94 protein-coding genes, 4 tRNA genes and 3 pseudogenes (1 of these 101 only partly in view) are annotated in these 93235 nt (G+C 70.4%); 55 read left to right on the top strand and 46 right to left on the bottom strand.

Features of this window, described 5'->3' with window-relative positions; all coding sequences use genetic code 11:
• Together CP973_RS39270 and CP973_RS39275 are read left to right on the top strand one after the other, a co-directional pair.
• A protein-coding gene (locus CP973_RS39270; protein ID WP_150249805.1) for a serine hydrolase domain-containing protein crosses the window boundary here: on the top strand, positions 1-269 show its 3' end. The gene continues 763 nt to the left of window position 1, outside the view; the window shows 269 of its 1032 coding nt (coding positions 764-1032); its start codon lies beyond the left edge, outside the window; the stop codon is at positions 267-269.
• A 17-nt stretch (positions 270-286) separates the two neighbouring features.
• A complete protein-coding gene (locus tag CP973_RS39275; RefSeq protein ID WP_150249808.1) occupies positions 287-1321 on the top strand; it encodes a UDP-N-acetylmuramate dehydrogenase in 1035 nt (344 codons plus the stop codon).
• Positions 1322-2125: 804 nt separating this feature from the next.
• On the opposite strand, the gene CP973_RS39285 is transcribed toward CP973_RS39275, so the two are convergent.
• From CP973_RS39285 to CP973_RS39335, 11 genes are all read right to left on the bottom strand, one after another.
• Positions 2126-2479 carry a BP74-related protein gene (locus tag CP973_RS39285; protein ID WP_150249816.1) on the bottom strand — a complete coding sequence of 118 codons (354 nt, stop codon included), beginning with the start codon at positions 2477-2479 and terminating at the stop codon, positions 2126-2128.
• Between the two features lie 433 nt (positions 2480-2912).
• Positions 2913-3182 carry a hypothetical protein gene (locus CP973_RS39290; protein WP_150249819.1) on the bottom strand — a complete coding sequence of 90 codons (270 nt, stop codon included), beginning with the start codon at positions 3180-3182 and terminating at the stop codon, positions 2913-2915.
• Entirely contained in the window at positions 3182-3379 is a 198-nt protein-coding gene (locus CP973_RS39295) for a hypothetical protein (RefSeq protein WP_150249822.1), read from the bottom strand. Before CP973_RS39295 ends, CP973_RS39290 begins: the two co-directional genes overlap by 1 nt.
• A gap of 128 nt (positions 3380-3507) precedes the next feature.
• Positions 3508-3849, bottom strand: a complete 342-nt coding sequence (locus CP973_RS39300; protein ID WP_150249825.1) for a VRR-NUC domain-containing protein — start codon at positions 3847-3849, stop codon at positions 3508-3510.
• On the bottom strand, positions 3846-4103 hold the full coding sequence (locus CP973_RS39305; protein WP_150249828.1) for a hypothetical protein: 258 nt from the start codon (positions 4101-4103) through the stop codon (positions 3846-3848). The genes CP973_RS39300 and CP973_RS39305 overlap by 4 nt, the downstream gene beginning before the upstream one ends.
• 212 nt (positions 4104-4315) lie before the next feature.
• Positions 4316-4516: a hypothetical protein gene (locus CP973_RS39310; protein WP_150249833.1), complete on the bottom strand. Its 201-nt coding sequence runs from the start codon at positions 4514-4516 to the stop codon at positions 4316-4318.
• Positions 4513-4788, bottom strand: coding sequence for a hypothetical protein (locus tag CP973_RS39315; protein ID WP_150249836.1), 276 nt, complete (start codon positions 4786-4788; stop codon positions 4513-4515). Before CP973_RS39315 ends, CP973_RS39310 begins: the two co-directional genes overlap by 4 nt.
• Before the next feature lie 36 nt (positions 4789-4824).
• Complete coding sequence (locus CP973_RS39320) at positions 4825-5067, bottom strand: hypothetical protein (RefSeq protein ID WP_150249838.1); 243 nt, start codon at positions 5065-5067, stop codon at positions 4825-4827.
• 146 nt (positions 5068-5213) lie between these two features.
• Complete coding sequence (locus tag CP973_RS39325; protein WP_150249841.1) at positions 5214-5447, bottom strand: hypothetical protein; 234 nt, start codon at positions 5445-5447, stop codon at positions 5214-5216.
• 66 nt (positions 5448-5513) lie between these two features.
• Positions 5514-6491, bottom strand: coding sequence for a ParB/RepB/Spo0J family partition protein (locus CP973_RS39330; RefSeq protein WP_150249844.1), 978 nt, complete (start codon positions 6489-6491; stop codon positions 5514-5516).
• Positions 6492-7137: 646 nt separating this feature from the next.
• Entirely contained in the window at positions 7138-7842 is a 705-nt protein-coding gene (locus CP973_RS39335) for a beta-ketoacyl-ACP reductase (protein WP_150249847.1), read from the bottom strand.
• Positions 7843-8186: 344 nt separating this feature from the next.
• On the opposite strand from CP973_RS39335, the gene CP973_RS39340 reads away from it, so the two are divergent.
• Entirely contained in the window at positions 8187-8987 is an 801-nt protein-coding gene (locus CP973_RS39340) for an MmyB family transcriptional regulator (protein ID WP_280119056.1), read from the top strand.
• On the opposite strand, the gene CP973_RS39345 is transcribed toward CP973_RS39340, so the two are convergent.
• From CP973_RS39345 to CP973_RS39355, 3 genes are all read right to left on the bottom strand, one after another.
• Positions 8969-9853, bottom strand: a complete 885-nt coding sequence (locus CP973_RS39345; RefSeq protein ID WP_150249854.1) for an MBL fold metallo-hydrolase — start codon at positions 9851-9853, stop codon at positions 8969-8971. The two genes, CP973_RS39340 and CP973_RS39345, sit on opposite strands and share 19 nt — an antisense overlap.
• Positions 9854-9976: 123 nt before the next feature.
• Positions 9977-10915: a recombinase zinc beta ribbon domain-containing protein gene (locus CP973_RS39350; protein WP_150249857.1), complete on the bottom strand. Its 939-nt coding sequence runs from the start codon at positions 10913-10915 to the stop codon at positions 9977-9979.
• Between the two features lie 291 nt (positions 10916-11206).
• Entirely contained in the window at positions 11207-11398 is a 192-nt protein-coding gene (locus tag CP973_RS39355) for a DNA-binding protein (RefSeq protein WP_150249860.1), read from the bottom strand.
• A 174-nt stretch (positions 11399-11572) separates the two neighbouring features.
• Between CP973_RS39355 and CP973_RS39360 the strand changes: the two genes are divergently transcribed.
• Together CP973_RS39360 and CP973_RS39365 are read left to right on the top strand one after the other, a co-directional pair.
• Positions 11573-13201 (top strand): tyrosine-type recombinase/integrase, encoded by a 1629-nt coding sequence (locus CP973_RS39360; RefSeq protein WP_167538604.1) that lies wholly within the window; start codon positions 11573-11575, stop codon positions 13199-13201.
• Positions 13202-13483: 282 nt separating this feature from the next.
• Positions 13484-13595 (top strand) — tRNA-Thr (locus tag CP973_RS39365).
• 74 nt (positions 13596-13669) lie between these two features.
• On the opposite strand, the gene CP973_RS39370 is transcribed toward CP973_RS39365, so the two are convergent.
• The 4 genes from CP973_RS39370 to CP973_RS39385 form a co-directional block, all read right to left on the bottom strand.
• Positions 13670-14980: a glycosyltransferase gene (locus tag CP973_RS39370; protein WP_150249866.1), complete on the bottom strand. Its 1311-nt coding sequence runs from the start codon at positions 14978-14980 to the stop codon at positions 13670-13672.
• A complete protein-coding gene (locus tag CP973_RS39375; protein ID WP_280119060.1) occupies positions 14967-16985 on the bottom strand; it encodes a peptidase domain-containing ABC transporter in 2019 nt (672 codons plus the stop codon). Before CP973_RS39375 ends, CP973_RS39370 begins: the two co-directional genes overlap by 14 nt.
• A gap of 196 nt (positions 16986-17181) precedes the next feature.
• Positions 17182-17379: a hypothetical protein gene (locus CP973_RS39380; protein WP_150249871.1), complete on the bottom strand. Its 198-nt coding sequence runs from the start codon at positions 17377-17379 to the stop codon at positions 17182-17184.
• Between the two features lie 135 nt (positions 17380-17514).
• Positions 17515-18279, bottom strand: a complete 765-nt coding sequence (locus tag CP973_RS39385; protein ID WP_150249874.1) for a response regulator — start codon at positions 18277-18279, stop codon at positions 17515-17517.
• 242 nt (positions 18280-18521) lie between these two features.
• Between CP973_RS39385 and CP973_RS39390 the strand changes: the two genes are divergently transcribed.
• Positions 18522-18731, top strand: a complete 210-nt coding sequence (locus CP973_RS39390; RefSeq protein ID WP_150249877.1) for a hypothetical protein — start codon at positions 18522-18524, stop codon at positions 18729-18731.
• A 119-nt stretch (positions 18732-18850) separates the two neighbouring features.
• Positions 18851-19129: pseudogene (locus CP973_RS41300) on the top strand (transposase); the annotation flags it as partial.
• Positions 19130-19401: 272 nt separating this feature from the next.
• On the opposite strand, the gene CP973_RS39400 reads toward CP973_RS41300, so the two are convergent.
• Positions 19402-20301: a helix-turn-helix transcriptional regulator gene (locus CP973_RS39400; protein ID WP_208853448.1), complete on the bottom strand. Its 900-nt coding sequence runs from the start codon at positions 20299-20301 to the stop codon at positions 19402-19404.
• Positions 20302-20379: 78 nt separating this feature from the next.
• Between CP973_RS39400 and CP973_RS39405 the strand changes: the two genes are divergently transcribed.
• The 4 genes from CP973_RS39405 (at position 20380) to CP973_RS39420 (ending at position 22915) form a co-directional block, all read left to right on the top strand.
• Complete coding sequence (locus tag CP973_RS39405) at positions 20380-21177, top strand: SDR family oxidoreductase (protein WP_150249880.1); 798 nt, start codon at positions 20380-20382, stop codon at positions 21175-21177.
• Positions 21178-21274: 97 nt separating this feature from the next.
• The gene (locus CP973_RS39410) at positions 21275-21484 is read left to right on the top strand and encodes a 4-oxalocrotonate tautomerase family protein (RefSeq protein WP_150249882.1); all 210 of its coding nucleotides are present in this window, start codon (positions 21275-21277) and stop codon (positions 21482-21484) included.
• Between the two features lie 143 nt (positions 21485-21627).
• Positions 21628-21918, top strand: a complete 291-nt coding sequence (locus CP973_RS39415; RefSeq protein WP_244410328.1) for a helix-turn-helix domain-containing protein — start codon at positions 21628-21630, stop codon at positions 21916-21918.
• A gap of 34 nt (positions 21919-21952) precedes the next feature.
• Positions 21953-22915 (top strand): pirin family protein, encoded by a 963-nt coding sequence (locus CP973_RS39420; RefSeq protein WP_150249885.1) that lies wholly within the window; start codon positions 21953-21955, stop codon positions 22913-22915.
• Positions 22916-23031: 116 nt separating this feature from the next.
• Here CP973_RS39420 and CP973_RS39425 read toward each other — a convergent pair whose 3' ends face one another.
• Together CP973_RS39425 and tatA are read right to left on the bottom strand one after the other, a co-directional pair.
• A complete protein-coding gene (locus CP973_RS39425; protein ID WP_150249888.1) occupies positions 23032-23469 on the bottom strand; it encodes a hypothetical protein in 438 nt (145 codons plus the stop codon).
• 64 nt (positions 23470-23533) lie between these two features.
• Positions 23534-23881 (bottom strand): Sec-independent protein translocase subunit TatA, encoded by a 348-nt coding sequence (gene tatA / locus CP973_RS41305; RefSeq protein WP_244410242.1) that lies wholly within the window; start codon positions 23879-23881, stop codon positions 23534-23536.
• Positions 23882-24034: 153 nt separating this feature from the next.
• On the opposite strand from tatA, the gene CP973_RS39435 reads away from it, so the two are divergent.
• On the top strand, positions 24035-25615 hold the full coding sequence (locus tag CP973_RS39435) for an LCP family protein (RefSeq protein WP_150249891.1): 1581 nt from the start codon (positions 24035-24037) through the stop codon (positions 25613-25615).
• A gap of 96 nt (positions 25616-25711) precedes the next feature.
• Here the strand turns inward: CP973_RS39435 and CP973_RS39440 are convergent, their stop codons facing one another.
• Positions 25712-28738, bottom strand: coding sequence for a P-type ATPase actuator domain-containing protein (locus CP973_RS39440; protein WP_425282066.1), 3027 nt, complete (start codon positions 28736-28738; stop codon positions 25712-25714).
• Complete coding sequence (locus CP973_RS39450; RefSeq protein ID WP_150249894.1) at positions 28722-29111, bottom strand: ArsR/SmtB family transcription factor; 390 nt, start codon at positions 29109-29111, stop codon at positions 28722-28724. Before CP973_RS39450 ends, CP973_RS39440 begins: the two co-directional genes overlap by 17 nt.
• Before the next feature lie 574 nt (positions 29112-29685).
• On the opposite strand from CP973_RS39450, the gene CP973_RS40310 reads away from it, so the two are divergent.
• From CP973_RS40310 to CP973_RS39480, 7 genes are all read left to right on the top strand, one after another.
• The gene (locus tag CP973_RS40310; protein ID WP_167515140.1) at positions 29686-29850 is read left to right on the top strand and encodes a hypothetical protein; all 165 of its coding nucleotides are present in this window, start codon (positions 29686-29688) and stop codon (positions 29848-29850) included.
• Between the two features lie 101 nt (positions 29851-29951).
• On the top strand, positions 29952-30245 hold the full coding sequence (locus CP973_RS39455; RefSeq protein WP_030671301.1) for a Dabb family protein: 294 nt from the start codon (positions 29952-29954) through the stop codon (positions 30243-30245).
• Between the two features lie 256 nt (positions 30246-30501).
• A complete protein-coding gene (locus CP973_RS39460) occupies positions 30502-31311 on the top strand; it encodes an RNA polymerase sigma factor SigF (protein ID WP_003984135.1) in 810 nt (269 codons plus the stop codon).
• Positions 31312-31502: 191 nt separating this feature from the next.
• Positions 31503-32339: an RNA polymerase sigma factor SigF gene (locus CP973_RS39465; protein WP_150249897.1), complete on the top strand. Its 837-nt coding sequence runs from the start codon at positions 31503-31505 to the stop codon at positions 32337-32339.
• 722 nt (positions 32340-33061) lie between these two features.
• Positions 33062-33304, top strand: coding sequence for a hypothetical protein (locus tag CP973_RS41310; RefSeq protein WP_244410243.1), 243 nt, complete (start codon positions 33062-33064; stop codon positions 33302-33304).
• 209 nt (positions 33305-33513) lie between these two features.
• Positions 33514-34488 carry a S1 family peptidase gene (locus CP973_RS39475; RefSeq protein WP_167538605.1) on the top strand — a complete coding sequence of 325 codons (975 nt, stop codon included), beginning with the start codon at positions 33514-33516 and terminating at the stop codon, positions 34486-34488.
• Positions 34485-34916 (top strand): ankyrin repeat domain-containing protein, encoded by a 432-nt coding sequence (locus CP973_RS39480; RefSeq protein WP_150249902.1) that lies wholly within the window; start codon positions 34485-34487, stop codon positions 34914-34916. The genes CP973_RS39475 and CP973_RS39480 overlap by 4 nt, the downstream gene beginning before the upstream one ends.
• A 16-nt stretch (positions 34917-34932) precedes the next feature.
• On the opposite strand, the gene CP973_RS39485 is transcribed toward CP973_RS39480, so the two are convergent.
• Positions 34933-35577, bottom strand: coding sequence for a CatB-related O-acetyltransferase (locus CP973_RS39485; RefSeq protein WP_150249906.1), 645 nt, complete (start codon positions 35575-35577; stop codon positions 34933-34935).
• 188 nt (positions 35578-35765) lie between these two features.
• Between CP973_RS39485 and CP973_RS39490 the strand changes: the two genes are divergently transcribed.
• The 3 genes from CP973_RS39490 (at position 35766) to CP973_RS39500 (ending at position 38642) form a co-directional block, all read left to right on the top strand.
• The gene (locus CP973_RS39490) at positions 35766-36521 is read left to right on the top strand and encodes a hypothetical protein (RefSeq protein WP_150249909.1); all 756 of its coding nucleotides are present in this window, start codon (positions 35766-35768) and stop codon (positions 36519-36521) included.
• 250 nt (positions 36522-36771) lie between these two features.
• On the top strand, positions 36772-37236 hold the full coding sequence (locus tag CP973_RS39495; RefSeq protein WP_150249912.1) for a cupin domain-containing protein: 465 nt from the start codon (positions 36772-36774) through the stop codon (positions 37234-37236).
• Between the two features lie 251 nt (positions 37237-37487).
• On the top strand, positions 37488-38642 hold the full coding sequence (locus CP973_RS39500; protein ID WP_150249915.1) for a hypothetical protein: 1155 nt from the start codon (positions 37488-37490) through the stop codon (positions 38640-38642).
• Between the two features lie 124 nt (positions 38643-38766).
• On the opposite strand, the gene CP973_RS39505 is transcribed toward CP973_RS39500, so the two are convergent.
• Positions 38767-39435, bottom strand: coding sequence for a DUF4097 family beta strand repeat-containing protein (locus tag CP973_RS39505; RefSeq protein WP_150249918.1), 669 nt, complete (start codon positions 39433-39435; stop codon positions 38767-38769).
• A 226-nt stretch (positions 39436-39661) separates the two neighbouring features.
• On the opposite strand from CP973_RS39505, the gene CP973_RS39510 reads away from it, so the two are divergent.
• On the top strand, positions 39662-40417 hold the full coding sequence (locus tag CP973_RS39510; protein WP_150249920.1) for a GbsR/MarR family transcriptional regulator: 756 nt from the start codon (positions 39662-39664) through the stop codon (positions 40415-40417).
• 246 nt (positions 40418-40663) lie between these two features.
• Here CP973_RS39510 and CP973_RS41705 read toward each other — a convergent pair whose 3' ends face one another.
• Complete coding sequence (locus CP973_RS41705; RefSeq protein ID WP_341874880.1) at positions 40664-41125, bottom strand: GntR family transcriptional regulator; 462 nt, start codon at positions 41123-41125, stop codon at positions 40664-40666.
• Between the two features lie 227 nt (positions 41126-41352).
• Here CP973_RS41705 and CP973_RS39520 point away from each other — a divergent pair, with 227 nt between their 5' ends.
• Together CP973_RS39520 and CP973_RS39525 are read left to right on the top strand one after the other, a co-directional pair.
• Positions 41353-41637 (top strand): hypothetical protein, encoded by a 285-nt coding sequence (locus tag CP973_RS39520; RefSeq protein ID WP_150249922.1) that lies wholly within the window; start codon positions 41353-41355, stop codon positions 41635-41637.
• Positions 41634-42014 (top strand): hypothetical protein, encoded by a 381-nt coding sequence (locus tag CP973_RS39525; RefSeq protein WP_150249924.1) that lies wholly within the window; start codon positions 41634-41636, stop codon positions 42012-42014. The genes CP973_RS39520 and CP973_RS39525 overlap by 4 nt, the downstream gene beginning before the upstream one ends.
• Positions 42015-42107: 93 nt before the next feature.
• On the opposite strand, the gene CP973_RS39530 is transcribed toward CP973_RS39525, so the two are convergent.
• Positions 42108-42323, bottom strand: coding sequence for a hypothetical protein (locus tag CP973_RS39530; protein ID WP_030602234.1), 216 nt, complete (start codon positions 42321-42323; stop codon positions 42108-42110).
• A 236-nt stretch (positions 42324-42559) separates the two neighbouring features.
• Here CP973_RS39530 and CP973_RS39535 point away from each other — a divergent pair, with 236 nt between their 5' ends.
• Positions 42560-43225, top strand: a complete 666-nt coding sequence (locus CP973_RS39535) for a class I SAM-dependent methyltransferase (protein ID WP_150249927.1) — start codon at positions 42560-42562, stop codon at positions 43223-43225.
• 25 nt (positions 43226-43250) lie between these two features.
• On the opposite strand, the gene CP973_RS39540 is transcribed toward CP973_RS39535, so the two are convergent.
• Positions 43251-44762: a monooxygenase gene (locus tag CP973_RS39540; protein ID WP_150249930.1), complete on the bottom strand. Its 1512-nt coding sequence runs from the start codon at positions 44760-44762 to the stop codon at positions 43251-43253.
• A gap of 111 nt (positions 44763-44873) precedes the next feature.
• Between CP973_RS39540 and CP973_RS39545 the strand changes: the two genes are divergently transcribed.
• The 4 genes from CP973_RS39545 (at position 44874) to CP973_RS39560 (ending at position 49951) form a co-directional block, all read left to right on the top strand.
• Positions 44874-45590, top strand: a complete 717-nt coding sequence (locus tag CP973_RS39545) for a TetR/AcrR family transcriptional regulator (protein WP_150249933.1) — start codon at positions 44874-44876, stop codon at positions 45588-45590.
• Between the two features lie 217 nt (positions 45591-45807).
• Positions 45808-46278, top strand: a complete 471-nt coding sequence (locus CP973_RS39550; protein WP_150249936.1) for a MarR family winged helix-turn-helix transcriptional regulator — start codon at positions 45808-45810, stop codon at positions 46276-46278.
• A gap of 89 nt (positions 46279-46367) precedes the next feature.
• Entirely contained in the window at positions 46368-48863 is a 2496-nt protein-coding gene (locus CP973_RS39555; protein ID WP_466123855.1) for an MFS transporter, read from the top strand.
• Between the two features lie 227 nt (positions 48864-49090).
• Positions 49091-49951, top strand: coding sequence for a YceI family protein (locus CP973_RS39560; RefSeq protein WP_150249942.1), 861 nt, complete (start codon positions 49091-49093; stop codon positions 49949-49951).
• 94 nt (positions 49952-50045) lie between these two features.
• Here the strand turns inward: CP973_RS39560 and CP973_RS39565 are convergent, their stop codons facing one another.
• The 7 genes from CP973_RS39565 to CP973_RS39595 all read right to left on the bottom strand — a co-directional run bounded on the left by CP973_RS39565 (position 50046) and on the right by CP973_RS39595 (position 59679).
• Positions 50046-50282, bottom strand: coding sequence for a chaplin (locus CP973_RS39565; RefSeq protein ID WP_150249945.1), 237 nt, complete (start codon positions 50280-50282; stop codon positions 50046-50048).
• A gap of 305 nt (positions 50283-50587) precedes the next feature.
• The gene (locus tag CP973_RS39570; RefSeq protein ID WP_150249948.1) at positions 50588-51394 is read right to left on the bottom strand and encodes a TetR/AcrR family transcriptional regulator; all 807 of its coding nucleotides are present in this window, start codon (positions 51392-51394) and stop codon (positions 50588-50590) included.
• 42 nt (positions 51395-51436) lie between these two features.
• Positions 51437-53014 (bottom strand): MFS transporter, encoded by a 1578-nt coding sequence (locus CP973_RS39575; RefSeq protein WP_150249951.1) that lies wholly within the window; start codon positions 53012-53014, stop codon positions 51437-51439.
• 178 nt (positions 53015-53192) lie between these two features.
• Complete coding sequence (locus CP973_RS39580; RefSeq protein ID WP_150249954.1) at positions 53193-55298, bottom strand: ArnT family glycosyltransferase; 2106 nt, start codon at positions 55296-55298, stop codon at positions 53193-53195.
• On the bottom strand, positions 55298-56788 hold the full coding sequence (locus CP973_RS39585) for a bifunctional glycosyltransferase family 2/GtrA family protein (RefSeq protein WP_244410244.1): 1491 nt from the start codon (positions 56786-56788) through the stop codon (positions 55298-55300). Before CP973_RS39585 ends, CP973_RS39580 begins: the two co-directional genes overlap by 1 nt.
• 26 nt (positions 56789-56814) lie before the next feature.
• Positions 56815-58380 (bottom strand): sensor histidine kinase, encoded by a 1566-nt coding sequence (locus tag CP973_RS39590; protein ID WP_244410331.1) that lies wholly within the window; start codon positions 58378-58380, stop codon positions 56815-56817.
• 549 nt (positions 58381-58929) lie between these two features.
• Entirely contained in the window at positions 58930-59679 is a 750-nt protein-coding gene (locus CP973_RS39595; RefSeq protein ID WP_280119057.1) for a response regulator transcription factor, read from the bottom strand.
• Between the two features lie 414 nt (positions 59680-60093).
• Between CP973_RS39595 and CP973_RS39600 the strand changes: the two genes are divergently transcribed.
• Both CP973_RS39600 and CP973_RS39605 read left to right on the top strand, forming a co-directional pair.
• On the top strand, positions 60094-60627 hold the full coding sequence (locus CP973_RS39600; protein ID WP_150249957.1) for an NADPH-dependent FMN reductase: 534 nt from the start codon (positions 60094-60096) through the stop codon (positions 60625-60627).
• Positions 60628-61113: 486 nt separating this feature from the next.
• Positions 61114-62802, top strand: coding sequence for a mycolysin (locus CP973_RS39605; protein ID WP_244410245.1), 1689 nt, complete (start codon positions 61114-61116; stop codon positions 62800-62802).
• 304 nt (positions 62803-63106) lie between these two features.
• Here the strand turns inward: CP973_RS39605 and CP973_RS39610 are convergent.
• Positions 63107-64047: pseudogene (locus CP973_RS39610) on the bottom strand (DUF2797 domain-containing protein).
• Entirely contained in the window at positions 64044-65138 is a 1095-nt protein-coding gene (locus CP973_RS39615; protein ID WP_244410247.1) for a GlxA family transcriptional regulator, read from the bottom strand. The pseudogene CP973_RS39610 and the gene CP973_RS39615 overlap by 4 nt, the downstream one beginning before the upstream one ends.
• 97 nt (positions 65139-65235) lie before the next feature.
• On the opposite strand from CP973_RS39615, the gene CP973_RS39620 reads away from it, so the two are divergent.
• On the top strand, positions 65236-66018 hold the full coding sequence (locus CP973_RS39620; protein ID WP_150249963.1) for an NAD(P)H-dependent oxidoreductase: 783 nt from the start codon (positions 65236-65238) through the stop codon (positions 66016-66018).
• 61 nt (positions 66019-66079) lie between these two features.
• Here CP973_RS39620 and CP973_RS39625 read toward each other — a convergent pair.
• The 5 genes from CP973_RS39625 to CP973_RS39645 all read right to left on the bottom strand — a co-directional run bounded on the left by CP973_RS39625 (position 66080) and on the right by CP973_RS39645 (position 68965).
• Positions 66080-66153 (bottom strand) — tRNA-Met (locus CP973_RS39625).
• Between the two features lie 140 nt (positions 66154-66293).
• Complete coding sequence (locus CP973_RS39630; RefSeq protein ID WP_150249966.1) at positions 66294-67331, bottom strand: hypothetical protein; 1038 nt, start codon at positions 67329-67331, stop codon at positions 66294-66296.
• A gap of 280 nt (positions 67332-67611) precedes the next feature.
• Positions 67612-67684, bottom strand: a tRNA-Arg gene (locus tag CP973_RS39635).
• Between the two features lie 132 nt (positions 67685-67816).
• Entirely contained in the window at positions 67817-68536 is a 720-nt protein-coding gene (locus tag CP973_RS39640; protein WP_244410248.1) for an HD domain-containing protein, read from the bottom strand.
• A gap of 338 nt (positions 68537-68874) precedes the next feature.
• A tRNA-Ser gene (locus CP973_RS39645) sits at positions 68875-68965 on the bottom strand.
• A 382-nt stretch (positions 68966-69347) separates the two neighbouring features.
• On the opposite strand from CP973_RS39645, the gene CP973_RS39650 reads away from it, so the two are divergent.
• The 3 genes from CP973_RS39650 to CP973_RS39660 all read left to right on the top strand — a co-directional run bounded on the left by CP973_RS39650 (position 69348) and on the right by CP973_RS39660 (position 75428).
• Positions 69348-69848 (top strand): SSI family serine proteinase inhibitor, encoded by a 501-nt coding sequence (locus CP973_RS39650; protein ID WP_150249970.1) that lies wholly within the window; start codon positions 69348-69350, stop codon positions 69846-69848.
• Positions 69849-70041: 193 nt separating this feature from the next.
• Positions 70042-74550, top strand: a complete 4509-nt coding sequence (locus CP973_RS39655; RefSeq protein ID WP_150249973.1) for a hybrid sensor histidine kinase/response regulator — start codon at positions 70042-70044, stop codon at positions 74548-74550.
• Positions 74551-74861: 311 nt separating this feature from the next.
• Positions 74862-75428, top strand: a complete 567-nt coding sequence (locus tag CP973_RS39660; protein WP_150249976.1) for a DUF6886 family protein — start codon at positions 74862-74864, stop codon at positions 75426-75428.
• A gap of 6 nt (positions 75429-75434) precedes the next feature.
• Here the strand turns inward: CP973_RS39660 and CP973_RS39665 are convergent, their stop codons facing one another.
• From CP973_RS39665 to CP973_RS39680, 4 genes are all read right to left on the bottom strand, one after another.
• A complete protein-coding gene (locus CP973_RS39665; protein WP_150249979.1) occupies positions 75435-77090 on the bottom strand; it encodes a long-chain fatty acid--CoA ligase in 1656 nt (551 codons plus the stop codon).
• A gap of 74 nt (positions 77091-77164) precedes the next feature.
• On the bottom strand, positions 77165-78907 hold the full coding sequence (locus tag CP973_RS39670; protein ID WP_150236502.1) for a recombinase family protein: 1743 nt from the start codon (positions 78905-78907) through the stop codon (positions 77165-77167).
• Entirely contained in the window at positions 78904-79233 is a 330-nt protein-coding gene (locus CP973_RS39675) for a hypothetical protein (protein ID WP_244409204.1), read from the bottom strand. The genes CP973_RS39670 and CP973_RS39675 overlap by 4 nt, the downstream gene beginning before the upstream one ends.
• Before the next feature lie 63 nt (positions 79234-79296).
• A complete protein-coding gene (locus CP973_RS39680) occupies positions 79297-79782 on the bottom strand; it encodes a helix-turn-helix domain-containing protein (protein ID WP_244409205.1) in 486 nt (161 codons plus the stop codon).
• Between the two features lie 427 nt (positions 79783-80209).
• Here CP973_RS39680 and CP973_RS39685 point away from each other — a divergent pair, with 427 nt between their 5' ends.
• From CP973_RS39685 to CP973_RS39775, 19 genes and pseudogenes are all read left to right on the top strand, one after another.
• Positions 80210-80398: a hypothetical protein gene (locus tag CP973_RS39685; RefSeq protein WP_150236504.1), complete on the top strand. Its 189-nt coding sequence runs from the start codon at positions 80210-80212 to the stop codon at positions 80396-80398.
• A gap of 69 nt (positions 80399-80467) precedes the next feature.
• Positions 80468-80869: a hypothetical protein gene (locus CP973_RS39690; RefSeq protein ID WP_244409206.1), complete on the top strand. Its 402-nt coding sequence runs from the start codon at positions 80468-80470 to the stop codon at positions 80867-80869.
• Positions 80866-81243 (top strand): hypothetical protein, encoded by a 378-nt coding sequence (locus CP973_RS39695; protein WP_150236506.1) that lies wholly within the window; start codon positions 80866-80868, stop codon positions 81241-81243. The genes CP973_RS39690 and CP973_RS39695 overlap by 4 nt, the downstream gene beginning before the upstream one ends.
• Positions 81240-82361, top strand: coding sequence for an ERF family protein (locus CP973_RS39700; RefSeq protein WP_244409207.1), 1122 nt, complete (start codon positions 81240-81242; stop codon positions 82359-82361). The genes CP973_RS39695 and CP973_RS39700 overlap by 4 nt, the downstream gene beginning before the upstream one ends.
• A complete protein-coding gene (locus CP973_RS39705; protein ID WP_150236508.1) occupies positions 82358-82927 on the top strand; it encodes a hypothetical protein in 570 nt (189 codons plus the stop codon). Before CP973_RS39700 ends, CP973_RS39705 begins: the two co-directional genes overlap by 4 nt.
• Positions 82924-83541: a hypothetical protein gene (locus CP973_RS39710; RefSeq protein WP_244409208.1), complete on the top strand. Its 618-nt coding sequence runs from the start codon at positions 82924-82926 to the stop codon at positions 83539-83541. The genes CP973_RS39705 and CP973_RS39710 overlap by 4 nt, the downstream gene beginning before the upstream one ends.
• Positions 83542-83609: 68 nt before the next feature.
• Positions 83610-84566, top strand: a complete 957-nt coding sequence (locus CP973_RS39715) for a mucin-2 (protein ID WP_150236512.1) — start codon at positions 83610-83612, stop codon at positions 84564-84566.
• The gene (locus CP973_RS39720) at positions 84563-85255 is read left to right on the top strand and encodes a zinc finger domain-containing protein (protein ID WP_150236514.1); all 693 of its coding nucleotides are present in this window, start codon (positions 84563-84565) and stop codon (positions 85253-85255) included. Before CP973_RS39715 ends, CP973_RS39720 begins: the two co-directional genes overlap by 4 nt.
• On the top strand, positions 85252-85731 hold the full coding sequence (locus CP973_RS39725) for a hypothetical protein (RefSeq protein WP_150236516.1): 480 nt from the start codon (positions 85252-85254) through the stop codon (positions 85729-85731). Before CP973_RS39720 ends, CP973_RS39725 begins: the two co-directional genes overlap by 4 nt.
• Positions 85728-85898 (top strand): CinA family protein, encoded by a 171-nt coding sequence (locus CP973_RS39730; protein ID WP_150236518.1) that lies wholly within the window; start codon positions 85728-85730, stop codon positions 85896-85898. The genes CP973_RS39725 and CP973_RS39730 overlap by 4 nt, the downstream gene beginning before the upstream one ends.
• A gap of 127 nt (positions 85899-86025) precedes the next feature.
• A complete protein-coding gene (locus CP973_RS39735) occupies positions 86026-86538 on the top strand; it encodes an HNH endonuclease signature motif containing protein (protein ID WP_150236520.1) in 513 nt (170 codons plus the stop codon).
• Between the two features lie 2 nt (positions 86539-86540).
• Positions 86541-87014, top strand: coding sequence for a single-stranded DNA-binding protein (locus tag CP973_RS39740; protein ID WP_150236522.1), 474 nt, complete (start codon positions 86541-86543; stop codon positions 87012-87014).
• Between the two features lie 125 nt (positions 87015-87139).
• Positions 87140-87475, top strand: a complete 336-nt coding sequence (locus tag CP973_RS39745; RefSeq protein ID WP_244409209.1) for a hypothetical protein — start codon at positions 87140-87142, stop codon at positions 87473-87475.
• The gene (locus CP973_RS39750) at positions 87472-87939 is read left to right on the top strand and encodes a hypothetical protein (protein ID WP_150236525.1); all 468 of its coding nucleotides are present in this window, start codon (positions 87472-87474) and stop codon (positions 87937-87939) included. Before CP973_RS39745 ends, CP973_RS39750 begins: the two co-directional genes overlap by 4 nt.
• Before the next feature lie 17 nt (positions 87940-87956).
• Entirely contained in the window at positions 87957-88802 is an 846-nt protein-coding gene (locus CP973_RS39755) for a hypothetical protein (RefSeq protein WP_150236527.1), read from the top strand.
• Positions 88803-88980: 178 nt separating this feature from the next.
• On the top strand, positions 88981-90372 hold the full coding sequence (locus tag CP973_RS39760; RefSeq protein WP_150236529.1) for a hypothetical protein: 1392 nt from the start codon (positions 88981-88983) through the stop codon (positions 90370-90372).
• Between the two features lie 59 nt (positions 90373-90431).
• Positions 90432-91124, top strand: a complete 693-nt coding sequence (locus tag CP973_RS39765) for a hypothetical protein (protein WP_150236531.1) — start codon at positions 90432-90434, stop codon at positions 91122-91124.
• A gap of 300 nt (positions 91125-91424) precedes the next feature.
• Entirely contained in the window at positions 91425-91949 is a 525-nt protein-coding gene (locus CP973_RS39770; RefSeq protein WP_150236533.1) for a helix-turn-helix domain-containing protein, read from the top strand.
• A 3-nt stretch (positions 91950-91952) separates the two neighbouring features.
• Positions 91953-93145 (top strand): annotated as a pseudogene (locus tag CP973_RS39775) (PBSX family phage terminase large subunit).
• Positions 93146-93235 lie beyond the last annotated feature (90 nt).

Raw genomic sequence — 93235 nt, forward strand, 5'->3', positions numbered from 1 at the left:
AGGACGGCGGTGCACTGGGCGGCTGGCTGCGAGCCAGCCTGGTCCCACACGCCCCGATCGAGCCGGGCCTCGACCGCGGCCTGTCCTGGGTCCTGGCCGACGGCGGCCGCACCGCCTACCACCACGGCTTCACCGGAACCAGCCTCTACCTGGCCCCTGACACCGGCCGCTACCTGGTCATCTGCACCAACGCCGTCTACCACGGCGCCGCCCGCACCCGCATCGCACCCTTGCGATCCCTCGCCCTCAAGACCATCTCCGCCATCTGACCTCCGGGAGGGCCCCGATGAGTGAGCTGCTGGCCGACCACACCACCTTGCGCCTGGGCGGCCCCGCCAACCGGCTGCTCACCCACACCGACCCCGCCCACTGGATTGACCTTGCACGCGGCCTCCACACTCCGCCGTTCATCCTCGGCGGCGGCAGCAACACCCTCGCCGACGACGCCGGACACCCCGGCACCGCGGTGCGCATGGCGACCCGCGGCATCACCTTCCGCCGGCACGGGAACAACGTCGTGGAAGTCACCGTGCAGGCAGGAGAACCGCTGGCCGATCTCGTCGCGCACTGCGTCCACGAGGGCCTGTCCGGCATCGAGTACCTTGGCGGCATCCCCGGCACCACAGGCGCCGCCCCGGTGCAAAACACCGGCGCCTACGGCCAGCAGATATCCGACACCCTCGCCCACCTCACCGTCTACGACTGGCAGCAGCGCACGATCACCGAACTCCAACCCGAGCAGTGCGCATTCGGCTACCGCACCAGCACCTTCAAAACCCGGCCCGGCCGCTGGACCATCCTCCAGCTCACGCTGCACCTGACCCGCGCCCAGCACGCAGCACCAGTCACCAACCCCCACCTCGCCGACGCCCTCGGCACCCGCCCGCCCCTGGGGGAAGCCGCCGCAAGCGTTCTCGCCGACCGCTGCCGACGCGGCCTGAGCCTGCCCGACACCGGACTGGACGCACGACAGGCGGGCTCGGTCTTCCTCAACCCGCCCCTCACCCACGCCCAGGCCCATCTCGTCCGGACGGCCGGCGGACCGGTCTACCGCGACGACTTCGGCACCCTTCGCACCAGCGCCGGTTGGCTGCTCCAGCTGACCGGCCACCATCCCGGCAAACGGATCACCCCCGGCGTACGCTGCTCAACCCGCCGTACCTTGACCCTGACCGCCCACCAAGGGGCGACCTCAGCCGCGTTCACCGCAGCGTTGCAAACGCTGGCTCGCCAGGTCCGGGAAGCCACCACCATCCACCTGCACCCTGAACCCGTCCGGCCCCCTGCTACGTGCACCGTGAACGGCGCGCCCACACGATGAGGTTATGGCCGTACCACCTGTCATCGTGCATCCGCCGTCGCCGACTGGCGGCCGATGCGTCACCGTACGCGGCGAGACCGCCGGGGTCGCGTACGACAGGCGAGACGTGCAGGAGTTCTTGCGGCGCGCAGGAATAGCGGAAGACGCCGACGCCATACCGCTGGACGACCCGCGGCTGGTGGAGTGGAGGGGTGACGGGTCGGAAGAGTGGGGTGGTACTGAGGGCTGAGAAGAACAAAACCGTTCGTTTTGATGCCAACTGAGGCTGATGAGTGGATTCGTGCGTTGGTGGGTCAGGAAGGGGGGCTCCGGGCTATTGGTTCCAAGAGGTGCGATTCGGGCGACGGAGTTTCTGGTCACCTGTGGTGACATGGGCGTCGGTGAGGACGCTCGGGGCTAGGCGGGCTGATGCTCCGGACGGTCGAGCAATGGTCCCTTCCCCGCCGGCCCGCCAGCGCCGGTGCGGATCCGGGCCTGGCCCCGCGGGGCCAGGCCCCCGCCGCGAAGTAGCCACTTCATAACGACGGCGACAATTCCTCACGGGGCCGTTGCGGCCAAGGCGAGAAGGGTGACCGTCAGGCCGGGGGCGCTCAGAGCGCGCGCCGTCTCGGCTATGAGGCCGAACGATCACCCGCACACGAAGCCACACGTGTGCCTCAGCACCGCGGAGCGCCAACTCCAGGTGCGATGCCGCGGACGGCCACTGTGTCGTCCGGGAAAGAGCCGAGGGGAAGTGCGGCTTGTCGCGGTATTCATGGTGCGATGGCCGTGTCGGTGCCGGCCCCGGCTCACCGGTGTCCGCGGCTACGGCGTGGGGACAGGGATCTCGCGGATGACCCTCGAATCCCACGGGCACCAGTCGCAGCCCGGGAGGAAGGCTCCGCACGCCTCAGGCAGGTGGTCCTCGACTTCCTGCATGTTGGCGTCGCAGACTTCGATCGCGTAGTCGAAGAAGTGGATGGTGTCCGGGTCGAGGTGGAAGCTCCACCGCGGGTTGTAGGGCGCCTGCCGCTTGATGATCCTGCCCATGACGTGCACGCGCTCGCGCTCTTCGCCCGACACGATCTTCCGGGCGTGAGCGATCCGTTCATCATCATTGAGTTCGAAAATGAACTCCTGGTCCGGCCGCTGCTGGAATGCGAAGTACGCCGTCGCCATGTTCCCTCCTCAGCTCATCCCGTCCGTATGCGCTGTACAGGGCTATCAGCCTGGATGCCTCGCTTGAGGCTACCGGCCCGCCCGGCCGATGGGATATCACTCGATCGGGTTGCCGGGAAGCGGCCAGACCGTTCGGCACCGCGATGCGGCACGCCGCCTTTCATCCGGTGCGAGGCCAGGACCGCGGACGCATCAGGATCAACCTCAGCGACTCCTGTACCGCAGCTACTCATACCCGCACCAGCCCCCACGCTCGAAAGGTTCATTCACAGCTCTTCGGAGTGCGAGGTTCGTTACCACCTTCGGGTAGGAGCCGCCCGACACCTGGCAATGCGGGCCGTCCGGGTAAGACGAAACCCCGCGGACGGGGGATACCGCGGGGTCTCGCTATCGAACCTAGAACCCATACGGGTGTATGGCGCAACAGTCGTGTTCAGCCGCCGGAGAGTGTGCCGATGTAGCGGGCCCAGACCTCGGCCTCTCCGTCTTCGGTGCCGTGCGCCTTGGCCTCAAAGGCTCCTGCGGGCCGGAAGGCGGCGAGCTTGCCCGTACGCACCCGGTGCGCCTGGTTGGAGGCCCGGTTCATGGTGTCGTGGGTGTCGATGTGGGCCCAGTCGCCGGGACGGCCTCGCAGGGCTTGCGCGGTCTCGTGGGTCTCCTGGCTGCGGTGGGGGATGGGCGGGGTGTCGAACCGTACGTGCATCAGGATTTGCGTTCCCCTGGGTGGTCGGTAGGTGTGGTGACGGTCTCGGCGAGGTGCCGGATGCGGTCGGCTACGCGCCATTGGCCGTCCGCTAGGTGCTCGCACAGCTCGTTGGCGAGCTTGGCGATCTCAGCCAGAGCTGCGTCGAGGTCGGGCGGGGCCTGCTGGTCGGGGGTGGTGCAGGTGGTGTCAGCCATGGAGCGTGCCTTGGTGGGTCAGCGGTTGTTGCAGCGGCAGGTGTTGGTGATCAGGTTGAAGTAGCTGTCACAACTGTTGCACCAGGGGCCGGGTGCCGCAGTGGTGTCCGTGGTGGGGTCGGTGGCTGTCACTGTGTGTTCCTTGTCCATGATTCGGGTAGTTGGGCTCGGGGCCCGGAGGGGGCGAGGGTGGCGACGATGAGACTGAGATCCCTGGGGCGCCACAGCGCGGTTTCAAGACCGCTGGCTGCGAGGTGGGTGAGCCATTCGCGCTGGGCTGGCCGGATGCGGCCGGTGTCCGTCTTGAGTTCGACGAACAGCGTCCGCCGTGTCTGGGGATGTCCGTAGACCTCGTCGGGCCATCCCGCGTCGGAGCGGCGGCTGTTGTGGGTGTGGTACGCCAGCGTCCAGCCGCGTGCGGCGGCGAGCTGGCGGACGTGCCGGCGGAACTGTTCTTCGGTGACGCTCACGCCGCTTTCGTCCCTCGCTGGGCGATGGCCGCTTCGAGGTCGGCTCGGTGCCGGGCTGCGTCCGGGTCCGGCGTCGGGCTGTGCAGCGGACGGTTCGCTGCTGGCGGCGCGGGGCGGCGGTGGCGTTCCTTGAGGAGTTCGGGCAGGGGCGCCCGGTGGTGTTCTTGGAGGATCTCGCTCATGGGGCGGCCGTATCGCTCGGCGATCAGCGCCTCGTACAGCTCTGAGTCGTAGGTGGTGGTTTCGGCAGGCATCTGGTTCTCCGTGGCTGGGCCGGGGCCCGCTGTCGGAGGAGCGGGCCCCGGCCGGAGGGGTGGCCCGTATCGGACGGGCCTTCCGGGCGGGCTGGGCGCGGGGGGTCGCTGCCCGTCCGGAGGTCGGGTTGTTGTGCGGGCCGTGCCTCGGGCCTGACAACGATCACGAATCTAACATGGCCAAAGGCAGCGACCTATTTCCGGGTTCATTGTCAGTCGAGAATGGCCAGCTCGTCCGGGTGGTGGGGGGTGTCCACCGGCGCGCCGGGCCAGCGGACCATGACCAGCGTTTCGCCGGTGATGGGGTCCTCGGCGTGTCCGTTTACGCGCCCGAAAGGGCGCGGCTGGTCCGGATTCCAGCGGATGGGGGTTACGCCGGTACGTGGCTGGAAGTCAGCGCGTACGTCGTTCACTTGACGCTTCCTGTGAGGCGTGAGGTGATCAGGTCCAGGCCCCGCCCCCACGCGGCGGAGACGGGCTCGTTGAACGTGCAGTTGCCGTTCTGGCTCTCTTGGAGGCCGGCCCGCCAGTCTTCTGGGCCTCCCGGTCGGTTGCGGGTGAAGTGCTGGGTTGTGCCATCGGCCAGGGTGAAGCTCAGGTGCAGAGTGCCGCCGGGGCCGGTGGTGGCGCTGGTGCGCTGTCCGGTGGCGAGGGCGTGATGGGCGATTGCGTCGCCAGTGCGCATGATGCGTTCCTCTTATAAGTAGCGGCCTATTTCTCTTTAGTGGAGAGAGCTGTAGCCGTTGCAGGTCTCGCACGTGTCCCCGGTGGCGGGGTTGGTTCCGTCGGAGCAGTTGGGGCAGGGGTGCCACCATCCAGTGCCGCGGCACTGCTCGCACTCGCGGACTTCCTCGTAGGGGCCGCGGAGAAAGGTGACGACGGTGCGGCCTTCGCACTCGTCGCATTCGCTGGGCTCCACCCCAAGGGTGCTGTAGCAGTCGATCGTTGCGAGTGTGGCGAGCATGGGGTCCTTCGGGTGTCGGTCATCTCTTCATCTAGAGTAATTCTACTATGCTTGGTGGGGGTGTCCAGTGCGCCGTCCCGTCGGCCGGAACCGCCCGGCGGGCGCAGGGCGACCGCGACTGGGCCGCACGAAAGGGGGAGTCCCGCTCAGAAAAGAGGCTGCTGCCCCTGGGCGTCCTTCGGTTCACGGAGGCGCGTGCGGTCGGTGTGTACAGGAGGCGCAGCCTCTCCGAAAAGAGCGGGGGTGCCGGACGCGTCGGGGACGGCCGCGATACGCACCGGCCCGGTGGGTATGTCCAGTGTCCACGTGCTGGCAAGGCGGGCATCGAAGTCGGATTTGGTCATGGTCTGCCACTGTGGGCGCTCGGCGTGAGCGGACATTGGAAGCTCCTTCTGGTCGAGAGGGGGAGGGGGCGAGGCGGGGCTCGCGGCCCCGCCCTCTACACGTCAGGCCGCCACCGGCTGAGACTCTGCGCCTGCCACGGCTTCCGGGTTGACCTGGACCAGCTCCTTGGCCTCGGAGTGCGCCTTGGCCTGCTTGAGCTGGAAGCGTGCCTTCGTCAGGGACTCCGCTACGCGGTCCAGCTGCTCCAGGCGCGCGCCGACGCCGCCCTCCAGGGCCTGCGCGAGCTTCAGGGGATCGCTGGCGCCGATCTCGTCCAGCATCGCGCGGACCTGTTCGATCTTGTCGAGCGTCGTACGGGTCTTCTTCTGCGCCGCTGCGCGCTCAGTACGCTGCTCCTCCGTCAGCTCCTCTGTGATCATCAGTACGGCCTGCTCCTGCTGCTGGCGCATGGCGTAGGCAAAGTGGACGATCTCGTTGTCCGAGGCCAGTTCGCCGCGGCTGAACTTGGCGAGCACGGCAGCCTGGTTGGCGTGGCTCAGGGCTGCGATCTGCACTGCCGCCTGGGTGCCGATGGTCTTGGACTCCACGAGTTTGGCGACATCCTCACGCAAGTCCAGCAGGGCCAGGCGGAGCTTGACGTACGCCGTGGTCTTGCTGAAGTCGGCGGCGACGGACTCCGGGGTGGCGCCTTCCTCCTCGTCCAGGATGCGCTGGAAGGCTCGCGCCTCCTCCAGGGGGGTCATATCCTCGCGGTTCACGTTCTCGCTGACCGACCGCTTAAAGCGACGGAGTTCACTCTTCTCGCTGGTGATGGTGGCACGGATCTTGGTGCGCTTGAGTATCTGATGGGCGCGCCACCGGCGTTCGCCGGCGACGATCTCGTAACCGCCGCGCTCGTCGTCGGGCCGGACCTCGATGGCCTGCATGAGTCCGTATTCGTCGATGGAGGAGGCGAGTTCCTGAAGGGCTGCATCGTCGAAGTGCTCGCGGGGCTGGCGGGGGTTGCGGTGGACCTGGCTCATCTTCAGGACGCGCTGCACGGGTTTCTCCAAGAGGTAGGTGGTGAGTTCTTCCCTCAACCGTTAGCTAAATTCTACTATGTTTGAGGGGGGTGTCTACTCGCGGAGCCGCAGGCCAGATGTTGTCTGGCCTGCGCCGACATCGCACCAGTCCAGCCGCTTTGAGGAAAGCAAAGCGCCCGTGGGGCGCCGGTTTCTTCCGGCGCCCCACGGGCTTCCCTTCCACCGCACTACGGGACGCGAGCGCCTAACCCCCGTCTACGCGCTCACGCCACCGCCGCACCTCAACGGGCGCACCCGCTGCCAGGGCGGTAGAACACTCGCGGGCGATCGGGCACTGGCCGCACACCTCGGCCGGATCGCCTTCTCGCACCTGCTTGGACGAATCAACCTGGCTAGCTGTGACACACAGGGCCGCGCTCCAGCGGATCGGCATCGCCAACCTGCCCGTCTCGCCGTGCAGGTAGCTCAGGACACGAGCAGTCGCTGCAAGATCCCGCTCTTCACTGCCCGGTCGACCGCTCCGAGGCTGCTTCGACAGCGCCAAGATGCGCTGTTCATCAATCACTTCACTCCTCGCCAAGTCAGGCTGCTCGTCGCCTGCCCCTCCGTTCGACGCGCCCAACCCCCCGTCCGCGATCACCAAGCCCGAGCGCGGTGCCGGGTGACCGTAGGTGCTGCTCTGCTGATGTGGCCGAGCTGCCGCTCAGTGGCCCATGCCGGCGCCGCCGTCGACCGGGATGACGGCCCCGGTGACGTACGACGCCTCATCGCTGGCAAGGAAGCGCACCGCCGCGGCGATCTCCTCCGGCTGGGCGGCCCTGCCTGCGGGGATCTGCTTGACCATGCTGTCCTTGATCTCCTGCGGCAGTACCGCGGTCATGTCCGTCTCGGTCAGGCCCGGAGTGACCACGTTGGCCGTGATTCCCCGCGAGCCCAGCTCACGTGCGATGGAGCGAGAAAATCCGACCAGTCCGGCCTTGGCTGCCGCGTAGTTCGCCTGGCCCGCTTCACCGCGCAGGCCGACGGTCGAGCCGATGAAGATCATGCGGCCCTTGCGGGCGCGCAGCATGCCTCGCGTGGCGCGCTTGGCCAGCCGGTATGCGGCGGTGAGGTTGGTGCCGATGACATCGCCGAAGTCGTCCTCGGACATCCGCATCAGCAGGGTGTCGCGGGTGATGCCCGCGTTGGCCGCCAGCACCTCGACCGGGCCGTGCGCCTCTTCGATCTGCTGGAACGCCGCCTCGACCTGCTCTGGGTCGGTGATGTCGCACCGGACGCCCAACACGCCGGCGGGCGGCTCCCCCGACCGGTAGGTGACGGCGACTCTGTCGCCGTTGGCGACCATGGCCTCTGCGATCGCCAGCCCGATGCCTCGGTTACCACCGGTGATGAAGACGCTGCGGCTCATGGGTACCTCTCAGTTGCTGCTCTGGTGCTCGGCTCTGCCGTTTGCCGTGGCAGAGCGTCCGAGGGGCCGGTGTCCGGTGCTCGGGCGGCCTCCTGCGGTGCAGCAACCTTCGCATAAAAAGAACGATCGTTATTGATCGCTCCCGGCCACTCAGAGTGACCGATACGAAATGTAGCGGTGGTTGACGAGCCCCTCGAAGCGGCAGATCGCGAGCAATATCCCATTTTGGGCGGGTCGGGGATGAAAAGATGATCATGGAGGCACTTGCGAAGGAGCGTCAAGGGGGCGTTAAGGTCATCGGCGTCTTTCCGATACTTTTACCGTCAAGGAGGGGTAGCGCCCCAATGTCCAATAGGCACCGCGTAGGCGATTTTCTCCGAGAGTGGCGCGCCAAGATGGACCCCAACCTCGTCCCCGGCTTCACCGCCAAGTTCGGGCCCCGAAACAAGCCCGGCCTCACACAAGCCGAAATGGCAGTGCTCACTGGTGTGGCGGAGAGCTGGTACCGGCGCCTGGAAGCCGGTGGCGTCCCGAATCCGAAGACGGTTTGGCTGGAGCGCATCGTGCGCATCCTCGACCTCAATGAAGCCAAGCGATACACCCTGTTCGTGTACGCAAAGGGGCAAGAGCCGCCGCCCCTCTACCGCCCGGCCGCAGTCATCGACCCCTCGACAACCGCAGTAATTCAGGGACAGCCCTGGCCTGCTTACATATCTGACGCATCGTGGGACATGCTCAAGTACAACGACCTGTGCGTCCAGAATTGGCCCTGGGTCAAGTACGGCATCAACATCATGACCTGGTGCCTGACCTACCCCGAAGCCCGGCTGCAGCTGATCGACTGGGAAGAGTCCTGGGCCAAGCCCATGGCGTCCCAACTGCGCCTGGCGCACGAGTCCCAGCCGGAGAACCGCAGGCTCGCCGAAGTCGTAGCCGATATCAAAAAGCGCGACAAGGTCGCAGCCCGGCTCCTTACTGACGACCTCACGAGCGTCACGCACCCAGACGGCCACCGGCGTTGGATGTACCTACCGAACCGTGGTGAAGAAGAATTCGAGGTGATCTTCCGCTGCTACGCACCGCTCAGCGACCGTAGCCAGCGCATGATGTTCATCATGTCGCCCGACTACTCCCTCGCGAGCTGAGCCATTCCCTCAACGAGCCCCATCGTCGTGGAAGGGCCACCTTCTACGCCCGCTTCCTTATACGCGGCGGCAACAGCAGTAAAAAGCCGCTCAGGGTGCGCGAGACCGCCGGCGTGGGCCCCCTTGATCAGGCGGGCCGCGTCGGGCAACTCGACGCCGCTCAAAGCGTATGAAGTGGCGTCTTCGTGGACACGGGCGAGGCCGTCGCGAAAGGTGACCACGCCTGCCCGGCCGCTGATTTCTCCGTGACCCGGTACAAACGTTGTGGCGCCCGTACTCAGTAGCCGATCGCAAGCCGCGATGCACGCGCTGAGGGAATCGGACCACACAATCATGTGGGCGCCGATGAACAATGTATCGCCGGTGAAGACCACCTGATCACCGGGAACATGTACGGCCACGTCACCCTCACTGTGCGCGGGGCCGAGATCGATGAGTTCGACCGCCACCCCGCCAACCTCCAGATCCAGCGTGCCGGTGAACGTACGCGTCGCACCAGTCACGGTGATCCCGCTGAAGTCGAACCCGCCGATGTGCTCAGCGGCGTACGCGGTGACCGCAGACGTCGGAGCCGCCCGGCCGAGCAGCATCATCTGCTCCGGGCTGATCTCTTTGCACACATGCTCGGCCGACGCAGCCGACGTGATGATCTCGGCGTCCGGCAGGAGCTGGTTGCCCCACGTGTGGTCCCCGTTCTGGTGCGAATTCACCACAGTGGTGATCTCCGCTCTGGGCACGGCCGCCTCGACTGCGTTCAACAGCAGACGCGTGCCGGCCAACGTGAACTGAGTGTCCACCAGCAGAGCTTGCCCATCAGAGGCGACAAGCCCGCAGTTGCTGTAACCCCAGGCAGTGCTGTTGTGCATCCACGCCCACGTGGTGGACGACAGCGGAACGAGGGAAGGGGACGACAAAGCAGGCTCCAACTTGCAGGGCAGGGCAACAGACACAGCGGTGCGCCCCAGCCGGCGAGGCGCACGAAAAGAAGATCAGTCGGTGGGGGTACGCCAGTCGATAACGATCCGCTCGTGCGGATCGGCGTGCCGCCCACCCCCCGACGGCATGACACGCACCTTGGAAATCTCCAAGGCGATGAGAGCTCGCTGAGAGGCCCGCGGAGCGGTCTTCCACCACGCGACGAAATCGGTGACGCCGGAGATCGGCACGTCCGCGATCTGCTCCAGGAACCGAAGCCGTGCCCGAGCCTGCCGCAGATCCTCCTTGGTGGCCTTCTGAGCGGCCAGGAACGCCGAGCGCACCAACAGGCCACGCCCGTACATGCCGCCCAGTTCCTTGAACCGCTCCTCGGCCCCGTCGACATGCTCGCGCAGACGTCGTACTTCGGCCCTGACGTCCTCCTGGACTTCAAGCAGCCGCTCGTGGGTTCCCGGGCGCAGAACATCGGCGAGGACCTGCTCGGCTACGGCGTCCTCCAGGCGGCTGGCGTTCATGCGGACGCCACCACACGAAGCGCGGCCCTCCTTGGGGGGCGGGCACCGGTAGCCGGGGTCTGCATCACCGTTCACCCGTGCCCCTTGCATGGGGAAGGTGCACCGCCCGCACTCGGACAGGCCGCTGGTGAGCAGGTAGTCGAACGGTTCGCGAGGCGGTGTCTGCTCGCCGCGGCGCTTAGCGAACAGTGCGTTCAGCCTTTGGTGCTCGTCCGGTGTGAGTACCGTTTCCCCGAAGTCCTCGATGGGCTCGCCGTTCTTGTCGAGGCCCGCCATGAGCGGGTTGAGGATGGCCCGCACGAATGCCTCCGCAGTCCAGGGGTTCCCGCGCGCGTTGGTGTAGCCCTTGTCGGCGAGCTGGCGCACGACCGCGCCTGCGGGCTCGTTCAAGAGCAGTCGTGAAGCGCCCTCACGCAAGCCCTGGGCTTCCTGCTGGTGCAGCTCTCCAGGACGCACGTAACCCGATAGCCGTGCCATGAATCTCCATCCATCGGGAGTGCGACCGCCTTGCCCATAGCGGCCCCTTAGCTCCGTAATAGGCCAATGTACTCGGCTGTCATAGGAGGACTCTCCGTTCACTTGGCGCCGCTAGGTATTTACGCAGGTCAAGTGCAGTGATCGAACACGACATCGAAAAGTGGCCTCCCTCACGTCCAGCTAGTTGGTTGCCTGGGGCTATGAAGGGGTCGAGTGAACTGCCGCGTAGCGACCCACGGAAGACGGGGGTGCGGGCGGCTTCTCGGTAAACAGGCCGCAGCAAAAGATCGGCTAACGCAGTCCAAGCGCCTCCCAGACGGACGCCGTCGCCACCTTCGTCGTATCGCCCAGCGGAATCAGCTTCGCCGGGAACCGGCCCTCCTCGATCAGCCGGTACGCCTTGTCCGCCCCGATCTTGAAAGCGCGCGCCGCCGTCGCCACGCTGATCGCAAGCGGAAGCGCCAGAACCTCCTCCACGGACATGTCCCCACGCTCAGAGGGAGGCGCAACAGAACCAATCGCAGATGTGGTCATAGGTGGTCAAATCCTTCATCCCCGCGCCACCTGACCGGAAGCATACGAGACCCAAGGATGCGCAAGCTCCGCTACAGAAAGATCAGGACACGCAAGGAAACCCCAGCTCAAACAGGAGCCTGCGTGTTCGACGGAACCACCTACAAGCGATGCTCGTGCACGGAGCCGGTACTCGACGACGCCGGCCGACCGGTGCTCAGGCCCGACGGCAAACCCAAGCGCCGCGAGATCGGCTCGGCCTGCCCAGACCTGAAAAAGCGGGACCACGGCTCCTGGGCCTACTACCTCAACCTCCCCGACGGCCCGCGCGGCGAACGACGCCGGCCCCGCAAGAGCGGCTTCCGAACCCAGACCGACGCGAAGGAAGCGGCACAGAAGCTCTGGGACGAGGCCCAGGGCGGGGTCGACATCGACTCCAAGGAGACGGTCGCTCAGTACCTGCGCCGCTGGCTGCGCCAGCGCGTCGACCTCAAGCGCAGCACCCGCAAGGACTACGAGGACTACGTCGAGCGGATCTTCATACCCGCCCTCGGCCACCTCCCCCTGCGCCAACTGCGTAAGCGCCACATCCAGGAGATGTTCGAACAGATCTGGGCCCACAACGAAACCAAGGCAGCCAACCGGCTCGCAGCCCAGCAGGCCAAAGCCGAGTGCGACGATGCCTACCGAGCATGGAAGTCTGCGCCCAAGCCCCGCCCCCCACACCTGCGCCAGCGGTGGGACGAGGCCAAGGCGGCCCTTCGCGAGGCACGCCAGAAGCCACGCAGAGACACAGGCCCGGGCACACAGAAGAAGTTCAAAGACACCCTCTCTGCCGCACTCGACGCCGCTGTCGCCGAAAAGCTGATCACGGAGAACTTCACCAAAGGAGTCGTCCTCCCCAAGTACGAGCGTCCTGAAGCCCTCGTGTGGACGGACGAACGTGTCGCACGCTGGCGCGAGACAGGGGAGATCCCTGGCCCCGTTATGGTCTGGACCCCACAACAGACCGGGCAGTTCCTCGACGGTGCAACCGGACACCGCATGTACCCCATGTGGCATCTCGCGGTCTTCAGAGCAACACGACGCGGCGAAACCGTCGGTCTGCCCTGGACCGAAACGGACCTGGAAGCCGGAACAATCAAGGTCGTCGAGCAACTGGTCATGGGCCGTACCTACAGCGAGGTATGGGAAGACACCCCCAAGAGCCGCAGCGGACGCCGTACCGTCACCTTGGACGACGTGACCCGCGCACTGCTCCGAGCTGTGCGCGAAGCACAGAAGGCCGAGCGCGAAGCCTGGGAAGCAAAGCACCGGGCCGAACCCGAGAAGTACGGGCCCTACGTCAACTCAGGCCGCGTGTTCACCACTGAGGATGGAAGTCCCCACAACCCGGACAACGTCTCGCAAGCCTTCGACCGCCTGGTCAAAAGGCTCGGCCTCCCCCCGATCCGCCTTCACGACCTCCGCCACTGCGCCGCATCGCTGAGCCTCGCGGCCGGCTTGTCCATGAAGGCCATCCAAGCTCTCCTCGGCCACAGCAACTACTCCCTCACCGCCGACACCTACACCTCGCTCATGCCGCAGTTCGACCAGGCAGCGGCGAACGCGCCGGTCACCCTCGTACCGCGAGCTAACGCGACGGAGGAGACGACCGCCCCGAAGCTGACCCTCGTCGTCTCGGCCCCAGAACTAGAAGGAGCTGGGGCCGCGGATCACGACCAGGAGGAAGTCGGTGGCCACTCCGCCCCATGCCGAGTGATGTCAGCGTGAGGGTGTGGTTATGCGTGGCGAGCGCGAATGCGAAGCGTTGGACCAGCAAACGGCAGGGTAGGGCTGACCTGCGGGAACTTGGGTTCGCCCTCCGGCGCCAAGCCGCATTCCGGAGGAGGGGGTGTTCGGGGGCTGTCCGTGGACAGAACGTGGACAGAAGGCCGGGGACAGGCAGGGAAAGATGAGGGAATCCGACGAAGGACCTGCGGCAGAGCAGGCTCCGGAAAGACCTGCCAAGGAGCCCCTGAGCTGGCCAAACGCTCCTTCAGACGGTGTTCTGCCGCCCCTGGAGACCGAGTTGGGGGCCGCTCCGATCCGCTGCTTATCAGGCTCGATTCCCACCCGGAACGCTCTTGTAAAGCGTAGGTCGTCGGTTCGAATCCGACAGGGGGCTCAGAGAGCGGGAAGCCCCAGGCCACCGATGGTGGTCTGGGGCTTTTTGCCGGGATGGGGCGGGATGGGCTGTGTCTACGGGGCCTGCTGCGCCGGTACCTGCATCGGCTCGTCGTCGAGGTGGGACAGCATTGTCCGCAGGCCGGCGATCTCGGCGGACAGTCGTGCGCCCGAGCCTCGCGCCATCGCCTGGCCGAGAGCGGTGCGAGCCTCGTCATGGCGGCCGCTCGCGAGTGCCAGCAAGCCGTACAGCTCGTGCAGGCGCCCTGCGTCCCGAGGCGTGGACCTGCCGTTTCTCGATGAAGCGGCAGCTGCCGAGTCCGCCAGCTGCGACAGACGGCTCAGCGTCTGGCTGGCGGCTACGACCGTTTCGAAGTACGTGGCCTCGACATGCCGGTCGACACTGTGAAGCAGGCCCGCACAGTGGCTGATCTCGTTGGCGCCGCCGAAGCGAAGGGCGAGCTCACAGAGCAGGGCCCAGCTGTCCTGCACCCGCTCTGCCACGTAGTCCGAAGCTCCGGGCGGGCAGTGCGTCAGGGATTCCGAGAGCAGGTCGAACAGCTCGCGGGCGCGGGCCGGAGTGAGGTCTTCGACCAGCTGTTCCCGAGCTTGGTAGTAGGTCCATTTCGGGTTCTGGGGTTCGTCTTCGCGGCACAGTTCTAGGAGGCTGTTGTGACGTTGCAGCTTCTTCTTGGCAGCGATCACCTCTGGTTGGTAGCCGTAGTGTGTGAAGCGGACGGAGACGCGGGCTGTCAGGGGGCAGTTTCCCTCCCGGTCGTAGGGGCGCTCGTGGATCCGGCCCCGGTAGCGGAGAGATGTCCTCGCTCGAAGAGCCCGCGGCAGGTCGCTGTAAATACCGCCTTGGTCGTCGACATCTGCGATCTCCGGGCACACCGCCAGGTCGACGTCGGGCAGTACGAGGTCCAGTACTGCCAGACAACGCCGAAGTGCCCCGACGGATGCAGGCGCCAACTCCTCGTCGGCGTCGACCATGACGACCCAGCCGTCAGTCACGTGGTCGAAGGCCAGGTTTCGCTGTCTCGCGAAGTCCTTTTGCCACGGGCTCTCGACTATGCGCGTGGGAACGCCCGATTCCCGCACCACTTGCAAGGTGCCGTCGCGCGATCCCGAGTCGATGACGAGGACCTCGTCGACGTCGGCAGCCATGGCGTCGATGCACTGGCCAACCCTTTTTTCCTCATCGCAGGTGAGTATCACCGCGGTGATGCGGGGTGCCGGCGCCGCCGAGGAAGGGGGCGGGAAAGCGGTGGCGGGTACGTCCGCCAGACGGGGAGAGACGTCGTAGACGAGGCGCAGGTCCTCTTCCCAAGGAGACGTTGCGGTGTCCCGGCCATGCGACGCGACCAATACTTCACCGAAGCGCATTGCCGGCGCCCTCCATGACTATCTGATCCTGGGCAGTGCTGCCGTCGATTTGGACGATGTGATCGAAGGTGAGGTCGGCGGCATCTGTGTGGGACACCACCACCTTCGAAGCGGGAAGGGATGCGAGATTGCTCCAGATCCTGTGGACAGTTCCTCGGTCGATTCCGCTGAATGCTTCGTCCAGCAGGTAGACGTCCGGAGCGTGCAGCACTGCTCTGGCCAACGCCAGGCGCTGCATCTGTCCGCGGGAGAGGCCGCTTCCGTCCTCCCGAACTCCCCAAGACATACCGCCCGGCAGATCGCGAATCACCTCGTCGAAGCACGCGATTTTGCAGGCCAGTTCAATGGCTTCGTCCTCTGCCGGCTTGCCCAGGGTCAGGTTCTCCCTGAGCGTGGCGGTGATCAGCAGTGGGCTGTCGCTGAGGTAGAGGACACGGTCCCTGAGTTCGTTCTCCCGTAGCTGCCTGCTGTCCCGTCCGTTGACCGTGACGGTCCCGTGGTAGTCGGAGAAGAAGCCTGCGATTGCCTTCAGGGCTGTGCTTTTGCCTTGGCCGTTGGCGCCGACTATCAGCGTCGTGGATGCCGGTTCGATGGAGAGTCGGAGATCCTTCACCGCCGGACGCGAGGAGGACGGGTAAGTGACACTCAAACCGCCCACCTCGATGTGTGTGGGCTCGGCGCTGTGAGGAGTTTCCATGGTCGAGGGCTCGGCCGATGCCAGGCGGGGGTCCTCGTTCTGATTGATGATTTCCCGATAACGGCCCACGGCGGCGAACAGGCGCTGGAGTGTCACTTGGAGAGCGGCGATCGAGTTTGCAGACGACAGGAAGTAGCCGGCCAGCGAGACCGAAGCGAATATCTGCCCGACTGTCAGTACACCGGAGAGAGCCAGCCTGAGGCACACCCAAGTGGTGAGCACCGTGGTGAGGCCGAGATTGACGGTCATCACTACGGAGCCCAGGTTGCCGAGCCTTCCCAAGCGGGTCTCGGCGGAGATCCTGCGTTCCAGGCGTTCACGGATCCTGTCCTGCGCGAAATCTCGCTTGGCGTAGGAAACCACTTGCTCGTAGTGGTGTACGAGGTTGAAAAGCTCCGCTTTGAGCGTGGCATCCCGTTGCAGAGCTTCCTCGGAAGCTGTCCTGATGGGCGAGAACAGCAGCCGTGAGGTGAGGACGTTCACTGCCGCGGACAAGAGCAGAACGGCAAGTATGTACTTGTTGGTCAGGGCCAGGTACGCACCCACCCCGAGCACCACCCCGACGTCCATCGAAGCCTGAACCGTGGAGGTGGAAACGAGCGTCTGGATCTCTTGCACGTCATCGAGGCGGCTCACCAGGTCGCCGACCCGCCGGTTGTCGTGAAAGGCCGTCGGCAACCGCAACAGCTTGCGGACGTAGGTATCGGAAAGCTGGCGCTGCAGAGCCTGGCCCAGAGAGACCGCCAGTCGGCCGCGCGCATACTGGGCGACCCCGACCAGGAGAAGAATTCCGGCGACTGTGGCCGTCAGCAAGTTGATCGATTGCATCGAAGCTTCACGCACGACACGGTCAACCGCTACTTGAAGAAAAATGCTGGTCAGCAGCGAAGCGCCCGAGACCAGCGCGGTGAGGACGAGAATCGCGGTCAGTACGGGCCAGCGGCTGCGGACCAGTGGCCATACGACTCGTTGCGAGCGGAGTTCGTTGAACCTGCCGCGCAGGCTCAGGCCGGCAGCAGGCGTGTCCGTGACGAGCACGTGCCCGGTGAATATCTCCGCCAGGGCGTCCGCACTCATTTTTGTGGGCGCCGACAGCAGCGGATCGCTTATCGCGAAGTGCCCGTTGCGTTCAGCATGGACCACCACAAAATGCGGTTGGCTCATGACCTGTACTCGTACGATGGCGGGCCCGGCCGTATTCACGGCCTGGGCGAGTTGCCCGATGTCCAGCCGAAGAAGCTCGGAGTCGACACCGTAGTCCGCCAAGACGTGCTGCAGGCGCAGCAAAGAGGAGCCCCGACGGCCCAGGCCAACCGAACTCGCTGAGGACTGCCACGTCGATCAGTTTGCCGTGGCGCCTGAGGACCGTCCTGACGCACGCCGGCCCGCAGTCCGTATCGCCGGTTTGGCTCGTATGAAATCGCCGGAACTTCTTCATTTCCCTATCCTTCGCCCACAGGTTCGGCCCTGGCTTCCGGAGAAGCCAGGGCCGAATCAAAAAGTGCTAGCGGCAGAACTGGTTGTACATCTTCAGGTAGTCCGTGGGGGTGCCGCCGCACGAAATGACCACGCTGGTGAAGCTCAGCGCGTAGAGCTCGGCGCACTGGGCCTTGCTCAGGCGACGGCCCTCGCCGTCTGCCTGCTGACCCTCAACCTCGCTGAGCGCGGGAAAGTTCATGGAACGCAGCTGGGCAAGACTCATTGTCTCTCAGTTCCTTCCGGAGCAGTTGGAATTTCCGAACGACATGATCATCCGATCCGGAACGCGGGCGCTGCAATCCGTAGTGTGGTGGCCACACCCGCCGTTCGGCGGGGTTGCCGCCCGGCGGCGGAGGGCTTATACGTACGCAAGATTCTTTGCGGTTGCCGGGACCGGCCGTTGCTTGCGCACGGGCTCGGCCGCTTGATGTGCATGGAGACCGGGCGACCAGGCGGTGATACCTGCCCTATCCGCTATGACCGCTGCTTGTACACGGTTGAGGTTGCCGAGTTTGGCGAGCAGTGCACTGACGTGGTCCTTGGCGGTACTCGGCGCGACACCCATACGGCGGGCTATCTGCAAGTTGGTCAGTCCTCTGCCCAGGAGGGACAGCGCATAACGTTCCCGGGGCGACAAAGTCCCTACCAGCGCAGGCGCCTCGTTGGTTCGGCAGCGAGCGAGATACCCGTTGATGACGGCAGTCGCGACAGGTGTTGCCAGAGGCCGTCGCCCTGCGGTGAGACTCCGGATGTCGTGGACCAGCTGTTCCGGGTCGGTGTCTTTCAAAAGGTAGCCCGTTGCCCCGACGAAGAGCGCGAGAGACACGTCATCTTCTCGGCGAGATTTCGTGAGCACAATGATTTTAGGGGCGTGTCCGACCGATGCGATCTGACGCAGCACGGTCATACCGTCAAGGCCCTGCATCTCAATGTCCAGAAGAACGACATCGGGGCGATGTGCGGCCACCGCAGCGAGTGCTTCGGGCCCCGAACACGTTTCCACGACGTCTATACCGTCGGATGCGTCCAGGAATTTTTGAAGACTCAGCCGCATCAGTGGCTCGTCATCGGCGATGAGAACCCGCAAGGAATCTGGACATGCCTGACCTCTGGCACCCGTCATGTTTTGCTCCCCGTGTCAGTTTTGCTAAGGTATCGTCCACTTTAGGCGGGCAGGGTAAACGGAACTCCAAAATGCATGGTTGAATTTTTTATTAAATTTCTGGTCAATTCAACGCACCCCCGCCGATCGGCGGGGGTCCCCACCAGTCGGCGGGGACTTCTCGACGCACCACCCCTGTAGGGTTTTCGTTACCCGTCGAAGCCCTCAGTGCCATGCGCTGGGCAATCAGAAGGAGGCCAAACATGGTGATGGGTCCGGGACTTGCCGGCATGCCCATGGAGGAGTGGAAGATCCGGACGGCCAGCGGCAAGGAGTACGTCTTCGATACGGAAGACGAGGCGCGAGCGGCCCTGCCGGAGTACGGCGAAGGAAGCACGCTCTGGAAGCGACGGGCCTATCGGGGGATAGCGAACACCACCGTGTCGTCGACAGGGTGGATTGACGTGACGTGAGCTGACCAAACGGTCGCTACTTTGCCAAGTTCGTAGTCATGTGTGCGGTAAGGGCCCCAGAAGTCCCAACGCAATGTGAGTAGCCGTGTTCTCGGCGCGGATGTGACGGTCGCTGGGGTGTGAGCAAGCGACGCGCTCGTCCTTGGCTGGTGGAAGGCGAGTTGTGGTCGATCATCGAGCCGCTGTTGCCGTCGCTGCCTGCGGGGCATCGGCGGCCCGGCTGCAAGCCGGTGCTGGCGGACCGCAAGGTGTTGTGCGGCATCCTGTTCGTCCTCTACACCGGTATCCAGTGGGAATGGCTGCCGCAGGAGCTCGGGTTCGGCTCGGGGATGACCTGCTGGCGGCGACTGCGGGACTGGAACGCGGCCGGGGTGTGGCAGCGGCTGCACGAGGTGCTGACAGCCGCTCCCGACCACGGCGCCGGGCACCGGCGGATACCTCACGCAAAACACCCCCTGACCGCGTCTCCTCAGATCAGAGGGGTGTTACAAGCAGTAGCAGTAGGGTTTGAACCCGCCGGGATGACGCTTCTCACCTGCGGATTTTCCTGCGAACCGGACAAGCATGGCGATTCGATGCCCCTGAATCCTGTGTGGTCCTACTGGATTGTGTCTCGTGTCGCACGTGCAACAGGAGATGCTGAAGTGCGGTGAGCGCTTTCGGCCTTCTCCTACTGGATGATCTTTGGACGTGTCGTGGTCGACTGCTGCTTGCCGGTGACCTCCTGGGTGCCGAGGACGGCGAGCAGGTCGAGGAGGCCGGCGCTGTCGGTGCCGACCGCGGGGGTGAACCAGAGCAGCCGTTGGCGGCCGTCCTCGCTGAACAGGTTGAGGCAGTTGACTTCGATCAGCCCGAGTGCGGGGTGGATGAGGCGTTTGCGGTCGTCGCGCCGGAACGCCACGTCGTGGTCGGCCCAGAGGGCGGCGAATTCGGGGGAGGCGTCGAGCAGCGCGCCGATCAGCGAGCCGGCTTCGGTGTCCTTGGCGTCCCGTCTGGCGGCGGCTGCCCGCAGATCGGCGACGAAGGCCCGGGACTGGGCCGCGTGGTCGGCCTCGGGATAGAGCTGCCGGGCGTCGGGTTCGGTGAACCACCGGTGGACGAAGCTGGCCCGGCCGCCCCGGAAGCCGGACTGGTCCCCGAGCAGTGCCACCGCCAGTGGGTTCTGTACGAGGGTGACGTGCAGGTCGGTGATCACCTGCGCGGGTGTCGAGGTCAGGCGGGTGAGCAGGTCGAGCATGCCGGGGTGGACGTGGGAGGCCGGTCCGCCGTGGGCGGGCACCGGGCGGTCGGCCAGGCGGTAGAGGTAGTCGCGCTCGTCGGCGGTCAGGCGCAGGGCCCTCGCCAGCGCCGCGATCATCTGCTCGGAGGGCTGGGACCCGGCGCCGCGTTCGAGTTCGTTGTAGTAGTCCACCGAGGCGCCGGCGAGCTGGGCGACCTCGTCGCGGCGCAGTCCCGGCACCCGGCGGCGGGGCCCGTGGGGAAGTCCCACGTCGGCCGGACGGATGCGGGCACGCCGCGAGCGCAGGAAAGCCCCCAGCTCGGTGTACTTCACAGAACCCATGCCCGCCATTCTGCGTTCGGCCGGGCCGTCGACCCAGGGGATGACATCCCCTGGTTCCGCCGGCCGTTGCCGCACATCGTGGAGGGCATGACCACGAACCGCCCCAGTCCCCGTTCCAGTCCCCTTGCCCCTCCCGCCTCCGTCCCCGCTCCGGCGGCCGGGCGGGTCGCCGTCGTCACCGGCGGGTCGCGCGGTATCGGCCGGGCGGTCTCCCGCGAGCTCGCCCAGGACGGCCTGGCCGTCGTGGTGAACTACGCCCGCGACGCGGCGGCCGCCGAGGAGACGGTGGCGGCGGTCACCGCTGCCGGCGGGCGGGCGGTCCCCGTACCGGCGGACGTGGCGGACGAGCACGCGGTCGCCGCCTTGTTCGACCGGGCGGAGCGGGAGTTCGGCGGCGTGGACGTCGTGGTGAACTGCGCCGGCCGGCTCGCCCTGTCGCCCGTCGCCGACCTCGACCTGGCGGAACTCGACGCCGTGCACCGCACCAACATCCGCGGCGCTTTCGTCGTGGCCCAGCAGGCGGCCCGGCGGCTGCGCGCGGGCGGCTCGTTCGTGGGGTTCTCGACCTCCGTGGTCGGCACCCGGTTCCCCGCTTACGGCGCGTACGCGGCGAGCAAGGCGGCCGTCGAGTCGCTCACCCTGATCCTCGCCCGCGAGCTGCGCGGCCGGGACATCACCGTGAACACCGTCGCCCCCGGCCCCACCGCCACGGACCTGTTCCTCGAAGGCAAGACGCCCGAGCAGATCGACCGGCTCGCGAAGGCCCCGCCCCTGGAGCGGCTGGGCACCCCGGAGGACATCGCCCGCGTGGTGGCCTTCCTCACCAGCCCGGCGGGGCACTGGGTGAACGGCCAGGTCCTGCGGGCCAACGGGGGCATGGTGTGAAGACGTAGCCGTACGTCGTGGTGGTCACCCCACTTCCACCTCCGCCTCCGCCTCCGCCACCGCTCTGAAAAAGAACCCTACTCAAGGAGAAACAGCCATGCCTTTCGCACATTTCAAGGTCCCCGCAGGCACCATCACCGCCGAGGACAAGAAGAAGATCGTCGAGCGCACCACCGACCTGTACGCGGAGATCTACGGCGAGCGGGCCCGCCCCACCACCGTCGTACTGGTCGACGAGGTCCCCGACGGCGGCTGGGGCGTCGCCGGCAATGTCCTGACCGCCGCCATGCTCAACGGCGACGCCTGACCTCGGTCCTCCCCGCGGGTTTCAGCCCTCGCGGGGAGAGAAGCTGCCGCTGGCGTCGTCGCGGACACGTCGACGGCCGGAGCGCGGGCGCTGACGGCGGAACACCTGGACATGCGGCTGTCCCTCAAGGGCCTCGCGGCGCACTGTCACATGAGCGTGCGGACGTTCACCAGGCGCTTCAGCCGGGGACGGGCCCGTACCCGGCTGAATGGTGCGCCGCTGCGCGCTTGCGGCACGCTCGCCACCTACTGGAATCGACGGAGCTGCCCGTGGACGACATCGCCGCCAGGAGTGGCATGGGCAGCGGCACCGACCTGCGCCAGCACATGCGGGCCGCCCTGACCACCACACCGTCCGCCTACCGTCGGGCTTCCCGGTCGGCCGGTAACACGCGCGCCGGGGCGGCCGGCGGGCCACGACATCGATATTGTTGAATGTGCAATCACCAGTCACGGGAAGGCGCCGCACATGAGCAACGTCGAAGTGGACCCCGCCGAGTTGCGCTGCGCCCCGGGCGAGCAGGTGCCCGAGGTCGAGGTGCTCGCCCCGCGCGACGTGCCGTTGGGCGGGCCGCGGGCCATGACCGTACGGCGTACGCTGCCGCAGCGCTCCCGTACGCTCATCGGCGCCTGGTGCTTCGCGGATCATTACGGCCCGGATGACGTCGCCGAGACCGGCGGCATGGATGTCGCGCCGCACCCGCACACCGGATTGCAGACGGTGAGCTGGCTGTTCAGCGGGGAGATCGAGCACCGCGACAGCCTGGGCACCCACGCGTACGTACGGCCGGGCGAGCTGAACCTCATGACGGGTGGCCGCGGGATCAGCCACTCGGAGGTGTCGACCGGGCGGACCACCGTGCTGCACGGGGTGCAGCTGTGGGTGGCGCTGCCCGCGGAACACCGGCTCACGGAGCCCGGCTTCCAGCACCACGTGCCGCGCCCCGTACGGGACGGCGGGGCCGGGATCAGCGTGTTCCTGGGCACGCTCGCGGGCGTGACCTCGCCGGTGCCGGCCTTCACCCCGCTCCTCGGCGCCGAGATCGTCCTCGCGCCGCGCGCGACGGTCACCCTCGCCGTGGACCCCGCTTTCGAACACGGCCTGCTCGTCGACCAAGGGCCCGTCCGCCTGGCCGGCACCCTGCTGCGCCCGGCCGAGCTGGGCTACGCCTGTCCCGGCCGCGACACCCTGACCCTCACGAACGAGTCGGACACCTCCGCCCGGACGGCCCTGCTCGGCGGCACGCCGTTCGAGGAGGAAATCGTCATGTGGTGGAACTTCATCGGGCGTTCTCACGCCGATATCGCGGAGGCCCGCGAGGCGTGGATGGCAGGCGACCGGTTCGGGGAGGTGAGCGGATATGACGGTGACCGCCTGCCCGCGCCCGGACTTCCCACGGTGGCGCTGAAGCCGCGGGGGCGGGTGCGCTGATACGGAGTGCGGAGTGCCCGAGGGGCACGGCCGACGGCCGGGAACGGCGACAGCCCCCGTTCGCGAAGCTTCTGTTCGCGAACGGGGGCTGTGCGTTCCGGGAGACGGCCGGGGCCTCAGCTGTTGCGGCGGCGGAACGCCTTGCGCACGAAGTGCACGATCAGCCAGATCACCACGATGATGATGACGATGAAGATGATCAGCAGCACGATGAGGAAGATGCCGAGCTTCTTGAAGAAGCCCTTCTTCTTCTTTTCCTTCTTCTCCTTCTTGTCCTTGGAGCCGAAGGCGGCCTTCGCGTGGTGGTGGAAGGAGGCCGGGGCGGCCTCCGCCTGCGCGGCCGGTGCGCCGGCGGTCTGCTGCTGAACGCCGTGCGAGACGTGGGCGACGTGAGCGACCGCCGGAGCCGCGGGTGCCGCCGCTGCCGCGCTGCCCGCCGCGCCCATCAGGCCGAGCAGCAGGGCCACGACAACTGCGGTGATACGTCCGCCCGTCGACGAAACGGTGCGGCCGGCGCGTACGGCGTGTTCGGAAGGCTTGCGCTCGGTGCTCATCCGGTCGGTTTCCCCTCGTGGTTGGTGCTGGGCGCGGCACGCTGATCGCGACGCGCGCCAACCATTATGGGTGGCGGCCGTCTCCGCCGGTGTGCTGCACGGCGCCCGTCCTCCCGTCGGCGCCGCCCGGCGCACGGTCGGTCATCACCGCTCCCGTGCGCACGTCCGCCCCGGTCTCGTCCTTCGCCGCTCCGGCCTCGCCCTTCGCCGCCCCGGCCTCGCCCTTCGCCGCTCCGGTCTCGTCCTTCGCCGCCCCGCTCTCGTCCTTCATCGCCTTCGTCTCGCTCTTGAGGATCCGCAGCGACTTGCCCAGGGCCCGCGCCGTGTCCGGCAGCTTCTTCGAGCCGAACAGCAGGATCACCACGAGGGCCACGATCAGCAGGTGCCAGGGCTCCAGCCCGTTCCGCAGCATCTCGTCCCGCCTTTCCCTCCATCGCGCCCCGGCGGTCACCGGTCCGCGCCGTCTTGCCGGATTCGTTACTTGCTACATTGCGCAACTGTACAACCGACTGGCCCGAACGACCGTCTTCTTCGGCAAGAACCGCGCAGGTGAGGGTGCACACACATGACAGCAAGCAGTCACCGGGCCGTGGCCGGGAGTGCCGGACGGGGCAGGCGGCGCCGCCCGCTGCGGACGGCCGCGATCATCGCCGTATCGCTGCTCGTACTGATCGCCGCGGGCGCGGGCTGGTTCTACCTCAAGCTCAACGGGAACATCACCACCTTCGGCGCCGACGGGGTCAGCCCGCAGCGCCCCGCGGAGGGCGCCGGCGGGCAGAACATCCTGGTCATCGGCTCGGACTCGCGGTCCGGCGGCAACAGCTCGCTGGGCGGCGGCGACGGTGACGTGGGCCGCTCGGACACCGCCTTCCTGCTGCACATATACGGTGACAGCAAGCATGCGGTCGCGGTCTCCATACCCCGCGACACCCTGGTGGAGATACCCCCGTGCCGGCTGCCGGACGGCAGGTGGACCAAGCCGCAGCACAACGCGATGTTCAACGCGGCCTTCTCGGTCGGCGAGAGCGCCAAGGGCAACCCGGCCTGCACCCAGAACACGGTGGAGAAACTGTCCGGCGTACGCGTCGACCACACCGTCGTCGTCGACTTCGAGGGCTTCTCGAAGATGACGTCCGCGGTGGGCGGCGTACCGGTCTGCCTGCCGAAGGACATCTACGAGGGCGATCTGAACCCGAACCGCCACTCCCGCGGTGAGCGGATCTTCGCCAAGGGGCCGCAGAACGTATCCGGTCAGCAGGCGCTCGATTACGTACGCATCCGGCACGGCATCGGCGACAACTCCGATATCGGCCGCATCCAGCGCCAGCAGGCCTTCGTCGGATCGCTGATCAAGAAGGTGAAGGACCAGGGCTTCAGCCCCACCACCCTGCTGCCGCTGGCCAACGCCGCCACCCAGTCCATGACCGTCGACCCGGGCCTGGACTCGGCCGACAAGCTGCTCTCCTTCGCGATGTCGCTGAAGGACATCGACCTGCACAACACCAAGTTCATCACGCTGCCGTGGCGCTACCAGGGCGAACGGGTCGCGATCGTGCACCCGGCGGCGGACACGCTCTGGGCGGACATCAAGGCGGACCGCACACTGGACGGCAAGAACGCGGGCGGGCCGGGGGCGCAGGCTTCCCCGGGGCCGTCGCCGTCACCGTCCGGTGGCCCGGAAACGGGCGCGGGCACGGGAACGGGTGCGGGTACGGATACCCGCACGGGTACCGATTCGGCTGCGGGTGCGGGTGCGGGCATCAGCGTCGCCGTCTACAACGGCACCGCCACGACCGGGCTGGCCGCCCGCGCCGCCGATCAGCTCAAGTCCGCGGGCTTCACCGTCACCGGTACGGCGACCGCGCGTGCCCAGGGCCGCACGGCCACCACCGTCGAGTACGGCGCGGGCAAGGAGGCCGAGGCCAAGGCCGTCGCGGCACGCTTCCGGGACGCCCGGCTCGTGCCGACGACCGCCCCGGGCGCCGGCGTCAAGGTCGTCCTGGGCACCGCGTACGCGTCCCGGCCCAGCCTGGAGTCCCCGGCCGCCGCCACCCCGAGTGCGGGCCCCTCGTCCGGGTCGTCGGCGATCGCCGACTCGGCCCGCTCGGCCGATGACAACATCTGCTCGGGTCTGTCGTACGGCTGAGGCCTTTCGTCCGTCCACGGCTCAGGTCTCGCCGTCCGCGCTACGGCCGAGACCTCACCGTGCGCCCTACGAGACCTCACCGTGCGACCGTGCGCCCTACGGACGAGACGCCGCCGTCCGCCGCTCGTACCGCCTCTTGGCCCACGTCAGCCCGGCCCCGTACAGCACCAGTACGGCCGCCAGCAGCCCGTAATAGAGGGGAGGCAGTGCCGACATGCCCAGCAGCGGGCCCAGCGGGGACGGTGGCAGGAGCAGGCCGATGACGGCGAGCGCGCACACCGCGCCCCGGATCGGGCCGGGTGCCCGGCCCTCCGCCGAGTGGCGTCCGGCGCGCAGCAGGTACATCACCAGCGCCTGCGTCAGCAGGTTCTCCGTGAACCACCCGGCGTGGAACGCGTCCTGGCCGCCCGGGTGCCCGGAGCCGTGCACCGCCAGCACCAGCACACCGAACGTGGCCAGGTCGGCGGCGGCGTTGAGCAGCCCGAAACCGGTGATGTAACGGAGCAGGTCGGCGGGGCGCAGTACCGCGGGCCGGCGCAGCGCGGCCGGTCCCGGCCGGTCGAAGGCGAACGCCAGCTGGACCGCGTCGAAGCACAGGTTCTGCACCAGGACCTGCGCCGGGAGCATCGGCAGGAACGGCAGCAGCAGCCCTGCGCCGAGCATCGCGATGACGTTGCCGAGGTTGGAGGAGAGGGTGATGCGCAGGTACGTGGCGATGTTGGCGGTGCTGCGGCGGCCCGCGACGATCGCGCCGTCGATGGCGTTCAGGTCCTTCGAGGCGAGGACGACATCGGCCGCCTCGCGCGTCACGTGCACGGCGTCGCGCGGGGCGATGCCCACGTCACAGGCGTGCAGGGCGGGGAGGTCGTTGACGCCGTCGCCGAGGAAGCCGACGGTACGGGGCGGGGCCCCCTCACCCGTACCGTCCGCGGCCTTGCGCGCCGAGCCGTCCCCCGCCCGCAGCGCCCCCACGATCCGCGCCTTGTGCTCGGGCGTGCAGCGTGCGAACGCCGTCGTACGGGAGGCGAGGCGGGCCAGTTCGCCGTCCGTGAGGCCGTCGATCCGGTCGGCGGTGAGCACCGCGCCGGGGCCGGTGTCGAGCCCGAGTTCACGGCAGACGTGGGTGACGGTGCCCGGATGGTCGCCGGTGAGGACCTTGACGGCGACGCCGCGCCGCGCCAGGCCCGCGCAGGCCGCGGCGGCGGTCGGGGCGAGCGCGTCGCGCAGGCCGACGAAGCCGACGAGGGTCAGGCCGCGCTCGTCCGCCGGGGTGTACGGGCCGAGCCGGGCGCGCCGCTCGGCCACCGCGACGGCCAGCAGCCGCAGCCCGTCCGCCGTGCGGTCGGCGACGAGCCGGGCCAGGCGCGCGCGGGCCGCGTCGTCGAGGTCGATGTCCCGCCCGTCTTCACGGACGTGGGCGCAGCGTTCCAGCACGTCCTCGGGCGCGCCCTTGACGACGAGCGTGTGCACACCGAGCCGGGGACCGGAGCCGCCCGCCGTCGCCGCGTCCGTACGCACCACCGCGCACGACGTACGCCGTACCGGGTCGAAGGGCAGGGCGGCGACGCCCTCGTACGCCAGCAGCGCGTCGAAGCCGTCCTCGGCCGCCTCCAGGATCGCCTCGTCGAGGGCGTCCGGCGTGGGCAGCTCTGCGAGCTGGAGTGTCCACAGGCTGTTGACGGCCGCCCAGTGCAGCGGTCCGGGCGCGGGCCGCCCGTCCGGGGCGAGGGAACAGTCCAGGACCGGGCGGTCCTGGGTGAGGGTGCCGGTCTTGTCCGTGCACAGCACGTCGATCGCGCCGAGGTCGTGCAGCGCGGGCAGCCGCTTGACGATCACCTCGCCGCCGCGCGCGAGCAGCGCCGCGCCCCGGGCGAGCGCGGTGGTGACGATGACGGGCAGCATCTCGGGGGTGAGCCCGACCGCCACCGCCACGGCGAACGGCAGCGTCTCCAGGCCTCGCCCGCGAAGCGCCGCGTTGGCCATCAGCACCAGCGGCGGGGTGAGCAGCATGAAGCGGATGAGGGTCCAGGAGACCCCGTTCACCGAGCGGTCGAAGGCGCTTTCGCGCGGGCGACGCGGGAGCTTGCGGGGACCGGACATCCGGCGGACGGGACCGGGCATCCGGCGAGCGGACCCGGGCATCCGGCGGGCGCCCGGCGCGCCGGGGCCGGCGGCCGTCCCGCGTGTACCGGAGTCGGCGCCCACCTCCCGTTTACCGGAGTCGACACCCGCCCCACACGTACCGGAGACGACATCCGCCCCACGCGTACCGGAGACGGCACCCGTCCCCCGCGGCCTCCCGTACGCACCGCTGAACAGCGTCTCCGCCCCGGTGGCCAGCACCACCGCGGTGCCGCTGCCGGAGGCGACGCTGCTGCCCTGGAAGCACAGCTCGGGGCGCTCGAAGAGGCCGGGGCCGTCACTCGCACTCGTGTACGCCCCTGTTGCCACGTCCTCCCGAGCGTCCACCGGATACTTCGCCACCGGCGCCGACTCCCCCGTCAGCGCCGCCTGGCGTACGGTCAGGCCGCTCGCGCGCAGCAACCGCAGGTCGGCGGGGACCAGGTCACCCGGGCCGAGCCGGATCACATCGCCCGGCACCAGCTGATCGACCGGGATCTCGCGGGCGGCGCCGCCCGCCGGCGCCCGCCGCTGCACCGTCGCCGTCGTGGCGATCAGCTCGCGCAGCGCCGCCGTGGAGCGCTCGGCCCGGTACTCGCCGCTGGACCGCAGCACCGCGCTGACCACCACCAGTACGGCGATCACGCACGCCGTACCCCAGGACGCGACGGCGGCCGAGACCAGCGCCAGGCACAGCAGCACGGTCGTGAACGGATCCCGCAGGCTGCGGACGAAGCGCCAGGGCCGGCCGGCCGATCGCCGCTCGGGCAGCGTGTTCTCGCCGTACCGCAGCAGCCGTTCCTCGGCCTGGGCCTCGGTCAGGCCGCGCGGCCCGCTCTCCAGGAGGCGCAGGGTTTCCAGTGCCGTCAGGCCGGGGGCGTCCCGCAGGGCGGCGCCGCTCTCCGCCCGTACTGCCGGTGGTGCGAGGTGGGTACCAGGCTCCGAATCCCCCTCCGTACGGGCGGCCGCGGAGCCCACGACCTTCTCAGGCGCCCAGGCCACGGACGCGCCCCGGAACCGCCGGTCCTTCGGACCCGCCCGCCCGGTCGGTCAGCTGCCCCACCAGCCACCGCACCATCGACACCACGTCGGGGTCGTCGACCAGGTACACCACGCGGCGGCCCTCCCGCCGCGACCGCACCAGCCCCGCCAGCTTCAGCTTCGCCAGGTGCTGGCTCACCGCGGGCAGCGCACCGCCCACCCGCTCCGCCAGCCCGCTGACATCGCACTCGCCGTCCGCCAGCACCCAGACGATGTGCAGGCGCGCGGGCGACGCCAGCAGTCCGAATGTCGCCGCGGCCTCCGTCAGCACCTCGGCCGACGGGTCCGCCACGTCCTCGACGCCACTCGTCACAGCCGTTCTCCATCCGCCCATCCGCCCAGGGCCGGGCCCGTACCCCCGAAAGGGCCCAGTCTAGGCGCCGGGCACCGGACCCTCCCGTACGCGAAAGCCCCGGCTCCGGGCCTTTGGGCCCGGAGCCGGGGCTCCGCGATGTGGCCGGGGGAAACGGCATCCGGGGGGGACAAGCCGTTTCCCCCGTTGGTGGACCGGGCCCCAAGTCCGCACCGCCAGTCAGGGGGGAAGCCGCGGCGTGGACCCCGCAGCGGGGCGCTGGCCCGTACCCCGCGAATTCCTGCCAGATTCGCCGGGTACACCACCATCCTGCTCCGGCCACCGGGTCCGGGCGCCGGGCAAACGGCCTCCCTCCAGGGGCCTTTGGTCCTTAAAGTCCTGATCAACAACGCCCTGATCAACAACGTCTTGGGCAGCAAAGTTCTGATCAACAAAGTCCTGACCACCTGATCCACGGGCGCCTGCCCGGTGCCGCACCCGGCACCACCCCACCCGCCGCCGACTCCACCCCCGTGACGGAAGTGGTTAGACTCACCCCGCCCGGCACCGGGGAAGGGCGGGCGGGAGCTGCCGTAAGGGGAGACGGGACAGTCGGATGGCGCAAGCGAAAAAGATCGCGTTGTACGTGGTCGCCGTCTTCGTCCTGTACACGATCATCACGTCCCCGGCGCGCGCCGCCGATCTCGTCCAGATAGGGTTCGAGGGCATTTCGTCGGCTGCCCACGGGGTCGGCGAGTTCATGACCCAGCTGATCTCGTAGGGCGCCCGGCCGGGCCGATCCCGTAGGTGCCCGGTCGGCGCGGCCGACGGCACGGGACGTACGGCGTCGGCCCGTACGACGAACGCACGGAGGACCGCCCAGTGATACGCCACCTGGTTCTTTTCAAGCTCAACGAGGGCGTCGAACGCGACGAGCCGCGGGTCGTGGCCGGTGCGCAGGCGTTCCAGGAGCTGGCCGACCAGATTCCCGAGCTGGAGTTCTGGGAGTGCGCCTGGAACATCACGGACCGGCCGATCGCGTACGACTTCGCCGTCAACTCGGCCGTTGCCGACACCGACGCCCTCAAGCGCTATATCGAACACCCGGCCCATCAGGCCGCCGCCGGGCAGTGGCGCGAGTTCGCCACCTGGGTGATCGCCGACTACGAGTTCTGAGCCGCGGCCCCGGCCGCGCGCCCGCCCCTCGCCCCCTGTACCGGGCGGGGGGCTTTTCGCTGCCCGAGCGGGGGGCTTTCCGCTGCCCGGGCGCACCGCAGCACCCCCGCCCCCATGGCCCGCTCCGCGACCGGCTCTGGGATCAACTCTGCGATCAACACGGCGTTATGCGGTGCTTGCACACAGTGCACATGTCTTGTGATGCTATGACCTGCTATGACCGCTTTTGCCGGATGGATGGACTGAGAAGGGTGGCGTGACCGTGACGGCCCGAACTGCGCCCAAGGCGCCATCCCGCGAAAGCAGGAGCGCGGACACGCGGGCACTCACGCAGGTGCTGTTCGCCGAGCTGTCGAGCCTGGAGCCGGGCACGCCGGAGCACGCCCGGGTACGCGCCGCCCTGATCGAGGCCAATCTGCCGCTGGTACGGTACGCGGCGGCACGTTTCCGCAGCCGTAACGAACCGATGGAGGACGTCGTCCAGGTCGGCACGATCGGCCTGATCAACGCCATCGACCGCTTCGACCCCGGGCGCGGCGTCCAGTTCCCCACCTTCGCGATGCCGACCGTGGTCGGCGAGATCAAGCGCTACTTCCGGGACAACGTGCGCACCGTCCACGTGCCGCGCCGCCTCCACGAGCTGTGGGTGCAGGTCAACGGCGCCACGGAGGACCTGACCGTACTGCACGGCCGGTCGCCGACCACCGCGGAGATCGCCGAACGGCTCAAGATCGGCGAGGACGAGGTGCTGGCCTGCCTGGAGGCGGGCCGCTCGTACCACGCCACCTCCCTGGAGGCCGCGCAGGAGGGCGACGGACTGCCGGGCCTGCTGGACCGCCTCGGGTACGAGGACCCGGAGCTGGCCGGCGTCGAGCACCGCGACCTCGTACGGCATCTGCTCGTCCAGCTGCCGGAGCGCGAGCAGCGGATCCTGTTGCTCCGTTACTACAGCAACTTGACGCAATCTCAGATCAGTGCCGAGCTGGGGGTGTCGCAGATGCACGTGTCCCGGCTACTGTCGCGGAGCTTCGCACGACTGCGGTCCGCAAACAGGATCGAAGCCTAACCGGGACGGGCGACCCCTTCCTGCACGGATATGTCGACTTGGCGCTACAGCGTGTTGCCGACATGTGACATTCTGCAGGAACCGCGTTTGCCGTGGCGTCGCCTCCGGTATTCAGGTGGAGGCATAAGTTCTCGGTTCCGCCGCGGGCCGAGGGCACCGCAGCGACCCGACCGCGACCTCAAGGGGGTGGCATGTCCGTAGAACTGGGCAGCTCGAAGGTGCTTCCCGCGATTCCCGCGCCGGCAGCGCCCGTGCACGACGACGACGCTCTCAACACCCGTACGCTCTCCCGCTCCCTCTTCATGCGACTGGCCACGCTCGACAAGGACAGCGCCGAGCGGGCGTACGTCCGCGACACCCTGATCGAACTGAACCTGCCGCTGGTGCGCTACGCGGCGGCACGTTTCCGCAGTCGCAACGAGCCGATGGAGGACATCGTCCAGGTCGGCACGATCGGTCTGATCAAGGCCATCGACCGTTTCGATTGCGAACGCGGCGTCGAATTCCCGACGTTCGCGATGCCGACCGTGGTCGGCGAGATCAAGCGGTTCTTCCGCGACACCTCCTGGTCGGTACGCGTCCCGCGCCGCCTCCAGGAACTGCGCCTGGCCCTCACCAAGGCCAGCGACGAACTCGCCCAGAAGCTCGACCGCTCCCCGACCGTCATCGAACTCGCCCAGTGCCTCGGCGTGTCCGAGGAGGACGTGGTCGACGGCCTCGCGGTCGGCAACGCGTACACCGCCTCCTCGCTCGACTCCCCGTCCCCCGAGGACGACGGCGGCGAGGGCTCCCTCGCGGACCGCCTCGGCTACGAGGACAGCGCGCTCGAAGGCGTCGAGTACCGCGAGTCCCTCAAGCCCCTGCTGGCCAAACTCCCGCCGCGCGAACGGCAGATCATCATGCTGCGCTTCTTCGCCAACATGACGCAGTCCCAGATCGGCGAGGAGGTCGGCATCTCCCAGATGCACGTCTCCCGGCTGCTGACGCGCACCTTGGCCACACTCCGCGAAGGGCTGATCTCCGACTGATCCGGGCGGGTCTGCAAGCGACGGGACCCGCACACCGCTGACACCGCCTCGCGCCCCACACCGCGCACCACCACTTCGCGCACTGCGCACCGGGCCTATGCAACTGACGACCCGTCAGCAACACTGGCCCGATGCGACGGACAAGCCGCGCTCCACACCCCCATACCGCCCGCGCGCCCCACATGACGCGCGCCCTTCTCCCCACGGCCGCCCTGTGCCTGGCCACGCTGCTCTCCGCCTGCGGTGGCGACGGCGGCCGGGGCTACGCAGCGGTGGGCGCCGCCGGCCCGGCCGACGGCCGTTCCCCCGCGAAGCCGGTTCCCCCGGGCGACGGCATCACCCTCACACCCCTGGACGGCCCCACCTCCGGCCCCCGCCAGGCCGACTCGGCCACCGAGGCCGCCCCCACATCCGGCTCCAACACGGGTACGGGCACGGGTACGGGTACGGGTACAACCACCGACCCCACACACCCCCCGGCCCCCCCCACACCCCCCAACCACCGAGCCGGACCCGCCGAAGCCCCAAGCAACCCCCCACCCAGTTCCCCATCCGGCACCCCACCCCCACCTGCCCCCACCCCCACTTCCACCCCCACCCAAAAGCCCGACCCCGCCCGCAAGCCCAAGCAGCCCAAACTCAAACCCAAACCCCCCACCCCTCCCCACTCGGCCCTCGGCCCTCTCCAACGCTCCAAAGCCGACGTACGGTGGTGCGAAAAGGTGACCGTCGAGCTCCGCAACACCGGTGGCCGCCCGGTGACTTCCGGCAGCATCACCTTCGGCACCCACATCATCGGCGCCCTGGGCATCGACTGGACCACCAGAACCTCCACTCACAGCCTCCCCACCCCCATCCCGGCCACCTCCCACCGCACCGCCACCTGGCGCGTGTGCGTGGCGTCCTGGCGCGTGCCGTTCGGCATGCATGTGGAGACGCAGGACGTTCGCGTTGAGTGGGGGTGAGCGGTGCCGTAAGCACTCAGCGGCGGGGGTGCGTGGCCGTCCCCGAGGCGCCCTCAGGGTCGTCACTCCCCGGGATGACCGCCGACGCGACCGAAGGCTGACTACTTCCGCCCGTCCCGCCACTACATTCGATCTTCGGCACAGCGGCAACTGGTGCAGAAAGCAGCACAGTTGCGAGGACCGGGGGTCGGGAGATCAGGGGAGTGGGCATGCTGGGGAAGTGGCGCGCGGCCGGGCGTACGACGGGGCGGGGGAAGCGAGCCGGGGTGGCGGCCCTGAGCGCCGTCCTGCTGGCCGGTGCCGGCACGGCCATAGGGACCGGGGGCACGGCGGCGGCCATGTCCGGAGGCACACAGTTGCCCCGCCCCGGCGCCGCGCCCTGGCTCGCGACGCTGGCCGTGAAGGGCGACGGACCGCTGCTGGGGCGGGCGTCCTGCGGTGGTGTGCTCGTCGCGCCGGACCGGGTGCTCACCGCGGCCCACTGCCTGGCCGGCGGGGACGTACACACGCTGGAGGTGCACCTCGGCTCCTCGGTGCTGTCGAAGGACCCGGGCACGGTACGGGACGTCCGCAGCGTCACCCTGCACCCCCGCTACGAGATCCTGCCGTCCCCCGCCGACCCCACCAAGCCGGAATGGTCCTCCGCGGCGAACGACCTGGCCGAGATACGGCTCAGCGCACCGGTACGCGGCGTCCGGCCGCTCCCCGTCGCCCGGCACCGGCCGCGGCCCGGCACGCCCGTATCGATCTTCAGCCACGGTCTGACGGGCGACCCCGAAACGTCCCCGCCCGGTCAGGACGTCCGCGGCGACGTACTGCGCCGCGGCGACCTCACCGTACGCACCCACCAGCGGTGCGCCGCCCAGACGCCGGCGGTGGTGGACGAGGCGTCGGTCTTCTGCGCGCGCGATGTGCGCGCGGAACACGCGGGCCGCACTCCCGCGGCGATGTGTTACGGGGACAGCGGCAGCCCGCTGGTGGCCTGGGGACGGCGCGGCCCGGAGCTGGCCGGTATCTTCAGCTTCGCCGGTGAGACGGCCGGGAAGGCCTGCCGGCCGGCGGACGCGGCGTTCGCCGACGTGCCGGCGCTGCTGCCGGAACTGTCGCCGGGGCTGCGGCCGGGCGTGCTGCCGGAGGCACTGCCGGAGCAGCCCGCAGGCGTACGGACGAGGGGACATCGATGAACCGTCGACGGCGGAAGAAACTCGCCGCCCGGCTGGTGTCGGCCGTGATGTTCGGCGAGACCCGCGAGGTCGCCGCGCTGCTGCGGGCCGGGGCGCAGCCGGGCACCGCGAACGCCGACGGTACGACACCCCTGTACGCCGCGTCCGTGCACGGCGACGCGGCCGCCGCCCGCCTGCTCCTGGCCGCCGGTGCCGAGCCGGACGCGGAGAGCGGGCACGGTTCGGAGGGCACCCCGCTGTGCGCGGCGGCGGCCTGGGGCCACCTCGATGTCGTACGGGAACTCCTCGCCCACGGCGCGGACCCGAACCTCCGTGAGGACGGCGGCACCGGATACGCGCCGCTCGACTGGGCCACGAAGGAGTTCCAGCCGCACCCGGAGACGGCGGCGGTGCTGCGGGCGGCGGGCGCGCGCCGCCGGGACGGCTGAGCGCGGCCCCGTACGGTCACCCCTTCGGCGCCACGGCCGCCAGCTCCTCCACCGACCCCGACATGATCGTCCGCACATGCTCCGTGATGTGCTCGACCGGCCAGTCCCACCAGGCCAGCTCCAGCAGGCGCGCCACGTCCTCGTCGTCGTAGCGGCGGCGGATCAGCTTGGCCGGGTTGCCGCCGACGATGCCGTAATCGGGTACGTCGTCCACCACGACGGCCCCGGAGGCGATGACCGCCCCGTGCCCGATCCGTACACCGGGCATGACCATGGACCGGTAGCCGAACCACACGTCGTTGCCGACCACGGTGTCGCCCCGGCCCGGCAGCCCGCTGATCAGGTCGAAGTGGTCGGACCAGGAGCCGCCCATGATCGGGAAGGGGAACGTCGAGGGGCCGTCCATCCGGTGGTTGGCGCCGTTCATGATGAACCGCACCCCCTCGCCGAGCGCGCAGAACTTCCCGATGACCAGCTTCTCGGGCCCGTAGTGGTACAGCACGTTGCGCGTCTCGAACGCGGTCGGGTCGTCCGGGTCGTCGTAGTACGAGAACTCGCCGACCTCGATCAACGGCGAGGTGACGAGGGGCTTGAGGAGCACCACGCGCGGCTGACCCGGCATCGGGTGCAGGGCGTTGGGGTCGGCGGGGACCAGGGGCATGGGGTGGTGGCCTCTCTCGTACGAGGGGATACGTACACACAATGCGGCCCCGGCATGATGTCAATCGGCGTTGTCGCGGGCGACCGATTAATTCGGGCGCAGGGCCGAGGTCACACCGACACCATTCCGCCATGTTCCCCTCGCGGATGCAGAATGGCGGCTCGACCAGGGGGTTATCAGGGGGGCTGATGTCTCGTTTTCTGCGCACCGCGGTGGCGGCCGTAACGGTCACCGTCTGTCTTACGGCCACCACGTCCTGCGGCTCGGCGAAGCCCGCGCGGCCGACGCAGCCACCCCATTCCGAGCCGCTGACCGAGGCGGACCTGAGGTCGCTGCTGCCCTCCGGGAAAACCTTCCGGGGCTACGTCGCCCGGCCGGAAGAGCCGCGCGCGACAGCACACCCGCCCAGCGGTACCGCAGGAACCGCCGACCACCCGCCCGAGCGCTCGAAGCTCTACCCGGACGCTCCCCCGGCCTGCGAGGCTCTGGTCGATTTCGAGCTGGACCACCTACTGCACCGGCCCACGGCGAGAGTGTGGTCCGAGATAACACCGCAGTTCCTCGTACACACTTACTCCGACTACACCAAGTTCCACCAGCTCACCCTGGCCAGTTACTCCGTCGAGGAGGCGAAGGCGGTGATGGCGTCCCTCAAGGGGGCCCTGCCGTCGTGCGACGCATTCAGCCTCTACACCCTCGCGTTCGGGGACCAGACCGGGTCGGTCACCGTCGGCCCGTGGTCCGCCCCGAAGGCCGGGGACGACGCGGTCGCCTACACCTGGACCATCAAAGGCATTCCGATGGACCAGACCGTACCCGTCACCGTCGTACGCACCGGTGGTGTCATCGCCTCCTACAGCGGCGCGGTCCGCGACGACATCCCCCGGCAGCAGCACGACAGGCTCCGGGAATTCATCTCCGGAACCGGGACAACCGGAGACTGATTGCCCAATGGGCGGCCGGAAGAACTGGCGGGCTGTACGCGCTGATGGGGGCGGAAGCATTGGTGCACTGCAAGCGCTGATGGGACGGAAGCGCTGATGCACGGCAAGCGCTGATGGGCCCGGAAGCACTGATGCACTGCAAGTACTGATGGACCGATTGCCACCTCAGCAAAGAAATTTGCCGCTCCGGCAGTGGTGACCGCACCCTGTTGCCTCCACAGGGCCATTGAGAGAACCAGGGGGCCACACCATGACCACTCAAGGCGGCACCGGGACCACGCGGAACACCCACGACAGCACGCCGAAGCCCGACCGCGTCCACCACGTCCGCGCCGGCGAGCTGGACGGCCACACCGCCCTCAGCGGCCACACCGTCGGCTCGAAGCGACTGTGGATGGGCCTGGTGGAGAACCCGCCGCTGAGTGCGACGGACAACCACCACCACGGCGACTCGGAGGCGGGGATCTACGTGGTCAGCGGCCACCCCGTCTTCGTCTACCACGACGGCACCCGGGAGGTACGGGTCGAGGCGGGCCCGGGCGACTTCCTGCTCGTCCCGCCGTTCGTCCCGCACCGCGAGGAGAACCCCGACCCGGACGAGCCCGTCGTCGTCCTCATCGCCCGGACCACGCAGGAGCCGATCAAGGTGTCCGTACCGGAGCTGTACCGGTACGAGGAAGGGGAGCCGCACCGGCACGAGGTGGCGGACGCGTAGGACGTAGGAGGGACGCGCTCGGCACCAGGCCGGAAAACGTCTACGGACATGGCCGCTGCTTTGCCCGGGAAGGCATGTGCCGGTTGCATGTGTGCTGCCGTACGGCATCTCACGGAGGGGGCATGGCTGTGCCAAGACCCAAGGTTCATGCGGCTGGACGAAGAACGTTCACCGGGCGATGCGGGGCAAGGAGTGCGGCGGCGCTGTTAGGCGTCGCCGCACTCGTCTTTCCAGCAGTTCCCGCCGGGGCGGTGGCCGCCGCGGCGCCACCCGGCGGAGCGGAGCGGGCGTACACCGGGCACGGCACGGTGTCCGGCCAGGGGCGCTCCGTCGATGTGGACTCCGACGTACTGCTGGCCGGAACCAATACGGCCGGTGGAAACGGCGCACCCGGTGCGGGGGGCGGCTGGTGGACCGCGTCCACGGCCGCCGAAGGCGGCTCGCCGCCGTACGCGGTGTGGGCCGGGCGCCTGGACGGCACCGGCGAGAAGAAGCTGATCAGCCCCGACGACGGACGCCACCACGTGCATCCGGTCACCGACGGGAAGACCGTGGTGTGGGCGGCCTACCAAGACCGGTGGTGCTACCTCCTGGCGCGGCCGCTCGACGGCGGGCCGGTACAGCAGCTGACCTCCAGTCAGGGCATCGGCTGCGCCTTCACCACGCTGGGCGTCGAGGGAAAGACCGTGACCTACACGGATGTCGGCTACAAGAGCCGCACCACGCGTGCGGTGTACCTGCGGATGGGTGAGGGCGATCCGGTCAGCATCCCGCCCACAGGGGGCGGAAACCCGCGGACGACCTCGACGAGCGCCCCGTCCCTGCACGACGGCAGGATCGCCTTCAACGACTGCAAATACACCGGCAGCACCGGCACCCTCTGCCGGATAGCCGTCCTGGATGTCGCGACCGGCCGACGCACCGTGGTGGCCCATGCCAAACTCCCCGCGCCGACCGCCATCACCTCCCGGTACGTCTACTGGCTGGAGGTGGAGGACGGAGAGAACAGGCCGAGGGCGCTGCACCGGGCGAACCTGGACGGCTCGGACCCCGTCGTCATCAGCCCGGCCTCGGGCGGGAACGCACTGATCATCGACGGCCTGACCGCCTCCGAGGACGCGGTGACCGTCGCCGCACGAACCGCCGCCGCACAAACCGTCGGCGCTCGAACCGTCAGCGCTCGAACCGCCGGAACCCGAACCGCCGGCGGCACGGCGGGCCCCGAGAGCGCGACCAAACTGTGGCAGTTCTCGCCGGGCGGTGAGCACCGCGAGCGGGTCTCCTGCAACAGCGGTGACCAGATCCTGCCCGCCTCCGCCGGCGCCCGGCAGGTGGTGTGGATCGACACGACCACCGGCAAACGCGATCTCGTGACACGCACACAACCGGCCGGCGCCTGCGGCTGACCTGCGCACGACCGGCGGCGAGCGATCAGCCGCCTCGCACGCCCCCGGCGGCGACACAGCCGGGGGCGTGCTGGACCTGCCCGTGACCCAACGGCCGTAACGCCGGGGGCCTTGCGCCCGCCCCTCAGAGGCTGCGGGCGACGATGTCGCCGTGCGCGGTGGTCGCGTGGATCTCCAGACCGGCGGCGCCGTCGGCGTTCTTGAGTTCGTTGCGGATCCGGCCGTACGAAGTGCCGGCGTCCAGGGAGGCGGAGACCCCGCGGGCGGCGCCGACCGACACGTCACCGGCCTGGGTGCTCAGCACGACCGTGCCGCGTACGGCCTCGGTGATCCGGATGTCGCCCTTCTCCGTGCTGATCTCCGCGGGACCGTTGAGGCGGCCGACCGACACGTCACCGTCGAGGGCGGTGAGGCGCACGCTCTCCGCCTCGTCCAGCTTGACCGCGCCGCTCGCTCCCTCGAAGGCGACCTCGCCGAACCGCCCGACGCCCCGGAACTCGGCGCAGGCCGCCTTCCCTTCGATACGGGACCCGGCGGGCAACTGGACCGTCACCTCGACCGCCCCGGAGGGCCCGAAGTACTGGTTCTTCGCCGCCGGCGCCTCGATCCGCAGGACACCCTCCTTGTACTCGACCTCCACCAGCTCCGCCGCCTTCACGTCGCGCCCCTTCGAGGCGTTCGCGGGCCGCACCTCGACGGTGGTGTCGGCCCGGTCGGCGGCGATGAACTGCACGCGGCCCGCGGGGATGTCGAGGACGGCGGAGACGGGGGCGGGGGTGGCGAACTTCTGCATGGTGCTCTCCTTTGCGCTGACTGTTTCCGACACGAGAAACGCTACGTTGCGTTCATGAACTGCGCAATCACATCGTTGCATCGTAATCATAAAAGTCCAGTTCAAACCGCCTATTTCGTTGCACTGGACGTCTATCTAACGCAACGCGAATCACACCGCCCGTTGCATTGAGCTGAGACTGAACGCTATGCTGAAGCCCTCAGGAAAGTACGAAGGGAAGTGCGCGATGCCGGGAGGCAGGCTCACCCAGCAGGAACGTCAGCAGATCGCGCTGGGGTTGGCCGACGGACTCGCCTACGCGGAGATCGCCCGACGCCTCGACCGCCCCACCTCGACGGTCACGCGTGAGGTGATGCGCAACGGCGGCCCCACCGCCTACCGCGCCGACCTGGCCCACCGCGCCACCGAACGCCGCGCCCACCGGCGCCGGCAGTCCGCTCCCCGTGGGCAGCAGCCGCCCCCGCAGACGCACGGGCGCGATACGGAGGCCGTGCGCGAGTACGAGGAGATGTTCACGACCCTCCTCATGCAGCAGGGCCTGCCCAAGATGATGTCCCGGGTGCTGACCTGCCTCTACACCACCGACGCGGGCAGCCTCACCGCGTCCGAACTCGTCCAGCGCCTCCAGGTCAGCCCGGCGTCCATCTCCAAGGCGATCGCGTTCCTCGAAGCCCAGGGCCTCATCCGCCGGGAACGCGACGAACGCCGCCGCGAGCGGTACGTCGTCGACGACGACGTCTGGTACCAGAGCATGATCGCCGCCGTCCGGTCCCACGCCCAGCTCGCCGCGGCCGCACGCCAGGGCGTCAGCGTCCTCGGCCCCGACACCCCGGCCGCCGCCCGCCTCGAAAACATCGCCCGCTTCGTGGACTTCGTCGGCGAGAGCATCGCCCGCGCGGCGGAACAGGCCCGGGACATCCTGCGCACGAACCCGGAGCCGGCCGCGGCCGGCGCGGGCGCGCCGGGTTCCGATCGGGGGTAGATGGCGGACTGCCATCCCGGCTCGGACCGGTCGTGCCTTACGGTCGGCCAGGGGCGTTGAACGGACGGGAGGCCGTCAGCAGCAGCGTGCTCCCACGCTGTTTGCCGGATCTGGCCGGCCCGGTTACGACCGGGCCACCGGCCCGCTGCCGTACGGCACCCCGCTGAGCCTCCCAGCCCCCGCTCGATCCGGCCTTGGACAACAGCACCTTGTGACCGACGACCTTGGCACGAGCTACCGACCTAGCTACGCCTTCTCGGGGCTCCGGCCCCCGTCACCCGGACCATCCACCGCAACGAACGACCCCATACCGGGCGTCGTAACGATCAGGCCCTCTCCCCGGAGGGCGGCAGTGGCCTTCCGTACGGTTACGCGCGCTACGCCGAACTCCTGTTCAAGCTTCACCTCGGAGATCAGGTGGCGCGGAGGGTACTCGCCGCTGGCGATGCGCGACCGCACTACTTCAGCGACCTGCTCCCACTTCGAGCGCGGGCTCTCTGCCCGTGACTGCTCATTCCCGGTCCCCGCTTGTCGCGAGACGAAAGACCCAAGTCCTGGCTCGGTTTTGATCAGGCCCTCCGCCCGCAGACCGCGGTGCACCTTGTGGGCGGTGACAGCCGCGATGCCGAACTCCTCCTGCAGCTGAAGCACTGATGGAACGCGTTCCCCAGGCGAGTACGTACCGTCCGCAATCCGTTCACGGATCACATCGGCGACTTGGTGCTAGCGAGGTCGCTCAGGGGCAAATTCCATCACTGAAGCACGCTAAGCAAGCTACCCCGTGCCAGGCGAGATACTCCGTACGAGGGAATCTATAGATTACTCGCCAACACCCGTAGAACGCGCATGTAGGCTTCCTGCACTAAAGCCCCGGCGGGTGTGCGACCACCCCCGGGGCACGGCCAGCGCACCCAACAAACGAAAAGAGCGCCGACATGCGCCACCGTATCCGCCGATTCACGGCAAGGGCGAGGGAACTCCTCCTGCCGTCGCCGATTACGCCCTTCACAACTCTCCGCGCGCCCGTACGCCCCACCCCCACCCCCACCCCGATCGCCGGGCTCGCGCCACTGGCGGGACGCGCGCTCGACCTGCCGTACGACGGCGACGCCTCCCCCCTCGTACGCCCGTACCTCACCGCCTTCGAAGCGCGCGCGCACGAATGGCAGGTCCGGCGCGACGCGCGCCTCCGCACGATGCTCGGGGAGTTCGCCGTATGAGCGAGAGCGAGAGCGGGAGCGAGAGCAAGGGCCGACGGGGAGAAGAGGGCCCGCCGCCGGGGCTGCGTGTGCTGCCCCGGGCGCAGGAGGACAGGAAGCAGAGTCTGCTGTCCACGGACGGTGACGGGTACGTGTCACGGTTCGCCGATGACATGGAGGCGGCCCAGCTCGACATGGGCACGGCGTTGCTCGACCGCGCCGGGGCGCTGCTCGGCAACGCCGACGCGTCGGCCGGTGAACTGCGCTATCTCGCCAACCGGTTGGTCGAGGCCCTGCACGACGCGCTGCGGGTGGCCGACAGCCGAGGCCGGCGGGTTCCCGGCCTTGGCGTGGGGGGCGGAGAGAAGGGCGTCGGCCGCTTGGCGGCGGCCGAGTGAGGGGGCGTCAGGCCGTCACGTACGGGAGGGACGGCCCGTAGGCATACGTACAGGCATACGTACAGGCATACCTACAGGCATACGTACGTACGGTCAGGACAGGGCGAGCCATGCCGCGCCGACGACGACCGCGATCGCGACGATCACGCCGACGATGACGCCGATGCGGGGGCCGGAGGACTGCTGCTGCGCCGCGGCCCGGCGGCCGCCGCCCTGGGGCGCGCCCTCGTCCACGAAGGCGCGGAACATCTGCGTGCTGCCGGCCGGGTCCTGGTTGCCGTTGGCCGGGTTCTGCTGGTAGTTCGCCATAGGCCAGGACCCTAGCGAACCGGGCATGCCCGGCACACCCCTGGGCCCCGTGCGTCACAGCACAGTTGCCGGGCGCGCGGACCGTTTTCCCCGGACGCGTGCCCGGTCCGCGGCGCCGATGGGTGAAGATCTTTCGCTCTCGTGCCCGCTGACGGCGCAGCATGGTCCGGGGACACGCCTGCGGACACCCCGTGCCCGTGCCGGGCCGGACCCGAACGCGGAAGGAGCACGGCCGCATGAACACCGACAGACCGGAGCTGCCCGACGCGCAGCACGCGCACTGGCAGCGGACCTACGTCTCGAACCCCGGTATGTACGGTTACCGGCCCAGCGCCCCCGCGCGGTACGCCGCCGTGGTCTTCCGGTCCGCCGGGGTGCGGGACGTGCTGGAACTGGGGGCCGGGCACGGCCGGGACGCGCTCCACTTCGCCCGCGAGGGCTTCGCCGTCCGGGCAACCGACTTCTCCGCCGCCGGGCTGGCACAACTCCGGCGGGCGGCCGGTGCGGAGGGGCTGGCCGAGCGGGTGACATGCCTGGTGCACGACGTACGTGAACCGCTGCCGCTGCCGGACTCCTCGGTGGACGCCGCCTTCGCGCACATGTTGCTGTGCATGGCGCTGTCCACCGAGGAGATCCACGCGGTGGTCGCCGAGATCCGCCGCGTACTGCGGCCCGGCGGAACCTTCGTCTACACCGTGCGCCACACCGGCGACGCCCACTACGGCACCGGCCTCGTCCACGGCGACGACATCTACGAGCACGGTGGCTTCGCCGTGCACTTCTTCCCGCGCCGGCTGGTCGACGACCTCGCCGAGGGTTGGCGGCTGGACGACGTCCACGCCTTCGAGGAAGGCGAGCTGCCCCGCCGCCTGTGGCGCGTCACCCAGCGGCTGCCCCGGTGACCCGCGCCCCGGAACGGCCAACAGCTCAGGCAGGCGTCCCGGCCCAGGCCTCCAGCGCCGCGCGCCGCTCCGCTCGCCGGTTCCCGACCTCGGTCGTACGCGTCGCCCAGGCGACATGCCCGTCCGGCCGGACCAGGACCTCGGTCACGCCGTCCAGGTCCGGGTGATCGTCGCGGCCGGTGACGGTCACGGTCGTCACGCGCGAGCCCCACCCCGACGAGACGGCCGCCCCGAGGTCCGGATCGTCACCCGCCAGGTCGAGGTGGACGAACCGGCCCGCGGGCAGCAGTTCGTAGACCCGTATCGCCTCCGACGCGACGGCCTTCAGGCCGATGTCCGGCATCCGCCGCCCGACCAGCGGGTCCGCGCCGGGTGCGGGCGGCTCGTATGCCGTACCGAGCGCGGACACCCTCCCCGCGAGCATCCGGTTGACCTCCTCCATCCCCAGGAGTTCGTCGAAGAGCTTGCGCAGGGCCTCGCCGGGACGCTGGTACTGCCGTACGAGCGTCAGCTCCCACAGCAGGGTCTGGATCTCGGTGTTCTCGGTGACCTGCTGTCCGACGGGCCGACGTTCCGCGTCGTAACTGTCGAGCAGGCCGGGCGGCGCCCACCCGTTGACCTCGGCGGCCAGCTTCCAGCCGAGGTTCATCGCGTCCTGGAGGCCGGTGTTCAGGCCCTGGCCCGCTGCGGGGAAGTGGATGTGCGCGGCGTCGCCCGCCAGCAGGACGCGGCCGGCGCGGTAGCGCTCGGCGAGCCGGGTGGCGTTGCCGAAGCGGGAGAGCCAGCGGGGGGCGGCGATGCCGCAGTCGGTGCCGCATATCCGGGTCAGGGACGTACGGAACTCCTCCAGGGTCACGGGCTCGCCGGCCGGCACCCGCATCCGCTCCGGGTCCATGAAGACCATCCGCGTCAGGCCGTCCTCCAGCGGCGCGACCAGTACGCCGCTCGCGCGGGCGGCGTCGAGGGCGTCGGGGTCGGTCACCGCGAAGTCGCCGAGCACGCCGGTGAGGGTTTCGTCGGTGCCGGGGAAGGCGATTCCGGCGGACTGCCGTACGACGCTGCGTCCGCCGTCGCAGCCGACGACGTAGCCGGTACGGAAGGTTTCCACGGTGCCGTCCTGGCCGCGCACCTCGATGTCCACCCCGTCGGCTTCCTGGCTCAGTCCGGTGACCTCGTAACCGCGCTCGATCACGACACCCAGCTCCCGGGCCCGCTCGGCCAGCAGTTCCTCGGTGCGGGCCTGGGTGAGGAACAGCGTGTAGCCGCGCCGGGAATCGAGTACGGAGAAGTCCAGGCGGGTGGGGAGCTGGGCGAAGTGCCAGCCGGGGACGGTCCGGCCGAGCGGGAGGAAACGGTCCAGCAGCCCGCGCTGCTCCATCAGCTCCACGCTGCGCGGGTGCAGGGTCAGCGCCCGCGAGTCGCGCTGCGGTTCCGTACGGCGTTCCAGAATCCGGGTCCGTACACCGGCCAGCGCGAGTTCGCTCGCGAGCAGCAGCCCGGTCGGGCCGGCGCCCACCACGGTCACATCGACGTTCATGAAGTTGTCCTCCCAGGTCAGGGATCAGCACGGATCAGGAGCCAGAACAGTCCGGCAACCACCATTTAATGAACACCGTTCACGTGAACACTGTTCACTATACTGAGACCCATGAGCTCACCGTCAACCCCGGCCCGCGGCCGACCCGCCCGGCTGGACCGCGCGCGCACCCTCGAAACGGCACTTGACCTGCTGAATCAGTCGGGCCTCGACGCGTTGACCATGCGCCGGCTCGCCGACGCGATGGGCGTACAGGCCGGCGCCCTGTACCGGTACTTCGCGACCAAACAGGACCTGCTCACCGCCATGGCGGAGCGGATGCTGGAGGGCGTTGCCGAATCGGCCGAGGCCGCGGGCGACGGCGGCGATGACGGCGACGGCGACGGCAACCGGGGCGACGACTGGAGCGCCCGCCTGACCGCCCTCGCCCGCGCCCACCGCACCGCCCTCCTCGCCCACCGCGACGGCGCCCGCGTATTCGCCGGCACGCACGCGACCGGCTCCAGCGTCCTCGGCTTCGCCAACACGTTCGTGGGCGTACTGCGAGAGGCGGGCTTCCGCGACGACGACGCGGCCCGCGCCCTCTACACGGTGGTCAACTACACCGCGGGCCACACCCTGGAGGAGCAGGCGGCACTCCAGGCGGAGGACGAAGCCCCCGAGAGCGTCAGCACCCTGCGCGACGCGGTGACGGCAGGAACGTACCCCCACCTCAGCGCCACCCTGCCCACCCTCACCAGCACGGACTTCACCCGGCTCTTCGAGTTCGGACTCGGCCTGATCATCGAGGGGCTGCGGGGGCGGCGGGGGCCGTCGGCAAGCGACTGAGCGATTGGCACACCGAGGGCCTCGGCGGACGCGGACGCGCCGGGGCCCTCAGTCGTGCCAGCACGCCCACCACCAGCGACTTCTCGCCCCCTTGACCGTTGATCTTGCCAACCTTTTGGGTTCCTTTACTTTCTCACCCCCAAGAATCGTTTGCCTTCAGCAACCAAGTGGTTCTACGGTTGCTCTAGGCAACAAAAGAAGAAGTGCGGAGGTGCCCATGGCCGCTCAGAGTCAGTACGAGGAGCTGGCCCGGCAGCTCAGTGCCATCGGCGCCGTCAAGCGGGAGATGGGGCGGATCCTGCCGCCCGACTGTCCGCCCGCCTCGGCCGGGGTGCTCACGCTGCTCGACCGGTACGGCGAGATGCGGATGAGCAAGCTGGCGGAGCTGCTGGCGATCGACATGTCGGTCACCAGCCGGCATGTGGCGCACGTCGCCGAGCGCGGCTGGATCGAGCGGCAGCCCGATCCGCAGGACAAGCGGTCGCGGCTGCTGCGGCTGACACCGAGTGGCCGGCTGCTCCTCGCGGAGCTCTCCGAACGCTACACAGCATCACTCGCCCGGTACCTGGACGACTGGTCCGACAGCGACGTCGGCCGGCTGAACGAGTTGCTCGCCCGGCTCCGCACGAGCTTCGGCGACTGCCGGACCCGGGCGCACCACGAAACGACCCGCACACCCGCGGAATGAAAAGGAACTACATGGCTACGACCACACCATCCGGTGTGCGGGGCGGCCACGCCAAGCACGGGGGCCACCCGGCTCCCGACGGGGCGCCCATGTCGCACCGTCAGATCATGGAGGCGATATCCGGGCTGCTGCTCGGCATGTTCGTCGCCATCCTGTCCTCGACGATCGTCTCGAACGCGCTGCCCGAGATCATCCATGACCTCAAGGGCGGCCAGAGCGCCTACACCTGGGTCGTGACCGCGTCGCTGCTGGCGATGACCGCGGCCACCCCGCTGTGGGGCAAGCTCTCCGACCTGTTCAGCAAGAAGCTGCTGGTGCAGGTCGCCCTGGTGATCTACGTGGCGGGCTCGGTGGTGGCCGGTCTGTCGCAGAACGCGGGCATGCTGATCGCGTGCCGCGTCGTCCAGGGCATAGGCGTGGGCGGTCTGTCCGCGCTGGCCCAGATCGTCATGGCCGCGATGATCTCCCCGCGCGAGCGCGGGCGGTACAGCGGCTACATCGGCGCGACCTTCGCGGTCGCCACGGTCGGCGGCCCGCTGCTGGGCGGCGTCATCACCGACACCAGCTGGATGGGCTGGCGCTGGTGCTTCTACGTCGGCGTGCCGTTCGCGGTGATCGCCCTGATCGTCCTCCAGAAGACCCTGAAGCTGCCCGTGGTCAAGCGGGACGTCAAGGTCGACTGGGCGGGTGCCTTCTTCATCAGCGCGGCGGTCTCGCTGCTGCTGGTGTGGGTGACGCTGGCCGGTGACAAGTACGACTGGATCTCCTGGCAGACCTTCGCCATGGTCGGCGGCTCGATCGTGCTGGGCGCGATCTTCGTCTTCGTGGAGTCCAGGGCGAGCGAGCCGATCGTCCCGCTGCGGCTGTTCCGCAACAAGACGATCACCCTCGCGTCGCTGGCCTCGCTGTTCGTCGGTATCGCGATGTTCTCCGGCACCGTCTTCTTCAGCCAGTACTTCCAGCTGGCGCGGGACAAGTCCCCGACGATGTCCGGGATCATGACGATCCCGATGATCGGTGGCCTGTTCGTCTCCTCGACCGTTTCCGGTCAGATCATCACCAAGACCGGCAAGTGGAAGGCGTGGCTGGTCTCCGGTGGCGTGCTGGTGACCGCCGGCCTGGGCCTGCTGGGCACCATCCGCTACGACACCGAGTACTGGCACATCGCGATCTTCATGGCGCTGATGGGCCTCGGCATCGGCATGATGATGCAGAACCTGGTGCTGTGCACGCAGAACCAGGTCGCCCCGCAGGACCTCGGCTCCGCCTCCTCCGTCGTGACCTTCTTCCGCTCCCTCGGTGGCGCGGTGGGCGTCTCGGCGCTCGGCGCGGTGCTCGCCAACCGGGTCACGCACTACGTCAAGGACGGCGTGCAGGAGCTCGGCCCGCAGGCCGCGGCGAAGTTCGCCCAGGGCGGCGCCGGCTCCGGCGGCGGTGGCATCCCGGACCTGGACGCCCTCCCGGCACCGTTCCGGACGATCATGGAGAGCGCCTACGGGCACGGCGTCGGCGACGTCTTCCTGTACGCGGCTCCGTGCGCGCTGCTCGCCTTCCTGCTGACGCTATTCATCAAGGAGGTCGCGCTGAAGACCCAGGGCGGCATGGCGCAGGCCGCGACCCCCGAGGCCGAGCCGGCCGCCGCGGCCGCCCAGGCAGCGGCGCAGCCGCAGCCCGAGCCCGCCCTGGTGGGCGCGGGTGCCCCGGCGGGCCAGGACGGCAACGGCACGGCGCCCTCCTGGGCGCAGCAGCCGGCGGCGGCCACCGCCACGCAGCCGCTGGCGGCGTACGCCTCGGCGGGCGGCGGTGACGAGGTCCCGGCCGGTCCGGCGATCCACGGCTCCGTACGCAACGCGGAGGGCCACCCGGTCGCGAACTCCGCGGTCACACTGATCTCGCTCAGCGGGCGCCAGCTCGGCCGCTCGGTGGTCGAGGCCAACGGCTCGTACGTGCTGAACGCCCCCGGCGCCGGTTCGTACGTGCTGATCGCGGCGGCCGACGGCCACCAGCCGCAGGCGTCCACGGTCGTCGTCGGCGAGCAGGCCCTCGCCTACGACATCCTGCTCAGCGGCACCAGCGGCCTGGGCGGCCAGGTCCGCAGCGCGGTCACCGGCGAGCCGGTGGCGGACGCGATGGTCGTGGTCACGGACGTACGCGGCGAGGTGCTGGCCACCGGCAAGACCGCGCCGGAGGGTTACTTCTCCTTCGACGAGCTGGCCCCCGGCACGTACACCATCGCCGTCAACGCGGCCGACTTCCGGCCGACGGCGCTGCCGGTCGAGGTCGGCGGCCAGGGCACGACCCGGATCGAGATCGAGCTGCTGTCCGGCGCCCGGGTGCAGGGCGTCGTACGGGCGGGAGCCGAGCGGCGGCCGCTGCCGGACGCGCGGGTCACCCTCGTGGACGCAGCGGGCAACGTCGTGGCCACCTCCACCACCGGTGAGGACGGCGCGTACGCCTTCACCGACCTGGACGCGGGCGACTACACGGTCATCGCGAGCGGCTACCCGCCGGTCGCCAACGGCCTGACGGTCGACGCGCGCGGGGTCGACGGCTACGACGTCGAGCTCGCCCACCCCGGCGAGTGATCCCGGGCCCGGGGGCCGGCCGTACGGCGGCGGCCCCCGGGGCCCCGGAGCGACCGGTGCGACCGGTGCGCCCCGGGGGACGAGACCCCGGTCCGCGGTGGCCTTCTGAGCGGAAAGGCCCGCGGACCGGACCCCAGGGCTCCGGCGGCGGTACGCGCACAGGCAGGGGACGGCCTGCGTGCCGCCGCCCGGAGCCCGACATGTGAGAGGCGAGAACGGGAGTGGGAATGACTTCGACGGGCGCGGCAGCGGCGGGACCGGCCAAGGGAGCGGGCGTCCGCGCGCAGGTCCGTACACGGGACGGCTGGGCGGTGCAGCACGCGGTGCTGACCGTCACCGACATGACCGGCACCCAGGTGCTGCGTGCGGCGGCCGACGAGGACGGCGTCGTACGGGACGCGCAACCGCTGGCCCCCGGCCCGTACACGGTGATCGTGACGGCGGTCGGCTACGCGCCGGTGGCCTCCAGCGCGATCGTGACGGCGAGCGGCCGGATGGACGTCGGCACCGTGGTGCTGGCGCGGCAGGGCGGCGCCGAGCTGCCGCCGCCCGGGGCCTGGACCATCGACCCGATGCACTCGACGGTCGCGGCGACCGCCCAGCACCTGGGCATCACCAGCGTGCACGGCCGCTTCCTGGACTTCGCGGGACGCATCGAGATCGCCGAGGACCTGGAGAAGTCGTCGGTCGAGGCGGTCATAAAGACGGCGTCGATCGACACCGGCAACGGGATGCGCGACGGGCACCTGCGCACCGGGGACTTCCTGGACGTCGAGCAGTACCCGGAGATGACCTACCGCAGCACCGGCCTGGAGCCGGCCGGACCGGACCGCTGGACCGTGCACGGCGAGCTGTCGCTGCGCGGTGTGGTCCGCCCGGTGGACCTGGACCTGAGCTACCTCGGTACGGGCCCGGACCCGTGGGGCGGCGTGCGGGCGGCCTTCAACGCCACCGCGGAGCTGCGCCGCGAGGACTTCAAGATGAACTACAACCAGGTCGTCGCCGCCGGCATCGCCGCGATCGGCACGACGCTGCGCGTGGAACTGGACATCCAGGCCGTACAGGGCGAGACGCTGCCCACGGCCTGACGACCCGGCCCCAGACCCCCGACCGGGGCCGTACGCGACGGTGCCCCGCCCTTTGCACTGCAAGGGGCGGGGCACCGTCGTGCAGGGCAACCCGTCAGTTGGTCTTGCACTTGTTGCCCGTGGCGGGGTTGAGCAGCCCGATGACGTCGATGGTGTTGCCACAGATCGGGATGCCGACGTCGATCGGGACCTGGATGGCGTTGCCGGACAGGATGCCCGGCGAGTTGGCGACCTTGGCACCCGCCCCCGCGTCGGCGGCGGCGGTGCCGACGCTGCCGAGGACGGCGGCGACGGTCAGGACACCCGCGCTGATGGCAGTACGAACGCGCATATGGAGCTCCTTACGCTGCGCTGAGAAATGATCAGAAAAGAGGTTCACGCAGCGGCGGTCATAAAAACCGACAGGACGGCCGATCCCCACGTTCGGCGGGACCGCTTCACGCGTCCGGACGCGCGGGGCGCACACGACGGCGTGGGGGGTGATAGGGGGCGCGTGGGGGGGCGCAGGGGGCGCGTTCCGCTCCCGGCGGGCGCCGTTCCGGGCCGCCGTTCCGGGCCGCCGTTCCGGGCCGCCGTTCCGAGCGCCGTTCGAGCGGTCTTTCCGTTGACGGCCTCCCGCCGGCGGCCCCCCGGCTCCTATCCGGCGCCGTCCCGATCCGTCGCCTCCCCGTTCCGCGCGCGCTCCCGCTCCCGCATCGCCTCGATGCCCGCGATCTGGAGTTCGAGGGCGAAGGCGAAGTCGTTCTCCAGCATCTGCTCGGCCGTCAGCCCCTTTCGCGCGTACACCGCCTTGACGGACAGCTCCATCGTCTCGGCGAACTCCGGGCGGTCCCGTACGGCGCCCACGACCTGCTGGAAGTACTCGTCCAGGGTGGAGCCCTCGGCCCGGCAGCGGGCGCGGTGCAGGCCCTGGATGGTGCAGAAGCCGTAGACGAACTGGAAGACCGCCGCCAGCGCCCCGGACGTCGACTCCTTCGACAGGCCGCTGCGCGCCATCACCCGCAGGGTCGCGTTGGAGAAGGCCATCGAGTGCGGCCCGAAGTTGATGTACTCCCCCAGCAACCTCGGTACCCAGGGGTGGGCGAGCAGCATGGTGCGGTATTCGGTGGCGAGGTGGCGCAGCTGGTCGCGCCAGTCGGCGTCCTCGTCGGACTCGTCGGGCAGGTCGATCTCGCCGGCCGCCGCGTCCATGGCCAGTTCCAGCAGGTCGTCCTTGGTGTCGACGTACCAGTAGACGGACATGGCGGTGACGCCCAGCTCGGCGGCGAGGCGGCGCATGGAGAACTTCGCCAGGCCCTCGGCGTCCAGCAGCCGGACCGTGGCCGCGACGATCTTGTCGAGGTCCAGTCCGGCCGGCTGGTCCGCCTTCCGTTTCACCGGGGGGCGCTCCGCCAGCCATACGCTCTTCGGCTGTTTCCCGGCGCGGCCCGAAGTCGCGGCCATCTCGCGCCCTCCCTTTCGTTACGCAGTGGTACGCGGTCGATGCTATTCCGGCCGGGCGGGGGCCGGAGCCGGGTCCGTACCGTCCACGGGCACGTCCGCACGCGGCGCGCCGTCGTCCGGCGCCGTCCGGTCGCGCTCCGCGCGGCGCAGCAGGAACGCCGCGAGCAGACCGCCGAGGAAGACCGCCGCCGCGCCCACCAGTTGGCTGGTGCCGATACCGGAGGCGAACGCGTCGTGCACGGCCGCCCGGTCCGCGTCCGTACGGGCCAGGGCCAGCGCGGCGGGCAGCGAACCGGCGCCCAGCGCGACCGCCGGGAGCAGCGCGGCGAAGCGGGAATTGAGCACCGCGCCGAGGACCGCGACGCCCAGGCCCTGGCCGAACTCCATCAGCGTGCCGTTCACGCCCGCGCCCACCCCGGCCTTCTCCACCGGGATCGCGGACATCACCGCGTTGGCCATGGCGGGCATCGCGAAGGCCACGCCGACGCCCATCACCAGCAGGCCGAGCAGCATGCCGCCGTAGCTGTCGCTGCCCAGGGTGGCGATGGCGGTCAGACCGGCGGCCAGCAGGGTCATCCCCGTAACGATCATGCCGGGGGTGCCCAGCCGGGGCATCAGCCGGGCGCTCAGGCCGCTGAAGTTCAGTACGACGACCATCAGCGCCAGCGGCGCCATCCGCAGCCCGGCCTCCAACGGGCCGTAACCGAGGACCAGTTGCAGGTGCTGGGTGAGCAGGAACATCGAGCCGCCCAGGCCGAAGGCGACCAGGATGCCGCCGGAGACCGCGCCGATGAACCGGCTGTTGCGGAAGAAGTGCATGTCCAGCATCGGGTTCGGCACGCGCAGTTCCCAGAGCGCGAAGACGGTCAGGCCCACGATGCCGACGGCGGCGGAGGTCAGCACCCGGCCGGAGAGCCAGCCGCTGTCCGGCCCGGAGATGATCGCGAAGACCACGCCCACCATGCCGATCATGGAGAGCAGCGCGCCGACCAGGTCGGGGCGGTCGCCGCTGGGGTTCTTCGACTCGGGGACCAGCCGCAGTACGGCGACCAGGCCGATCAGCGCGACCGGAATGTTGATCAGGAACAGCGCGCCCCACCAGAAGTGGGCCAGCAGCGAGCCGCCGATCAGCGGCCCGGCGGCGAAGCCGAGCGAGTTGACCGAGCTCCAGATGCCGATGGCCTTGGGGCGCTCGGCGTCGTCGAATATCTGCATCACGACGGCGAGCGTGGTCGTCATCAGCAGCGCGCCGCCGATGCCCATCCCGGCGCGGGCCGCGATCAGCTGGCCGGGCGACTGGGAGAGGGAGGCGGCGAGCGAGGCGACGCCGAACAGCACCAGGCCGAGGGCGAGCATCTTCTTGCGGCCGTAGCGGTCGGCGGCGTTGCCCGCGGTGAGCAGCAGGCCGGACTGGACCAGGGAGTACGCGTTGAGCATCCACTGCACGTCGGCGGTGGTGGCGCCCATCTCCTCGGTGAGGGAGGGCACGGCGACGTTCAGGACGGTGTTGTCGAGCAGGACGGTCAGCTGCGCGAGGCAGATGACGGCGAGGATGACCCAGCGGGCGGGATTGCGGGCCGGGCGCAAGGGGTCGGTGGCGTTGGGCGCCACGGAGGACATACAGGCTCCCTGTACGGAGTGATGCGAGCGGAAGAGCGGGACGCATACACCGTACAGGGAGCGTTATACGCCGTACAGTTTGTTTCGGCGGGGGGCGAAAGGGAGCTGAACGGTCCGTTCTTCACCTCAGGTCTTCACCTCAGGTCTTCACCTCAGGCCTTCACCTCAGGTCTTCACCTCATGAGACGGGACGCGTCAGGTCGTAGAGCGTCGTCTTCCCGATGGTGACCTTCTTGAAGGACTTCTCCACCCAGCTCGTGATGTCGGACGAGGTGCTGCTGTTCCGGCCGTTCGCGCCGAAGAAACCGCCGCCCATTCCGCCGCCGATGAAGTAGTGGATCTTCCCCTGGCGTACGTACTCCTTGAACTGTTCGAGGGTCGGTGACGGGTCGCTGCCGTTGAATCCGCCGACGGGCATGACCGGGAGACCGGTGGCGAGCTGGTAACTGGCGGCGTTCTGGGAACCGATCGCGGCGGCGGCCCAGGTGTGGTCGGCGGCGTTCTCCTTCAGGGCGGCCTTGGCCTCGGCACTGACCTGCTGGCCGTTGAGGAGGCCGCCCAGGCCGTTGTGGCGGGCGCCGTCACGCTGTCCGAGGCCCTGGCCCCGGCCGGGTCCCTGGCCGGGGCCAGGACCGCCCGGACCACCCCCGGTGCTCTTGCCGCCCTTGCCACCCGGCCCGGGACCGCGCCCACCGATGATGATCATGCCGGGCCGTCGGCCTCCGGCCCCCTTGACCTCCGGTCCCGCCGTGACGATCGAGCCGGTGTGCGGGGTGCCGACCGTATTCGCGGCGTACGCGACCGGGCCGCCCAGCCCGGCGGCGATGCCCAGCCCGGCGGCCACCACGGCCAGCCTGCGCCCCAGCCGTACGGACAGCCGCCGGCCCAGTCGTACGGACAGCAGCAGCCCCAGCGCCGCGACGGCGCCGACCGCGACCACGGTCCAGCGCAGCCACGGCAGCCACTGCGGCGAGCGGGCCAACAGGACATACGCCCACCCGGCCGTCACCGCGACCGTGCCCGCCAGCAGCAGCGCGGCGGCGGTGCGGGACCGCCGCCGCCACAGCAGCGCCGCGCCCATGGCGACCAGCGCCGCGATGTACGGAGCCAGGGCCACGTTGTAGTACTCGTGGAAGATCCCGGACATGAAGCTGAACGTCGCGAACGTCATCAGCAGCGCCCCGCCCCACACCAGGAACGCGGCGCGCGCGGCGTCCGTACGGCGGGCCCGCCGCAGCACCACCAGCCCCGCGACCAGCAGCAGGAAGGCAGCGGGCAGCAGCCAGGAGATCTGGCCGCCCATCTCGGAGCTGAACAGCCGGGTGATGCCGGTGTCGCCCCAGGAACCCCCGCCACCACCACCGCCACCACCACCGGGACGGCCGCCCCCTACGCTGCCGGTCTCGTTGCCGTTGATGCGGCCGAGGCCGTTGTAGCCGAATGTCAGCTCCAGGAAGCTGTTGTGCTGCGAGCCTCCGATGTACGGGCGCGAGGCGGCCGGCCACAGTTCCACGATCGCGACCCACCAGCCGCCGGACACCACCATCGCCAGCCCGCCCAGCAGCAGTTGGCCGATCCGGCGCCGCAGCGTGGTGGGCGCGCAGACCGCGTAAACGACCGCCAGCGGCGGCAGGATCAGCCACGCCTGCAACGTCTTGGTCAGGAAGGCGAGGCCGAAGCAGACGCCCGCCAGCAGCAGCCACTTCGTACGGGCGTCCTCCAGCGCGCGCAGGACGCAGTACACGGCGCAGACCATGAGCAGGCACAGCAGCGCGTCGGGGTTGTTGAAGCGGAACATCAGCGCGGCGACCGGCGTCAGTGCCAGCAGCGCCCCCGCCAGCAGCCCGGCGCCCGCGCCGAAACGGCGCCGTACGGCCGCGTACAGCACACCGACCGTGGCGACGCCCATCAGCGCCTCCGGCAACAGGATCGCCCACGCGTTGAGCCCGAAGAGCCGTACGGACAGGGCCATCGGCCACAGGGCGGCCGGGGGCTTGTCGACGGTGATGGAGTTGGCCGCGTCCGACGAGCCGAAGAAGAACGCCTTCCAGCTCTCGGAACCCGCCTGGGCCGCCGCCGAATAGAACTGGTTCGCGTAGCCGGACGCGCCCAGGTCCCAGAGGTAGAGCGCGGCAGTGACCAGGAGGAGGGCCAGGAGGGCGGGGCGGTGCCGGTGGGGGGTGGCTGGGGGCGACTGTGCGGCTGGCGACGCGGCCGGTTCCGTCGGCTCGGTCGACTCGGTCGGCTCCGTCGACTCGGTAAGACGAGTGTCGTGCGTGGTCATCAAGCGCTCCTGCCGGGGCGGTTCGGTACGGCGGTGGGGCGGTCCGGGGCCGCGGCGGGGCGATCCGGGGCGGTGGCCCGGCGGTTCGGGGCGGTGGCCGGGCGATCCGGGGCGGTGGCCGGGCGAGCCGGGGCGCTGGCCGGGCGATCCGGGACGGCGGCCGGGCGATCCGGGGCGGTGGCCGGGCGGTTCGGGCGAGCGGCGGCGCGATCCCGGTGCGGTACCGCCGTCCTGCCCTCCCGCTCCCGGTCCGTGAAGACCCACGCCCGGAAGAGCAGGAACCGCAGCAGCGTCGCCGCGAGGTTCGCGGCCACCAGGACCGCCATCTCGGTGCCGTGCGCGGGATCGCCGGTCGCGGCGTCCAGGGCGGCCAGCGAACCGCTGGTCAGGGCCAGGCCGATGCCGAAGACGACGAGGCCCTGGGCCTGGTGGCGTACGGCTCGTTCCCGGCCCCGTACGCCGAAGGTCAGCCGCCGGTTCGCCGCCGTGTTGCCGATCGCCGAGAGGAGCAGCGCGGCGGCGTTGGCCGCCTGCGGTCCGACGCCGAGCCGGAAGAGCGAGTAGAGCCCCAGGTAGAGCAGCGTGCTGAGGGCGCCGACCACGCAGAAGCCCATGACCTGGCGCGCCAGCCCGCGCGGTACGCCGCTCAGGTCGCGGTCGCGCGGGTCGTCGCCGAAGGGCCGGGCGAGCCGGTCCAGCGGCAGCGCCCCGGTCGCCAGCGCGCGCCCCACTCGCCACACGCCTTTCAGGTCCTCGGTGGCCGTCCGCAGGATGTGCACGGTGCTGTGCGGGTCGTCCACCCAGTCCACCGGCACTTCGTGGATGCGCAGCCCGGCACGTTCCGCGAGCACCAGCATCTCGGTGTCGAAGAACCAGCCGCTGTCCTCGACCATGGGCAGCAGCCGCGCGGCGACATCGCCCCGTACCGCCTTGAAGCCGCACTGCGCGTCCGAGAAGCGGGCGGCCAGCGAGCCGCGCAGGATGAGGTTGTACGAGCGGGAGATGAACTCGCGCTTCGGCCCGCGCACCACCCGCGAGCTGCGCGCCAGCCGCGAGCCGATCGCCAGGTCCGAGTGGCCGGAGATCAGCGGCGCGACCAGCGGCAGCAGCGCGTTCAGGTCGGTGGACAGGTCGACGTCCATGTAGGCGAGCACCGGCGCGTCGGAGAGGGACCACACGGTGCGCAGCGCCCGGCCGCGCCCCTTCTCCTCCAGGCGTACGGCCGTCACCTCGTCGATCTTCTCGTCCAGTGCCGCGGAGATCTCGGGCGTGCGGTCCGTGCTCGCGTTGTCCGCGATGGTGATCCGGAAGCCGTACGGGAAGGTGCGGGTGAGGTGGTCGTGGAGCCGCAACACGCAGGGCTCCAGGTCGGACTCCTCGTTGTAGACAGGGATCACGACATCGAGCACCGTGGTGGTCTGCCCGGGGCGCAGATGCTCACGAGGCGGCAGGGAGCCCAGAGGAGTCTGGGCCGGCTGTGTCGTCGTCATGCCACCGACACTCGCCGGGCGCGCTGTCACCCTTGTGTGGTGTCGCTGTGACCCGCCTGTGAATGGGTGTGCTTCAAGGGCGCCCGGTGAAGCCGAGGGGCGCGTGCGGTGTCGTGCGCCGGACCGTCGGCGGGCAGCCGGACGCTGAAGACCGTCCGTCCGGGCACACTCTCCACCCGGGCCGTACCGCCGTGCGCCGCGACCACGGCCTGCACGATGGCCAGCCCGAGACCCGTGCTGCCGCCGGTACGCCCCCTTTTCCCATCCGCGCCCGCGCCTGTGCCCGCGGTCCCGTCCGCCCCGTCCCCCGTGCGGGCGCGGGAGGCGTCGCCGCGGGCGAAGCGTTCGAAGACGTGCGGCAGCAGGTCAGGGGGTACGCCGGGGCCGTCGTCCTGCACCTCCAGCCGCACGGAACGGTTCGCTCCGGACACCGGCGGCTCGCGCCGGAGGCGGGCGACGACCGTGGTCCCCTCGGGGGTGTGCGTACGGGCGTTGGCCAGCAGGTTGACCAGGACCTGATGCAGCCGGTCGGCGTCGGCGCGTACGCACACCGGGTCGTCGGGCAGTTCCAGGCGCCACTTGTGTCCGGGCCCGGCCGCGCGGGCGTCGCTGACGGCGTCCACGACCAGCGGCGCGAGGTCGGTGCTCTCGTACGACAGCGGCCGGCCGGCGTCCAGCCGGGCGAGCAGCAGCAGGTCCTCCACCAGGCCGGTCATCCGCTGCGCCTCGGATTCGATCCGGCCCAGGGCGTGCCGGGTGGCGGGGCCGGGCTCCTCGCGGCCGCGCCGGGTCAGCTCGGCGTAGCCGCGTATCGAGGCCAGCGGCGTGCGCAGCTCGTGGCTGGCGTCGGCGACGAATCTGCGGACCCGCGTCTCGCTCTCCTGGCGGGCGGCGAGCGCCGAACCGACGTGGCCCAGCATCCGGTTGAGCGCCGCGCCGACCTGGCCGACCTCCGTACGGGGGTCGGCCTCGGCGGCCGGGACGCGTTCGTGCAGGGCCACCTCACCGCGGTGCAGCGGCAGCTCGGAGACCCGGGTCGCCGTAGCGGCGACCCGGCGCAGCGGCCACAGCGCTATCCGGACCGTGGCGGCGCCCGCGAGACCGGCCGCCACCAGGCCCGCGGCCGTGACGCAGACCTCCACGACGATCAGCCTGCCGACGACGTTCTGCACCTCGCCGGACGGCAGCCCGACCAGCGCGGAGTCGTCCGGCGCCGAGGCGATCCGGTAGTCGCCGAGGCCGGGCAGGGTGACGGTGTGCGGGCGCCCGTCATGCGGTACCTCGGCCAGCGCGTCCACCTGCTCGTCCGTCAGCGTGACCACGTTCTGCGCGGGCATCGGGTTGCGCCCGTCGATGCTGCGGGCCGCCGCGACGATCTCACCGTCGGAGGAGAGGCGCGCGCCGACGGTGCCGATGGGCTGACCGGGCCCGGCGATGAACCCGAGGTCCCGGTGATCGAGGAAACCCCCCTGCCGGCCGCCCGTGTGCTGGGCCGACTCCAGGAGCTTGCCGTCCAGTTGGTCCTGGAGGTAGGAGTGCAGGGCGATGGTGGTGACCGTACCGATCACCGCACAGACCACCGCGATCAGCATCACCGCCGAAACGATCAGCCGCGTACGCAACGTCCACCGCCGGGGCCGCAGCCGGAGCTGCCGGGGACGGCGGTGGCGGTGGGTGGTGGGGGGTTTGGAGGGCGTAGAAGGCGTTGACGGCGTACAGAGTGTGGAGGTGGCGCGGGGAGTGCCGACGGTGGGTGCGGGGGTGCTTGATGGGGTGGGGCCCGGCGGGGTGAGGCTCGGAGAGATGTGGCCCGGAGAGATGCGGCCCGGTGCATCGGAGCTCGGTGCATCGGGGTCCGGCGGGGTGCGGCCCGGTGCATCGGAGCCCGGGTAGAGGCGGCCTGGCGCACCGGACCGCAGCGGGGTGCGACCCGGCGAACCGGAGCCCGGGTAGAGGCGGCCCGGCACACCAGAGCCTGGCGAAGTGCCCCCCGGCGCATCAGAACCCGGCGAAGTGCCCCCCGGCGCACCAGAGTCCAGCGAAGTGCGGCCCGGCACACCAGAACCCGGCGAGATGCGGCCCGGCTCACCAGAGCCCTTCGCACCGGAGCCGCGCCGCTTCCCCGCCGCCACGGCCACCCGCTACCCGCCCGGCTTGATCAGATAGCCCGCGCCGCGGCGGGTGTGGATCATCGGGCTGCGGCCCGCGTCGATCTTCCGGCGCAGATACGAGATATACAGCTCCACGACGTTGGCCTGGCCGCCGAAGTCGTAGCTCCACACCCGGTCCAGGATCTGCGACTTGCTCAGCACCCGCCGTGGGTTGCGCATCAGATAGCGCAGCAGCTCGAACTCGGTGGCCGTCAGGTGGATCTCCTCGCCGCCGCGCCACACCTCATGGCTCTCCTCGTCCAGCAGCAGGTCGCCCACCGCGAGCAGCGACTCCCCGCGTCCCGCCGCCGCTCCCGCCCGGCGCAGCAGGCCGCGCAGCCGGGCCACCACCTCCTCCAGGCTGAAGGGCTTGGTCACGTAGTCGTCGGCGCCCGCCGTCAGTCCGGCGATCCGGTCCTCGACCGCGTCCTTCGCGGTCAGGAACAGCACCGGCACCTCCGGCAGTTCGTGGCGCAGCCGGCCCAGGACGGTCAGCCCGTCCATGTCCGGCAGCATCACGTCCAGCAGCACCGCGTCCGGACGCCACTCACGCGCGGCCCGCAGCGCGGCCGTACCGTTGCCCTCGGCACGGATGTCCCAGCCCTCGTAGCGCAGCGCCAGGGAGAGCAGTTCGGCGAGCGACGCCTCGTCGTCGACGACCAGCACCCGTACCGGGCTACCGTCGGGACGCAGCAGCTCGGCAGGCTTCTTCGCGGTGGATGTGGACGCTGTCACGGTCATGCCGCAAAGGCTGACCACCCCCTCTGAGAGCCGTCTTGCGCGTACCTGTGAATCTCCTGAGAAACACCCGTCACCGCAGCTCGCCTGCGGTGGAACCGGACTGGGCCGCCCCCCGCGCGGTCCAGCCGGTCACCACGGGAATCAGCATGCCACCCACCACTGACAATCGCCCTGACCTGTGCCTTTACCGCTCTCCGCGACCTCGGGCACCACGGTTTCGGCCACCACGACCTCGGGCCCCGGGCTCAGTCACCGCGACCTCGGGTATCCAGGCCTCAGTCACCGCGACCTCGGATCCCCGGCCTCGGCCACCGCGACCTCGGGCCCCGGGCTCACTCACCACGGCCCGCTCACCCCGGCCTCGCCCACCGCCGCCCTTCCCTTGACCCCGACGTCAATCCCTACCGTCACGGCATGAAGATCCTCGCCCTCAACGGCAGCCTGCGCGCCCGCTCCTCCAACGGTGCCGTCCTGCGTTCCGCCCTCGCCCTCACCGACGCCGTGTCCACCGTCGCCGACATCGGCGCGCTCCCCCACTTCAACCCCGACCTGGACGGCGTGGACTCCGCACCGCCCGCCCCCGTGGCCGCGCTGCGCCGCGCCGTGGCGGAGGCGGACGCCGTCCTGGTCGTCAGCCCCGAGTACGCCCACGGCGTCCCGGGCGTCCTCAAGAACGCGCTCGACTGGCTGGTCAGCAGCGCCGAGTTCCTGGGCAAACCGACCGCCGTGCTGACCGCATCGCCCTCGCCCACCGGCGCGGCGTACGCGCACGAGCAGCTGCGCGAGACCCTGCGCATGATGTCCGCCGACGTGCTCCCGGACGCCTGCCGCAACCTCATCGCCATCAGCCCGAAGACCGACCCGGCCACGGGGACCGTCACCGACCCGGCCGCCCTCCAGGAGCTGCGCACGGCCATGGCGGCGCTGTGCGGCACGCAAGTTGCATGAGTTGCGACGCATTTCGCCGGAACCCTCGGCCCGGCTTCGCGCACGGCCGTTCCCCCGCCGGCCACGCCAGGCGGACGAGGAGCAAACCGCGACAAGCCTCGAACCGCCAAGGCCACGATCATCGGTCACCGTGCGTAGCCACCCTCGCCGTGCCTTAAAGCAGTCTTAAATCGCGAGCTGACAGGGCCCGCAGAACCCAACACAACACAACAGTGCTGGTGAACGCATCAGTTGGCGTCGAACAGCCGCTTTTTCGCGTGATCGATGACATGCGCAGGCCATGGTGTATGGTTTCGCCCGCTGTCACCGAGAGTGCCGCTTTGGCCAGTGATTCGCTCACCGGCTGAACGCGTCAGCACCCCGGAGGGCAGTGCGCAACTCCCCCACGGCGGTGCTCGCGTGCACCGGACCCGGTCGCCCGGGTCCGGCCCGCGTGCGCCGCAGAAAGGTTTGCTCATGTCCGGAAAACGGGCTCTCAAAAGACGGGTGCTGAAGCCTGTCCCGCTGATCGCGATGGCAGGCGTCGGCGCCTGCCTGGCGGCTGTCGTCGTACCGTCCGCGTTCGGTACGGACGCCCCGGCCGACGCGTCCGCGAAGGCCGGCACGTGCACGATCCGCTCCGCGGACAAGCACTCCGAAGCGCCGCCCAGCTGCCTTGGCGTCACCGCCTCCCTCGACCACCTGCCGGCGGTCGGCGAGCAGGCCACCCTCACCGTGGACGTCAAGGCGCAGGCCGACATCAAGAACGCGGGCCTGTCCGTCCAACTGCCGCCCGCGCTGCGAATAGCCGGCAAGGACGACGGCCTCACCGCGCCCAAGAAGGACGACTTCGGCCAGCGCACCAGCCAGAAACTCTCCCTGGCCCCCGGCACTCGCACCGTCGAGATCAAGGTCAAGGCCGTCGCCGCCGGACCCGCCCAGATCCAGGCGGACATCAGCGACATCGACCACCCCGACCCGCGCCGCGCCGGACACGACTCGGTGGAGCTCACCGTCGGCACCGCCAAGGGCTCCACCGACAAGGGCGTCTCGGTCTCCAAGGGCCGCGCGACCAAGGTCGAGCGCCCCGGTCCCGGCACCCGCGCACCGCGCAAGGTCACCCCCAAGACCCCCGCCCCCGCCAAGGCCCCGGACGCCTCGGCCCCGGCCGCCAACGCCCGGACCTGCGTCAACGGCACCTTCCGCAACCGCTTCCAGTCCGCCGAGGGCGGCAACTGGGAAGCCAAGGCCAACCGCGACGAACCGGTCAGCAACGCCAACGTCACCCTGTGGGGCAAGCCGACCGCCAACGGCGCCACGCGGAAGCTCGCCACCGGGATGACCGGCAACGGCGACGGCAGATTCAACCTCTGCTACACGCCGACCACCTCCACCACCTCCGTCGCGTGGGTGGAGTTCCGCACGCAGGCCGGCCGGATGTGGTCGGTGGTCGACTACAACGGCAACCAGTACGCGACCTCTTCGTACGCGCTGAACAACATCTCCGGCACCGCCAGCCTGGGGAACGTCTACGCCAATGAGGGGCAGAGCCGCGCCTGGCACGCCCTCGACACGCTCAACAAGCTGTGGTGGAACCGCGGCTCCACGACCAACTGCTGGGCCAGCAGTGAGCAGGACGGCCGCTGCACTCCGATCACCGTCCAGTGGTACCCCGGCTCGACCGACGGCACGTACTGGACCACCAACGAGGACAAGATCCACCTCGCGGACAACGACCCCGACTCCGAGCACACCACCGTCCACGAGGCGGGCCACGCCCTCATGGGCAAGCTCTACCGGGGCTGGTGGCCGCAGGTGAGCAACTGCTCGCCCCACTACGTCAACCGTTCCTCCTCCGCCAGCTGCGGCTGGACCGAGGGCTTCGCCGACGCGGTGTCGTTCCACACCTTCAACGACACCACCTACTACTGGGGCAACGGCGCCTCCATGAACCTCGCCAATGACCGCTCCACCAGCGGCATCGACCAGGGCGACGCCTGCGAGGCCCGGGTCGCCACCGCGCTGGTCGACCTGTGGTCCCAGGTCGACGGGGGCTGGATGAAGAGCAACACCATGATGTCCAAGAACTCGCAGTCCAGCTTCCGTGAGTACTTCGTCACCGACCGGCCCGCGTACGGCCTGGACACGGGCTCGAAGGCCCGGGGCATCCTCTGGAAGCACACCATCTGGTACTGACCGGTGCCGACCGGCGTTCTCCGGTACTGACCATCAGACCCCCGGTACAGACCGGCGATCTGAGGTGCTGATCGCCAGACTTCCGGTACTGACCGGCGGGCTCCGGCACCAACCGCCAGACCTCGGGGGACCAACCGCCAGACCTCGGGTACCAACCGGCGATCTCCGGCACGACCGCCGCCAACCAGCCGACCCCATGGGCCGGGCCGACTCCGGCCCGGCCCATGGCCGTACCGACCGGCTCCTCGCCCCCGCCCCGCCGCCATCCCCTCCCGCTCCTTGGAACAAGCGCCCCCTCCAACCCCTAGAACAAGCTCCCCTGCCCGTCCTCCGCCCCACCCTTCGGCGCCCGCACCATCGCCGTAGTCACCCCACCCGTCGCACCCCGCAACACCCACCCCGCCAGCAACCGCGTATCCACCACGAACACCGTGGCCTCCGCCTCCGCCTCCGCTTCCGCCCCGGCCGCCGCCACCACGCCCCGCACATACAGATCCGCCCCCACCCCGCCACCACATCCCCCACGATCTCGTCCCCGGCCGCCGGTCCGTCCGCGACCTCGCCGACCCCCGCCGGAATCCGCTCCAGCCCGAACGCCTCCGTGTGATCCGTCCACGCGAACGCGGCCGGCTCCAGCGCCTCCGGCCATCCGGCCAGCCCACGCGCCGCCGTGTGCAGCCCGGCCAGGGCCGCCACCCGCTCCGGCACCGGCGGCAGCGCGGCCCGCGCCGCCCGCTTCTCCGCCTTCCCGAACCGGTCCCGTACGTCCAGGGCGCTCCCCAGCAGCGCCTCCGCACGCCGCGCGGCCATCAGCGGCCCGTGCCCCAGCCACGCGTACGTGATCGCCCCTTGCTCCACCAGGCGCGCGGCCCCGCGCCCGGCCGCCGTGATCCCCACCTTCAGCAGGCCGGGCCCGAAGTACGCGAGGTACACGCCGTACGTACGGGGGTCGTCGGCCATCGTGTCCGCCGCCACCGAGCGCGAACGGTCCAGGCGCGCGCAGTCGGCGCACTGGTCCCGCGTGACGCCGCTGTCGACCACCGCCGCGTACGGGCAGGCGGTCCAGCGTGCGCCGCGCCGCACGCCCAGGCAGCGCCGTTCGCCCGTCAGCGCGAACGCCAGCGCCTTGCCCGCGGGCAGCGCGCTGCGCCGCCGCTCGCCGCGCCCGGGGCTGTACCACCCGAGCCCCGGCTCGGTCCCGGCCCAGCTCGGCCCCGTACACCACCAGCCACCCGGCACACTCACTCCCCTGCACCCGCTCCCGCCCACCCGGCCGGAACGGTCCTCCCCGGAACGGTCCTCCCCGGAACGATCGTCCCCGGGGCGGCCCCGCTCCCCCTGAAAGCGCTGCGGTACGCACTCGGCGACACCCCGACCGCCGCCTGGAGGTGCTGCCGTAGCGACGCCGCCGTGCCGAAGCCCGCGTCGGCCGCCACCCGGTCCACCGGCAGTTCCGTCTCCTCCAGCAACTGCCGTGCCCGCTCGACGCGTTGCCGCGTCAGCCACTGCAACGGCGACACCCCGACCTCCTCCCGGAACCGCCGGGTGAAGGTCCGGACGCTCATCGACTCGCACGAGGCCAGGTCCCGCAGCGTCACCGGCCGGTCCAGGTGCTCCAGCGCCCAGGCGCGGGCCGCGGCCGTCGAGGAGTACTGCGGCTCGGGCACCGGACGCCGGATGTACTGGGCCTGGCCGCCCTCCCGGTGCGGCGGCACGACCGTACGCCGCGCCACCTCATTGGCCACCGCCGCCCCGTTATCACACCTGATCATGTGCAGACACAGATCGATCCCCGAGGCGACACCGGCGGACGTCAGCACGCCGTCCTCATCCGTGTACAGCACATCCGCGTCCAGCTCGATCTCCGGAAACAGCTGCCGGAACTGCTCCGCCGACCGCCAGTGCGTGGTCGCCCGCCGCCCCTTCAGCAGCCCGGCCGCCGCCAGCACGAACGAGCCCGTACAGATGGAGGCGACCCGCACCCCCGGCCGGATGCGCGCCACCGCCCGCGCCATCTCCTCGCTCAGGCAGCCGTCCTCCGCCCCGTAGTCCTGCTCCGAGGCCGGCACCACCACGGTGTCGGCCTCCGCCAGCACCTCCGGCCCGTAGCGCACATTGACCGTGAAATCCGCGTCCGTACGAAGCTCACCCGGCTCCGCCGCGCACGTCACCACCTCGTACAGCCGCCGCCCGTCGGCCGTCTCGGCATACCCGAAGAGCCGGTGGACGATCCCCAGCTCCATCGCCAGCAGCCCGTCCCGTACCAGTACGGCGACCCGATGCCGCCCGTCCTCCGCGAAGACACCCATGGCCCGATCCTGACACATGCTGGCCATCCGGCCACTCGTCCGGCCATGGCCACCACCCGCAAGATCGACCCAACGGATCCGTTCATCCCTCCGCCCCTCTACCCGAACTCCGAAAGGCATCCCCATGAAGGTCCTGTGGCTCGCGGCCCACCCCGAAGAGCGCTCCCTGAACGGCTCCCTCAAGGACGAAGGCGTGCGCGCCCTGCGCGACAACGGCCACGAGGTCCAGGTCTCCGACCTCTACGCCATGAAGTGGAACCCGGTCGTCGACGCCGACGACTTCGACCACCCCTCCGACGAGCGCCTGCACATCAGCGGTGCCGCCGAACGCGCCCTCGGCAACGGCACGTTGAGCCCCGACATCCGCGCCGAGCAGGAGAAGGTCACCTGGGCCGACACCCTGATCGTGCAGTTCCCGCTCTGGTGGTACGGCATGCCCGCCATCCTGAAGGGCTGGTTCGACCGCGTCTTCGTCAAGGGCTTCGGGTACGGCTTCAGCGACCCCGACACCGGGGCCACGCTCCGTTACGGCGACGGCCCGCTGACCGGCAAGCGCGCCATGGCCGTGGTCACCGCGGGCGCCCGTCCCGGCACCCTCGGCCCGCGCGGCGTCAACGGCGACCTCAACGACCTGCTCTTCCCCCTCCACCACGGCACCTTCTGGTACACGGGTATGAGCGCCGTCCCGCCGTTCCTGGTCTCCTCGGCCGACCGCATGACCCCCGCCGGCTTCGAGGACACCGCCGCCCGGCTCCGCACCCGCCTCCTGGAGATCCCCTCGACCCCGCCGCTTCCCTTCCGCCGCCAGAACTCCCCCGACTACGACCCGGAGACCCTCACCCTCCGCCCCGACCTCGCCCCGGACCTCACCGGCCCGGCCATCCACTACACCGACGCCGCCCGGTAAGCCCGTGCACAGAAAAAAAGACCGGTCCGGCACGTTCAACGTGCCGGACCGGTCTGCGCAGTAGCGGGGACAGGATTTGAACCTGCGACCTCTGGGTTATGAGCCCAGCGAGCTACCGAGCTGCTCCACCCCGCGTCGGTGACCCTGACTGTACGCCACCCACGCCCCCATGGGAAATCGTCGGCCCGCCGGCCTCCACGGCACCGTCCGGCCCGACGCTCGCGTCAGCCGGGTGAGCACCGAGGCGACCGGCGTCGCCCTCGCCTGCCTTCGCCCTACGTGCCCGACCTCAATCCGGCCAAGGGCGCCTGGTCCCACTGCTCCCAGTTCAGCCGCGGCGGCAGCACACTGTTCGGCCTACTGGTTCTCGTCGTTTCCCACGGCAGCTTCACCGGGCACACCGTCTCCGTGGATGTATAGAAGACAAGTGCCGGTTTTTTGTCAGGGGCGTAGCGTACGAGCATCTCACCTCCTGAGGGCCTGTGCCGGTTGACGATGTCATTGCACATTTTCTTCTCGAAGCCCGGCTGCGGCTTCCAGTACATGTGCGCACCGTGCATCACCGCCATGTTTCCCTGCTTCAGGCTGGCGACCGCGTTGTCGTAGGCGGCTTGTGTAGCGAGCCGCTTCTCCCCTTTCGCGTCCTTGATGTCGAAGATGTCGTGGTCACCCGTGAAAGGAGCCCACTTATAAGTGTTCTTCGGGTTCCCGCACGGATCCGGGTTGTTGACCTTTTTTCCCCCGGAGTACGTCCCGCACACCACCCCCTCGTGAATCTTGATTTTATTATTTTTGACCAGTTCAGCCATCTTTGCCTTCAGCTGGTCATACTCTTCCTTCCGCTGAGCGAACCGCTTCTTCAGCTTCTCCGGCGCCCCCTTACCAGGATCCTTCGGAGAGAAGAACCCCACTGTCCCCACAAAGGCCTTCTTCATGCCGAGCTGAACATCATACGAGTTGATCGTCTTGGCCTTCAGGAACTCCGGCTTGGGCAGCGCCTTGCCGCTTTTCAGCCAGGGCACCGAGTCGGGGTTTCCCGGCCGGATGTCAATCGTGTAGCGATGCTTGGCCTCATTGACCCATTTCCTGAACTTCTCCTGATTTGTTTTCGGGATGCCGCACGCTTTCTCGATGTTGTCGTGGGTTGCGGCGCCCTTACAGACGACATCGTCCGCGACGGCCGAGTCCGTGTGCGCGGGAGACGCGCCCACCGCGGATGACGGGACCGCGAAGACCGTGAAAGCTGACGTGCAGGCTGCGGCCGCAACCAGCATGCCTTTGTTCCGACGGGGGTGCTCGGTGCTGACGGTCATAGGTGACCTCTCTGTTTCTGCCCCCCTAGGGCATCCACGGGAAGCAAGGCACTCATCACCGTTCCGCGCCACGAAACCCGTGCGTACCGGCAACCGCATACAGCTCTCGTCGCCGGTCGTGACCAGGCAAACACACAGAGAAAGCCGACGCTCGCCGAGAAGAGCCGCTACACCGCAACGGCCGTCGGCCAACAGAGAACCGGCCCGTGGCACCGGGCCGCTGCCGCACGGCACGACAAAGCCCCCGTCCGGATGACCCGGCGGGGGCTTTGACCTGCTGTGCGCTCGGCAGGATTCGAACCTGCAACCTTCTGATCCGTAGTCAGATGCTCTATCCGTTAAGCTACGAGCGCTTGGCTTCCCGGCGGTTTTTCTGGCCGGTCGGCGTTGCAGAAAGAACATTACACGAACCACGCCGTGAGGCGAAATCCGACTGCCCCACCCCCTCTGACCTGCGGAAACGTCCTGGTGGTGGCGGGCGGGGGCTACTCGGGCCAGGCGGCGGCCTCGATGATCCGTACGAAGTTCGGGCGGATGTAGTCCGGATCGAAGCGGGCCAGGACGTCGGCCTTGACGTTGCCGAAGGTGGTCTCCGGGCGGTGGGCGATGCCCTGGTGGAAGGCCCGGAGGATGCGGCGCTTGAAGTCGGGGCGGGGGTGGGCCGTGAGGATCTCGTCGCGGGTATCCGGCGGGAGGGTGTCGTAGCCGATGCCGAGGACGTCGAGTTCGACGCCGACGGTGACCAGGGCGATCTCCGGGGCCATGCGGTGCGGGATCTCCGGCGTGGTGTGCAGGGCGATGGCCTCCCAGGCGAGGCGGGCGCGGTCCGCCGGGACGCCGTGGGCGGTCAGGAAGCGGCGGGCCTCGTCGGCGCCGTCCAGCTCGAAGCGCTGGTGGGAAGCGCGGTAGCGCTCGGTCAGGCCGAGGTCGTGGAAGAGGGCGCCGACGTAGAGGAGCTCCGCGTCGAAGGCCAGGTCCCGCTCGCGGCCGTGCCGGGCGCCGAAGAGGTAGACCCGGCGGGAGTGGTGGTAGATCAGCTCGTCGGTGGTGTCCCGGATCAGCTCGGTGGCCTCCCGGGCCAGCTTGCTGTCGGGGATGGGGATGCCGGCGATGTGGGTGTGGGTGGTGTGCGCGGTGTGGGTGGCGCGGCGGGTGGCGGTGGGGTCGTCCGGGGCGGGGGGTGTCTGGTCGCGGTCGCTCGTCATGGCACCAGGGTGGCGGGGACACCGGTGCGTGCGCCTGTGCTGTTCCGGCCAGGTACGGGGCGAAGGGGGCGGCGGCCGTCGGAGGCGGCGGCCGTCGGGCGGCGGCCCTCGGAGGTGGCGGCCCTCGGAGGTGGCGGCCCTCGGAGGCGGCGGCCCTCGGAGGCGGCGGCCATCGGAGGCGGCGGCCGTCGGATGCGAACGGCTGGTTCGGTGCGGCGCCCTGCGGCGGATTGGGTGCGGCATGCGGGCGTGAACGCGGACGTACGGCTGGGAATGCGGACGTACGGGTGGAAAGCGTCAGGCCCCGGTCGTGGTGACCGGGGCCTGACGAAACAGAGCGGAGGCGGAGGGATTTGAACCCTCGATGGGCTTTAAAACCCAAACCGCATTAGCAGTGCGGCGCCATAGACCGGACTAGGCGACGCCTCCACACACCTCGATCGCGCGTGAGCGCGATGTGGCGTGACCAGATGATGGCACAGCACCGTGCGCTGTCACCAATCGACCCCTACGGTACTCGGCCCACGGGCCGCCCGGCAAAGGTATTCGGAGGGTGGTTCGGCAGCGGCTCGGGCGCTCCGGCCCGGCCGCCCGGTGGATCGAACACGGCCCAAACAGCGGCCGGGCGGGCGGTGTCGCGCAACGTCGTGCCCGGGGGCGCGTTAGACGCAGCGGGAGCTGCGGGGAGGGGACGGGTCCCGGCGGAAACGCTTCCGCCCCGGTCCCGGCCCGGCCCCGGCTCTGTCCCCGTACCCACATCCGTACCCGTACCCCCGTGGTACGCCGTACCCCGTACCCCCTGGAGTCCGCGATGCCCCACCGCCGGCTGTCCCGCTTCGCCACGGCTGCCCTCACCGCCACCGCCACCGTCACCACCACCGCCGCCCTCGCCCTGACGGGCCCGGTCGCCGCGGCCGCCCCCGCCGATGTCGCTGTCGGATCCCCGTCCGTGACGGCGCCGATCCCTCTGCTGCCCCGCTCCTCCGACCACCTCACGGTCACCGTCAGCGGCACCGGGAAGGCGGCCAAGGACGGTACGTACGAGCTGTACTGCCACCCGGCCCGGGGCACCCACACCGACGCGCGCGGTGCCTGCGACAAGCTCGACAGTCTGACCCGTTGGGGCAAGGACCTGTTCGCGGGTGTGCCCAAGGGGAGCCGGTGCACGATGCAGTACGGCGGGCCCGCGACCGCGCGGATCACCGGTACCTGGGCGGGGCGCACGGTGAACGCCCAGTTCAAGCGCACCGACGGATGTGAGATCGGCCGCTGGGACCGGTTCGTACCGGTGCTGCCCGCGGTCGCTTCGTGACGGAGAAGCGGGCCAGTTCAGGACGCGGGGCACATGTCGGGCGTGCCACGAGTCGCACAATCCCGTGGCACTACCTCCTCGTCATCCGTCTCCGCGTCCTCATCCGCTGCCCGTAGACTCCCTTCCAGTGACCCGCCACGGATGTGTCGGCGAACTCGGCAAGGTGCGGTAACTGCAGGGAGGAAGCGTCGTCGTGAGCAGCAGGCCATCCCGAGGCGCTGCTCGCCTCGCAGCCATACTCGACGCCCTGCCGGACGCGTTGCTGCTGGTCAACTGCAACGGCACGGTCGTCAACGCGAACGCCATCGCCCTGGAGACCTTCGAGGCCCCGGGCACCGCCCTGGTGGGCCGGGGGCTGCTCGACCTGCTGCCGGCCTTCGACTCCAAGCGCATCCCCGGCTCCATGCGGCGCCGGGACGAGGAGGACCAGGGCCCGCGTACGAAGCCCACCCGGATGGTCGCCCGGCGCACCGACGGCAGCGAGCTGCTGGTCGAGGTGACCAGCGCGAACCTGGAGGACGGCCGTACACCGTACGAGTCCGCCTTCGAGGCCGCCTACGCCGACCACCGCAACGGCTACACCGGTGACGAGCTGCTGATGCTCGTCGTGCGGGACCTGACCGGCACGCTGGACACCGAGACCGAGCTGGCCCGCCAGCAGCGGCAGACCGAGATGATCCTGCGCGCGGCGGCCGAGGGCGTCGTCGGTGTCGACTCCGAGGGCAAGGTCGTCCTGGTCAACCCGTCAGCCGCGCAGATCCTCGGTTACCGGGCGAGCGAGCTGGGCGGCAAGGAGCTGCACCCGCTCATCCACCACTCGCGGGCCGACGGCACGCCGCTGCCCTGGGAGGAGACGCCGCTCGCCGACTCCCTGCGCTCCGGGCGCAAGCACCGGGTGCGCGGGCAGGCGCTGTGGGCCAAGGACGGCCGGTCGGTGCCGGTGGACCTGACGACCGCGCCGGTACGCGACGGCGACCAGCTCGTCGGCGCGGTGATGACGTTCACCGACCGGCGGCCGTACGACGCGCTGGCGGCGCGCCACGCGCAGTTGCTCGCCGTACTGGACCAGTCGCTGCGCGGCCCGCTGGAGGAGCTGAAGGCGGAGCTGGGCACGCTGGCGTCCGACCCGGCCGGCCAGCTGTGGCCGGAGGCGAACCAGATCCTGCACCACCTCGCCGCCGGGTACGCGCGGATGACGACGCTGGTCGACAACGTGCTGAGCTACCAGCGCCTGGACGCGGGCGGCGAGCGCCTCGAACGGGACACGGTCTCGCTCGACGCGGTCGTGGCGGCCGGTGTCGAGGGCGCGATCGAGCTGATCGGCCCGGGCCGCGCCCAGTTCGCGGTGCACGCGCCGCCGATCGACGCCGAGGTGGACCCGGTGCGGCTCGCGCAGGCGCTCTCCCACCTGATCGCGGATGTCGCGGGCGTGGACGCCACGGGCAAGGCCGGTGGCGGCGGGTCCGAGGCCGCTTCCGGGGACTCGACGATCGTGGTGGCGGCCGCGCAGCGCGGCGAGGTCGTACGGATCGAGGTGCGCGGCCCGTACGGTGGCGGCAACCCGGTCCACGCGCCGATCGTGCGCGGCATCGTCCGGCAGCACGGCGGCGTCCTGCAGACGCACGAGGTGCCGGGCGCGGGCGGCAGCGCGTACGTACTGGAAGTGCCCGTGTCGGCCAGTGGCGCCCCGGTTTCCGGCGCGGCGGGCGCGGACCGCGCGCGCGAGGCCACCGGCAACGAGACGACCGTCATGCCGGTGCCTGCGGAGCGTGCGCGGGGGACGCAGCAGCAGGGCGAGAAGAAGACGCAGGGAGCGCAGGGAGCGCAGGGAGCGCAGGGAACTCAAGGAGCGCAGGGGGCGCAGGGGGCGCCCGGCAGTGTCGGTGCGGGCCGTACGGACAGCGAGGGCGAGGACACGCCCACTGGGCGGCGGCGTGCACGACGCGGCGACGTACCCGTACAGCAGCAGCCGGGCGAGGGCACGGCGACGGCCGGGGACGCTCGTGGCGGCGGCGCCGGCCAGGTGCCCCGCGCGCGCAGCGAGGCCGACGCGGCCGGAGCGCAGGGGCCGGTGCCCGGCAGCGGGGGTACGGGTCCGGGCGGCGACGGGCCTACGGGCGCCGCGCCGGGCGGGCCCGGGATGCCGCAGGGCACGGCCGGGATGCCGCAGGGCATGGCCGGGGCCGAGGTCGTACCGCCGGGTGGGCGGCGCCGGGCCCAGGACGCGCCTGAGGGCGCCGAGCGGACCGCGCTCCCGGCCGTCGCGGGGATCCCGCAGGGGCCGGGCCAGGTGGCCCATGGCGGCCCGGCGCAGGGCGGTCAGGCTCAGGGTGGCCAGGTTCAGGGCGGTCCGGTGCAGGGCGGTCCGGCGCAGGGCGGTCCGGCACAGGGCGGTCCGGCACAGGGCGGTCCGGCTCACGGTGGCCAGGTCCAGGGTGGTCAGGTCCAGCCGACCGGGCGCCGGGCACGCCGGACGCTGGCGGACGCGGCCGAACGGCCGATCCCGAACCAGCCGCAGGCCGCACAGGCCGGGGTCCGTAACCAGAACTCGGCGTTCGCGCTGCCGCCCGCCGCCGCCGACCAGCTTCCGCAGTCCCCCCTGCCCGCGCTGCCGGTCCTGCCCGGCCAGGCCGCGGGGCCGCACGGCGGTGGCGGTGGCGGTGTCGGTGTCGGTACGGGCGCGGGTACAAGCACAGGTACAGGCCCGGGTGCCGCCGTGGGCACAGGCACGGAAGCGAGCCCGGGTACGGGCCGCCGTCGCGCCCGTACGGCTGCCCCGGGGGCCGTCGGCGAGCAGGCCGCCGTGGCGGCCGACTCCGGCGTACCCGAGGGCGATTGGGGCGCCGGGCCGACCGGGCGGCGCCGTGCGCGGCGGGCCGCCGCCGAGGAGCGGGCGGCTGCCGCGATGGCCGACTCGGAGTCGACGGGCACGTTCGTGGCCGGTCCCGAGGGTCTGGTCGCGCATCCCATGGAGGACGGGCCGGTGGCCGGTCCCGTAGCCGCTGCGGCGGCCGGGGAGGGCCGGCCCGTGCCCACCGGGCGGCGGCGCGGACGGCCCAGCCCGGCGGAGGTCGAGGCAGGGGAGCAGGAGCGGGGACAGCAGGAGCGGGGACAGCAGGTTCCCGGTCAGCAGGTTCCCGGTCAGCAGGGAGAGCCGCAGGCGCAGCCCGGCGATCCGGCACGCCCCGGCCAGCCCGGACACCCCGCCCAGCCCGGACACTCCGGAAGCGCCGGACACCCCGTACAGCCCAACCAGCACGCACAGTCGGGCCAGCCCGCGCAGCCGGGCCAGCCCGACGTCCTCGGCACCCCCGGCTCCCCTGGCGCCCCCGGTACCCCCGGAGCCCCCCAACAGCCCGTACCTGACTCGGCCACGTCCCGGAGGCCGCTGGCCACGCCCGCTTCGCCGGAGGCGGCAGGGGACGACGACGCGGCGGACGGTCATGCCGCGGGCCACTCCCACGGGCGCGCGTTCAATGTGCGGACGCTCGGGCAGGGTGTGCCGTTCTCGCAGCAGATCGCCGACCAGCAGCGCCCGGCCGCACCCGGCACCCCCGCGGCTGGCGCCCCTGCACCCGGCACCCCCGCGCCCGGCTCGGGGCGCCGCCGCAAGCTGGCCCAGCCGCCGCAGGATGCCGAGCGCGCGGCCGATGCCGCCGAGGCCCGGCCGCACCCGCAGCCCGGCGCCCACGTACCGGGCCAGGCCGCCCAGCCGCACCCGGCACCGCAGGCCCAGCCCCAGCAGCAACCGCCGCACCAGCAGAGCCAGCAGCCCCAGCAGCACGCACAGAACCAACAGCCCCCGCAGCAACTCCAGCATTCGCAGCACCCCCAGCAACACCTGCTGAACTCCTCCGAAGGCCGCGCCTTCGCCGTCTCCGCGCCCGACGAGGGCAGCGAGGGCCCCGAGCCGCTGGACGGCCCGAACGGCGCCGTCGAGGTGACCGAGCCGCAACCGCAGCCGATGGACGACGAGTTGCCACCGGAGCCGCTGGACAACCCGCGCCGGCTGCTGGTCTGGCCCGCGCCGGACGTCTCCACCCAGCAGGCGCTGAGCGACCGCGGCTACCGCCCGGTCATCGTCAACTCCCGCGAGGAGGTGGACGCGCAGATCGCCGCGTACCCGGCGGCGCTGTTCGTCGACCCGCTGACCGGGCCGATCACGCGCACCGCCCTCCAGTCGCTGCGCACGGCGGCGGTCGCGGCCGAGGTGCCGGTGCTGGTGACGGCCGGTCTCGGCCAGGCGACGCGGGAGGCCGCGTACGGTGCCGACCCGGCCGTGCTCCTGAAGGCGCTCGCACCGCGCGACAGCGAGCAGCACCCGCCGCGGGTCCTGCTGACCGAGGAGAACGACGCGGTCGCCGGAGCGCTGACCACCTCGCTGGAGCGGCGCGGCATGCAGGTCGCGCGCGCGGCGACGGACGCGGACGCGGTGAATCTGGCGGCCCAGATGCGGCCGAACCTGGTGGTGATGGACCTGATGCAGGTACGCCGCCGCCGGGCCGGAATCGTCGACTGGCTGCGTTCGAACGGCCTGCTCAACCGCACCCCGCTGGTCGTCTACACCTCGGCCGACCTGGACCCGGCCCAGCTCCCGCGCCTCGCCGCGGGCGAGACCGTCCTCTTCCTGGCCGAGCGCTCGACGAGCGCGGAGGTGCAGTCCCGGATCGTCGACCTGCTCGCGAAGATCGGCACGAACTGACCGAGGCGAGTACGAGCACAGCGGGTACAAGCACGGCGAGTACGAGCACCGCGGGTACGAGCGAGGCTGGTACGACCACAGCGGGTACAAGCACAGCGGGTACAAGCACGGCTGGTACGAGCACAGCGGGTACGACCACAGCAGGTACAAGCACGCCTGGTACGACCACAGCAGGTACGAGCGAGGCGAGTACGACCACAGCAGGTACGCGCGCAGCGGGAACGAGCGCAGCGAGAACGAGCACGGCGGCGCGCCACCCACCACCGCGAATTCCGTGGTGGCGCACCGCCCGTCTCCGGTAGAAACGCCGCATGCGCCCCGCCCCCGGTGAAGTCCTGCACTTTTCCGAAGACCCCACGATCACGCGGTTCGTGCCGCACGTCGCCCCGACCGCGCGGCAGCCCGAGGCCTACGTCTGGGCCGTCGACGGCGACCGCGCGCCGGACTACTGGTTTCCACGCCAGTGCCCGCGGGCCATGGCCTGGACGGTACCGGGCACGACCGCCGCGGACCGTACCCGCGTCCTCGGGCCGGGTGGGGGCGAGCGGGTACACGCGATCGAGTACCGCTGGCTGGACCGCATTCGTACCACCGAGCTGTTCGCCTACCGGCTCCCGGCCGCGGCCTTCCGCCCGTTCGGCGAGCCGGTGCCGAGCGCGGTCGTGGCGACGGAGCCCGTCGTACCGCTCGGGCCGCCCGAGCCGGTGGGCGACCTGCTGAAGCTGCACCAGGACGCCGGGATCCAGCTCCGGGTGCTCGACAACTTGTGGGGCTTCTGGGACGGGGTGATCACCAGCACGCTCGGCTTCAGCGGCATCCGGCTGCGCAACGCGCAGCCGGCACCGACTCCCGCTCCCGCCTTCACCCCACCCGCATGAGCCTCCTCAACTCCCCACCCGCGTAACCGTCAACTCCCCGTCCGCGTACTGCTTGCGCAGTACCTTCTTGTCGAACTTGCCGACGCTCGTCTTCGGTACGGACGCCACCACCGTCCACCGCTCCGGCAGCTGCCAGCGCGCCACCCGCTCGCCGAGGAAGGCCCGCAGTTCCTCGAAGGCCGCGCCGGCGCCCTCCCGCAGCACCACGGCGGCCAGCGGGCGCTCGCCCCACTTCTCGTCCGGTACGGCCACCACCGCGGCCTCCGCCACCTCCGGGTGGGCCATCAGGTGGTTCTCCAGCTCGACGGACGAGATCCACTCGCCACCGGACTTGATCACGTCCTTGGCCCGGTCGGTCAGCGTCAGATAGCCGTCCGGCGTGATCGTTCCGACGTCGCCGGTACGCAGCCAGCCGTCCGGGCTGAACTTGTCACCGGGCCGCTGGTCGGCGCCCTCCGTACCGCCGTAGTACGCGCCCGCGATCCACGGCCCGCGCACCTCCAGCTCCCCCGCCGACTCCCCGTCCCACGGCAGGTGGGCCCCGTCCGGGCCGACGAGCCGGGCCTCCACCGAGGCGGGGAACCGGCCCTGCATCCCGCGGTACGCCCACTCCTCGTCGCCGCTGACACCGGCCGGCGGGTGCGAGACCGTGCCGAGCGGCGAGGTCTCGGTCATGCCCCAGGCGTGCACCACGCGCAGCCCGTGTCGTTCCTCGAAGGCGCGCATCAGGGACGGGGGACACGCGGAACCGCCGATGACGACGTTGCGCAGCGAGGTGACGTCCCGCTTCGTGGCGTCCAGCTCTCCGAGCAGGCCCTGCCAGATGGTGGGTACGGCGGCGGCGATGGTCGGCCGTACGATCTCGATCATCTCGGCCAGCGGCGCCGGCTGGAGGAAGCGGTCCGGCATCAGCAGCGAGGCGCCCGCCATGAAGGAGGCGTGCGGCAGGCCCCAGGCGTTGACGTGGAACATGGGTGTCAAAGGGAAACAGACATCCCGCGCGGTGAGGCCGAAAGCATCACCGCAGTTGACCTGCATGGAGTGCAGGTAGATCGAGCGATGGCTGTAGGCCACGCCCTTTGGGTTTCCGGTGGTCCCGGAGGTGTAGCAGATGCCGGCGGCTGCTCGTTCGTCCAGCTTGGGCCAGTCGTACGAGGTTGGTCGGTCGGCGATCAGTTGCTCGTAGTCGTGCACGGTGGCAGTGACACCGTCGAGGGCTGAGCGGTCCCCGGGGCCGCTGACCACCACATGCCGTACGGCCGGCAGGTGCGGCAGCAACGGCGCGAGGAGTGGCAGCAGGCTGCCATCCACGATGATGATGGGGTCTGCGGCGTGGTTGGCGATCCACACCAGTTGTTCGGCAGGTACCCGCAGGTTGAGGGTGTGCAGTACCGCCCCCATGGAGGGAACGGCAAAGTACGTTTCCAGGTGCTCGGCGTTGTTCCACATGAGCGTTCCCACCACGCTCGACTCTCGCACTCCCAGTTCGTCATGGAGTGCGTGCGCGAGCTGTGCGGCCCGGGCGCCCACTTCGGCGTAGGTGCGGCGGCGGGGATCACCCTCGCCTGTCCAAGTGGTTACCTGAGCTTGGCCATGGACCGTTGACCCGTGGGTCAAGATCCGTGAGACCAGCAGGGGTACGTCTTGCATCGTGCTTTGCACCGGGAGCCTCCTTGCGCCTTGCTACGCGCGGGTAAGTTCCTGGCGATTGTGCTGGTGTTCCTCGCGGTATGTCACTACCCCGCTACGGCTTCGCGGTCGGCGGCGCGGCTCCACAGGTCGGCGGGGGACCAGTCGGGGCGCGTGCCGAACGGCCCGCGGCAGATCCTCTTGGGGGCCCATGGGTCGGGTTCCCAGACAGGATGGATCTCGGCACGTACGGACTTCAGCTTGCCCTCATCGTCTCGGATGTCGTGGAAGACGACCCGGCGTACGAGCTGCCGCAGCATCGCATTCCGCTCGATCGGCTTGAACGTCTCCCACTCTTCAAGCAGGCCGACGATCATTTCGCGGAAGTCGGAGCGCGCCGGCAGTGCCTCGACCGCGCCCAGCTCCGCTAGTTGCTTGGTCAACGCTCCTTTCTTCCCGAGCCATTTGTCGCGTACGCGCGCGAAGGAGTCGGACGGGTACTTTTCCGGGTTCAGTGCGTTGTCCTCAACCAACCGGTCGAGGGCGTCGTCGACCTTTTTCAACTCCCGGTTGATCCAGTCACGTTCGCGCTGGTGTGCGATGCGCGGGTCGACGGGTGGCGCGGTGTCGCTCGGTGTCGCGGGGGCGGCGTCGATGTCGGCGGCGAGCTGTTCCCGTCCGAGCCAGTCGAAAACCTCGTCTTCCGCCTGTTCCCGCTTCACGTTGATGCCGCCCGGGCAGGCCAGTTTCGACACGTTCTTGTGTCGGCTGCACACGAGCCAGTGCCCGCGTATCTGCACGCCTTTCACGGTGTCTGAGGCGTGGCTCATGTGGTATCGGCATCGTCCGTGAGCGGTCAGGCCGCTAAGCGTGTAGGTGGCCTTGCGGGCGCGGGGCGGTATCTTCTTGGATTGGGCGCGGTGGGCTTTGTACTCCTCCCATACGTCCGGCTCGATGATCTTCGGCTGTGCCCCGGGCACGAACAGGATTCGCCCATTGGGGCACTTGCTCATGTTCGGGTTTGTGCCGTATCCGCACCGGCATTCCGGGTCGTGCATACGGAGCAGTCCCGCCGCAAATCCACTGTCCATGTATCGGGCGATTGTGCTGGTGTGCCACAGGCCGCCGCGGGTCGTTGGGATGGCCAGTTCTTCGTTGAGCCAATGGGCGATGGTGTTAAGCCCTTGAGGGACTGGGGCGGCGAGCTTCCGCTCGTACATTTCTTCGGCGATGGGCGCGAAGTCGGGGTGAAGGGTGTACCGCTCTTCTTGCAGGCGCCATCCGCCCGGCATGGACGGGTCGGGTACGCGGCGCGGATGCCAGGTGTACCCGAAGCGCGGGCGCCCGGTCGCCGGTAGCTGGTTCTTGATGCGGAATTCGTGGGTCTCGCGCCACTGTTCGCCGGCGCGGTTGCTCTCGAAGTTGCCGAACGCGAAGATCATTTCTCGTTGCAGCTCGCCCACGGCAGTTCGGGCGTCGACGGGTTCTGTCGCCGATTCCAGCTCGCCGCCGACGGCTTCAAGACGCGCGAGGGCGGCGGAGTTGCCCGTTCGGTTGCGCCCGAATCGGGAGTATCGCCACACGGCAATGCCGCGCGCCTCGCCGGATTCAACGCGCTCGATGGCGCTCATAATCTTGCGCTTGAAGTTCCGGCCGGTCGCGTCGAGGTCAACGACCATCGGTTCGAGCAGGCGGCGGCCGGTGCGCGCCGCCCATGCCCTGATTGCTGCCTCTTGCAGTTCGGGGCTGATCTTCTCCTCTTTCCACGTGGAGACGCGGATGTACCCGATCCAGGCGTCGCCGGTGCCCGGTGCGCTCCGGAATGTGGGTGGTATGTGCAGGTCGCTCACTGTGCCTTCCGTTCGGGTCGGTCGGTGTGGTGCGGGCGCAGTGTGATCACGTTGCCCGCGACCTGCTCGACGTGGCAGGGTCGCCCGCCTTTCGGGGGCGCGGTGTGCTGGTCGAGGAGGCCGCGCGCGACGTGTTCGAGGGCGCGGCGGTATCCGGCGTTGTCCGCTTCCGCGAGTTGGTCGGCGGTGACGCGCTGGGAGTCGCGTACAGCGCGGGTGATGAGCAGGGGCACGGCAGTGATGACGATGAACAGCCCGACCTGCCACGCGTCGTCATTGTCGACGAGCAGCCCGACGACGCCCAATGCGAGCCCGATTGCGAGCAAGGCGGGGGCGGTTGCGGCCGGGATTCGGTTCTTCACTGGGGGTGCCTCCGTGCGGTTGTGCTGCTAGTTCTCGGCGGTGTGTGTGCCGCCGTTGGTGGCTCGTTGACGTTGCAGGGTCTCGGTCATGTTGATGAATAGCTCGCGTTTGTGGGGGTCGACGATGCCCAGTTCGTCAGCGGCCTGTTCGGGCGTCATGGGGGTGTGGCGCGGTTGAGGTGATCGGACGTTTTCCAGTTCGCCGGCGCTGAGGATTCCTGCCGCAACGAGGACTTCGCCGAGTGGGAGGTCGAGGGCGTCGGCGAGTTGTTGCAGGGTGCGGGTTTCGGTGGTGGTCTGCCCGCTGAGCATTCGGCTTACGGTGCCGGCGCTTAGGCCGCTGTCCTTGATGAATCGGGTCTGCCCGCCGCCTCTGGGCCGCAGGTCGTAGCCGCGGCGTTCCAGTTGCTTCCGCAGCCAGGCGGCGAACTGTTCGGGAGATGTGCGCTCGCTACCGCGCACGGACCTATGTTCCATGGATGGAACATACCGCGCATGGATGGTCGTGCGCATGGGCGCTTTCGGCCAGGGGTGGCCGGTGTCCGATACATGCCGGTTCCCCCCTATCTCGATCGAACGTGCGACCGATTCTGATGGGGACGGCAAGCACTTGTCAATGGCATATGAAGCGAACCGCCCGGTTTGTTTTTCATGATCCCGACGACTGCACGGTGTCGCACTCCTGTGCTACGTTCCATCCATGGACGGAGGTTTCCGACCATGGAGGGAGCAGACTCGTGTATGACCGGACTCTGTTGATCACCGCTGCCCGGCAGGCTGGCGACCTCACCCCGTCTGACACGGCAAAGAGGTTGAAGGTTGCGCGGAATACGGCGTGGCGCCTGTGGCGCGGGCACACCGCGCCAAGTGCCGCTGTAGCCGCGGCAGTTCAGGAGCACTACGGCGTGAGCGCCGGTCACCTGCTTAAGCGGGTGGCCGCATGAGTGCCGCTGTGATCCCCCGCGAGCAGGCCATCGCCAACGCGCGCCGCGTGCTCGACGCCGCACGCCGCCGCCGCGACATGGACCGCGCCGCCGGGCGCCTGCCCGCCGAGGTCGAGCTGATCATGCGTCGCCTCGAACGCGAGCAGCGCAAGCGATCTGCCGACGCGCACCGCATCGCCGCCTGAGATCCCCGAGCGGGCCGCCCGGATGCCGCCGAACGGCCCGCGTCACGACCGCCCAGAAAGGCACCGATCGTGAACACCGCCCACCGTACCCGCCCCCGTTTGCCCCGCGCCGCCCTCGCCGTTCAGGGCGCACGGGCCGCGCGCCGCCGCCTCGCCCGCCGCGACGTGATCGCCCGGCAGCTCGACGCCATCGCGCCCGGCACGGTCCACGTGCGGACCGTGCCCGTACGGACCGACCGCGACGGCCGGCCCCGTCTCGCGACGTGGGTTGCCCTCGACAACGCCCTCGGCCAGTCGGCCACCGCCGACCATGCCGCGCACCGCGCCGCCCGCGGCCTGCTGCGTCGGATGTTTCCTGGCGCCGACTGGACCCGGCCGTACACCTACGACGCCCGCACCGGCGACCTCACCCTCGACGAACCGGCCGCGCCCGCCGACCTCGGCCTCGACGCCCCGGAGTCGCGCCGATGATCCGACCCCAGCTTTCCGCCGACGGCCGCGCCGTCCGTCTGCCGATCGCCGCCCGCGCCGAGCAGTTGCTCGACGACCTCGCCCTCGCCTACGCCGAGGACGCCGACGCCGTCGGCCGCCTGCTTACCGCGCATGCCGCCGCCGTCGTGCGCCTTGATCACGCCGTGGTGAGCGAGGACATGCCCGAGTACGAGCGCGCCATGCGGGCCGCCGCCGCCGACGGGAGCCGTGAGGCCCTGCTCGCCGAGGCGCCGGGCGCCGCCAGCCTCGACGACCTGCTCGCCCCTGACCAGGCCGTCACCCTCGCCGGCCGAATCACCCGCCTCGCCGCTCACATCCGCCACACCAGCACGAACCGGAGTCCGCGCACGTGACCGTCACCACCCTGCCCACCGCCCTTACCGACCCGCGCACGACCGCCCCCTCGGTCCCGGCCCGCACGCCCGACGTGGTGTACGTGCCCGCCCCCGAGAGCGCCCCGGCGGACGCACCGCGCGTGTTCACCGCGATCAACGCCGTCATGCGCGCCGCTATGCCGGTCGGGAAGGACCGGCGCAACGAACAGCAGAACTACTCCTTCCGCGGCATCGACGACGTGATGTCCGCCATGGCCGGCCCGATGCGCGAGCATGGCGTGTTCATCCTGCCGACGATCGCAGAGCACCAGCAGCAGCGCGACGGGAAGATGACCCGCACGTTGATCACGATGCGGTACCGCGTGTACGGGCCCGCGGGAGACTGCCTGGTTGCCGACGTGCCGGGCGAAGCGTTCGACTACGCCGACAAGAGCACCAACAAGGCCCAGTCGGCCGCCCTCAAGTACCTCTTGTTCACGCTGTTCATGCTGCCGGTGGACGGGCGCAGCATCGACGACGGCGACCGCCACCACCCCGAGCCGCCGGCCGAGCACCGCGCCGAGCAGGCGCAGCGCCAGCAGCGCAACCAGGACCGGCGCCAGCAGCGCGGGCAGCAGCGCCAGCAGCAGCCGCGACGCAGCACCCGCGCCGAGGCCGGGCCGTGGGAGCAGCCGCCCGCCCAGCAGCGGCCGACCAGTCCGCGCCGCGACTACCTCGCCGAGGCCGAGCAGGCGACCAGCCGCGAGCAGTTCGCCGCCGTACGCGCCGCCGCCGCCAAGGCAGGCGCCCCGGCCGACTACCTCGCCCGCCTCGACCAGATCGCCGCACAGAAGCAGGCGACCGCCCAACAGCAGCAGCCCGCCGCGCCGCAGCCCGGCCCGATCGCCGACGCACCGCGCCAGGCGATGGAGTGGACGCAGGGCGCCACGCCGGCCGAGCAGCCGGTCGACCAGGAGCAGGCCGCCGCGCTGGGCGAGCTGTACGACGCCGCCCGCACGGCGGGGGTGTCCGACCGTACCGAGGTCGACGAGCTGTTCAGCGCCCGCCACAAATGCGCCCCGCAGGCCGCCACCGTCGAGCAGATACGCGAGATGCGCGACGACCTGCTCGACGCCGCGAAGGGGGCGAGCGCATGACCGCCGAGCAGCAGACCGCCGAGCAGCCGGTCGCGTCCCTGCGTGACCTCGCCCTCGAAGAGGCCGCCCTCGACCTGCTCGCGGCCCGCGTCGCCGCCGCCAAGAAGAACGTACGGACCCGGATGCAGCGCGCCCTCGACGACGCCGCCACGCGCGACGGAGTCGAGCGGATCGCCGCCACCCTGCCCGGCGGCGAGCAGGTCGCCACGATCTCTCTGCGCAAGGGCGAGACCGGGCCCGTGGTCACCGACGAGGAAGCCCTCGCCCGATGGCTGCGTCAGACGTGGCCCGATCAGGAGTGGACCGAGACCCGCATCGTGCGCACCGTCAAGCCGTGGCGCCTGGCCGAGCTGATCGCCGAAATGCAGGCCGCCGGCGCCGCGCGCATCGCCGACCGCACGACCGGTGAGGTACACGACGTGCCGGGCGTGGTCATCAAGCCGACCCGCGCCCGCACCCACGCCCTGACGTGGCGCACGGGCGGCAAGGACGCGACGGCCGAGGCATGGCGCACCGGCGCCCTCGCCCGGCAGTTCGCCGCGATCACCGCGGGGGGTGGCCAGTGAGCACCCCCACCGTCGTCAGCCTCGACGCCGCCCGCCGTCTGCTCGACTCCGCCCCCATCGATGCCGTGCCCGGACAGCTCGCCGTCGAGGAGGCTTCCGCGAAGGCGCCGGCGCCCGTGCCGCCAGGTCTCGCCGAGGCGTTCGCCGCGCGCACCCGCGCCACCGAGGGCGGACACCAGGAGTGGACCGGCACGCGCACCGCGTCCGGTGCAGGAAGGTTTCGCCACCGCGGCGTGAACTACACCGCCTATCAGGCCGCGTTCATCCTGCGGACCGGCCGCGCCCCCGTCGGGACCGTGCGGCCCACGTGCGACGTGCCGCGGTGCTGCGCCCCCGAGCACGTCGACGACCGGGCCACCCGGCAGCGCGACCGCGCGGCCCTCGCCGCCGTCAAGGGCATGACCCACAAGGCCCCGTCGTGCGAGCACGACCAGGCCGTACACGGCCGCCACCGTGCCGACGGCCGCCGGTACTGCGACGCGTGCAACCAGATGCCGCGATGCGAGCACGGCAACCCCGGTTGCGGCGCCCGCCCGGCCCGGCCCTACCCGTGCGGCCCGCGGTGTGACGAGCACCAGCCCGCCCACACCCGCCCGTTCTACACCGCCGCCTGACCGCCCCGGGGCGAGGCCGAGCCGCTGCGCCCCTCGCCCCGGGCGCCCACCCAAGGAGCACAACCCCCGTGACGTGGTTCAAAGTCGACGACACGTTTTACGGCCACCCGAAGACGCTCAAGGCCGGTAACGCCGCCGTCGGTCTGTGGGTCAAGGCCGGCGCCTACGCCGCCCAGCACCTCACCGAGGGCGTCGTGCCGGGTGTCGTCGCCCAGCTCTACGGCACCGCCCCGCAGGCCCGCAAGCTGGTCGCCGCCGGTCTGTGGCATGAGCACGGGCACACGTGCCCGCACCCGAAGTGCAAGCAGCCGGCCCCCGGCGACTACTTCATGCACGACTTCCTGATCTACAACCCCACCCGCGCCAAGGTCGAGGGCGAGCGCGCACGCTCCGCCGAGCGTCAGCAGCGGGCCCGCGAGAGGGCCGCCGAGCAGCGGAACCAGGAGCGTAATCGCTCCGATTCGAGCGCGAATCGTCCGCGAATCGATGACGATCCGGCGCCGGAAAACGGTGAACCGTCCGCGAATCAGATCGCGTTTCCGGATGACATCACAGGTCAGGCGCCTACGTCACACCGTGACGTGCCGGAGGCGTCACGGTCCCCCCGACCCGACCCGGCCCGACCCGCTGTACCTCCTACGGAGGTACAGCAAGCTAGCTACTCGACCCCCGCCGTTCCGGTGAACATCCGACCGTTGCGCGACGCGCTCACCGCCGCGGGCGTCGTCGTCGAGTGGTCGCTCACCTCCCCCGAGTGGTTCCGCCTCGAAGCGATCGTGAAGCGCACCGCGGTCCCGGCCCTGGTCGACCACGCCCGCGAGCAGTGGCGCCGCGCCCGTTCCCGCCCGCGCTCCGCCCGGTACTTCCTGCCCGGCTGGTCCGCGCTCCCCCCGGTGCCCGCTGGGGGCCTGACCTCGCCCGGGGCCGACGTGATCCCCCTCGCCGTCGCCCGCCCCACCCGCAGCGCCCGCGCCGCCGATCTGTTCGCCGCCGCCCTCGAAAACCCCAAGGAGCACGCCCAGTGAACCGCCGTGAAGTCGCTGCCCTGCTCGCCTACGCCGCCAAGTTGGACCCGCGCAGCGCGCCCACCGACGAATCCGCCGCCGCGGAAACCCTCGATCAGTGGGCCGACCTGCTCGCCGACGTGCCGCCGGCCGCGCCGCACCCGACCGGCCGCGCGTGGGATGCCGCGCAGGTCGTACGCCACCACATCGCGACCAGCCCGTATCCGATCAAGCCGAGCGACGTGTCGCGCCCGTGGCACGCCTTCCGCCGCGACGTGGTCGACCGGCATCACGACCCCGTGCCCGCCGTCGACCCGGACGACCCCGAGGCGTACCGCGCCGCCCTGGTTGCCACCCGGCACGCCGTCGCCACCGGCACCGCCCCGGCCGCGACGTACCGCGAGTTGACCGGCGGCACCCGCGAGGAGCGCGAGCAGGCCGCCGCCGAACGCCTTGCCGCACTTGGCGACTACGTGCCCACGACCGTGCGCGACGCCCTCGCCCCGTACCGCCCGCGCCAGGCCGAGCGGGAACGCCTCGCCACCGCCGATCTGCCCGACCCGCTCGACGTGACGTGCCCGTACGAGCAGTGCCGCGCCCGCGCCGGAACGCCGTGTGTGAACCGCCGCCGCCATCCGCGCCGCACCGCGCACCCCTCGCGTCTCGACCTCGCCACCGCCCGCCGCTACGCCCAGGAGTCGGCCGCATGAACCGCAACAAGAAGCACCCCGACCGCATACCGCACCGCCGCCGCGGAACCACGCCCGACCGCACGAAGAACACCCGCGGGTTTCTCGTCACGGGATCGTGGGACCAGCGGCCGGACCATCCCGCGGTGAAGCCGACCAGCGACCGCGCCGCCGCGCGCCGCATCGCCCGCGACATGGCCGACAAGGGCGCATACGTGATCGTCGAGGAGCACCGCGGACATGGGCAGTGGCGCACGCTGTACGAGGTCGACGGGCCCACACTGCTTGCCGACCGTCGCCGGGCCGCCGACGAGGAGCGCCGGCGCATCGAGGAGGAGCAGCGGGCCGCCGCCGCGGCCGAGGCCGCCCGGGTCGCCGCCGCCGAGCAGGCCGCGCGCGACCGCGACGCCCTCGCCCGGTTGATGGTGCGCCCGCCGGTCGCCCGCGATCAGTGCGGACGCCGTGACGCCCGGCACGTCACCGGGGCGCAGCGATGATCCCCGCCGCCGCCCGCGCGGTCGTGCGCGCCGCCGTCGAGACCGCGCAGCGCGACGAGCTGCTGCACTGCGATGACGTGGCCGAGCAGGTCGTCGAAGAACTGACGGCCCAGGGCTGGACGATCACGCTCGCCGAATCCCCCACCGGCCCCCCAGCAGCCGCGTAACCCGCGCCGGGGGCGGTAATTGAAGCGGGATGCGCCGCCCCCTACGCGCTATGGTCCATCCATGGATGGTGCGAACCATTCACGGAAAGAACATGTAGAACGACTACATCCCGACGGAGGTACATCCATGGACCGGCCCACCCCGGCCGCACGGTTCGCCGCCAAGGTGACCACCGCCGGCCCCTGGTCACTCCGCCGAGACTGCCCCGGCCCCTGCCACCTGTGGGCCGGAGCCACCAACGAGAAGGGCTACGGGTCCTTTTGGGTCGACGGCCACACCGTCAAGGCCCACCGCTACGCCTACGAGCAGGCCCACGGGCCCATACCGACAGGTCTTGAGGTTGACCACCGGTGCCGCCGCCGCGAATGCGTCGCCCCCGCCCACCTCGACGCCGTCACCCACCGCACCAACATCCTTCGGTCGACGAACCACGTCGCCGCCCGCGCCGCCGTCACGCACTGCCCCGCCGGCCACCCCTATGACCAGGCGAACACCGTCCGCGCGAAGAACGGGACACGGAAATGCCGGACGTGCAAGAACGCGTCCGCCCGCGCCGCCCGCGCCGCAAAACGCGAGGCCCCCCTCGCCTCCGTCACACCGATTCGACCGACCGCCCCCACCCTCGAAAGGGCCGCGTAACCATGAGTGGCGACACCACAATCACGATGGTCGGCAACGTCGTTGCCGATCCCGAGTTGCGTTTTACCCCGTCCGGCGCTCCGGTCTGCAACTTTCGCATGGCCAACACCCCCCGGAAGTTCAACCGCCAGGCCAACGAATGGGAGGACGGCGAGCCGCTGTTCCTCTCCGTGGCCGTGTGGCGCCAGCAGGCCGAGCACGTCGCAGAATCGATTCAGCGCGGCACCCGCGTGATCGTCGTTGGCCGCCTCACTCAGCGCCAGTACGAGGACCGCGAAGGCAAGACCCGTTCCTCGTACGAGATCCAGGCCGACGAGGTCGCCCCGTCCCTGCTCCGCGCAACCGCCGTCGTGACCAAGGCCGGTAGCGCCCAGGGAGCCCAGCAGCCGTACGGCCAGCAGTCCCAGAGCTACGCCCAGCAGCCCGCGGCCGACCAGTGGTCGACGGGCGGATACAGGGACGAAGCCCCGTTCTGATCAGCGGCCCGCGGCCGGCCGCACGTCCGGTCGCGGGCCGCCCCGCGCGCGCACGACGTGGTGTTCACCGTCGACACCGCGAACCCACGTCGTCCCCACCCACCCCGAGACAGGAGCCACGCCCCATGACCCGCACCGCCGACGCCGAGCCGTTCACGGTCAACGACGTACGCGACGCCCTCGACTTCAACGCCGGCACCGCCTCGCTAGCCCTGCTCACGCTCCGCGACATCCTGCTCGGCTGCACCTCGCTCACCCCCGAGCGCGCCCTCGCCACCGCCCGTATCCTGCTCGCCGCTCACACCCGCGAACTTGCCGCCCTCGCCCGCCAGCACATCGACGACTACCGCGACGAGCACGGCGTGACCCGCCGCACCCGCGGCCTGCTCACCGGAATGCAGGCCATCCGCCGACGCCTCGACCAGCACGCCGCCGACCTCGACGAGCAGGTCACCCGATGAGCCGCCGCCGCGCCGACCGCAAGCAGCGCACCGCCGAGCGCACCGCCCGCCGCGACAGCCTGCTCGTGCTGCTCTCCCGCGTCCAGCGTCACGGCACCCTCACCCCCGCCGAGGCCGCCCTACTGCGTGCCCACGTCGAGGCCGAGATCACCGAAGCCGACCGCTACCGTGCCGAGGCCGGCGGACAGCAGGCCGCCGTACGCCGCGAACAGCAGCGCCTCGCCGCCGCCGAGGCCGCCATCGTCGAGGCCGAGGCCGAAGCGGCACGCCATGCGGCCGACCACGCCGCCGCGTGCCAGCAGATCGCCGCCATGCACGCCGCCGCCGTCGGCGAAGTCCGAGGCCCCCGCCGCGGCATCGTCGAGGACGTAGCCGACATCCGCCAACGCGCGCTGGACGCCGAGGAACAACTCGCGGCGTACCGGGCCGTGTACGGGCACGGCACCCACGAACACCAGCACTGACCACCGGAGCAACCACCGTGACACCCAGCCTCGCCCCCTCGCCCGTCGCCGCCCGCGCCCGAGAGGACTTGACAGCGATCCGCACCCAGTGGGGCGACCTGCTCGCCGCCATCGAGCGCCGCCCGGCCGCCGAGTGGCCACCGCGTGAGGCCCGCGGCTTCCTCGACCAACTCGCCACCGACAACGACGGACCGACCGGCGACGACATAGCGATCGAGCACCACGTAGAGAGGCTGGCACTGGCCGCGCGCGCCCACCCCGCGCCCCTAAACCTCGCCGCCCTCGACGCCACCGTTGAGGTTCGCGAGTCGCTGTTCACCCTCGCCGACCGCGTCGCCGACCAGGTCCAGCGCCCCGTACGCCGCGTACCGCACCCGGCCCACCCCGTGCGCAGCGTCGAGGACGCGCGGGACCGTACCGACCCGGCACGCTGGCACCTGCCCACGCACAGCGCATCGGTCACCGGCCGCGCCGCATCCTCCGGCAGCCGCGCGCACGGATTGCACTGGGCCGCCGTATGGCTCGAAGGCCGGGCCCTTAACGAGCCCGCTGCCGACCTGTTCGCGCCGACGCCGCCACGCCTGCTCGACGAGATCGCCGCCACCGCGCGCCGCGCGCGCCTCACCATCGAGCGAGCCCTCAACCTCGACCGGCGCACGACCCCGCTCCCCGACCCGTGCCCATGGTGCGGCGGACAGCTCATCGGCTATACCCAGCCCGGCGTCGAGGCCGTCGTCGAATGCTCGACCGGCCCGGAGTGTGAGGCGCCCGTCGACCTTGACAGCCGCCGGCGCCGTGCGTGGTGGGGGCCGGATCTGACTGCGCTGTGGCCTGTCCTCGAAGCGAGTCGACAGGCCGCGTAGGGCGGTCACCCTACAACTACCCACCGGGGCGCCGACGTTGAGCGGCGCCCCTTTGTGTATCCATTTGTGAAACCCCTTGTGTAGCAGCAACACAAGCCGCTACAGTGAGGCTCGCCGGACCTCACCCGGCGACCTGCCGGACCTCACCCGGCACACCACGACCAAGGGAGCAAGCCCCATGGACATCTACCGCCCCGCCAACCCCCGCAGCCGCGGCGCCGGCCACTACCGCCGCCCCGGCACCTCCGCGAGCTACTGCGGGCGCACCCTCGAAGCCAAGCCCACCGAAGACCGGTACGTGAACGGCGTGTGCCAGGTGTGCGCCAAGGCGGAGCAGCGCGACCGCGTCGCCGCCGAGCAGACCGTCGCCGACCGCGACATCCACGGCCCCACCCTCCGTGAGCGCGCCGGTGTCCGGTACGCCACTGTCGGCAAGGGCCGCCGAGTGCACTACTCGCCCATGACCGACGAGACCCTGTGCGGGCGCGAGGTCACCGAGTACACCGACGGCCTCGACGACCAGGCCCCCGAACTGTGCGCCCCGTGCGTCCGGGCCGCCGAGGAGCGCGCCTATGCCCGCGCCCTCGCCGCCGCCTCGCCCCTCGCCGCCGCCGCGGTCGACCTCGCCGAGACCGTCGAGCAGGCCGACACCGAGCAGGCCACACCCCCGGCCGATGAGGCGACCCCAAACCCCGGTTTCCTGGTCGATCCGTGGACATGGATTCGGCGCCCGTCAAGCAGCAACGGCACGCGGCGGAGTGAGGCCGAGGCCGCCCGTGCACGCAGCAACCGCGCCGCCGAGCGTGTACGCACGAACCCCGACCCGACCGACCCCGAATGGCGCGCCGCCCTCGCCGAGCTGGGGACCGCCCTCGACCAGTGGCGGGAGGCCGACCCGATCGCCCGCGAGGCTATCGACGCCGAGCAGGCCAGCGACGAGGACGAGGCCGCCGGCACATGGCGTGAGGAGTGGATAGGCGAGCAGCCGACCGACGATGCCCTGTTCACCATCGAGTCGCCCGTCGAGCAGGGCGCGCTATTCGCTCCCGGTTCCCGCGTCGTGTGCGCCGACGGCGTCGAGCGCACCATCGAGGACACGGTCAAGCGCACCGGCGAACCGACCCGCGTCGTCGTCGAGGGAGGCGCCGAGTGGATCGCCGGCAACTGCCAACCCGCCGAGCAGGCGCCCGACCTCCGTGTGATCGAGGGTGTTGTCGTGACGCACGCTGGTACCGCCAAGGGAAGCGCCCCGAAGGACGCTGCGAACCCGGACGTGATCGCCGCACGCGAAGCCTTGACGCCGCTTCGCCCCGCCACGCTCACCGACCGACACGACTTCTCCGAGCCCAACGACGACGAGCGCGACGTACGTGGGTACGTCATCGACCCCCGCGGACATGGCTGCGTCGCCCTTTACTGGCTCGAAGAGGGGCGCAACATCCGGCGTGACGACCCGTGGCACGGCCCGTGCCTCGACATCCTCGCCGACAAGATCAAGGCCGCCGGGTGGAAGACGGAACGCATGTTGCGATCCTCGCAGTGCGTTTTCGCCTACCGGCCCACCGAGTAACCCCCGACAGGCCCGCCCCGGTCAGGGGCGGGCCCCGTCTTACCCACAGGAGCAGCAACGTGCCCGACAACCAGACCTCCAAGCAGAGCAACGAGCCGACTGCAACGCCCCCTGATGAGCGCCCGAGGACTTCGGGGGAGATCAGCCGTCACGTGCGGCGTAACCCGTCGAAAACCGCACCTTCCCTCGGGAAGGTGTATGAGCAGATTCGCGCGGTGATGGATCAGTACGAACGAGAGTCGGCAGCCGCACGCGCCCTCGCAGGCGACCCCAACCCGACCGACGCCGACCCCCTCGAATACGTACAGGAGATCGCCGAGCACTACGCCCAGCGCGACCAGCGCCCCGGCTACGTCAACCAGCTCGCCGACGAGCTGAGCCTCGACGACGTGCGCACGCTCCGCCTCGCCGGCGAAGCCGCCCAGGCCGCCACGCCCCGTGTGATCATGCGCGAGGCCAACCGCGGCAAGCACCCGCGCCAGATCGCCGACGAAATCGGCCTCACCGAATCCCGCGTGTACGGCATCATCCGCGAAGAGCGCCGGAAGGCCGCTCGCTTCTGGATTGAGCGCGGCCTCGACAACGACGCCGCGAGCGATACTGACCCGCGCGAATCCCTCGCCCGCCTTGAGGCGGACCTCGCCAACACGCCCGAGAAGGACCGCGCGGCGGTCGAGCAGTACCTCGCCGACTTTCGTAAGGCCATCGAGGAGCGGGAAGCCAAGCAGCGCACCACCGGCGATCAGCAGTAGCAGCAGCGCGGGCCCGTACTGGCGACCTCACCGCCGTACGGGCCCGACTAACCACGATGGGAGCAAGCCCCACCGCGGCCGGCACCAACCCTACCCAGCCGCCGGGCGACCGGACGCGCGGCGCCTCGCGCGCGCCCGACCCACGACCCCGCTTGCAGGCCGTTATCAATCTGTGATCTAATTCGGGGCGTCCCCAGCGTGCCCGAAAACGGACGCACGGGGCCCCTCGCAACGCCCCGCCACCATCCCCCCGGTGGCGGGGCGTTTCGCTTGCCCAACCCGTGCAGGAGGTGACACCCCATGGCGCGCCCCATCACTGACACAGACCGCGCCGCGGTGCGCCGCCTGCATGGACAGGGCAAGGCCCGCAACGAGATCGCCCGCGCCATCGGGCGCAGCCCGTCGACCGTGTCCAAGATCGCCGCCGCCTTCGAACCGCCCCTCACCTTCGAGCGGGGGCCCGAGGTCGTCGCCGCCACCGAAGCGCGTCGCATCGACCTCGCCGCCCGCCGTGCCCAGCTCGCCGAGGCCCTGCACGTCGACGCCGAGCGTCTGCGGGCGCAGCTATGGGAGCCCACCACCTACGGGGAGTTCGCGGGCCGCGATGGTGAGTGGCACGAGGCGTACCTCGACAAGCCGAGGTTCGCTGATCAGCGCGCCATCATCGCCGCGGCCGGCACCGCCATCCAGCAGTCACTACGCCTCGCCCCGGCCGAGGGCGGCGAGGGCGCCGACCAGGTCCGATCGATGCTCGGCACGCTCGGCGAAGCGTTGGCCCGCGCCGCCGGCGACCCGGACGACGATGGAGGCGCCGACGGGGGGTGAGCGTTGCTCAACCTCGACGCGCTTCCCCTCTCCCGCAAACAGCTTCGCTCGGTCGGGCAGGCCACGGCCCGGATCAACCTGTGGCATGGGTCCGTACGGTCCGGCAAGACGATCGCGTCTCTGCTGGCATTCGTCATCGCGGTTGCTACCGCGGGCCCGTCCGGTCTGATCATCGTCTGTGGGCGCAGCCTCCAGACGATCGAGCGCAACGTGCTCGAACCCCTGCAAGACCGGGCCCTGTTCGGGCCCCTCGCCCGGCACATCGTCCACACCCGCGGCGCCACCACCGCAACGATTCTCGGGCGCACCGTCCACCTGATCGGTGCCGCCGACGCCCGCGCCGAGGGCAGGCTCCGCGGCCTGACCGCGCAGCTCGCCTACGTCGATGAGGCCACCCTGGTCCCCGAGGGTTTTTGGACGCAGCTCCTCGCACGTCTGTCCGTGCCGGGCGCGCGCCTGTACGCGACGACGAACCCGGACTCGCCGCGGCACTGGCTCAAGACGCAGTATCTCGACCGCGTCGGCGAGCTGAACCTGCGCGCGTGGCACTTCCGCCTGTCCGACAACCCGTCGTTGTCGGCCGAGTACGTCGCCGACCTCGCCGCCGAATACGTCGGTCTGTGGCGACGGCGGATGATCGACGGGGCGTGGTGCGTCGCTGAGGGCGCCATCTACGACATGTGGGACCAGGCGCGCCACGTCGTCACGGACCTGCCGGACATGCGCCGGTATCACGTCGGCATCGACTACGGCACGACGAACCCGTTCGCCGCCGTCCTGTTGGGCGAGGGAGTCGACGGCCGGCTGTACGTGGCCGCCGAGTGGCGCCATGACTCCCGCGCCACGCACCGCAGCATGACCGACGCGCAGTACAGCGCCGCCGTACGGGAATGGCTGGCCGAGTGGTCCCACCCGTCCGCCGGCCCGGACGACCAGGGCGTGACGCCGCATCCGGCATTCGCTCTGTGTCGAGCCTGCTCGCCGCCGGCCGCCTGCTCGTACACGAGTCGTGCGAGGGCCTGCTCGACGAACTGCCTGGCTACAGCTGGGATCCGAAGGCCACCGCGCGTGGTGAGGACGCCCCCTTGAAGGTCGACGACCACTCGTGCGACGCGTTGCGGTACGTCATCCACTCGACCGCTCACGAGTGGCGCCACCTTCTCACCGCACCACCGAAGGAGGCTGCCGCCGCGTGATGACTGTCCACATGCCCGTGTCGCTCACCGTCGGCGACCACACCGGCAACCTCGGCACTCTGAGCCTCACGCCCCGCGACAACATCGGTG

The sequence above is a fragment of the Streptomyces albofaciens JCM 4342 genome (assembly GCF_008634025.1).
GTDB lineage: Bacteria > Actinomycetota > Actinomycetes > Streptomycetales > Streptomycetaceae > Streptomyces > Streptomyces albofaciens.

Coding starts and splice junctions, on each gene's coding strand:
- CP973_RS39730 (WP_150236518.1), top strand. CDS start 85,728: ATGATCCCCGCCGCCGCCCGCGCGGTCGTGCGCGCCGCCGTCGAGACC.
- CP973_RS39595 (WP_280119057.1), bottom strand. CDS start 59,679: ATGACCGTGACAGCGTCCACATCCACCGCGAAGAAGCCTGCCGAGCTG.
- CP973_RS39540 (WP_150249930.1), bottom strand. CDS start 44,762: ATGAACGTCGATGTGACCGTGGTGGGCGCCGGCCCGACCGGGCTGCTG.
- CP973_RS40310 (WP_167515140.1), top strand. CDS start 29,686: ATGGCGCAAGCGAAAAAGATCGCGTTGTACGTGGTCGCCGTCTTCGTC.
- CP973_RS39275 (WP_150249808.1), top strand. CDS start 287: ATGAGTGAGCTGCTGGCCGACCACACCACCTTGCGCCTGGGCGGCCCC.
- CP973_RS39355 (WP_150249860.1), bottom strand. CDS start 11,398: ATGTCCGTGGAGGAGGTTCTGGCGCTTCCGCTTGCGATCAGCGTGGCG.
- CP973_RS39315 (WP_150249836.1), bottom strand. CDS start 4,788: ATGCGCACTGGCGACGCAATCGCCCATCACGCCCTCGCCACCGGACAG.
- CP973_RS39680 (WP_244409205.1), bottom strand. CDS start 79,782: ATGCGCACGACCATCCATGCGCGGTATGTTCCATCCATGGAACATAGG.
- CP973_RS39335 (WP_150249847.1), bottom strand. CDS start 7,842: ATGAGCCGCAGCGTCTTCATCACCGGTGGTAACCGAGGCATCGGGCTG.
- CP973_RS39580 (WP_150249954.1), bottom strand. CDS start 55,298: ATGACCACGCACGACACTCGTCTTACCGAGTCGACGGAGCCGACCGAG.
- CP973_RS39390 (WP_150249877.1), top strand. CDS start 18,522: ATGGTGATGGGTCCGGGACTTGCCGGCATGCCCATGGAGGAGTGGAAG.
- CP973_RS39770 (WP_150236533.1), top strand. CDS start 91,425: ATGGCGCGCCCCATCACTGACACAGACCGCGCCGCGGTGCGCCGCCTG.
- CP973_RS39435 (WP_150249891.1), top strand. CDS start 24,035: ATGACAGCAAGCAGTCACCGGGCCGTGGCCGGGAGTGCCGGACGGGGC.
- CP973_RS39565 (WP_150249945.1), bottom strand. CDS start 50,282: ATGCGCGTTCGTACTGCCATCAGCGCGGGTGTCCTGACCGTCGCCGCC.
- CP973_RS39485 (WP_150249906.1), bottom strand. CDS start 35,577: ATGCCCCTGGTCCCCGCCGACCCCAACGCCCTGCACCCGATGCCGGGT.
- CP973_RS39340 (WP_280119056.1), top strand. CDS start 8,187: ATGTCCAATAGGCACCGCGTAGGCGATTTTCTCCGAGAGTGGCGCGCC.
- CP973_RS39650 (WP_150249970.1), top strand. CDS start 69,348: ATGCCCCACCGCCGGCTGTCCCGCTTCGCCACGGCTGCCCTCACCGCC.
- CP973_RS39685 (WP_150236504.1), top strand. CDS start 80,210: ATGAGTGCCGCTGTGATCCCCCGCGAGCAGGCCATCGCCAACGCGCGC.
- CP973_RS39760 (WP_150236529.1), top strand. CDS start 88,981: ATGGACATCTACCGCCCCGCCAACCCCCGCAGCCGCGGCGCCGGCCAC.
- CP973_RS39370 (WP_150249866.1), bottom strand. CDS start 14,980: ATGCGCTTCGGTGAAGTATTGGTCGCGTCGCATGGCCGGGACACCGCA.
- CP973_RS39660 (WP_150249976.1), top strand. CDS start 74,862: ATGCGCCCCGCCCCCGGTGAAGTCCTGCACTTTTCCGAAGACCCCACG.
- CP973_RS39530 (WP_030602234.1), bottom strand. CDS start 42,323: ATGGCGAACTACCAGCAGAACCCGGCCAACGGCAACCAGGACCCGGCC.
- CP973_RS39740 (WP_150236522.1), top strand. CDS start 86,541: ATGAGTGGCGACACCACAATCACGATGGTCGGCAACGTCGTTGCCGAT.
- CP973_RS39555 (WP_466123855.1), top strand. CDS start 46,368: ATGTCGCACCGTCAGATCATGGAGGCGATATCCGGGCTGCTGCTCGGC.
- tatA (WP_244410242.1), bottom strand. CDS start 23,881: ATGCTGCGGAACGGGCTGGAGCCCTGGCACCTGCTGATCGTGGCCCTC.
- CP973_RS39745 (WP_244409209.1), top strand. CDS start 87,140: ATGACCCGCACCGCCGACGCCGAGCCGTTCACGGTCAACGACGTACGC.
- CP973_RS39490 (WP_150249909.1), top strand. CDS start 35,766: ATGTCTCGTTTTCTGCGCACCGCGGTGGCGGCCGTAACGGTCACCGTC.
- CP973_RS39640 (WP_244410248.1), bottom strand. CDS start 68,536: ATGACGAGCGACCGCGACCAGACACCCCCCGCCCCGGACGACCCCACC.
- CP973_RS39695 (WP_150236506.1), top strand. CDS start 80,866: ATGATCCGACCCCAGCTTTCCGCCGACGGCCGCGCCGTCCGTCTGCCG.
- CP973_RS39520 (WP_150249922.1), top strand. CDS start 41,353: ATGCGCCACCGTATCCGCCGATTCACGGCAAGGGCGAGGGAACTCCTC.
- CP973_RS39575 (WP_150249951.1), bottom strand. CDS start 53,014: ATGTCCTCCGTGGCGCCCAACGCCACCGACCCCTTGCGCCCGGCCCGC.
- CP973_RS39570 (WP_150249948.1), bottom strand. CDS start 51,394: ATGGCCGCGACTTCGGGCCGCGCCGGGAAACAGCCGAAGAGCGTATGG.
- CP973_RS39585 (WP_244410244.1), bottom strand. CDS start 56,788: ATGACGACGACACAGCCGGCCCAGACTCCTCTGGGCTCCCTGCCGCCT.
- CP973_RS39590 (WP_244410331.1), bottom strand. CDS start 58,380: ATGCTGATCGCGGTGGTCTGTGCGGTGATCGGTACGGTCACCACCATC.
- CP973_RS39535 (WP_150249927.1), top strand. CDS start 42,560: ATGAACACCGACAGACCGGAGCTGCCCGACGCGCAGCACGCGCACTGG.
- CP973_RS39285 (WP_150249816.1), bottom strand. CDS start 2,479: ATGGCGACGGCGTACTTCGCATTCCAGCAGCGGCCGGACCAGGAGTTC.
- CP973_RS39420 (WP_150249885.1), top strand. CDS start 21,953: ATGAGCAACGTCGAAGTGGACCCCGCCGAGTTGCGCTGCGCCCCGGGC.
- CP973_RS39615 (WP_244410247.1), bottom strand. CDS start 65,138: ATGGCCAGCATGTGTCAGGATCGGGCCATGGGTGTCTTCGCGGAGGAC.
- CP973_RS39450 (WP_150249894.1), bottom strand. CDS start 29,111: ATGGGCGGATGGAGAACGGCTGTGACGAGTGGCGTCGAGGACGTGGCG.
- CP973_RS39345 (WP_150249854.1), bottom strand. CDS start 9,853: ATGCACAACAGCACTGCCTGGGGTTACAGCAACTGCGGGCTTGTCGCC.
- CP973_RS39510 (WP_150249920.1), top strand. CDS start 39,662: ATGCCGGGAGGCAGGCTCACCCAGCAGGAACGTCAGCAGATCGCGCTG.
- CP973_RS39545 (WP_150249933.1), top strand. CDS start 44,874: ATGAGCTCACCGTCAACCCCGGCCCGCGGCCGACCCGCCCGGCTGGAC.
- CP973_RS39725 (WP_150236516.1), top strand. CDS start 85,252: ATGAACCGCAACAAGAAGCACCCCGACCGCATACCGCACCGCCGCCGC.
- CP973_RS39480 (WP_150249902.1), top strand. CDS start 34,485: ATGAACCGTCGACGGCGGAAGAAACTCGCCGCCCGGCTGGTGTCGGCC.
- CP973_RS39295 (WP_150249822.1), bottom strand. CDS start 3,379: ATGGCTGACACCACCTGCACCACCCCCGACCAGCAGGCCCCGCCCGAC.
- CP973_RS39320 (WP_150249838.1), bottom strand. CDS start 5,067: ATGCTCGCCACACTCGCAACGATCGACTGCTACAGCACCCTTGGGGTG.
- CP973_RS39495 (WP_150249912.1), top strand. CDS start 36,772: ATGACCACTCAAGGCGGCACCGGGACCACGCGGAACACCCACGACAGC.
- CP973_RS39525 (WP_150249924.1), top strand. CDS start 41,634: ATGAGCGAGAGCGAGAGCGGGAGCGAGAGCAAGGGCCGACGGGGAGAA.
- CP973_RS39505 (WP_150249918.1), bottom strand. CDS start 39,435: ATGCAGAAGTTCGCCACCCCCGCCCCCGTCTCCGCCGTCCTCGACATC.
- CP973_RS39400 (WP_208853448.1), bottom strand. CDS start 20,301: ATGGCGGGCATGGGTTCTGTGAAGTACACCGAGCTGGGGGCTTTCCTG.
- CP973_RS39410 (WP_150249882.1), top strand. CDS start 21,275: ATGCCTTTCGCACATTTCAAGGTCCCCGCAGGCACCATCACCGCCGAG.
- CP973_RS39325 (WP_150249841.1), bottom strand. CDS start 5,447: ATGTCCGCTCACGCCGAGCGCCCACAGTGGCAGACCATGACCAAATCC.
- CP973_RS39425 (WP_150249888.1), bottom strand. CDS start 23,469: ATGAGCACCGAGCGCAAGCCTTCCGAACACGCCGTACGCGCCGGCCGC.
- CP973_RS39620 (WP_150249963.1), top strand. CDS start 65,236: ATGAAGGTCCTGTGGCTCGCGGCCCACCCCGAAGAGCGCTCCCTGAAC.
- CP973_RS39290 (WP_150249819.1), bottom strand. CDS start 3,182: ATGCACGTACGGTTCGACACCCCGCCCATCCCCCACCGCAGCCAGGAG.
- CP973_RS39705 (WP_150236508.1), top strand. CDS start 82,358: ATGACCGCCGAGCAGCAGACCGCCGAGCAGCCGGTCGCGTCCCTGCGT.
- CP973_RS39350 (WP_150249857.1), bottom strand. CDS start 10,915: ATGGCACGGCTATCGGGTTACGTGCGTCCTGGAGAGCTGCACCAGCAG.
- CP973_RS39380 (WP_150249871.1), bottom strand. CDS start 17,379: ATGAGTCTTGCCCAGCTGCGTTCCATGAACTTTCCCGCGCTCAGCGAG.
- CP973_RS39750 (WP_150236525.1), top strand. CDS start 87,472: ATGAGCCGCCGCCGCGCCGACCGCAAGCAGCGCACCGCCGAGCGCACC.
- CP973_RS39475 (WP_167538605.1), top strand. CDS start 33,514: ATGCTGGGGAAGTGGCGCGCGGCCGGGCGTACGACGGGGCGGGGGAAG.
- CP973_RS39405 (WP_150249880.1), top strand. CDS start 20,380: ATGACCACGAACCGCCCCAGTCCCCGTTCCAGTCCCCTTGCCCCTCCC.
- CP973_RS39465 (WP_150249897.1), top strand. CDS start 31,503: ATGTCCGTAGAACTGGGCAGCTCGAAGGTGCTTCCCGCGATTCCCGCG.
- CP973_RS39550 (WP_150249936.1), top strand. CDS start 45,808: ATGGCCGCTCAGAGTCAGTACGAGGAGCTGGCCCGGCAGCTCAGTGCC.
- CP973_RS39735 (WP_150236520.1), top strand. CDS start 86,026: ATGGACCGGCCCACCCCGGCCGCACGGTTCGCCGCCAAGGTGACCACC.
- CP973_RS39600 (WP_150249957.1), top strand. CDS start 60,094: ATGAAGATCCTCGCCCTCAACGGCAGCCTGCGCGCCCGCTCCTCCAAC.
- CP973_RS39630 (WP_150249966.1), bottom strand. CDS start 67,331: ATGACCGTCAGCACCGAGCACCCCCGTCGGAACAAAGGCATGCTGGTT.
- CP973_RS39560 (WP_150249942.1), top strand. CDS start 49,091: ATGACTTCGACGGGCGCGGCAGCGGCGGGACCGGCCAAGGGAGCGGGC.
- CP973_RS39305 (WP_150249828.1), bottom strand. CDS start 4,103: ATGCCTGCCGAAACCACCACCTACGACTCAGAGCTGTACGAGGCGCTG.
- CP973_RS39385 (WP_150249874.1), bottom strand. CDS start 18,279: ATGACGGGTGCCAGAGGTCAGGCATGTCCAGATTCCTTGCGGGTTCTC.